Origin of the sequence: Caballeronia sp. GACF4 (assembly GCF_023631025.1) — a bacterium.
Taxonomy (GTDB): Bacteria; Pseudomonadota; Gammaproteobacteria; order Burkholderiales; family Burkholderiaceae; genus Caballeronia.
The window spans coordinates 1-111,634 of sequence record NZ_JALQDW010000020.1 but is presented as its reverse complement, the minus strand read 5'-3'; the positions used below and the strand labels follow the sequence as shown (position 1 = coordinate 111,634).

Below are 111,634 nucleotides of genomic sequence, written 5' to 3'. Positions count from 1 at the left end.
TTTGAAGGCGCTGCGGCTCGAAGACATGCGCATTCCGGTTGCGTATTTGAAGACGTTTCAAGGGCCGCCGACGGGCATCGTCGTCGAGCGTGAACGGCTCGACAAATACGGACGCCCGTTGCTCGGCGCGACCGTCAAGCCCAAGCTCGGCCTCTCGGGCAAGAACTATGGACGCGTGGTCTATGAAGGTCTGAAGGGCGGCCTGGACTTTCTGAAAGACGACGAGAACATCAACTCGCAAGCCTTCATGCACTGGCGCGACCGCTACCTCTTCGCAATGGAAGCCGTGGCGCGCGCACAAGCCGAGACCGGCGAAGTGAAGGGCCACTATCTCAACGTCACCGCGGGCACGATGGAAGACATGTACGAACGCGCGGAGTTCGCCAAGGAACTCGGCTCGTGCATCGTGATGATCGATCTCGTGATCGGCTGGACCGCCATTCAGTCGATGTCGAAATGGGCGCGCAGAAACGACATGATTCTGCATCTGCATCGCGCGGGGCATGGCACTTATACGCGGCAACGCAATCACGGCATCTCGTTTCGCGTGATCGCGAAATGGTTGCGCATGGCGGGCGTCGATCATGCGCATGCGGGCACGGCGGTCGGCAAGCTCGAAGGCGATCCGCTCTCCGTGCAGGGCTATTACAACGTGCTGCGCGAGTCGCGTAACGAAGTGGACTTGTCGCGCGGCATCTTCTTCGATCAACCGTGGGCGGGTTTGCGCAAGGTCATGCCGGTGGCGTCGGGCGGCATTCATGCGGGACAGATGCATCAGTTGCTCGACCTCTTCGGCGACGACGCCATTCTGCAGTTCGGCGGCGGGACCATCGGGCATCCGCAAGGCATACAGGCGGGCGCCGTGGCGAATCGCGTGGCGCTCGAAGCGATGGTCAAGGCGCGCAATGAAGGGCGCGACATCGTCAACGAGGGCATGGACATTCTCGAAGCCGCCGCGCGCTGGTGCACGCCGCTCAAGGCCGCGCTCGATACGTGGCGCGACGTGACCTTCAACTATGCATCCACCGATACGCCCGACTACGCGGTGTCGGCGACGCCTGCCTGACGCATCTCATCTTCAAGGGAATCAGACCATGAAACTGACTCAGGGAACGTTCTCGTTTCTTCCTCCGCTGACCGATGAAGAAATCTCCTCGCAGATCAACTACGCGCTCGATCAGGGCTGGGCTTGTTCGGTGGAGTACACCGACGACCCGCATCCGCGCAATACGTACTGGGAGATGTGGGGCCTGCCCATGTTCGACCTGCACGATGCAGCAGGCGTGATGATGGAAGTCAACGCCTGCAGGAAGACGTATCCGCAGCAGTACATCAAGGTCAATGCGTTCGATTCGGTGCGCGGCTTCGAGACCATGCGGCTTTCGTTCATCGTCAACCGGCCATCCGACGAGAAGGGCTTCCGGCTCGAACGTCAGGACGTGCATGGCCGCGTGCAGCGCTACTCGATCCGCACGTATGCCACCGACAGACCCGCGGGCGATCGCTATTGAGCGAGGAGGCAGTCACCATGAGCGCAGAAGCCACGCTCGAAGAACGGTTGAGCCTAGAAGCGCAGCCGCGGCCCGGCGCCGACCTCATGGCGCTGTATCGCGAATCGCGCATCGGCGAAGTGCTGGCGGAGCTGGATCGCGACCTCATTGGCCTCGCGCCCGTGAAGACGCGCATCCGCGAGATCGCGGCGCATCTGCTGGTGGAGCGTGCGCGCGAAACGTTAGGCATCGCGTCCGGTGCGCCCACGCTGCATATGTGCTTCTCGGGTAACCCCGGCACGGGGAAGACGACCGTTGCCATGCGCATGGCGCAGGTCTTGCACAGACTCGGTTATATCCGCCGCAATCACCTGGTTTCGGTGACGCGCGACGATCTGGTCGGTCAATACATAGGACATACCGCGCCGAAGACGCGTGAAGTGCTCAAGCGCGCGATGGGTGGCGTGCTGTTCATCGATGAAGCGTATTACCTTTATCGCCCGGAGAACGAGCGCGATTACGGGCAGGAAGCGATCGAGATTCTGCTGCAGACCATGGAGAACCAGCGTGACGATCTCGTCGTGATTCTCGCGGGTTACGAAGGACGCATGGAGACGTTCTTTCAAAGCAATCCCGGCTTTCGTTCGCGCATTGCGCATCACATTGCGTTTCCCGACTATGCGCCCGACGAGCTCTTGCAGATCGCCGAGCACATGCTTTCGTCGATGCATTACCGCTTCGGCGGCGACGCGCGCCGCGCCTTCGAAGACTATCTTTCGCGCCGGATCGCGCTGCCGAATTTCGCCAACGCGCGTTCGGTACGCAATGCGCTCGACCGCGCGCGTCTGCGTCAGGCGAATCGCTTGTTTGCCGCGGCCGAACGCGGCAGCGGTCCCGCCGACGCTAACGCATTGATGCAGCTCGACGCGAGCGATATCCGCGCGAGCCGCGTGTTTGCCGAATCCCAACCCTAGAAGGAGAGCGCGATGCAGGACGGACGCACGACCTTATCGAAGTTTCTGATCGACACGCTCGACCGCAAGCCTGGCCCCGATGCCGCAAGCGGGCTCTCGGCCTTGCTGATCGACGTCGCTGCATCCATCAAGACGATCGCGGCAGCGCTCACACGCGGGGCGCTCGGCGGGCAGCACGGATCGGCGTCGAGCATCAACCTGCATGGCGAAGAGCAGAAGAAGCTCGACCTCGTGACCAACGACATCTTCCTGCAGCATTGCGAATGGGACGGTCTGCTCGCGGGTATGGTGTCGGAGGAAATGGACGGTGTCTATGCAATTCCCGAAACGTATCCGCGCGGCGAATATCTGCTGGCCTTCGATCCGCTCGATGGCTCGTCGAACATCGATATCAATGGCGTGGTCGGTTCCATCTTCTCCGTGTTGAGAAAGAACAGCGCCGACAACGTCATCACCGATGAAGCCGCGTTCCTGCAACCCGGTCGCGAGCAGGTTGCGGCAGGCTACGCGATCTACGGTCCGGCGACCATGCTCGTGATCTCCGTCGGCAATGGCACGCACGGTTTCACGCTCGAACGCGATGTCGGCAACTTCGTGCTCACGCATTCCGAGATCCGCATTCCCGAGGATTCATGCGAGTTCGCGATCAACGCGTCGAACGAACGCTTCTGGGAGCCGCCGGTGCGCCGTTACGTGCAGGAATGCAAGGACGGCAGAACGGGCTGTCGCGGCCAGGACTTCAACATGCGCTGGATTGCGTCGATGGTCGCGGAGGTGCATCGCATTCTCATGCGCGGCGGCGTGTTCATGTATCCGCGCGACTTCAAGACGCCTGCAATGGAAGGCCGGTTGCGTCTGCTCTATGAAGCGAACCCGATGAGTTTTCTGATCGAACAGGCGGGTGGACTATCGACCACGGGTCGCGAGCGCATTCTCGATCTCACGCCGCGCGCGCTGCATCAACGCGTGCCGGTCATTCTGGGATCGCGCAATGAAGTCGCGCGCATTCATCGCTACCACGGCGAGCACGACCGGGGCGAAGACAAGCCGTTTTCGTCACCACTTTTCAACGAGCGCTCGCTGTTCCTGCCGGAGACGCCCGCGTAAAACCGGTTGCAAGCGCACAGAACACATGGATGGCTCGGCTATACATAAGACCGGAGCAGGCGCTTCGATGTGCGCTTCGGTCAACAGGGAGGCAAGCGCATGTCAACCAAACATCCGATCGTCGCCGTGACCGGTTCGAGCGGCGCCGGCACGACCACCGTCATGAAGAGCTTCACGCATATCTTCAGACGCGAGCGCATCAACGCGCAGATCGTCGAGGGCGATGCGTTTCATCGTTACGATCGCCTCGGCATGCGCGAAGCCTTGAAGCAAAGCGAGCGCGACGGTCTGCAGAACTTCAGTCATTTCGGACCCGAAGCCAACCTGCTCGAAGAACTGCAGCAGTTGTTCGCGACCTATGGTGAAACGGGCGGCGGCAAGTTTCGCCGCTACATCCACGACGACGCCGAAGCCGCGCGTTTCAAACAGGACGCGGGCACCTTCACGCCCTGGGAAGACGTCACGGCGGATACCGATCTGATGTTCTACGAAGGGCTGCATGGCGGCGTGGTGACCGACAAGGTGGATGTCGCGCGTCACGCCGATCTTCTCGTGGGCGTGGTGCCCATCATCAATCTCGAATGGATTCAGAAGCTGCATCGCGATCAGAACCTGCGTGGCTATTCGCACGAAGCCGTGGTCGACACGATCCTGCGCCGCATGCCCGATTACGTGAACTACATTTGTCCGCAGTTTTCGCATACGCACGTGAACTTCCAGCGCGTGCCGACCGTGGATACATCGAATCCGTTCACGGCACGCGAGATTCCGCAGGCCGACGAAAGCTTCGTCGTGATTCGCTTCGCGCGGCCCAAGGGCATCGACTTCCCTTATCTGCTGACCATGCTGCACGACTCTTTCATGTCGCGGCCCAACGTGATCGTCGTGCCGGGAGGCAAGATGGGACTCGCCATGCAACTCATCTTCACGCCGATGATTTTGCAGCTGCGCGACCGACGCGCGCGCGCTTAAAAGATTTCCCACCATTGCATCGAAGGAGGCCGCTCATGAGCGCCGTCGCTGAAGCTTTGCCCAAAGCGCGTCACACACCCGACATTCGACAGATGGCCAACGCGCTGCGCATGCTCGCGGTCGATGCGGTCCAGCAAGCGAACTCGGGACATCCCGGCATGCCGATGGGCATGGCGGAGATTGCCGTCGCGCTGTGGGGCCGTCATCTGAAGCACAATCCCGCGGACCCCGACTGGCCGGATCGCGACCGCTTCGTTTTATCGAACGGTCATGGTTCCATGCTGCTTTATGCGCTCTTGCATCTCACCGGCTACGACTTGCCGATAGAAGAACTGAAACGCTTCCGGCAGATGGGCAGCAAGACGCCGGGACATCCGGAAGTGGGCGTGACGCCCGGTGTCGAAACCACGACGGGACCACTCGGGCAAGGACTCGCGAATGCGGTCGGCATGGCGCTCGCCGAGGCTTTGCTTGCGCGCGAGTTCAATCGGCCGGGGCATGAGATCGTCGATCATCGCACGTATGTTTTCGCGGGCGATGGCTGTCTAATGGAAGGCATTTCGCACGAAGCGGCATCGCTTGCGGGCACATTGGGTCTGAACAAGCTCGTCGTGCTGTACGACGACAACGGCATCTCCATCGACGGTCATGTGCAGGGCTGGTTCACCGACGACACCCCGCAACGCTTCGCCGCTTACGGATGGAACGTGCTGCGCGCAGTCGATGGCCACGACGCCGATGCGGTCTCGCATGCGCTGCAACAGGCGCGCGTATCGACGAAGCCGACGCTCATCTGTTGCAAGACGGTGATCGGCAAGGGCTCCCCGGCGATGTCCGGCACGCACGATGTCCACGGCGCGCCGCTCGGCACGCAAGAAGCCGAAGCGACGCGGCGCGCGCTCGACTGGCCGCATGCGCCATTCGAAATTCCCGCTTCGATACGCGAACGCTGGAATGCGCGCGAAGCGGGCGCGGCGGCGCAAGAGAATTGGAACGCGCGTCTGCAGGCTTATCGCCGCGTGTATCCGGATGAAGCGGCGGAGTTCGAACGCCGTGCGCGCGGCGCGTTGCCCGCGAATTGGCGCGATTCCGCGCACGCACTCGTGCGCGATGCCGACCGCGCCGGACAGACGGTCGCGACGCGCAAGGCATCGCAGATGGCCATCGAAGGACTCGCGCGCGCGCTGCCTGAACTGCTCGGCGGATCGGCGGATCTCACGGGCTCCAATCTCACGCGATGGAAGGACGCGAAAGACGTCGTATCGAACGGTGAAGATGGCATTGCGGGCAACTATATCCATTTCGGGGTGCGCGAATTCGGCATGAGCGCGGTGCTGAACGGCGTGGCGCTGCATAAAGGCTATCTGCCGTTCGGCGGCACGTTCCTCACGTTCTCCGACTACGCGCGTAACGCCTTGCGCATGGCCGCGTTGATGAAGACGCGCGCGGTGTTCGTCTTTACGCACGATTCGATCGGCCTTGGCGAGGACGGCCCGACGCATCAGCCTATCGAGCACGCCGCCACGTTGCGCATGATTCCCGGTCTCGATGTCTGGCGCCCGTGCGATACGGTCGAGACGGCGCAAGCGTGGATCAGCGCGGTCGAGCGCGACCGGCCTTCGTGTCTCTTGCTGTCGCGGCAGAACCTGCCTTTCGTGCCGCGCGATGAAGCGCAGATCGATGGTATAGAGCGCGGCGGTTATGTGCTCGTTGACTGGCCACCGACGAGCGAACGCGATGCGCGCCGCGTCGTGTTGATGGCGACCGGTTCGGAGGTGTCGCTGGCGCTCGCGGCGGTCGAGCCGCTGAAGGCGCAAGGCATCTTGGCGCGTGTGGTGTCGATGCCGTCCACCACCGTGTTCGACCGGCAGTGTCAGGTGTGGCGCGAGCGCGTGCTGCCCGAGGGCGTGCCGCGCGTGGCAATAGAAGCGGGCGTGACCGGATTCTGGCGGCAGTACGTCGGTTTGCAGGGCGGTGTGATCGGCATCGACCGGTTCGGCGAGTCCGCACCTGCGAGCGAACTGTTCGCGCATTTCGGTGTGACGACGGAAGCGCTAGTCGATGAAGCGAAGCGCGTCGCTGCCTGATTTCTATTCCCGCCAACGGAGACATGACGATGGCTTTTATCGCATTGAGACAATTGCTCGACCACGCGGCCGAGCACGATTACGGCGTGCCTGCGTTCAACGTCAACAACATGGAGCAGGTGCACGCGATCATGCAGGCCGCCGAGGCGACGCAAAGCCCGGTGATCCTGCAGGCGTCGGCGGGCGCGCGCAAGTATGCGGGCGAGACGTATCTGCGGCATCTGGTGCTGGCGGCCATCGAGGCGCATCCGGAGCTTCCGGTGGTGCTGCACCAGGATCACGGCGCGAGCCCTTCGGTGTGTCAGCAGGCGATCCGTTCCGGCTTCACGTCCGTGATGATGGACGGCTCGCTCATGCCGGACCAGAAGACGCCTGCGGACTACGACTACAACGTCGAAGTCAGCCGCCGCGTGGTGGATGCGGCGCATTCGGTCGGGGTATCGGTGGAAGGGGAACTGGGCTGCCTGGGTTCGCTCGAAACGGGCCTTGCGGGCGAAGAGGACGGCGTGGGCGCAAAGGGCGCGCTCAGTCACGACCGCTTGCTCACCGATCCCGATGAAGCGCGCGCCTTTGTCGAAGCGACGGGCATCGATGCGCTGGCGATTGCCATTGGCACGTCGCACGGCGCTTACAAGTTCAGCCGTCAGCCGACGGGCGATATTCTCGCGATAGACCGCATCGCCGAGATACACGCGCGCATTCCGGATACGCATCTCGTGATGCATGGCTCGTCTTCGGTGCCGCAGGAGTGGCTGACGGTGATACGCGAGCACGGCGGCGAGATTGGTTCGACGTTCGGCGTGCCGGTCGAGGAGATACGGCGCGGGATTGCGAATGGCGTGCGCAAGGTCAATATCGACACGGACATTCGCCTTGCGATGACGGGCGCGATGCGTCGCGCGATGGCATCGGCGCGCTCGGAGTTCGATCCGCGTCACGCTTTGAAGGCGGCGACGGCGGCGGCGAGGGACTTATGTATCGAACGGTTCGAGGCGTTCGGGTGCGCGGGGCAAGCGGCGAGGATCAAGCCGATGGCGTTGGAGGCTATGGCGAGGCGGTATCACTGAGGGGCTGGTCAGTTGCGTGAATAGTCTCTGCTTTGGCTCTCAACCAAAGCAGAGACCGATCAAACGACGGTGACGCAGTCGTGGTACGGCGAGAGAAGTCGATCGGAGGTAATCAATCGCAGAAGCTCGCTCGCGGCTTGCGCGACCAGCAGACGATCAAAGGGATCGTAGTGAAAAAGCGGTAGGTCACGTACTGCAAGCGCATGCATATGACTCACGGTAAGTTCGGCATAAGCAAGGTCATCCACTCCGTTGAGGATTTGCTGCACACGCGGTTCACGCTTGCCGCGAGCGGCTTTGATAGCCAGTTCCCAGATGCTTGCGGAACTGACGTAGATTTCAGTTGCATCTTCGATCAGACTGCGTGCCTTCTTTGGAAGCCGTCGGTCTTCGGTCACGGACCAGACATAGATGTGCGTATCGAGCAACAGTCGCATTACCGGCCCTCGAAAGCGGCGAGTATGTCGTCGGGCAGCGGCGCAAGCAACGCTTCGGTTATCGCATCGACCTCTTCTTGCGAGATGAGTCCCTTCGCGATGCCAATCCTCCTGCCCTTGACTCGACGAATGCAGCTGAGCGTAAAGGACGGGCCCGAGTCGTCTTGTATTTCAACCCTTTCCCCCTTTAGCGCCAGCTCAATAAGTTGCGAAAAGTTAGCTTTAGCATATTCAATGCTGACGGTGTGCATCATGTTGTGCTCCGGATAACTAAGTTAGCGTTTCAACATGCTAGACGGTTTGAAACGCCTCGTCGATATGCCGAACAGCCAATTGGGAGCAACCTCATGCCGACCGAATCTCCGCCGGGCGAACCGGGCGCGGATGCCGCGACTTTCGCGCTCATCGCCACCGACGGCACGACCCGCACGCTCGACAGTCTCAAGGGCGAGCGCGGCCTCGTCATCGTGTTCATGTGCAATCACTGCCCGTATGTGAAAGCTGCGTTGCCAGGCCTCATCCGCGACGCCATCCAGCTACGTGAAACAGGCGTGAACGTCGTCGGCATCAACTCGAACGATGCAAGCGTCTACACCGACGACGATTTCGACGCCATGGTGCGCCTCGCCGAAGATCAACGCCTGCCGTTCCCGTATCTCTTCGATGAAACGCAGCAAGTCGCGCATGCATACGGCGCCGTCTGCACGCCGGAATGCTTCGGTTTCGACCATGAGCTGAAGCTGCGCTATCGCGGCAGAATCGATGCATCGCGCAAGGAACCGTTGCCCGATGCGCGCCGCGATCTCTTCGAAGCCATGCGCGACATCGCGGTCCATGGCACCACACAGGCTCTGCAACTCCCCGCGCTCGGCTGCTCGATCAAATGGAAAGCGTCGTGACTCAGCGTTTTCTGGTGGGCCCGGGCGCATGCCACGCGCTCAAGTCCTCTTCGGGCCGATCTACCTCGCACCCCCAATCGAGCGGCTGATCCTGATCGAAGCGCTTGCCGAGTTGCCACGCGATCTCGGCCCGCGCGAGTTGCACGCCCATGTAGAACGCGTGTCCGCCATCGGCTTCGAGTTTGAGATCGGGATAAAGCGCGAACGGATCGATTGCAAGGCGATGCCCGTCGCGGTTGTAGACGTGAATGCCATCGGCGGAAACCTGCACGCGAAAGTTGGGGTCGCGCACCGCCGCCGCGAGCGCGCCGATCTCCTCGGCGTTATAAGGAAACGGCCGCTTCGAATGCAGCGCCGACAAGTCGCTCGATATGCCCTTCGGCAAGGTCTGTGTCTCACGCGCCGCATGCATCACGCGCCGCGCGACATCGGCTTCACGCACGGCGCGGCGGGCATGCAGACTCACGGAAGTGGTCAGCACGGCCGCGACGCGCAACTCCGCCGCCATGCCGAACAGCACGGCGTTGATGCCGCTCGTGTCCGCCTCGGTCAACTCGGTCACGTTGCCGACGCCCATCATGATCGGCACATCGGCGTAGCGTTCTCGCAGGCCTACATAGCGCGCAATGGATGCCGCGAGCCCGAACGGGATCGGATCGAGAATCGGATCGGCGAGAAACGAACGGCCGCGTTGCTGCATGATGTCGATGGCCGCATCGAGCGATGCCACGTCGAGCGGTTCGCGCGGCACGAGTATCGGCGTCGATGCCACTTCGTCGGCGACCCACAACGTATCCACATTTAGACTCATCACGTAATCGGCGCCCGCGTGTCCGCCGCGCACGAGTTCATCGGTGAGCATGGAATCGACACTTACGCGAAAACCGCGTTCCTTGAGCATCGTTACCGCATCTTCCAGATGCGGAAACGGCGTCGCGGGCAGGCAACCGATATCGATTACATTCGCGCCCTGAGCCTGATAGTCAAGCGCGCGTGCCGCGATGCCAGCGAGATCGAGACGCGGCGCATCGACGATCTCCGCGAAAATTTCCGTCTCGTAACGCGAGAGATCCACCTTTCGCGCCTCGCGGCCGAAGAACTGCGGCAAGTCCTTGACTTCCTCGGGACCGCGCTCGACCTTCACGCCGAAATGCGCGGAGAGCATGTCGAGGTCGCCACGGCATCGGCCGGGCACGATCACGCGGTGCGTGCCTTCGGTGAGCGGTGGCACCACGCGCCGGCGGATCATGTCGGCCGTCATCAGCCCCGCGACCTGCAAGCCGATTTCGCGCACTTCCCACGAAAATGGCGAGTCCTGATTCGAAGTCGGTGCGATGCCTTCCAGCACCTGATGAAGACTGCGCTCGGCGAGCCGTCCGGTCAGGAAGACGATGTGTTCCATGCGAGCTTCAGTTCGGATAACCGTTGATCGAGAGCGCGGCGCAAGTCGTCGAGCGTGCGCGCGACCGTCGTGAGTTCGAAGCGCGCAAGCCGTTCGACGTTGTCGAATTCGATGGCGCGCGGCCGCAGTTCGACCCATTGACGCGGCGCATGCGTGATGACGCTCGGTTCCGTATCGCATGCATACACGATGCCCGGCACACACTGCTTACCGGCCTGCGCGAAGAGATTGGTCGGGAGCGTATCGGAGATGCCGAACGCGCACTTGGCGACGGTGTTGCTCGTTGCGGGCGCGATCACGACGGTGTGATAGTCGCCCTGATATAGCATGCCGACGGGCACGCTGCTCGCGCTGTTATCGCGAAACACGCGAAAGCGTTCGCGCAGTTTCGCGAGGGTCCAGCCGTAGAGCGGCAGCACTTCCTCGCCCGCGGACGACAAGAACATGTCGACGCCCGGCAAGCGCAGCGCAAGCTCGATGGATTCCTCGAGCATATGGCCGGAGCCCGTGACGCACCACGCAAAGCGCGCGTCGGCTTTGAATTCGTCGAGCCGGCGCGCGGGCGTGGGTTCGCTGGACCGTTCCGTCATGCGTCGGCTTGATCCGCTGCGTTGGGCGAGTCGTGCGACAACCTGATATGCAGACGATGCATCTTCCGGTACAACGTGTTGCGGCTGATGCCGAGCACCTTCGCCACGTTGCTCACGTTCCAGCGATGTTCGTCGAGCAATTGCAGCACGGTCTCGCGCTCACGCAACTGAATGGCGTTGAGCGTGGACGTATCGGCGTCTTCGGTGAGATGCGCGAACGTAGCGGCAACATTCGGCGTGCGCGGCGCGCTTTGCGTCGCGGTCTGCGCCGACACGCCGTTGACGATTTCCGGCGGCAGATGCGCGCAGCGAATCTCGGGACCGTCGCACAACGCAATCGCCATTTGCAGCACATGCCGCAACTGCCGGATGTTGCCGGGCCACGCATAACTCAGCAGCGCCTGCCGCGCTTCGACGCTCAATGAAGGCGGCTCGGACGTTTCCGTTTCGAGGATATGGCAGATGAGCGCGAGCGCATCGGCCCGTTCGCGCAACGGCGGCAGATTGATCTCGATCCCGTTCAGCCGATAGTACAAGTCCTCGCGAAAGAGGCCGGTCTGCACGAGTTCGATCAAGTTTCTATGGCTCGCGCTGATGAGCTGAAAGTCCACCTTCACGGTGGTTTCAGCACCGAGCGGCGTCACCTCGTGCTCTTCCAGCACGCGCAAGAGACGCGCTTGCAGAGCGAGCGGCATGTCGCCGATTTCATCCAGAAACAGCGTGCCGCCATTGGCCTGCACGATCTTGCCGCGCCGGCCTTCGCGCTGCGCGCCGGTGAAAGCGCCCGCGCGATACCCGAACAACTCGCTCTCGATGAGATTCTCCGGCAACGATGCACAGTTCACCGCGACGAACGCACCCGACCCGTTCGGGCTGATGCTGTGCAGCGCATTGGCGAACACTTCCTTGCCGGTGCCGGTCTGGCCGCGCAAGATGATCGGAATCTTGCGCTGGATCACGCGCGCCGCAAGCTGAATCTGCGAAGCCATGCGCGGATCGCCGAATTCCAGATGCGAGAGTTTGTCGAGGCGGCCCGCGCCGAAGCTCGCACCATCACGAACGTCGCGGACATCCTGGGCATCGCGTTTGGGCGCTCTTACGCGCGATCCCGGCGCGGAAGAATCGCGCGTGACGGGATCGTTCAGGAGAATGCGGCTCGTGTCGCGCATGCCTTCGCGCGGCGTCTGCGCGGTCAGGAAAAAGCGCGTGTTGGCCTTCGCGCTGTACACGGTCACCGGATGAAACGAGCCGCGAATGCTGCGCGCGATCATGTCTTCGAGCGATGCGTTGAACGCTTCCTCGATGCGCTTGCCGTACAACTCCGCGGGCGAACGCAGATCGAGCTGAAAGAGCGCGCTGCGGCTCGCGGCGAGCACCACGCCGTCGTCGCTGACAGCGAGCTTGCCCGCGTGCAGCGTGCCGACGAATTCCGGCCGGCTATGAAAATGAATCATGTTCGCGTGACGGTAGCGCGCATCGATCAAACGATTTTCGATCATCTGCCGCGACATGCCGACGAGCACCAGCGAATGCTGTTGCAAGAGCTTCGAGCGGCTCGTGACATCGAGCACGCCGACCACCGTGCCGCGATCGTCGAAGATCGGCGCGGCCGAACACGTGAGCGACGTATAGCGCGGATAGAAATGCTCGTGCTGGCACACGGCAATGCAGTCGCGTTCGATCAGGCACGTACCCATGCCGTTGGTGCCCGCTTCGCGCTCGCTCCACACGGCGCCCACGCGCAGGCCATCGGCGGCGACGGCCTCGCCGAACGGCACCGAGGACACCTGATGAACGATCACGCCGTCCGCATCGACGAGTACGACAGCGAGTTCGGGATCGGCCAGTTGCTGATAAAGCGTCGTCATCTCCAGCTTCGAGCACGCGATGAGATCGCTCGCGGCCTCGCGGCGCTCGGTGAGTTCGCGCTGCGTGAGCACGGGTGGCATGACGAAATGGCCGGGGTCGAGCCTGAACTCCGTCAGGCAGCGCGTCCACGATTGCGCGACCGAAGCGCTGGTGCGGCGTGACGCCAGCGGATTGTTCACGATATTCAGCACTTCCCTGACATGCGTATCTACGTCTGCTAGCAACGACATGGGGCCGTGTCTCCGTGACGTCCGTTCCGGCTGCGCTCGTACGTGTTTACGCGTACGGCACAGCCGTCGAAAGTCGAATCTGTTGTGTTTTCCGCTGGCGCTGCGGGTCTCGCTACTCTATTGGTACTTGTATTTGCCGATAACCGCATGCGCGCGCCTCGTGGCCGTAGTGCCCGATCACCCTCAGTCGGCCAGCACGGTTCTCAAAAACTTTACATGCTCTGACGCATTGGTTCAATAAGTAGTCGCATTGGTTTAAGCGTTTCTTGCCCGCTTCTTGCTTGGAGCTTACGGATTTTTCGATGCCGTTCCGGAGACGACGATATGGGCAGATTCGAACCGATTCGCGACGCCAGTCAGGCGGACGCCGATGCATCCCGTGGGGCTCACATGGATATCGTCTATATCGAGGGACTCACGGGCCAGACGGTGATCGGCATCGACAAGAGCGAACTGCACGACCCGCAGCCGGTGCGCATGAATCTCGCGATCGGCGTGCCCTCGCTGCGCGCGTGCGTCACGGATCGTATCGAAGATACCGTCAATTATGCTGCGGTGCGGGAGGCGATCCTCGGGCTCCTGGCAGCGCACCATGTGCAGTTGCTCGAAGCGCTCGCCGAACAGATCGCGCAGCGCGTGATCGTGGACTTCGGCGCGCATTGGGTGAGGGTATCGCTCGAAAAGCCGGCCAAGTTCGAGGATGTCGAAGCGGTGGGCGTCGTCATCGAAAGGCGGCGGAGCGCGGCGACGGCATCGCCGCGTGGCGGCGTGAGTCTCGCGTGGATCGGACGCGGCTATATGCCGGAATGAGCGTCGAGTCTTGCCGGTGCGTCACTGGCGACACCGGAGCATCTGCATGAAACGGCTGAACCGGCTTATCGAGCCGCCGCCTTCTGCACGATTCCGCAAGCCTTGAATGCGTCCTTCTGAAGCTCGCGGTACTTCTTCGTCTGTGCCTTGGCGCGATCCACGCGAAACTCGCCGCCGCCTTCGCCACCGAGCGAGGCGTACTTGGAGAACGTCATCTGCTCGACGAAATCGTCGTAGGTGAGGCTCTGGGAGATCTTGTCGATGGCGCAGGAGCACTTGTAGACGTTGGCGAAGTCGTGGCCGTTGTCGTCCATGCAGCCGAGCACGTATTCGACGCGTCCCTCGGTCGGATAATCATGTCGCGAAGCGGAAGCGCCGTCCTTGGCCGCGGCCGTCGCGCCGAACGAAAGCGGCGAAGCGAGCGAGAGGCAAGTGAGCACCGTCAACGCGCAGCAACGTGGGGTCATGCGATAAGCCTCGTATTCATCCGTGATTCATGTTTGACTCGAAAGCAGCCGGCGCGGATGTAAGCCCCGCGCCGGCCACGACAGACGATCAGTTCGCTGCGAACGGATGCGCCGCCGATCCCTTCTTCGAAACGACTTCCGAAGCCTTGGGCTCGCCTGCCACCGCACGCTGGAGAGCTTCCTTGGTTGCCTTGTAGTTGTACTCCTGAATCTTCTTGTCGTCATCCGCTTCCCAGTGGATGAAAACCCCGACGCAGATGAAAAGGTCGTCGGCTTCGTCGGCGGGAATGGTGCCGTCCTCCACGCTGTCGGCGACCGCGAGCGCCACCGCATGCTGCGCCGGGCCGAACATCTGCACGGCTTGCTTCGCGCCCTTGATCGTGACCTTGTTGAAGAGAATGGTGTTCGGCTTGGTCAGCAGATTCGGTGCGACCACGGCGAGTAGCGATGTGAAGCCGTCCTTGTTGTTGGTCAGCGCGTTGCAGAACGCGGTCTCGGCAGCGGAACCTCGCGGTCCGATGATCAAGTCGATGTGAGCGACTTCGTTGCCATCGCCGACGAGCGACTCTCCTACCAGAACGCGGTTGATCTTGGCCATGCTCTTCCTCCAATGGATTTGTTTCTAGGGACGTCTGACTCGCTCCCGAAGCACGATCCTCAAACCCGTCTCAAGGCGTTCGCACCGCGCAAAGCGGACTGCATAAACGCGAAGTTCCTAACATGTTCCGTGCCAATTTTTGTCCGCACCCGGCGCGCTTCGTGCAAATCATTCGGCAAACGCGCCCATCGCGAGCGCCACGAACAAGGTTGCAACCGCGAGGTCCGCGCTCGTGCCGGGGTTGATGCCGCGCGCCTTCAGTTCGGCGTCCCACGAGTCGAATTCGGGGCAGTCGTGAAAACTTCCTTCGGCGCGCCATCGGTCGTGATGTAAAGCTGCATCGCGCGTGACACTTTGCGCCATCGCCGCGCCGAGCTTGCGCACTATGTGCGAATCGGGCCATGAACGCAGGAAGATGAGGAATGCGTCGAGCATGGCTTCCTGTGCCGTCGATGCATCGATCAGTCGGACGGTATCGAAGATATCGGCGAAGCCATTGGCGTATTGCCGCGCGATGCTGTCGCGGTCGGCGGCAAGCGTCATCGCCGCGCGCAGGTCGATAGTTGGCGCGGCGTGGACGGTTTGTTCCGGCGCGTCGCCGAGGCCGCCCGGATTGGCCAGCGCAATCGCGCGGTAAGCGAGGCGCGCGTCTTCCATGTCGAGCGCATGCAGCGCGCTTTGCGTTGCAGTGCGCCAAGCGGCGATATCGCGTGGAGCGGCTTCTTCGAAAGCCACGCACAGCGGCGCGCACAAGAGCACGATGCCGAGGTTCGTATTGCAGCCTGCAACGTCGAAACTGCGGCGCACCGCTTCGAGAATGCGCGTGCCGACGCTTGCATTCGGCTCGAACAAGCCGATTGCAGCCGCTTGAGCGCTTTCGACGAACTGGCTCGCGATCATTCCGTGTCCGGCGCTCGCCGTGCTCACGTTGCCCGGTTTGCGCGTTTCCACATCGAGCCGGCATGCGCGCAGAAAAGCCGCTTTGATGTGATGAAGCTCAGGCATCGCCGCTCGCCCGCGCGAGGTTTCCTTTCGATGCCGCGAGCTTGCGGTCGAGCAGATCGTCGACGAGCAGCGCGGCGATATCGAGCGATGTCACCGATTGCAGCCCGCGCCACGCCGCCACGCCGTTCACTTCGAGCACGAGCGGCCGGCCGCCTTCCGGCGCGATGAGATCGACGCCCGCGTAATCCAGGCCGAGCGCGGCGGTTGCGCGCACCGCCGTTTCCGCGAGCGCGGGCGTGAGTTCGGCGGGCTCGCAGCGTGCACCGCGCGCGAAGTTATGAATCCAGTCCTCGCCGCCCACGCGCTTCATCGCGGCCACGGCCTGTGTGCCGATCACGAGCACGCGCCAGTCGAAACCGGGCTCGCCGCTATCGACATAACGCTGAAGATATGCGACCTGACTAAAAGGCTTGAGCGATGGCAACGGCGCGCACGCCTGCCCGCGCGAGCGCGCGCCGAGCCGTTTCAAGCCCTTGCCTTGCGAGCCGAACAGCGGCTTGATGACGACCTGCCTGCCCGCAGCCGCCTCGCGCATCAACACGCGTTGCGCATGCGCCGTGGATTCGCCGGCCCATGTGGCCGGGGTCGGCACGCCGTAGCGGTTGAGCAGAAAGCTCGTCATCGACTTGTCCACGCTGCGCTCGATCGCGCGGGCGTCGTTATAGACCGGCACGCCGCATTCGCGCAGCGCATGCAGAATGCCGAGCCGCAACGTGACCTGCTCGAAGGTTCCGCCCGCGATGCCGCGCACGAATACCGCATCGGGCAGGGCGTGGCCGAAGCCGGGAATCGCGAGGCCGAACGGTGGCCAGGTGGTGTCGATACGGCAATCCGCGAGATCGACGCAACGCGCCTCCACGCCGCGCGCGCGGAACGCCTTCTTCAGCCGGCCCGTGTGCCAGCCGGTTTCGTCGGTCATGATGGCGACGCGCGATACCATCGTCATGCCGCATCCTTCTGGCCGCGCCATTGCGCATCGAGCAGCGCCTGATCGAGCTTGCCGCCGCGATAGGTCGCGCCGCTATCTAGGCTCGATACCCACGCTTCGGCGGGCGCGAAGAGCGCGCCATCGATCTGATAAAAGTCGTAGTTGAACGACGTGAAGATTTCCGCGAAGGGACGCCCGTAATCGCGCGCATTCGCCGAAGGCAACTCGGCGGCAAGGCGCTTCGCCACGGCATCGCTCCTGACGGTGAGATGCACGCGGCCTCCGTAGAGAATGGCGTCGTTGGTGCGGCCCATCGCCTGAATGGCGTCGGGCGAGGGCGGCGGCAAGGGCGCGGTGCCGCTGCCTTCCACGATCTCGCTCAGGTCCACGCCCAGCACATGCGTCTTATGGAGCGCCACTTCCACCACGCGTGCAACGACTTGCACCGTGCCCGCCACAGACTGCGTCGGCGTGACCGCGATGACGAGCTTGTCCGCCGCGAGCCCGCAATCCGCGAGTACTTTGTCGATGACGATCTGCGGTGGCAAGCGGTCCACTTCCATGACGAGCGCGCCGCGTTCGTGATGGTCGCGATACGCGAGTTCGTCGAAGAGCGGCTCCTTGCCTGCAAGCGCGCGCGCTGGCCCCGAACCGAGCGAGAAGAATTTCTTGCCGCCCGTTTGTTCCTTCGTCGCCGAAAGACTCCAGCCCGCGTACTGACTGCCGAGACACGCGAGCACGGGGTTCGAGGTCTGCACTTCGATATAGCTCGGCCAGGAAGGCGCGGCATCGAAAGCGCTGCGCAACTCGACACGCCCGAGCCCGCCCATGCAGATACGCGCGATCAAGAGGCCCGCTTCGGCGCTGCCTGCGGCGTTCACGCCAGCATCGACGATAACGGTGCCAGCCGGCGTGCGCATGACTTCCACCCGCAAGCGCGCGGCGTCGTCGATCATGCGATCCACGAGCCTCGCGCTCGATGCGTTGACGCTGAGTTGATTCGATGAAGTCATGGGCAGTATGAGTCGATGCGTTGCAGAAGCCGCGCGCTTTCATTTGTCAGTGCATTGCGCAAGGCGTCGAGCGTGGGCGCGGCCGCGGTGACCGTGCAGACCGGCATGCCCGCTTCGATGCGCGGGCCGGTGAGCGGCACGTCGTGACACGCGGGGTCTTCGAAACACGCATCGCTGAAGAGGCGCGACACGGTGAACGACGCGGGCGCAAAGACCACGCGCTGGCCCGCTATCGACGCCGGCGTTCGCGACGATGCAAGCGTCGAACGCGGCAACGCGCCGTGCAGGCATGCGTCGAGATGCGCGCCGATCAATCCGCGCGGCCATTCATCGGGCCATGCGGCTTCGTAGAGCGCCATCGTCGAGGAGGGGCGTGTGTTCACTTCGAGGACTTGAAACGTGTCGTCATCGAGCAAAAAGTCGATGCTGTTGAGTCCCGTCAAGCCGGTCTTCCACACGATGGTTTCGATGGCGGCAACGATGCGCTCGGTTGTCCCTGGCGGCAATGCGATCGGCCCGAGCGAACCCGCGTGCACGAAAGGCAGACGCCCCGTTTCGATACTCAACTGTTCCGCGAAGCCAATGATCGCCGCTTCGCGACGCGCCGCGACGAAGAGCGCGGACATCGAACGGCCTTGCGCGAGACGCTGAAAATAGGCATCGGCGGGAGCGTTGTCAGCGTGTTCCGCCCATTCGATATGCGTGCCGCCGCAGCCGTCCGCACGCTTCATGAGCCAGCCGCGCGCATCGGCGGGCCTGTCGAAGCGCACTGCCGGATGCGCGATCTGCGCGTCGTCGAGCAGCGCGAAGAAGCGGCGCGGGTCGCGCACCGCGGCGGCTTCCACGCCATTGCCGATGAAGCGCGGCATATGCGGCATGCGGCTCAGTTCACTCGCGAGCGGTTCGAGCCCGCTCGTCACGATGAGCCCCAGCATGCGCGGCAGACGCGCGGCGCATTCGAGCGCATCGAAAAGACGGGTGCGGTCTATCGACAAGCCATCCCCTCCGATATCGAACCACATGCCCGAGTTCTCGCGCGTGTCGCGGTCGCCGAAGATATCGAGCGCCACGACGTTGAGCCCGGCACGCGCGGCGGATTGTGCGAGCAGCCGGGCTGAAAGCCCCGCCACGGCGACGCGTGGCGCACGCGCTGCAACGGAATGGATCATGAGCCGAGCCCCGCGACGACCGCGCGCGCTTCGTGGAATGCTTCAGGATAGCCGAGATACACGGGCTTGCCGCCGGTACGCATGCGCAAGAAGAGCCGATGCTCCGCCTGATACTTCACATTGCCAATGGCGAGCGCGCCGATGCCGATGGCGTCCGCGCGTGCCGCGCCCGCGAGCGGCTTGCCGTTGTCCATCACGTTGACGCCCGCGATGCCTTCGGGCGGCACCGCGTTGACGTCCGCCGCGATCAGCAGGTTCTTGGCATGCGCGAGATCGGCGGCGCTCATCACCTGCACGCCTGCAACTGCGGTGGCGAAGACGACTTCCGCACGCGCCAGTTCGCGATGCAATTGCTCGGGCGTGCCGGTCGCAACACCGGAAGTGGCAATGTCGAAGCGCCGGTTGATTTCGTCGCTCACCTGGGTCGCGCGTGACTGGCTCGAATGGCTCGCGACGACGACATCCGCACCGAGCGATGCGGCCATCGCGGCCGCGACGCGTCCCACCGCGCCCGTGCCGCCGAGTATCAAGACGCGCTTGCCGCCGAGATCGACGCCATGCACGGCCTTCAGATGTTTTTCCGCGAGCGCGACGAGCGCGGCGGCCGTGGTGTAGGCGCCCGATGGGTCGGTAAAGACAGAGACCTCGAAGGGCGGGACCATCGCCTGACGCGCCTTTTCGAGCATGTCGGCGGCGAGCATGACATCGCGTCCGCCTATGAAGATGCCCGTGCGCGATACGCCCTTCGGTCCGCGTGAAAAGATCGCATCCTGCGTGAGTTGCACGACGATATCTTCATCGACATTGCAGTAAGGCACGACGATCTGATAGCCGGCATCGGCCGCCATGTTGACATCGAACGGACTCATCTGCGGCGTGCTCGTGAACATGTGGAGCACATAAGGTCTTTCGAAAGCTTCGGACATGGCGATGGACTCGTGGTCGATTTGGAATTGATGAACGCAGGTTCAGGCAGCATCCGCGCCTTGCTCGCGGCGGTCGGCGGCACGCCATGTCGCGCCGCGATTGCGGCCGGTAGCGATGGAAAAGGTGAGGGGTGCGCGAGGCGTCACGCGTTGCGCGGTGGCGAGTGCGCGTTCGGCGTCCTGCGCGCTTGCGACGAACGCGAAGCCGACCGGTCCCCATGACGTCTGCCCGATGCCGGCCTTCTGCTCGGCGGCGACGGCTTCGAGCGCGCGCGCCACGGCGGGGCTCGCGAACACGCCGCCTTGCACGGGCGCGAAGTATTCGCCGATGGTCTGCTGCAAGTCGCTGATGGCGTCGGCGAAGGTATCGAAGTCGCTTTCGGCGGCGGCGGGCAGGATGCGCATCAGCGCGAGATGACTGAGATGCGCGGCGAGTGTTTCAGGGAAGGGATCGAGTGCGGCAAGTCCGCGCCTTTCTTCGTCACCGTGCAGACCTTCGCGCGAGGTGTCGTCGATAAGAAGCACGCGCCAGTCATCGGGGAAGGCCTGGCGCGAGATCAGCGGCGGCAACGTATTCGCGGATGCGTGGCGCACGTCGCGGCCGCCGTCGAGAATGAGGCCGCCGTGATCGAAGCCATGAATGCCGATGCCGGAGCGCGCGCCCCGTTTGAGTATGCGCGCGATGTCCGTGGTGTTTATGCCGTTGTGACCGGTTGCTCGTGCGAAGGCGGTGCCGAGCGTCAGGGCGAGCTGCGTGCCCGAGCCGAGGCCCGTATGCGAGCGCGGTGCTTCGTGTACGTCTATATCGACGGCACGCGGTTCATTGAGCGCCGCCTGCAATTGCTGAAGGTAATGAGCGATACGCTCTTTCTGCGCTTCCGTGACATGGCCTTCTATCTGCGCCGTCTGCTGCCGCGTGCCATGAGCGATGCGCGCGGTGAGACGCGTGCCGTGTCCTTCTATCGCGAGCCCGAGGCTGCCGAAGGCGCGGCCTGAGGAGCCGTTCGGATCGAGGAAGCCGAGATGCAGGCGCGCGGGTGCTTCGACCGTGATCGCCGGTAAAGGCGATAAGCGTCGGGGTGAGGTTGGCATCGCGGCTCGTGTTCCTTCAGGGGGTTTTGGGCTTCCCTGTTAGGCAAAAGTTATACCAAGACTGCACGCGCCGCGTGGCCGGGCTAGTCGTACTTGATATAGCGGAAGCGTTGATCGTCGGATGGCGTGCCGTCGAGCGGACCGTCTTCCTTGCCTGGCTGCCACTGCACCACGTCTTCGATACGCGTGGCGAGCGCGAAGTCCTTGTCGGTAATGCCCTTCGCCGAATGCGTCTTGAGCTTGACCACGACGAACGCATAAGAGACGGTCAGGTCGGGATGATGCCAGGCCGCTTCGGCAAGATGCCCGACCGTATTGACGACCATGAGCGTGCCCTTCCAGCTCTCGGTCTTGAACTTGCGCCTGAGCCATCCGTCCTCGAGATACCAATGCGCGAGCGGACCCGTAAGCCGTTCCCGCACCTCTTCATCCGAGTAGACCTTCTCTGCTTGAGCCATGACGTTGCCTCCTTATGGAAAACACCGAGTATGCGCCCCGTGCGTTGATCGTGAAGCGGCGCTGCGCAATGCTGCGACGCGTCATGTGACACCTGAGCAAGCGTTGCTGTTCCATCACATGAAGCCTTTCGCGTATTTGACACAGTATGTGTCGCACGCCGCCATTCGCACGCCACAAAACAAGCGTTCGCAAACCGGCATGGAATATGCAAATGCCCGGTCACGCAAGATCCCGGCAATGTACCGGGGCACAAGCGAATCTCGTTACCTGCATTCAGAAGGCGCGCACGATGCAAACGGTAGCGTGGTCATTCCCGGGTCGGAGGCATCATCATTCTGGAGGAGACATGAACTTACGCACCCTGGTTCTTGGACTGGCGGTGGTCGCAACGGCAGGCCTCAATTCGTACGTGGCGCAGGCTGATTCGCAACTCGACACCGCAATCAAGAATCCTTCGAACTGGGCGGCGCAAGCGGGCGATTATTCCAATCACCGCTATAGCACGCTCAAGCAAATCAACGAGAACAACGTCGGCAAGCTACAGGTTGCCTGGACCATGTCCACCGGTGTGCTGCGAGGCCATGAAGGCTCGCCGCTCGTCATCGGCGACACGATGTATATCCATTCGCCGTTTCCCAACAAGGTTATCGCCATCAGTCTGAAGGACCAGACGTTCATCTGGCAATACCAGCCGAAGCAAGACAATCAGGTCATCTCGGTGATGTGCTGCGATACGGTCAACCGTGGTCTCGCATATGGCGACGGCAAGATCTTCCTGCAGCAAGCCGACACGAAGCTCGTCGCGCTCGACGCCAAGACCGGCGACGTCGTATGGACCGCGCAAAACGGCGATGCGAAGAAAGGCGAAACCAACACCAACGCGCCGCACGTCTTCGGCGACAAGGTGTTGACGGGCATCTCCGGCGGCGAGTTCGGTGTTCGCGGCCGGCTCATTGCCTACAACATCAAGGACGGCAAGGAAGTCTGGAAGGCCTACAGCACCGGGCCCGACAATGAAATGCTGATGGACCCGCAGCAAACGATGACCTGGACCGACGGCAAGATGGCGCCCATCGGTGCGGACTCGTCGCTCAAGAGCTGGCAGGGCGATCAGTGGAAGTATGGCGGCGGGACCACATGGGGCTGGTATGCATGGGACCCGAAGCTCAACCTTGTCTACTACGGTACAGGCAACCCCGGCACGTGGAACCCGACGCAACGACCCGGCGACAACAAATGGTCGATGTCGATCTTCGCGCGCGACCTGAATACCGGCAAGGCGAAGTGGGTCTATCAGATGACGCCTCACGACGAGTGGGACTATGACGGCGTCAACGAAATGATCCTGTCGGACCTGAACATCAACGGCAAGAAGACCCCGGCGATCGTTCACTTCGACCGTAACGGTTTCGGCTATACGCTCAATCGCGAAAGCGGCGAACTGCTCGTGGCGCAGAAGTACGACCCGGCGGTGAACTGGGCCAATAGCGTCGATCTGAAGAGCGGCCTGCCGATTCGTAACGCCAGCTACTCCACGCAGGCAGCCGGTCCCGATCACAACGTCAAGGGCATCTGCCCGGCGGCGTTGGGCTCGAAAGACCAGCAACCCGCCGCATTCGATCCGAATTCGAGCCTGTTCCTCGTGCCGACGAACCACGTCTGCATGGACTACGAGCCGTTCCAGGTCGACTACGTGTCGGGTCAGCCGTTCGTCGGCGCCACGCTCTCGATGTTCCCCGGTCCGAACGAGAACGGCGCGATGGGTAACTTCATCGCGTGGGATGCGTCGAAGGGCAAGATCGCATGGTCCAAGACGGAGAAGTTCTCGGTGTGGTCCGGCGCGCTCGCAACCGCAGGCGGCGTGGCGTTCTACGGCACGCTCGAAGGCTACATCAAGGCCGTGCGTATCAAGGACGGCAAGGAGCTGTGGAAGTTCAAGACGCCGTCCGGGATCATCGGCAACGTGTTCACCTATCAATACCAAGGCAAGCAGTTCATCGGCGTGTATTCGGGCATCGGCGGCTGGGCCGGCATCGGCATGGCAGCGGGACTCGAAAAGTCGGCGGAAGGCCTGGGTGCGGTTGGCGGCTATCGCGAGCTTGCAAAGTACACCGCACTCGGCGGCACGCTCTTCGTGTTTGCCATTCCGGGCAACGCGGGCTGATTACGTATCAGCCGTTTCGTTAGCCTGCAACTAGTTCGATTCGAAGCGTAATGACGCGCGGCGGTCAGGGAGTCCGCCGCGCGTGAACAACCCACATACGAGATATTCAAGGAGACAAGCGAATGAAAGGCCGATCACTCTTGCTGCTGTCGATTGCGCTCGCGGCGTCCAGCGCTTCGTTTGCCCAGACGAGTCCGGGACAAATGAAGCCCGTGGCGTACAAGGTCGTCGATGGCAACAAGGTCGATGCCGATACGCTGCAAGGATGGCGTACCTGGCGCGCGCTCGCGTGCGAACGTTGTCACGGGGCGAAGCAGGAGGGTCTCGTCGGCCCGTCGCTCGTCGATGCTTTCAAGACGCTGGACAAGAACGAGTTTCATCGCACCGTGTTTGGCGGACGCGTGGATAAGGGTATGCCCGATTTCAGCGCGAGCCAGATGATGCAGAAAAACTGGGAGAATCTCTTTGCGTATCTGAAGGGACGCTCAGACGGCAAGATCAATCCGGGCGATTTACAAGCGCTCGATGCGAAGTGATTGCGTTCGTTGCTTGTCCGATGTTGCATGAAGTTGCATTTGAACCCGGAGGTATCGATGTCAGATCGTAATGGAAGCCGCGCCGCTTCGTTCCGATTCCCGGCCGTATCGAACACGGTATGCGCGGCGTTGCTCGCGTTCACGGCGCAAACGGTCTTCGCGCAGGGCGCGGGTACACCGCCGCCGAACTTGCCTAACAACGACGGCGCGGACGGCGTGCTGCGCGTGTGCGCGGATCCGAACAACATGCCTTTGTCGAATCAGAAGGGCGAAGGCTTCGAGAACAAGATCGCAAGCCAGATGGCAAGCGACTTCGGCTACAAGCTCGAATACACGTTTTATCCGCAACGCATGGGATTCGTGCGCAATACGCTGCGCGACAAGGCACCGAGCACGGATCAGTTCAAGTGCGATCTGATTATCGGCGTGCCCAAAGGTTATGAACTCACCGCGACCACGCGCCCTTATCTGCACTCGACCTATGCCATGGTGTTTCCGAACCGGCCGGAGTACGCCAGCATCAAGTCGCCGGCCGATCTCATGAATCTGCCGCCGGATCAGTTGAAGAAGATGAAGCTCGGCATCTTCGTGAAGAGTCCCGCGACTGACTGGCTGTTGCAACACAATCTGATCGAACAGGCGGTGTCGTATCAGGGGCAAAGCGGCGATCCCGATGCCTTTCCCGGCGAGATGATCGAGCATGATCTGTCGCAAGGCAATGTCGATGCCGCTTTCGTCTGGGGCCCGATTGCAGGCTATTTCGTGAAGCTCTCGGATAACAAGGCGCGCCTCGTGCCGTTCGCACCGCAACCCGGCATTCGCTTCGATTATGAAATTTCGATGGGCGTGCGTTACGGCGAAAAAGCATGGCGCGACAAGGTGGATAACTGGATTGCGTCGAACCAGCCGAAGATTGATCAGATACTGACGAGCTATCAGGTTCCGTTGCTGCCGCTGCAGCCGCTGCAGCCGGCCTCCACGCAATGAGGTTCGACATTCGAGGTATTGCCCTCGCCTGCGCGCTTGGCGGCTTCATCTCTCTGATGCCGCCGGCCTCGTTCGCGGCGGATACACCGCCTGCTTCCGCGCCTGCCACCGAGATTGCGCCAGCCGAACGCTTGCTGTTCATGGAGCCGCATCTGGATGGCGTGGATCAGCAAACCGAGCTCGACTATGCGGTGGATTTTTCCGGGCCGCCAACGAAGGTCAAGGACACGGTCCGCGTGCTCGTGGTAAGCAAGGGCAACACGAAGAACGATGCGCGCGTGTCCGATCGCACGGGCAACGTGGACGTGCCAGGGGGGCTGCCGTGCAATCCGGTGATCATCTATTTTCTGGAGCATGACATCACGGAGATGCAGGAGTTAACGGGCGGGCAGCGTCGCTACTTTCAGCAACGCGTGAGACTGGCGCTTGCGGCAAACCCGGCAATTACGCCTGTTTCCGGCGAGGCGCTCGGGCTGGCCAGGAATGTGAAAGCGAAGCAGATCGTCATTCAGCCCTTCCTCAACGATCCCAATGCGGAACGTCTGCAGCAATACACGAACAAGCGCTACACCTTCGTCGTTGCCGATGATGTTCCCGGACACGTCGTCTTGATTCGCACCGAAGTGCCGGGCGCGGGGAACGACTTCGCGCATCCGCTGCAGAAGGAAACGGTCGCTTATTCGGGCGCGCTCAAGAACATGGCCACGCCGGGAGGAAAGGTCGGCAACGCGCCACGGGCCAGTCGTTGAGGTGGATTGCACGAGCGCCGAGGCAAGCCGCTAAATGGTTCAGGAACGCCTCACGGATACGCCGCTGTGAACTTCATCCGCTCTCTCACCTTGCGCCAGTTGCAGATCTTCGTGATAGCGACGCGCTGTCCGAGCTTCGCACGTGCGGCGGAGGAACTGCATCTGACGCAGCCCGCGGTATCCATGCAGATCAGGCAACTGGAAGAGGCGGTCGGCTTGCCGCTCTTCGAACGCGTGGCGCGGCGTCTTTCGCTGACGGAAGCGGGCGAACGCCTCTCGCATCATGCAAGCAGAATTCTCGGTGAGATCAAGGACGCCGAAGACGCGATGATGTCACTCACGCAAGCCGACAGTGGATCGATTGCGGTGAGTATCGTGAGTTCCGCGACTTACTTCGCGCCCAAGTTGCTCGCGCTGTATTCGCAGCAGTTTCCCAAGGTCGATGTGCGTTTTTCGGTCGGTAATCGCGAGACCTTGTTGAGGCTCCTGCAGGACAACGCGACCGACCTTGCCATCATGGGCCGCCCGCCGCCCGAACTCGGCACGACTGCAGAGCCGCTTGCTTACCATCCGCATGTGATCATCGCGCCGCTTTCGCATCCGCTGAGAACTGCGCGACGCTTCGATCTGCAGGAGCTTGCCAACGATACTTTCCTCCTGCGCGAACCTGGTTCCGGCACACGTGCCGTCGCCGAGCATGTGTTTAGGCAGAACCTCTTCACGCCATCGCGCAGCGTCACGCTCGGCAGCAACGAGACCATTAAGCAGGCCGTGATGGCGGGCATGGGAGTGAGCCTCATTTCGTTGCATACCTTGGGGCTCGAATTGCGCACGGGTGAGATCGCCGTGCTCGACGTGAATGGCACGCCCGTCGAACGTACATGGCAACTCGTGCATTCGCGCTCGAAGCAACTCTCGCCGACGTGCCTTGCGTTTCGGCGCTTTCTTCTCGAACACGCCGAGCCTTTCCTCGAGCGCGAGTACGAACAGTTCGGCCTGCGCCGAACAAAACGTCTCGCCGATGCGGACAAGGTCCGATGAGCGCTGCTTTACGCTTCGCCGCGTTCCTGGTGCTGTGCGCGGCATCGGCACATGCGTTTGCAGAGGCCTCGTTTACGGTGAAGGAACTCGCGCCGGGGAACTACGTGCATCGCGGACACGACGAGCTTGCCACGCCTGCGAACGGCGGCGATATTGCGAACGTCGGCTTCATCGTCGGCGAGCGCTGTGTCGCTGTGGTCGATACCGGCGGCACGCTCGCAGAAGGGCGCGCATTGCGCGCGGCGGTGCGCAGGGTGACGCCCTTGCCCGTCTGCTACGTGATCAATACGCACATGCACCCGGATCATATCTTCGGGAATGCGGCCTTCAAGGACGACCATCCGCAATACGTGGGCAGCGCCAAGCTTGCGCAGGCGGAGGCATTGCGCGCGGAGAACTACCTGCGTGCGCTGAAACGCGAACTGGGCGATGAAGCGACCGGCAGCGAAATCATTGCACCGACGATGACGATAGACGGCACGTCCACGCTCGATCTCGGCGGGCGCACGCTCACGCTGCAAACTTGGAAAACAGCGCACACCAACAACGACATGACGGTATACGATGAGAAGAGCGGCACGCTGTGGCTAGGCGACCTGCTTTTCGTGCATTGCATTCCCGTGGTGGATGGCAGCGTGACCGGTTGGCTTGACAATATCGCCCGCATTAAGCAGATGAATCCGCGGCAAGTTGTACCCGGTCATGGCGACCTGGAAGCGCCGTATCCGCGCTCGCTCGACGACGAGCAACAGTACCTCGCGAATCTGGCGCGCGATGTGCGTGCGGCCATCAAGCGTGGCGAAACGATTCAGCAGGCCGTGGATACCATCGGTCTCGGCGAGCGCGACAAGTGGCGGCTCTACGATGCCTATCACGCGCGCAACGTCACCGCTGTCTATGCTGAACTGGAGTGGGAGCAGTAGCGGCGCACGCCGCGTTGCAGCAAAGGAGGACACCATGAAGACGATCAGGCTTGGCGCACGCGCAGGCTCAGGGTTTGTCGCGGCGCTCGCATTGCTTGCGCCTTACGCTTCGCATGCGGCGCAACCCGACGACGATCCAGACAAGGTGGCGCGCTGGCTCGACTTCAAGGAAGGCGCGTTCAAAGGGCGGCCGATCGACACGAAAGGCGATGCCGTCATCAAATTCGATGCACCCAAACGCGCCGCCGATGCCGCCGTCGTACCCATTGCGATCAGCGCGCAGTTTCCGCAGACGAGCACGCATTACATCAAGAAGATTTATCTCTTCATCGACGAGAATCCCGAGCCCTACGCCGGTTCTTTCGAGTTCACGCCAGACTCCGGACTTGCCAGCATCGAGACACGGGTGCGGGTAGAGGATTACACGTTCATGCGTGCCATCGCCGAAACGAACGACGGACATCTGTATAGCGCGGTGCGTTTCATCAAGGCATCGGGTGGTTGCTCCGCGCCTGCGGGCAAGGACGAAGACGCGGCCGAACGCGCGGCGGGTCAGGTACGTTTGCAGGCGGAAGGCGCCCCTATTGCGGGCAAGCCCGAACTCGCGCAATTGATGGTGCGCCATCCTAATCGCACCGGCATGGCGATGGACCAGGTCACGCGCAACTATGCGACCGCGTACTTCGTGCGCAAGGTTGCCGTGACTTATGGCGGCAAGCCCGTGATGACCGCCAACGTGAATTTCTCGATCAGCGAGAACCCCAACTTCCGCTTCTATTTTCTGCCGACGGAAAACGGTGAATTGAAGGTCGCTATTGAAGACACTAAGAACAAGCGGTTCGACGGCGAGGTTGCGATCACGACGCAATCGGGCACGCAAACCTCGGCCATGAAATGATGGGGCGCGGCTTGCGTGCGCTCATCGGTGCGTTGTTCCTCGCATTTTGCGCTGTCGTTCATGCGGCGATGAGCGGCATGCCCGCGCCCGTCGCAGTGGCGCCGGGCGTGTATGCGTTTATCGGTGACGGCGATGCTGTCGCGCCCGCGAATCACGGCATGGTCGCGAACAACGGCTTTATCGTGGGACCGAGCGGCGTGACGGTAATCGATACGGGAGCTTCGTACCGCTACGGACGCGCGATGATCGAAGCCATTCGCAAAGTCACGCCGCTACCCGTCACGCTCGTGATCATCACGCATCAAGGACCGGAGTTCGTTTTTGGCGCGGCGGCGTTCCGCGATCAGGGCGTGCCGATTCTCGCGCATTACCGCACGGCTCAGTTGATCCGGGAACGTTGCCCAATCTGTCTCGCGAACCTGCGAAAGACCCTCGGTGAAGACGAGATGGCAGGCTCGCGCGTCACGGTTCCCGACCGAACGGTGGAAGGCACCACGGAAGTCGTGAATGGCGATCGCAAGCTGCAATTGCTGCACTTCGGACCGGCAAGCACGCCAGGCGATCTGGCCGTGCTCGATACGCAAAGCGGCGTGTTGTTCGCGGGTAGTCTGATCTCGAACGGGCGCATCCCCGAACTGCGCAACGAGGACATTCATGGCTGGCTCGCGGCGCTGGAGAATCTGCGCGGACTCGAATCGAAGACTATCGTTCCGGCGTTCGGACCGCCGTTGAGCAACGACGACATCATGCAGACAGGCCTTTATCTGCGCGAACTCGACAGCGCGGTCAGACGCGCATATCGGAGCGGCATGGGACTGACCGAGGCCATGCATACCGTCGACTTGCCCGCCTTTCACGGCTACAAGCTCTATGGCATAGCGCAGCCGCAGAACGTGCAACGTATCTATCTACAGTTGGAGAAGCAGTAACGCATTGTTGTTCAAGACAAACACTCAGGAGACAAGACGATGGCCCAGCTCGTTGCGCTTTACAAGAATCCGTCCGATACGAAGGCATTCGACGACTACTACGCCTCTACGCACGCGCCGCTTGCGAAGACGTTGCCGGGGCTAAAGAGTTACCAGATCAGCACGGGGCCGGTTGCTACCGCGCAAGGCGAGTCGCCGTATTACCTCGTCGCGCTGCTCGAATTCGAATCGCTCGAAGCGATCGAGTCCGCGCTCGGGTCGCCTGAAGGCCAGAAGACCGCCGGCGACTTGGCGAATTTCGCGCAGGCGGGCGTCGAGCTGCTGATGTTCGACACGAAAGACGCCTGATAGCACGGTTGTTTTTCCGCATACGAAAAAGCCGGCGCTTCGCCGGCTTTTTCGTTGGACGACGGTTCAAGCAGGTTTTGTATCCATCGATATATAATTTGTTCTGTGGCGTCCGATATAAAACGTGACGCAACCATGGGATGGAGCCTGCATCATGGCGCGACCGCGCAATTTCGACGAAGACGATGTGCTGAACACCATAGCCGAAGCGTTCTGGACGCACGGCTATGAAGGTACGTCCACACGTGACCTCGTGCAACTGACGGGTCTCACGCAACCGAGCCTTTACAACGCGTTCGGCGACAAGCGCGCGCTCTTTTTGCGCGCGCTCGATCACTATCTCGAACATACGTTGCGCGAGCGTATCGAGCGTCTCGAAGCCACTTGCACGCCTGCGCACGCCGTTGCGGGCTTCTTTCGCGAGATCGTCGAGCGCTCGGTATCGGACGAACACCGGCGCGGCTGCATGCTGGTCAATGCCGCGCTCGCGGCGCCGCTCGAGGACGAGGCGTTTCACGAACTCATCGCGAAGGAAGTCGAGTTGTTACGCGGCTTCTTCGAGCGCTGTCTTTCCGCCGCGTTCAAAAGCGGCGAGATCGAACGCATGATGTCCGCAACCGATGCCGCCACGAGTCTGCTCGCCGTGCTTCTCGGCGTGCGCGTGCTGGCGCGTATCGATCCTCAGCCGAAGCTGCTCGTGGCGGCTGTCGCTCCCACGCTCATGCTGCTGAAACTTCCGCCAATGCGTGCGAAGTTCGCCACGCGTTAGAACACACGTCACGCCATTCGCTCCGGGAGTCAACATCATGCAGGATCAAGCGTCGGCCTTACGCGCCGGTCAATCGGATTCACTCGACATGCGTTCCATCTACGCCATGCTCGCGGGCTTCTGCGCGAGTCTCGTCGCGATAGGTCTCGCGCGCTTCGCTTATACGCCGCTCATTCCACCGCTTATCGAAGCGCATTGGTTCACGTCGTCGCAAGCGGTGACGTTGGGTGCAGCCAATTTCGCGGGCTATCTCGCGGGCGCGTTGTTCGGCAGGGCCATGGCATCGACGCTCGGCAACCGGCTCGCGTTGCGCCTCTTGATGGCCATTGCCACGGCCGCGTTTTTCGCATGCGCGTTTCCGTTGTCGATTGCCTGGTTCTTCGGCTGGCGCTTTCTTTCGGGACTTTCGGGCGGCGCGATCATGGTGCTCGTCGCAACCACGATCCTTCCGCATATCGCGCCCGCACGGCGCGGCTTTGCAAGCGGCATGATCTTCTTCGGGCTGGGCTTCGGCATCGCGGCATCGGGCACGCTCATTCCGCGGCTGCTGCATTACGGCTTGCAGGCGACGTGGATCGGACTCGGCGTGTTCTCGCTTGTGTTGACGGCTGTCGCTTGGTTCGGCTGGCCATCGACGAATCCTCCCGTGCCTGCCGTGACCAAGGAGGCGCATGGCGCGCGTCATGACGGCACGCGTCTGCGCCTGCTTTACGCGCAATACGCGGCGAACGCACTGGGTCTCGTGCCCGCGATGATTCTGCTCGTCGACTACATCGCGCGAGGGATCGGACGCGGCGCCGGCGTCGGTGCGAGCTATTGGGTGCTGTATGGCGTGGCGGCTATCTTCGGGCCGCTCATCTGCGGAAATTTGGGCGACCGGATCGGCTTTGGCCGCGCGTACCGCTACGCGTTGATCGTGCAGGCGGCTGCAGCCGCGCTGCTCGCGATGTCGGGCCATCCCTATGTGATCGGCCTTGCGACCGTGATTCTCGGGCTCTTCACGCCCGGTATCGTGCCGCTTGCACTGGGCCGCGTGCATGAATTGCTGCCGCACGATCACGCGGAGCAGCGCGCCTCATGGAGTCGCGCGACTTCGGCGTTCGCGCTCTTTCAGGCGGTCGGCGGCTATGGCTACTCATTTCTTTTCTCGCATACGCATAACAACTACGCGCTGATCTTCGCATGCGGCGCGCTGGCGTTGACTGCCGCATTCGTCGCCGATCTGTTCGTGAATCGTGACTAACGCGATGGGCCCGTGTCGTCCGATTCCATGTCGGGGTCGGAAATGCGCAAGTCCTGGCGTCTGTGATTGATGACGATGAATACGCTCATCAGAATCAGAAAGCTGGCGACTAGCATGGCCGAGTTGAAGAACACGCGCTCGTAACCGAGTTCCGCCACGTTGATGAACCAGTAGGGATAGAAGTCGGATGCACTGCCGCGCCATAACGTAATGAAGAGATAGCAGAGCGGATAGACGAGCCATAAGGCGCAGCGCCGCAATGACAGATGAAAGCGCGGCACGAAGAGCACCCAGTAAAGCGCGGCGAGCGCGGGCACGACCGTATGCAGCGATTCATTGACGAGCGCACGATAACCCGATGGCGTCCATAGCCATCGCAACAACGCGTTATAGGCAATGCCCACGAACACGATATACACGACCACCGCCGTTACCACCGTCGGTTGACGAAAGAAGCGCGCAATGGGCGCGTTCGCGCGTATGGCCACGCAGGTGAAGCATAACGCCGTCAAGAACACCGTGAGGTTGGTGAGATAACTGGTGGTACGCGCAATGCCGTCGATCACGGTAAAGCCGCGTCCGACCATGCGCGCGATGGTGATATCCGTCTGTGCGGCCAGCGCGAGCCACGCAATCATGGCGATGGCGGCCGCCACGCCGAGCGATGCGGTGCTGGGCGTGTGCAGCGGCAAGTCGTGTTCGGGTGCGCGCGACGGCGTGCTCGAGGATTGTGAAGACGAGTCGGTCATGCACCCATTTTATCGACGCGCGTCGGCCCTTGCAGCGTTGCAAAAAGCACGGCCGCCTGCCATGTTCGTTGAAAACGGCAGGCGGCTCGTTCGTCGCTCGATTTCAATGATCCGCTAGCTTCCCGGAAATCGAACGCACCGCGAATGCGCCGATCACCATGAACACCGCAACCGCATAAAGTCCGATGCTGTTGTTATGCGTCGTGACATTGAGCCACCCGACCATATACGGCGAAACGAAACCCGCGAGATTGCCTACGCAATTGATTCCCGCAATGCCCGCCGCCGCCGAGGTTCCCGCAAGAAACGCAGCCGGAATGCCCCAGAAAAGCGACAGCGCGGACAAGATTCCAGCGGCCGCCACACTCAACGCAATGACCGCAAGCACGGGTTGCTGTCCCACGTATCCGCTTGCCGCAAAGCCTATTGCACCGATCACGAGCGCAATGGAGAAGTGCATGCGCCGGGAGCGGAACTTGTCGGCGCTGATGCCCGTGAGAATGATCGCGGGAATCGCGACGATATACGGAATCGCCGAGAGCCAGCCGATCACTTCGACGTTCTTGAGCCCTGTGTCCTTGATGATCGACGGCAGCCAGAAGCTGATGCCATAGAGGCCGATGATCTGGCAGAAGTACACGCCGGCAAGCTTCCAGATGTTGCGGTCGGAAAGGAACGCGCGGGCGTCGTGGTGCGCGGTCTTGTCGCCTTCCTCGCGCTCGACTGCTTGCGTCACGAGACGCTTCTCGTCGTCGGTGAGCCAGCGTGCCTTGCATGGCTTGTCGACCATCATGAAGAGCACGGCGAAACCCACGATAAACGCTGGAATTGCTTCGATGAGGAACAGCCATTGCCACGCCGACATCACGGCCGAATGCTTGAACGCGGTCAGTATCCAGCCCGACAACGGACCCCCCACGATGCCGGCAAGCGGAATGGCGATGTAGTACACACCATAGGCGAAGCCGCGTTTTCTCGCCGGGAACCAGTACGTCAGATATAGCATGATGCCCGGTGAGAAACCCGCTTCCGCGATGCCGAGAAAGAAGCGCACGAGATAGAACTGGAACGGCGTCTTGACCACGAGCGTGAGCGCCGAAACGATCGCCCACGTGATCATGATGCGCGCAATCCAGCGCCGCGCGCCCACGCGATGCAGGATGAGATTGCTGGGCACCTCGAAGATGAAGTAGCCGATAAAGAAGATACCGGCACCGAGGCCATACACCGCATCCGAAAAGCCGAGATCGGAAAGCATCTGCAGCTTCGCGAAGCCCACGTTGACGCGGTCCAGATAGTTGCAGAGATAGCAGAGCACGATGAACGGCATGATGCGCCACGTGATCTTGCGGTAGACGTCCGCACTGCCTGCTTGCGTAACGCCGAGAGTTTCGCTGATTTGGCTCATGTCTCCTCCGTCGCCCTTTGCCGGGCGTTTAGAGATGGCGAACGCCCGGACCATGAGATGGACCGGGCGTGCCGCGGATCAAAATGTCTTCATCGATGAACTAGCTCGCGAGCTTTTGCGCCGGTAGTTCAAGCTTCATCTCGGCGCGAAAGAATTCTTCCATCTCGCGTCGTACCCGCACGGCTTCCTTGCTTGCGTCGAATGCCACATCGCTCCAGCGCACGGGTTGTCCCGCAGGCACGGCGCGTTGCAGCACCATGTTGTGCGCAAGGCCGATAGGCAACGCACCCAGCAGCAACGAGTCCGCAGCGGGCATCAGTTTGCCGTACACGGTGTGGCCGCCTTCGCCGTCGAGCCGCTCGCCCGCGCGCAGATCGCGCTTCGCGGTGGCGGCGACATCGCCATGAAAGCCAGTTGTCGCGCCGGTTGCTTCGCCACGCACGGCGATGCTCGCGATCGACTGGCCCAGTTCCAGGCCGATCAGGTGATACGGCTTGTACATGGCGGCGAAGCGACCCGTGCTGTCGGTCTTGAGACCGTACTGCGAGAAGCAGTCGCGCACGTAGTCCGTGGGGGCTTCGATGACGACGTAGACGCCCCAGCGCAGATCGCGGAACACGGGGCGCCCATCGCGTTCCAGCGACGACACTACTTCCACGCTACCGCGATGCGGCAGGATTCCGCCTTCCGATGCGGGACGCAGCACGCTTGGCAGATCGTCCACGCCGCACGCGGGGAACGCGAGGCCGTCGGCGGGCGGACGCAGATCGCATCCGTTGGAAACAGCGGCCATCTCGAGCGCGGACTTGGTGCCGTCGAGAAACGAGTTGAACATCTGCGCGTTGAAGTCGCCGGAGCCGACCTGTTCCTCGGTGAAGCCGTAATGGCCCCACACGGTATCGGGCGTCGACTGATGGTAGATCGGCAGATACTTCGTGCCCTTGCCCGCGCAGATCACATCGAAGCCGATGGTGCGTGCCCAGTCCACGAGTTCCGCGATGAGCGCGGGCTGATCGCCGGAAGCCATCGAATAGATGATGCCCGCCTCTTGTGCGCGGCGTGCGAGCAGCGGGCCTGCGAGCACATCGGCTTCCACGTTCACCATGACGATGTGCTTGCGATGCTTGCAGCACAGCAGCGCGTGATGAATGCCCGCGGCGGGACTGCCCGTTGCGTCGATCACGATATCGACATGGTCGCTTGCGATCATGGCATCGGCGTCGTCGGTGATATAGGTCGAGCCGTTGCCGATGGCTTCGTTCCACGATGCCGCCGAATAACGCGCCTCATCCCAGCCCACACGTTTGAGCGCGGCACGCGCGCGCTCGGGCGAGAGATCGGCCACGCCGGTGAGATGAATGCCGGGCGTGCGCGGCGCTTGCGAGAGATACATCGAACCGAATTTGCCCGCACCGATCAGGCCGACCTTCACCGGCTTGCCTTCCTGCGCGCGCGCCGTGAGTTTCGCAATGAGCGACATGCTGTTTGTCTCCATTCAGGCTTTAGTGTCGTGACGATCGAGCCGCATCGTCTGCTCCGCATTCGCAGAGTTGAAGAAAAGATAGCAGCGTGTTTCTTGCAATAGAATGGGCAAATCGGCAATCGCTCTGTGCAGAAATCCTCATGCGTGGTTTCGACTGGGACGACATTCAGGCATTTCTCGCCATTTCGCGCGCGGGCAGGCTCACCGTGGCCGCGCAGCAAATGGGCGTGGATCATTCGACCCTGAGCCGGCGTGTGGCCGCGCTTGAAACCGCACTCGGTGTGCGACTGTTCGACCGCAGTTCCTTAGGGTTTGTGCTGACCCCCGAAGGCGAACGCGTACTAAGCGATGCGGAAGGCATGGAGAGCCTTGCATTGCACATGCGGCATCGTCTCGAAGATGCGTCCATTGGTCTGACGGGAAGCGTGCGCATCGGCACGCCGGAAGGCTTCGGTACTTACTTTCTCGCGCCGCGTATTTCCAAGCTCTCGGCCATGCATCCGCAACTCGAGATCGAATTGATCGCGAATCCGCGCATGTTCAGTCTTTCGAAGCGCGAAGCCGATCTCGCTGTCAGCATGACGCGGCCGGCGCAAGGGCGCGTCTATGCGCACAAGCTCACGGACTATGCGTTGGGCGTCTATGCCGCGCGCGAATATCTCGCGACACATGCGGCAATCGTCACGCGTCGTGATCTGCTCACGCATCCGTGGGTCGGCTATGTCGAAGATCAGATGTGGTCCGCTGAACTGAACTATCTGCCGCAGGTATCGAGCACGCTCACGCCGACCATTCGCATCTCCAACGTGATCAGTCAGACGGCCGCCGTCGCGGGCGGCGTGGGTCTCGGCGTGCTGCCGTGTTTCATGGCGCGCAGGGAACCGAATCTGGTGCGGCTTTTTGCGGATCAAATTGCGCTGAGTCGCTCTTACTGGCTCGTGACGCTTGCCGAAACGCGCGATGTCGCACGCGTCAAACTGCTTGCGGATTTCATTCGCACCGAGTGCCAAGGCACGTGGTTTCTCGAAGAATAAACGCCCGGCCGCACGCGCCAGGTGATGTATTCATCTAGACGTCTCATCAGCGTCACTTTCTCGTCATGTTGCCTTTCTAGAATTTGCCCAACGTTACAGCGGCAGACGAGGAAAGCCATGGACGCAATTCGTATCGAGCGTCTCACCAAGACGTTTCGGAATGGCCGCAAGGCGCTTGATGCCGTCGATCTGCGCGTGGAAGAGGGCGAAATGGTCGCGCTCATCGGTGCGTCGGGCTCGGGCAAATCGACGCTCTTGCGCCATATCGCGGGCTTTATCGCATCGGATGCGGCGCCCTCGCATGTGACGCTGCTCGGCAGGCCGATTCAGCAGAACGGCAAGATCGTGCGTGAAGTGCGCGCCATTCGTCGCGATGTCGCCTTCGTGTTTCAGCAGTTCAATCTGGTGGGACGTCTTTCGGTAATCACCAACGTGCTCATCGGCGCGCTTACGCGTGTGTCGCTATGGCGGCGTCTCTCAGGGCGTTTTCCGCGCGACGAACGCGCGCTGGCGATGGACTCGCTTACCGCGATGGGTATTGGCGAACATGCGCTCGAACGCGCGAGCAACCTGTCGGGCGGACAGCAGCAACGTGCGGCGCTCGCGCGTGCACTCGTGCAGCGTGCGCGCATCGTGCTCGCGGATGAACCAATTGCCTCGCTCGATCCCGAATCTGCGCGGCGCGTGATGGAGCTCATGCAGTCGCTAAATCGCGATCACAAACTCACGGTGATCGTGTCGCTGCATCAGATCGACATAGCGATGAAGTACTGCACGCGCACGGTTGCCTTGCGCGATGGCCGCGTGGTCTACGACGGCGCATCCGCGAAGCTCACGCCCATGCTGTTGCGCGAACTGTACGGCGCGGCCGCCGCCGAATTGCTGGCCGATCACGACGAGCGTGAACCTCCCCCCGCGACTTTTGCCTCTGTCGCCACATCCTGAATCGCAATCAAACTACGGACCGCATCTCCATGAAATCAGCCCGTACCTTCCTGGCCGGCGCGGCACTCGCGTCATGCTTCATGAGCTCGGTGGCCTTTGCCGATACGCTCAGCTTCGGCATCATCTCGACGGATTCTTCGTCGGCGCTCAAGCAACGCTGGCAACCGCTCATCGACGATTTGAACAAACAGACCGGTCTCGATGTGAAGGCGTATTTCGCCACGGACTATGCGGGCATTATTGAAGCAATGCGCTTTAACAAGGTGCAGATCGGCTTCTTCGGCAATGCGTCCGCCATCGAAGCGGTGGACCGCTCCAACGGCGAAGTCTTTGCGAAGGTCAAGTACAAGAGCGGCGAGGCGGGCTACTACTCCGTGCTTATCACGAACGCCAACAGCAAGTGGAAGAGCGTCGATCAGGTGCTGAAGAACAGCCACGATATCAATTTGGGCTTCGGCGATCCGAACTCCACTTCTGGCACGCTAGTGCCTTCGTATTACCTCTTCGCGAAGAACGGGCTTTCGGCGAAGACCTCGTTCAAGAGCGTGTTGCCTTCGAGCCATGAAGCCAACATGCTCGCGGTCGTCAACGACAAGATCGATGTCGCGACCAACAACACCGACATGCTCGACACCATCAAGACGCAGCATCCCGACCTTTATCCGAAGGTGCGTGTGCTGTGGAAGTCGCCGCTCATCGCGTCGGACCCGCTCGTGTGGCGTCGCGATCTGCCGCAGATAACGAAGGACAAGCTGCTGAACTTCTTCGTTCATTACGGCGAGAAGGACCCGCGTGAACAGTCCGTGATGACGGCTATCTCCGGCTATTCGGGCTTCGCGGCATCGTCCAATGCGCAGCTCGTGCCCATTCGTCAGATGGCGCTCTTTCAGAAGAAGGAACAGGTGCAGAACAACGCTCATCTGGATGACGCCGACAAGAAAGCGCAAATCGCATCGCTCGATCAGCAGTTGTCCGCTCTCGATGGCTCGGCGGCGAAGTGATGAAGCCGCTCGATATCTCGACCTTTGCCGCGGGCGTGAGCAGGCCCGAGGAAGCGCCTATGCAAGCGCCGCGCGGCAAGCGTAGCTGGGTGTCGATGCTCGGCTGGATCGTGCTTATCGCCGTGCTCGGCGCGTCGTGGCAAAGCGCGGACATGCGTCCGCTCGATCTGCTCGGCGCATCCGGCAACATGAGTCAGTTCGCGCGCGACTTCTTTCCGCCCGACTTCACGGAATGGCGCACGTACGCGCACGAGATGATCGTGACGCTTGCCGTCGCTGTCTGGGGCACGGCGCTCGCGCTCATTTGCGCGGTGCCTTGCGGCTTGCTGTCGGCGCAGAACATCGCGCCGGTATGGATCGCGCAACCAGTGCGGCGGCTCATGGACGCGTGCCGCGCGATCAACGAGATGGTCTTCGCGATGCTGTTCATCGTCGCGGTCGGGCTGGGGCCGTTTGCAGGCGTGCTCGCGCTGTGGGTGCATACCACGGGCGTGCTGGCGAAGCTCTTCGCCGAAGCGGTCGAAGCGGTGGATGCGCGTCCCGCCGAGGGCGTGCGCGCCACGGGAGCGAGTAGTCTCGACGAGATCGTGTATGGCGTGTTGCCTCAAGTGCTGCCGCTGTGGATTTCGTTCGCGCTGTATCGATTCGAGTCGAACGTGCGCTCGGCGATGGTCGTCGGCATGGTTGGCGCGGGTGGTATCGGCGTAGTGCTTTACGAGGCCATCCGCTCGTTCAACTATGCGCAGACCGCAGCGGTCATGCTGATCGTCGTGGTGATCGTATCGCTGATCGATCTGGCGTCGGGATGGGTGCGCGAGCGCGTGATCTAGAAGGCGTTATCGAAGCGACTTGAGCGCCTGCTTCATGCGGCGCTTTTGTTGCTTCTTCAAAGTACGCAAGGCTGGCTTCGCGGCGGCGGCATTGGGCAAGGCGTCGCTCTTGTCGAGGAGATCGCGGCTCGCAACGACATCGTTCAATGCGCCCAGATGCTTTTGCAGACGCTTCAGCTGCTTTAGTCCACCGCGTTCCTTCTCGGCAAGCAGGGGCATGAAGAACTCCATCAGGTAGCGCACTTTCTTACCCGCTTTGCGCACTTCGTGCAGCGCGGCATATTCCGGGCGCTTCACTTGCCGCACGCGCTTGATGCGTTTCTTCAATTGTCTTCGCGCATTACGAACTCTGTCAGAAGCGAATTGCTCGATAGCCACGCGCTTTTTTGCAGTGTTGAGTTCGCGGTTGGCTTCCGCCACGGCTTCGCGCAAGACGCCCTTGATATCCGCGTTATTGAGTGTCGCTTTACTGGTCCTCAATGCTGCATCGCGATGGCCGCGCAATGCCTGCGCGAGATCCGTGTCTTCATGCTCGCTCGTCAATTCGATCAGGATGTCCCAATCGCGCGTGCTGCCGGCTGCCTGCGCGAGATAACGCAAGAGGGCGCGCTGCTTGTCGTCGAAGGCATCGTCGAGGATCGGCCGATACGCCCAAAAGAGACTGCGCAGACGCCGTAGCGCTATCCTGAGCTTGTGCAGTGTTTCGGCATCATCGCTCTGTTCCAGTTCATGCGCGTGCTGCAGCGCTTCTTCAACGAGCGGTGAGGCATAGGTGCGAAACTGCGATTCGGCGGTGACGCCTGACAACGTGTCTTTCGATCGTCCGGATTTCATAGGTATATCTTTTATCGAAGGAATGTCGTGGGCGTTCGCAAGAAACGTTCCGGCGATTATGAGCCGGTCTCGTCTATGGCGCGGAGAAATTGCGTGCCCGCGTCGGCCAGAAGCCCAGAGTTGTCGATGTTCACCACGCGCGCATGCCTGGGCAGTTCGAGGGAAGGACGGCGCGCAAGACGCGCTTCGATCTGCCGGGCGTCTTCACGTCCGCGCCTTGCTAGCCGCGCGGCCAGCACGGCGGGCGCGGCATCGATATAAACAAAGCATGCATGCGGATAGCGGGCGAGGGCGGCATCCGCGTGTTGACGCGAACCGTTCACGACCACCGGTCTGCCGCGTTCGAGCCATGCATCCACTTCGATGCCAATGCCATAGCACAGGCCGTGACTTTCCCAATGCATCGAGAAAAGTCCATACGAAAGACGCGCCTTGAATTCTTCATGCGTCAACGCAATGTGGTTTTCGCCGTCGCCGACTGCACGCGTGATGTACCGATGCGCGAACATCACGCGTGCGCCGACGCGTGCGCGCGCAAAGCCGAGCAGCGAGTCCTTGCCCGCGCCCGACGGGCCCATGACATAGATGAGTCGTGCGCTATCGAGTGTGTCGTTCTGGCTCATGCCCCTTCCCGTACGTTGTTGAACGGCAGCCGCTGCCACAAGGTGAACGGCGCGCCCGGTACGCTTTCCACGAAAAGCGCCGCGCCATGCACAGGCAGCGCGCCGAGCGTGTCGATCTTGCGCGTCCATGCCGATACGACCGAACCGCGCGCGTGGGTGTCATCGAGCGAATCGCAGAGGGTCATGTGGAAGCGGTATTCATCGAAGACATAGGGATAGCCCCATTCACGCACGAGTGCGATTTGCCGCTCGCTCATGCCATCGACAATGCGCCGCTCGATGTCCCCTGCCGATGGCATTGCGCGCACTGCTGCAAGCGCTTGCAGCGCGCTTGCGGCCATTGCGCGCAAGCGTTCGTCGTCGCTTTCCTCCGATGCGCGCAACGCCACGAAGCGGCCCATTTCCGCTACGCGCACCGGCATCTCGAAGCGCGTGACCGACGACGCCCAGGCACGCGCGGCCGCAAGCACATCGGCAGGTTGCACGCCGCTCGCGCAATGGAACGGCGGCACGATGGTCGCATGCCAACCATAGCGGCGCGGCGCGCGTGTGATGTCGTGCGCTGCCGTTTCCATCGAGAGTCCGCTTTCCGCGTCGCGCCCGAGCCATTCGCAACCAGCACGCCACCATGCGGATGCGGCGGGCGGCGCGTAATACAGTGCGATGCGCGCTTCGTCACTCCATGCAGCGCTCATAGATCGTGCTCGACCATCAACTGCACGCGATCTGCCGCGAAGTGAGTCACGCCGTACTTGACGGGCACGCCGCGTTCATCGACATCCACATTCTCGACCCACAGCACCGGCTGCTGCCGGTTGATCTGCAAGCGCCGCGCGACATCCGACGAAGGCAACACGCTGCCGATACGGCTCCACTTGCGCATATAGTCCTTGACGCCGAACTCCGCGAGCGCCGCAGTGATGCCGCCTGTCGCTTCGATCACCGTGGGAAGCTCGGGAAAACGCGCGGCGGGATACCAGTTGCGTGCGTAGGTCAGCGGCACGGCGTCGGAGTCATGACGCGTTTCGAGCTGATAGACGAGCGTGCCCGCACGCAGAGCGAGCGCCTTCGCGACGGTAGGGTCGGCCTTTACGCGTTCGGCAGAGAGCACGACGCCCGTGGACGTCTGCTTCTGACGACGAATGTTTTCCGTGAAGCGCGTGCGCCTGCCGATTTGATAGTCGATCGCTCCAGGCTGCACGAAGGTGCCGCGTCCCTGTTCGACGCTCACGAGACCCGTTGCGGCGAGACGCAGCATGGCGCGGCGCACGGTATGACGATTCACGTCGAAGCGCCGCGCCAGTTCCGCTTCGCTCGGCAGGCGGCCTTCCTCGCCGAAGCTCTTCGAGGCGATCTCCGCCGAGAGTATTTGCTCGATCTGCCGCCAGACCGCGACCCCCGCGCCGCGTTCGACGGCGTGTCCCGGCGCCGCGTTTTCGTTCGATGTCATGTAGGTGTCATTCCCGTCGGTTTGAATATCGCTGTTGGGCATTGTAGTGCGCAAATGGTGATGGAAATATGAAAGCCCACTTATCCAGACGTCTAGACGACCAGACGAAAGCCGCGTAGCTTAAGATGCCCGCAACGTACAAATCATCAGGGAAAGTCATGAGTCAGAGAGAGGAGCCGCGCGACGAGGCTCGTTCGTTCGACCGCCGCGAATGGATGGCGGTGCTGGCGCGCACGCCGCGCGAGAGTTTGCAGGCGGCGCTCGAAGGCATGAGTGTGCCGCGCTTCGACTGGTTGCGCGCGCCGGATATCGGCCTGGCAATGGTGCGGGCGCGCATCGGCGGCTCGGGAGATGCCTTCAATCTCGGCGAGACTACCGTCACGCGCGCCACGCTGCGTTTGCATATGGACGACGGCAGCGCGCCGGTCGGTGTCGCGGTGCATATGGGCCGCGATAAGGAGCGCGCGAAGCTTGCAGCGCTGATCGACGCGCTGCTGCAGACGCCCGCGCATGCGCAGCGCTTGCAGACGGAAGTGATCGCACCGTTGGCCGCGCGTCTCGCCGACGAACGGCGCCGCAAGGAAGCGGAAGCGGCTACGACCAAGGTCGAATTCTTTACGATGGTGAGAGGGGAATGATGCAGATAGACATGGCCGCTCTCGTGCCCGGCTTCAACGACCCGGTGCACGATGCCCAACGCGTCTTTCGCGCTTTGCTGGAAGCGTTGTCGCGTCCGGGCAGCATCGTCGCGATCGATGCCGCGTTGCCGAACAATCACGCCATGCGCGATGCGCTTGCACACCGCGTGCCGCTTGCAGCTTTCGCGTCGCTGCTCGCGCTCGCCGATTATTCGACGCCTGTATTCATCGAAGGCGGGAACGCCGCATTCGGCGATGCCTTGCGCTTTCATGCAAGCGCGCCGCTCACGCCGAATCACAGCGAAGCCGCGTTCGCCTATCTCGGCGATGCAGCCGCGTTGCCCGCGCTCGATGCCTTCTCGTCTGGCGAACCGGAAACGCCGGAAGATGCGGCGACGCTTTTCATTCGCGTGCCTTCGTTGACCGAAGGCGAGCCGCTCGTGTGGCGCGGTCCGGGGATCGAAGACAAGCGCAGTGTCGCCATTGCGGGACTCACGCGCGATTTCTGGCAACAGCGCGCGGCGCTAACCGCGCAGTTTCCATGCGGCATGGATTGCTATTTCGTGGCGGGTGGCGCGCTCGTCGGCTTGCCGCGCACGACGCAAGTGGAGGTGAACTGATGTACGTCGCGGTGAAGGGTGGCGAAAGAGCCATCGAACGTTCATGGGATGTGCTCGCCAAGCATCGGCGCGGCGACTTGCAGGTGCCCGAGCTGAGCGTCGCGCAGATTCGCGAGCAGTTGCGTCTCGCGGTGGCGCGCGTGATGACCGAAGGCTCGGTCTACGACGAAGAACTCGCGGCGCTCGCCATCAAACAGGCGGCAGGCGATCTGGTCGAGGCGATTTTTCTGCTGCGTGCGTATCGCACGACGTTGCCGCGCTTCGGCTACACCTTGCCCGTGGACACGGCAGCGATGTGCGTGGAACGGCGCATCTCCGCTGCGTTCAAGGATATTCCGGGCGGGCAGATGCTGGGCGGCACCTACGATTACACCCAGCGTCTGATCGACTTCAGCTTGCTGGCCGAAGGGGAAGTGATTAGCGATGCAACGACTTCCAGCGACCACGCCGAAGCCACGAACGATATGCCGCGCGTGTTGTCGATGCTCAACAAGGAAGGGCTGATCGAGCAGGAACGCGCGCAGGAAGATTCACCGGAGCCGGGCGACCTCTCGCGCGAACCGCTTGCGTTTCCCGCTGATCGTGCAACGCGTCTGCAAAACCTTGCACGCGGCGACGAAGGCTTTCTGCTGGCAATGGGATACGCCACGCAGCGCGGCTACGCGCACAGCCATCCATTCGCAGGCGAGATTCGTCACGGTGAAGTGGCCGTGGAAATGCATATCGATGAACTCGGTTTTGCCGTGGAGATCGGCGATATCGACATCTCCGAATGCCAGATGATCAACCAGTTCGCGGGCAGCGGCGAAGTGCCGCCAAAGTTCACGCAAGGCTATGGTCTCGCGTTTGGGCATTCGGAGCGCAAGGCCATGGCCATGGCGCTCGTCGATCGTGCCTTGCGAGCGGAAGAGTTGGGCGAGACCATCGGCTCACCCACGCAGGATGTCGAGTTCGTGCTCTCGCATAGCGACAACGTCGAGGCATCGGGCTTCGTGCAGCACTTGAAACTGCCGCATTACGTGGACTTTCAGTCGGAACTGGAATTGCTGCGGCGACTTCGTGCATCGCACGGCAAGGAGAAGACGGCATGAATAACGCGCTGACCGAAGGTTATAACTTCGCTTATCTGGACGAGCAGACCAAGCGCATGATTCGTCGCGCCTTGCTCAAGGCCGTTGCGGTGCCGGGGCATCAGGTGCCGTTCGCCTCGCGTGAAATGCCGCTGCCGTATGGCTGGGGCACGGGCGGTTTGCAGGTGACGTCGGCGATCATCGGCGCGGACGATACGCTCAAGGTGATCGATCAGGGCTCCGACGAAACCACCAACGCGGTCAACATTCGCCGCTTCTTCGCGCGCACGGCGGGCGTGGCAACGACCACGCGCACCGCGGACGCCACTATCGTGCAAACACGTCACCGCATTCCTGAAACGCCGCTCACGGAAGCGCAGATTCTCGTGTACCAGGTGCCGATGCCCGAACCGCTTTACAGGCTGGAGCCGCGCGTGACGGAGTGCAGGAAACTGCATGCGCTCGCGGACTACGGTCTCATCAACGTGAAATATTACGAGGATATCGTGCAGCACGGCAGCATTGCGACGACCTACGATTATCCAGTGCTGGTGAACGATCGCTATCTCGCGGCGCCTTCGCCCATTCCGAAGTTCGACAATCCGAAGATGCACATGAACGCGGCGCTGCAACTCTTCGGCGCGGGACGCGAGCGGCGCATCTACGCCATTCCGCCTTATACGAAGGTGAAGAGTTTGGATTTCGAAGATCATCCATTCAGCGTGCAGAAGTGGGACCATGCGTGCGCGCTGTGCGGGTCGCGTGAGAGCTTTCTCGATGAAATGATCGTCGACGACGAAGGCGCGCGCATGTTCGTATGCTCCGATAGCGACTATTGTCACAGCCGCCGCGACGAGCAAGAGGCAAAGGAGGCGGCGCAATGAAGACGCTCTTGAATGCGCGCGGACTCACCAAACGCTACGACGGACGCGGCGGTTGCGTCGATGTGGACCTCGCGGTCTATCCGGGCGAAGTGTTGTGCATCGTGGGCGAGTCGGGTTCGGGCAAGTCGACTCTATTGAACGCGCTTGCGCTCAGAAGCAGCATCGACGAAGGTGCGCTCGAATACACCACGCGTGAAGGAGAAACGCTGGATCTGCTCACGCTCAGCGAGCCACGCAAGCGACTTTTGTCGCGCACGGAATGGGGCTTCGTGCATCAGAATGCACGCGATGGATTGCGGCGCAACGTGTCGGCGGGCGCGAACATCGGCGAGCCGTTGATGGCCATCGGCGCGCGCCACTATGGCCGTTTGCGCGAGACGGCTTCGGACTGGATGGGCCGTGTCGAGCTCGATGCGGCGCGCATCGACGAATTGCCTTCGGCTTTTTCGGGCGGGATGCAGCAGCGCTTGCAGATCGCGCGCAATCTCGTGACCGGGCCGCGACTCGTCTTCATGGACGAACCGACCGCCGGTCTCGACGTATCCGTGCAGGCGCGTCTGCTCGACTTGCTGCGTACCTTGACAAACCAGCTGCATCTCGCCGCTGTAATCGTCACGCACGATATCGGCGTGGCACGCTTGCTCGCGCATCGGTTGATGGTGATGAAGGACGGGCGCGTGGTGGAGAGCGGTCTCACGGATCAGGTATTGGATGATCCGCAACATCCTTATACGCAGACGCTGGTGGCGTCCGTGCTGCCGGTTTGAGGTGCAACAGATGACTATGACAGACGAAGAAGCGTTCGCCACGCGCACGGAGCTAATGCTGCGCGCACGCGACATAGAAAAGACCTTCACGCTGCATCAGCAGGGCGGTGTGCGCATCGTGGCGCTCGCGGGTGTATCGCTCGATGTGGAACGCGGCGAATGCGTGGTGCTCGCGGGCGCTTCAGGCGCCGGCAAAAGCACGTTTCTGCGTTGCATGTACGGCAATTATCTCGCGACGCGCGGCAGTATCGCCATTCGCGACGAAAGCCGCGCTTCACGACATCTCGTGCTGACCGACGCCGAGCCGCACGACATCATCCGCTTGCGCAAAAGCACGCTCGGTTACGTGAGTCAGTTTCTCCGCGCCATCCCGCGTGTCTCTTCGCTCGATCTCGTCGCGGAACCGCTGGTCTCGCGCGGTGTCGATGAAGACGAAGCACGTGAGCGCGCGAGCGTCCTGCTCGCGAGGCTGAACGTACCGCGACGCTTATGGTCGCTCGCGCCCGCGACGTTTTCCGGCGGCGAGCAACAGCGTGTGAACATTGCGCGCGGGCTGATCGCGGCGCATCCTGTCTTATTGCTCGATGAGCCCACGGCGTCGCTCGATGCACAGAACCGCGACGTCGTGGCCGATCTCATCGTCGAGGCGCGCGAGCGGGGCGCGGCCATCGTCGGTATCTTTCACGACGAAGATACGCGTGAGCGCGTGGCAACCCGCATCGTGCGCCTTGCAACACCGGTAGTGGTCAACTCATCCGAAGACGGAGCATTGCAGACATGCTGATTACGAATGCGCGCATCGTCACGCGCAACGAGGAATTCACGGGCACGGTGCGCATCGAGGAGGGCTGTATCGCGGATGTATCGCCGGGAAATACGGCGACGCGCGACGCGTTGAACTGGGACGGCGACTATCTGCTGCCGGGCTTCGTCGAACTGCATACGGACAACATCGAAAAGCATCTCGCGCCGCGTCCTGGCGTGCTGTGGAATCACGAAGCGGCGATCATCGTGCATGACGCGCAAGTGGCTTCGGCCGGCATTACGACCGTGTTCGATGCGCTCGGTGTGGGCTCCCGTCCCGAAGACGGCGTGCGTGGCCGCGAACTTCAAGTGCGTTGCGCGCATTCCATCGGCAAGTTCGTCGAACGCGGACTCTTGCGCGCCGATCACTTCCTGCACTTGCGTTGCGAAGTCGGCACGACGGACGTGGTCGAGGTATTCGATTCACTGAGCGCGCATCCGCTCTTCAGGCTCGCATCGGTGATGGACCATACGCCGGGTCAGCGCCAGTGGCAGGACCATGAAAAGTGGCGCAAGTATCAGGAACGTCACGGCAAGTGGAGCGACGAACACGCGAATGACGTGCTCGCGCAACTGGCCGAGCATCAGGCGCGTTACGCGGCGGCGCATCGTGCGGACATCGTCGCGCGTTGTCAGCGCTTGGGCATCTCGCTTGCAAGCCACGACGACACGCTCATCGAGCATGTGGAAGAAGCCGCGCGCGACGGCATTGCGCTCGCGGAATTCCCGACCACGCTCGATGCAGCCCGTGCCGCGCGCGAACATGGCATCGCCACGATCATGGGCGCGCCGAACGTCGTGCGTGGCGGCTCGCACTCGGGCAACGTGTCGGCGCTCGAACTCGCTCGCGAAGGGTTGCTCGACATCCTCTCGTCCGATTACGTGCCTTCGAGCCTGCTCATCGCGGTGTTCGATCTCGTCGAGAAGGCGGGATGGACCTTGCCGCGCGCGGTGGCCACGGTTTCTTGGGCACCCGCGCACGCGGCCGGACTCGCCGACCGTGGGGCCATCGTGACGGGCTTGCGCGCCGACTTCGTGCGCGTCGCGCTGGCGGACGGTCTGCCTGTGCCGCGCGAGACTTATCGCAACGGGCAGCGCGTTTCTTGAAACGCCGACAGCCCCGCGCAAGGCAACCGACATACACGGGTAAGCCCGCGTTGCGAAGGCATGCAGACTTCAGTACTCTCGCGCATGAATTAGTTCGCTATGTGAATCGCTGTTCGCCTGACGAACATTAGTCGAACGACGATTGCCAATTATCGACGAGGGAATGAAGTGAGCCGAAGTCCTGCTGTGAACGTGCAGACGTTCATCAACGAGCACCCGTTTTCGCCCTTCCAGTGGCTGATCTTCGTGATGTGCTTCGTCATCGTGCTGCTGGATGGTTTCGATACGGCGGCCATCGGATTCATCGCGCCATCGCTCGTATCCGAATGGCAGATCAGCCGGCCCGCGCTCGCGCCTGTTCTGAGCGCTGCGTTGTTCGGGCTCGCGGCGGGCGCGCTGCTTTCCGGGCCGTTGTCGGACCGGCTCGGACGACGGCTGATGCTGTTGTCCTCGGTACTGCTGTTCGGCGTGGCGTGCTTTGCATCGGCGTATTCGGCAAGCCTCACGCAACTCACGGCGTTGCGCTTCGTTACGGGCCTCGGCCTCGGCGCCGCCATGCCCAATGCCGTCACCATGATGAGCGAGTTCTGCCCGGACAAGCGCCGCGCGACGCTCATCAACCTGATGTTCTGCGGCTTTCCGCTGGGCGCGGCATTCGGCGGCTTTCTCGCGGCATGGATGATTCCGCATTTCGGCTGGCGCAGCGTGCTGCTGCTCGGTGGCGTGGCGCCGCTCGTGCTCGTCGTGCTGCTCTTCATCAGCCTGCCGGAATCGGTGCGCTACATGGTCGCGAAGAACAAGTCGGCCGAGAAGATTCGTGCGACGCTTGCACGCATTTCATCGGCGGCGGCCAACGCAGGATCGTTCTTCATGACGGAGACGGCGCCCGCGGTGCAGGGGCAGGGCGGCGTGAGCGTGGTGTTGTCGCGCTCGTATATCGTCGGTTCGATCATGTTGTGGCTCGCATACTTCATGGGCCTCGTGATCTTCTATGCATCGATCAACTGGATGCCGATTCTCCTCAAGGAATCTGGCCTGAGTCCGCAGCGCGCGACGCTGATCTCCGCGTTGTTCCCGCTCGGCGGGGTGGGCGCTGTCTTGTGCGGCGTGTTGATGGATCGCTTCAACCCGAACCGCATCATTGCCGCGTGCTATGCGTTGACCGCGGTGAGCGTGTACTTCATCGGGCAGGCGGTGGGCAACGTGGGACTGCTCGTGCTGATCGTGTTCCTTGCTGGCGTGTTGATGAACACGGCGCAATCGTCGATGCCCGCGCTCGCGGCATCGTTTTATCCGACTCAGGGACGCGGCACCGGCGTGGCGTGGATGCTGGGCATCGGGCGCTTCGGCGGTATCGCGGGATCGTTTCTCGTGGCTGAACTGACGCGATTGCACTTCAGCTTCGGCGGCATCTTCGCGGTGATCGGCGTCGCGGGATTGATCTCGGCGGTGGCGTTGCTCATCAAGCAGGCCGCGCATCCGCAGGCCGCGTTGCCGAGCGATTTGAAGGCTACGGAGCCGGTCGGGCATTGAGGATGGGTTGTGTCTGGATGATGTCGAATCGCCCTGCGTGGACGTTGGTCGCGCGGGGCGAATTGTTTTGGATGTGGGGCTTTGCCGAGAGGCCATGGCCACCAGTCTTTCACTCATCGCACTCCTGTTTGCCAATCGTCAGACCGTGGCATGTCGTGTGCTGATGAAGAACATGCGACCTGCCGCTGCGTGTCAACACCGCAGCAGCAAGGAGGCACCACAAGCCGCACGACATCGCATCTTGCAACCGCAAAAAGGAGTTTTTCGATATGAAGCGTATCGCCATTTCATGCGCCGCTGGCGCACTCGCCCTGGTTTGCGCATCCGCATTCGCACAGGACAATCCTCCCAGCTCGAATACGGGCCTGCAAGCAGGCGACAACGCCCAAACGACCACGACGCACGCGCACAAGACTCATTCGAAGGCCACGCACAGCAGCCAGTCGTCGATGAAGCCCGGTCCGTCGACCACGCCTGGCGGCACGGCCACGCCCGGCACCGCAGGCGCACCGGTCAGCGCGAGCGGCTCGGGTAACTAAGGTCTGAAATAATCGGCGGAACAGCCGCTGGAAACATGAACGGGACGCTCAAGGGCGTCCCGTTTTACATGGCGATTCAATTCGAAAAAGAATCCGCCATCGAGAAGCGCGCGCATGAACGCGCTATGACAATGCAAAACTGGCCATCAAATTGCGCGCTTCAGCTCACGCAAATCAAAGCCGTATCTTACTTAGCAAACAACGACGCCATATTGGCAAACGCCTTGATCTCGACCGCATTGCCCGACGGGTCGAGGAAAAACATGGTCGCCTGCTCGCCCACTTCGCCCTTGAAACGAACATGCGGTTCGATGATAAAACGCGTGTTCGCCGCACGCAGCTTCTCGGCCAACGCTTCCCACTGCGGGATCGACAGCACGACGCCGAAGTGACGCACCGGCACGGCATCGCCATCTACAGCGCTCGTCGTGCGATGCCCCACTTCCTCGGGCGCCAAATGCGCGACGATCTGATGTCCGTAAAAGTCGAAATCGACCCAGTCCGGTGAACTGCGGCCTTCGGGGCAACCGAGTAGATCACCATAAAACTCGCGCGCGGACGCAAGGCTGTGAACGGGGAAAGCAAGATGGAAAGGCGGCATGGCGGCCTGAGTCGTGCTCATGGTGCAACTCCTTTTTGTGGGGTTCGACAGCGTTTGACCCAGATTCTATTCACAAATAAAAGTGCTGAAAAACGATATATTGCGGGAGTCAGCCCCAAAATTATCGATGAATGAATATGCTGCGCGAACTCACTACTTTCATTGCGGTCGCGCGCCACGGCACCTTTGCCGGCGCGGGCGCGCACATCGGGCTCACGCAGTCGGCGGTGAGCGCGCAGATGCAGCGTCTCGAAGCGCATTTGGGCTTCGCCTTGTTCGACCGCACCGGACGCTCCGCCACACTCAACAAGGCGGGCCGCCGCACGCTGGAACTCGCGGATGAACTCATGGCGCTCTATACGCGCCTCGCCGAACCCGAGGGCGTCGACGGGCGTGGCGGCGCGTTGTCGGTCGGCGCGATTGCATCGGCGCATGCGGCGCTGTTGCCCGATGCCATCGGCGCGTTCAGACGCGTGCTGCCCGCGTGGCGCATCCGGCTCGTGCCGGGCGTGTCGCTGTCGCTGCTCGCACAGGTCGATGCAGGCGAAACGGACATGGCCGTCATCATTCGTCCGCCGTTCGCGATACCTTCCGAATTGCGCTGGCGCACGCTCGTCGCCGAACCGTTCGTGTTGCTTGCGCCCGCCGCCATGAAGCGCGCCGCCTGGCGCGAAGTAATCGAGACGGCGCCGTTCATCCGCTACGACCGGCGTTCGTTCGGCGGACGGCAAGTGGAAACGTTCTTGCGCAAGCAACGCATCGCGGTGCGCGACGCCATCGAAGTGGACGAGTTGCAAGGCATCGCGCAAATGGTCGCGCGCGGCTTGGGCGTCGCGCTCTTGCCCGTGTCCGATGGCATCGGCCCGTGGCCTGCCGGCGTCGTCGCGCTCGGTCTGGGCGACGACACGTTCCATCGCGAGATCGGGCTGGTCGAGCGTTCGCGCAAGGGACGGCAAGACGCGGCGGCACAACTCGCGGATTGCATCGCCGATGCGGCCAGTCGCAAGCCGGAAACGCCGCTTCCGGCGCGCAAGCGCGCGCGTGTAAAAAACAGCGCCTAGAATGCGTTGCAGGCGCGGCCCTCGAGTCGTCTCCTTCGTTGTCCGCGCACGCTTTTCCTTTGTCCTTTCGTGGCGGATGTCCATGAGCGACGAGCAACACACTGACACCACTGACGCCGCACCGCCGCTCGGCTTCTTGCGCGCGGGGCTTGCCTGGCTGGATCGCGTGGACCCGGGCACGCATCGGCGTATCAAGGGATTGCGGCTCATGACCGCGTATGGGCTCGCGGCCGCGCTCGGCGGCTTGCACGACGTGACGCGCGACGTGCCTGCCAGCGTCTCCGTCGGCATGCTGGCCGCCGCCTTCGCGCTTTGGGCAAGCGTGTCAGAAGCGCGCAGCGCACGGACCGATTCGAGCCGCGATCTCGCCGTGTTGTGCATCGCGGCCGCGCTTGGCGCACTCAGCTTCGCGCTCTTCGGGCCGCGGCTGCACGAAATGGGGCGCGGCGGCGCGGAGTTCGTGCTCGTCACGGGCGCGTTCCTCGCGGGCTATCTCAAGCGTTTCGGCCTACTCGGCGCGGGCGTCGGCTCACAGTTCTACATCGGTCAACTGGTCGCTTACTCGATGAACCTGACACCGGGCGATTCATGGGCGATTACGCTCGCGCTCGTCATCGGCATGATCGCGGCAATCGTGCCGCGTGTGCTGAGCGGGCCGGCGGAGCATCCGGTGGTGTTGCCCGCGCTCGCGTCCGAGCCGGCTTACTGGCGGCGGCAGGTTTCTCCCGCGCTTGCCATGGGTCTGCAGGCGGCGAGCGGCGCGCTCGTCGTGGCGTTGTTGAACGCGGCGTTCGGTATGGCGGAATCGGCGTGGGCGATCACGGCCTGCGTCTACGTGGTCGCGACTTCGGCTGTCGGCACGGCACAGCGCGTGCGGCGGCGCATCTACGGCACGCTCGTGGGCGTGCCTGTCGGCCTCATTTGTCTGCCGCTTGCGGAACACGCGCCGCTCTTCATCTGGGCGATGGCCGCCCTCGCGATGATCGTCTACGCCATGGCGCTGCCCGAGCGCTATGACATTGCGTGCGGCGCTTTCGCCTTTACGCTCATCGTGACGATGGCCGCGAGCGGCATTCACTCGATACCGCTGCTCGCCGCGCGCGCGTGGGAGACGTTGCTGGGCGGCGCTCTTGGGCTCATTGCGGCGAAGTTGATCTTCCCGTTGCGCGAGGTCGGCTAACCACGCGCGGTGGCAGAACGCAGCGACGAAGCGGCATGGCACGGGCCTCGCACGGCAAAGCGGCAAAGCACGGCAAAGCATGAACCCGTCAGCGCTTACTCGCCTTCGCCACCACCTCGTCGAGCAATTGCAGGTCCACGGGCTTCACCAGATGCCCGTCGAAGCCCGCCTGCGCCGAACGTTCCTTGTCGCCTTCCTGACCGAAGCCCGTCATCGCGACGATCATCGCGCGTCCGACGAGCCGTTGCGAGCGTAGCGAGCGCAGCACCGCGAAGCCGTCGATATCCGGCAAAGCCAGATCGAGCAGGATCAGCGCGGGCGGAAAATGCCGGATGACGTCGATACCTTCCGTGCCGTGATAAGCAATGCGCACCTCGTGCCCCTTCATCTGCAGCAGCATGGCGAGGCTGTCGGCGGAATCGACGTTGTCATCGATCACGACGATACGCAATGTCCCCGATGCGGCCGGCGCTGCCAGCAAACCGGCAATGGGCACATCGTCGGCGGGCGCGTAGGGTAATCGCACGGTGAACGTGCTGCCGCGACCGGTGCCGTCGCTCGCGGCGGAGATGGTGCCGCCGTGCATTTCGACGATCGAACGGCACAACGTGAGACCAATGCCGAGCCCGGCTTCGCCTGGGTTCAGGTAATGATCTTCCTGTACGAAGAGATCGAAGATAGCCGTCAAACCCTTCTGCGAAATGCCACGGCCGCGGTCGGACACTTTCAGCAGCAAGGCGTTGCGCTCGCGTTCCACGCAGATGTGGATGCTGCTGCCGTGCGGCGAAAACTTCGATGCGTTGTTGAGCAGATTCTGCACGACCTGAACGAGCCGCGTGCCATCGCCCAAGACGAAGATAGGCTCGTGCGGCAATTCGGTGGTGATGCTCTGCGCGCGGTCGTCGGTGAAAGGGCGCACGAGTTCCATGCTGCGTTCGACGATTTCGGTCACGCCCACGCGCGCCATGCGCAGTTCGATCTTGCCGGTGGTGATACGGCCCATGTCCAGCAGATCGTCGACCAGTCGGCCGAGATGCGAAGTCTGTCTGTCGATGATGTCGCGGCACGAAGCGAGTCTCGGCGAGATATCCGCTTCCATCTGCATGACGCCGACGGCATTGCGCACGGGCGCGAGCGGATTGCGCAACTCGTGCGCGAGCGTGGCGAGAAACTCGCTGATGCGTCGCGACGATACTTCGAGTTGCTCCAGTCGCTTTCTTTCGCTCATGTCGCGCGTGACCTGGGAGAAGCCACGCAGCGTCCGGTGCTCGTCATACACCGCCGTGATCACCACGTTCGCCCAGAAAAGCGACCCGTCCTTGCGCACGCGCCAGCCCTCGGTCTCGATGCGCCCCATGCGAATGGTGGTCTGCAATTGCAACGCGGGCACGTTCGCGGCGATGTCCTCGGGCGAATAGAAGAGGGAGAAGTGCTTGCCGAGAATCTCCGCCGGCAGATATCCCTTGATACGCATCGCGCCCATGTTCCAGCTTTCGATCTCGCCTTCCGGGCTCAACATGCAAATGGCGTAGTCGCTCACGCTTTCGACGAGCAGGCGGAAGCGTTCTTCGGAAAGCCGCAGCTTGGTTTCCTCCGCGCGCTTCGCGGTGAGATCGCGTGTGTACTTTGCATAGCCGATGATCTCGCCACGCGTGTCGCGCGCCGCCGTGATGACGACATTGGCCCAGAAACGCGTGCCGTCCTTGCGAACACGCCAGCCTTCGTCCTCGAAACGGCCGGTGGCATACGCCTCCTTCAGCTCGTATTCGGGCCAGCCCCGCGCCACGGAATCCGCCGTATAGAAACGCGACAGATGCTGACCGATAATCTCGTGCGCCTCGTAGCCCTTGATCTTGCGCGCGCCCGTGTTCCAGGTGGTAATGCAGCCATTGAGGTCGAGCATGAAGATCGCGCAATCTTCGATGGCATCGACAAGCGTGTGATAGCGCTCGTCTTCGATAGTCGAGTCATTCGGCTTGTCGGACGCCGGTTCCGCTGGCCTGGCAGTGCGCAAGGTAGTCATGGTTCTGATGGGCGGCGCTCAGGTTGAGAAGTTGCAAACGCAACGACCGCGATGTGTTCGAAAATCCGCGTTCGTCATGCAGCGGTGTTTTCGACACATGAAAACGCCGCGTGCGCGCCAGCAGTTTAACCCTTCGTGTGCTGCTTCCGCTTCTTGTCGGGATTTCGTCCACCCAATATTATCCGCGCTTTAGAGGGGATTTCAGCACGGGCGTGCGCGCTTAGACTGCAGGCACATTTCAGGAGGCCGCGCGACCGTCAGGCAGTGAGAGAAGGCCCGTGAAGTGATTTCGATAACCCTTCATGGAGCACTCACATGACTCGCAAACTCGGCATCATCTTTCTCATCGCGGCGTCGCTTGCCGCTTCTTATGCGCTCGCCAGGGGATTCGGTACGGCTTCGCGGCAATGCGTCACCGTGCAGACGATCGCATCGGACGACGCACCCGCGGACAACGGCGATAACGCGGGTACATCGCCCAAGGATAAGGAGGACAGTCCGCTCACTCGTGCACAGGACTGAGCACGGTCTCGCGCCGTGGGCTGATCTTCACGGCGGGCATGAAGAGCATGGAGACGACCGCGCCGAGCGCGACGAAGAACATCGCGGTGAAAGTCAGATGCAGCGCATGGTGCAGTGCAAGGCGGATCTCGTTATTGCTTGCAAAGTCGCCCGGCACGCTCGTCAACAAACGCTTCAACTGATCCGCGTGGACGGCGGGCATGCCGGTCACATGCGTTAGACCGTAGTTCTGCACCGCGCCGAACACCGCCGCGCCGAGCGTGTTGCCGAGATTGCGCGCAAAGAGATTGGATGCCGTCGCGCTGCCGCGTTCGTGCGGCTTCACGATCTCCTGAATCAGGATGAGGCACGAGACGCTCGTCACGCCCATGCCGAAGCCGACGACCGCCGAGCCGATTCCCGCCCACACCGGGCTCATGTCCGGGTTGAGGAACACGAACGGCAGCGAGCCAAGCGGAATGAAGAACGCGCCGCCGATCAGAAGCCGCCTCAGGCCGATGCGCGCGAACGTCCGCGAGGTGAACGTGGCGCCGCTTGGCCAGCCTACCATCATCATGGTGAGTGTGAAGCCGGCTTCGACCGGTGAGCGATGCATCACGCCCTGCACGTACATCGGCAGGAAAGTGGTGAGGCCCATCATCGCCATGCCGGCGAGCAGGGTCGCCGCGTTGCCCGCTGCAATCGGGCGATGTGCCCAGAGGCCGAAGTTGATCATCGGGTCGGCGGCGCGGCGTTCCTGCCAAACGAAGAGGCACGCGCTCGCAATCAGCACCACCACTTCCACGGCCACACGCGTGTTGCTGGCGTGGCCGGCATCGGTCAGAGCCATCATCAGCGCGGCGACGGCGGCGGTGAAAAAGAACGCGCCAGCGAAGTCGATCGACGGGCGGCCGTGGCGTTTCTCTTCGTGCAGGAACATGACGAACAGCAGCGCGGCGAGAAAGCCGATCGGCACGTTGATCCAGAAGATCCACGCCCACGAGAACTGCCGGATGAGCAGACCACCGACCATGGGTCCGAGCACGGCCGATACCGCCCACACGCTTGCCAAATAGCCCTGCACCTTGCCGCGTTCATGCGCCGGGTAAAGGTCGCCGACGATAGTCAGCACCACCGGCAAAATGGCGCCCGCGCCCACGCCTTGCAGCAAGCGGAACACGATCATTGCGGGCATCGACCAGGCAAAGCCCGCGAGCACCGAGCCGATCAAGAAGATGGCGATGCCCACGAGCACCGCGGGCTTGCGTCCATAAAGGTCGGCGAGCTTGCCGAACACCACGGTAAGCGCGGTCTGCGTGAGCAGAAACGACGAGAAAACCCAGCTGTAGAGATCGAGACCGCCGAGTTGCGTGGCGATTTGCGGCATCGCGGTGGAGACGATGGTGGCCTCGATCGCGACCATTGCCATCGACGCCATCACGGCGGCAATGACGAGCGGACGAACGGTTTGTCTGGCTTGTGGCATGCGTTTCCATGAAAGGAATGGCGCCGCCACGCGAGGCGGATACGGCGCGCGGCAACAGGCGGGCTTACACGAAGAAGGCGATACGGCCAAGGCGAAGCTGCATCAGCCGTTGTGCGGCGGGGCGGCATCGCCGATGAAGTCGATGATGAAGCGGTCGACTGCAATGGTAGCGCCTGCTGAAAAAGCCTGCTCGCTTCGCCCGACTCTTCGTCCTCATTTTTCTCTAACTATCGGGGTATACGCTGGGTTCGTGGACAGAAGGTTGGTTCACATCCTCGTTCTCCTCAGCTTCGAGCGTCGGCTCCGACCCGGACCGGCGCTTCTTTTTTAGCACGTCGATGCCAGAACCCCGCGCCGAAAGATCGAAAAGTCCGAAGCCGCCGAAAGCCGCTAGTAGAATCGAGACGCCAGCCGGTCCGCGTCTTTTCATCTCGATGCGTCTTCACATGATCAAATCGCTGAGAAATCAACTGGTCGTCGCGCTCGGGCTGCTCGTCAGCGCGGTGGGCTTGCTGCAGGGCATCAGCTCGTATCATCTTTGCCGGACCGGCATGGACGCACTGCTCGACATGCGCCTCGAACAAGTGGCGACCCGCATGCGCGACGGTTTCGCCGAAGGCATTCCGCAGAATCCCGCGCGCGGCACGCAGGACGATCGCGATGTCGTGGTCGTCGTGTGGAAGCCGGACGAAGCCACGCCGTTTCGCACGACCGATCCTTCTCTGCGCTTTCCGCGCGACGCAACCGCGGGCTTCGGCAGCTATCAAGTCAACGACGAATCATGGCGCGTCTTCACGCGTCAGGATCCGACCATGACCATTCAAGTGGCGCAGCGCAACGCCGTGCGCCGCGAACTCACGCGTGAGGCCGCGACGCAGACGCTCTGGCCCATCGTCGTGCTGTTGCCGCTCGTGTGGATCGCGGTCGCGCTCGTCGTGAGCCGCTCGCTGCGCAGGCTCAAACGCCTTGGCGCGAAAGTGCAGGGCATCGATACCGCCAATCTCGAACCGTTGCCCACCTCCGGCGTGCCCGCCGAAATCGCGCCCTTCATCCATTCGATCAACACGATGATCGAGCGCCTCGCGCAATCCATCGAGTCGGAACGCAAGTTCATCGCCGATGCCGCGCATGAACTGCGCACGCCGCTCACGGCCCTGCAATTGCAGGCCGATAATCTCGCGCCGCACATCGCGCCGGGCAATCAGGAGCGTTTTCGCGAGTTGCGACGCGGCATTGGACGCGCGGGCAGCCTCATCACGCAACTTCTGCGCATGGCGCGCGCCGATGCCCCGATGGGCGCGACGCCGCTCACGCGGGTGAATATCGCCACGGTCGTAACGAGCGCCGTGGCCGATGTCCTGCCGATTGCGCTGCAACGCGGCCTCGATATCGGCGCCGAAGAGATGGTCGAGGCCCACGTGCGCGCGGTGGAAACGGATATCGGCATGGCGGTGAAGAATCTCGTTTCGAACGCGGTGCGCTATACGCCGGATGGCGGCACCATCGACTTGCGTATGCGGTGCGAGCGCGACATGGTATGGGTCGATGTCGTCGATACGGGGCCGGGCATTGCGGAAACACTATTGCCGCGCGTATTCGACCGCTTCTTCAGGGCTAACCCTGATATCGAGGGTAGCGGGCTCGGCTTGTCTATCGTGAAGGCGATCGCGCAGCGCTACGGTGGCGATGTGTCACTTCGGAATCGCGATGACGGGCGGTCGGGCATCGTCGCTTCGATTGGCTTTCCGGTCGAGGAAAGCGGCGTGGCTACCGAGGCAAACGCCGCGACAGCCACCGCTTAAAAGGAATGGCCGCGCTGTTTTGTGCCTATTACAATGGGATCGCGTGCTGCGCGTGGGTGATGACCGCGTCAGCTTGGTCGCGTCAATGCGGTGTGCGGACTCAACATGCGAATCCTACTGATCGAAGACGACGTACAGATCGGCACCAGCCTGATGCGCGCCCTCAAGGACGTCGATTACGCCGTGGACTGGGTGCGCGACGGCCAGGCGGGCCGCGAGGCCATGGACGCCGCTGAATACACGGTAGTACTGCTCGATCTCGGCTTGCCCGGCATGTCTGGCCTCGAAGTGTTGCGTGGTGCGCGCACGGCGGGCAACGCGACGCCGGTGCTGATCCTCACGGCTCGCGACGACCTCGACACGCGCGTGCAAGGGCTCGACCTCGGCGCGGACGACTACCTCCTCAAGCCCTTCGACACGCCCGAACTGCTGGCCCGCATCCGCGCGGTGCTGCGCAGAAAGGCGGGTTATGCCACCTCGCGTCTCGGCGACGAATCGATCAATCTCAACCTCGACCAGCGCACGCTTACGTGCGGCGAGACATCCGGCGTGCTGTCGGCGAAGGAGTTCGCGCTGATGCACGCACTCATGGAGCGGCCCGGCACCATCTTTTCGCGCGATCAACTCGAAGACCGGCTTTACGGCTGGGGCAAGGAAGTCGAAAGCAACGCTGTCGACGTGATCATCCATTCGGTGCGCAAAAAGTTCGGCGCAGCGGTGATCCGCAACGTGCGCGGCCTCGGCTGGACCGTGATGCTGGGGCAGGCGGGACGCGACGAAGCGAAGTGAGGGCGTGTCACGCGTAAGGGTCGTCGGGGCGACGGGGGATCGATCCGCAGAAGGTCATGCTGTACGCGTGGTCGCTTTCCTCGACCTGACGCATGCGGCGTTCGAGTTCGGCGTGATCGCCCGACGAGGCAAAGTAGTCGTCGTGCGAATGGTCGTCGGTGGCGGAAAAGAATCTGGAAAGACGTTCGAACATGATGCGCTCCTTAGGCGGACGGTTGGCGACGGCCTGCGTTCGGTATTCAGTATGGCTCGTCGATGGAAACCAGAATAAGGCGCGCGAATTAGCGTTGAATGATGGCTCGCACATGCAGTCGCCAGCACAGAGTTGAGCCTGCGAAACATGTACGCCAGCGCACGCGAATGGGCTGCCGCGTCGCACCATCGCGTGGTATCTTCTTTCACACAGGTTTCACACAAGGATGGATGTACAGCAGCGCGTTTGCCCTTTCAGTCGAACGTCTCTCGTGAACGCCGCCATGAACGAAGTGCCTCGTACTCTCAGTGCCCGCGACCGTGTCGAACTGCTTTGCTGGCTGACGTGCGGCAGCCTCGGTGCGTACTATCTCAACGGCGACTGGCCCGCGCCGTCATTTCATGTCGAAGCCGCGCGCAAGTGGCTCGACCGGCATCAGCGCGAAGCCGACTGGCTTGCTATCGCCAAACTCTCTGCCATTGCACGCGATCTTGCCGCGCGACATTGCGCCATCCTCGAATCCGACTGGGCGCGCGAAGCGGTCGAAGAGATTTTGGACAGCGAAGACCTCAACTTCAATTCGGGCGTGGTGCGGCCCATTCTGGAGGATTGCCGCCGGGCGTTGGCGGAGAAGCGGGTTCCGGAGTAGACGATTAACGTACGCGAGTCGTGAGGGCGGTCGCGCCTCCAACCGCAGGCCGCTAGCGCCACGTGCTCTATCTAGCGAAATATAGGAAAGTATAAGGTAGTCGAGATATACTACGCTATATATTGTTATAGAGTCATAGTCATGGATCCGGTTCGGAACCCATTTGCGCCCGGCGCCGGTAGCCAGCCGCCCGAACTCGCTGGGCGCGAAGCAATCATCGAGGACGCACGTATCGCCATTGAACGCGCGGTGCTCTGTAAGCCCAGCCGTTCGCAAATGTTCCTGGGCTTACGCGGCGTAGGCAAGACCGTGCTGCTCAACGCAGTCGAAGCGCTCGCTATTCAGCGTGGCCACGTCACTTCCATGATCGAGGCGCCCGAGAACAAATCGTTGGGTGAGCAACTGCTGCCACGCATGCATCAAGTGCTTCGAAAACTGTCCGTCGCCGCCAATGCCAAGGCGAAGACTTACGACGCGCTGCGAGCGTTGAGGTCGTTTGCCTCCGCATTCAAGTTGGAATATGGCGATGTCTCGATCGCGGTGGATCCCGAAGTAGGAGTCGCGGACAGCGGCGACCTCGAGAATGATCTTCCAGAACTGTTCGTGCGTATCGGCGAGGCCGCTAAAGCTGCCGGTAAAGCCTGGACGCTCCTGATCGATGAAGTCCAGTACCTAAGCGAAAAAGACTTAGCCGCTCTCATCGTGTCATTGCACAAGATCAACCAGGCGCGCTTGCCGGTGCTGTTTTTCGGCGCCGGCTTGCCACAGGTTGCGGCCCTGTCGGGACAAGCCAAATCGTATGCGGAGCGGCTATTTCACTACCCGGAGGTCGGTGCTCTGCCTGAGGACGATGCCAAGGCAGCGATCCGTCAACCAGTGAACGACGAAGGCGCCGTTATCGACGATGCTGCTCTGAAAGAGATTTTCCTCAAGACGAGAGGCTATCCCTACTTTCTGCAGGAGTGGGGCCATCAGTCCTGGAATCTCGCCGTCGGCGACGCGATTACCGTAAGCGACGCAAGGCGCGCCGAGTCGACAACGCTCAAGCGTCTGGACGAAGGGTTCTTCAAAGTTCGCTTCGATCGCCTAACGCCCAAGGAACGCGAATACGTCATTGCCATGGCGAAATTAGGCAGTGGCCCTTATCGTTCGTCCGACGTTGCGGACGCGCTCGGCGAAACCCCGCAGAGTCTCGGTCCTCGCCGCGCGCAGATCATCAACAAAGGCATGATCTACAGTCCGTCCCATGGTGATATCGCGTTCACCGTGCCGATGTTCAATGACTACCTGATTCGCAATTTAAGCATTCTTGGCTGACCGGGCTGCGGATTTGCGCCGAGCGCCGCTAGGGACATAAGGCAGACTAGCGCGAATCACTGTATGAATGTACAGTATGCGCATTTTCCGCGTTCTTCGCGCCCGCGCATGTTTAGCCACGTCCTTTGCACGTCGTCGTCTTCCGGCCTTGTCGGCACGCGTCCGTTCTAGGCAATGGACACGCCCGCCACGCCCACGCCTCGCCGTATCGCGCATCTGGACATGGATGCGTTCTTCGCCTCCGTCGAATTGCTGCGCTATCCCGAACTGCGCGGTCAGCCGGTGGTGGTCGGCGGCGGACGCAATGCCATTCCCGAGACGCTGGCCGACGGCACGCGCCGCTTCAGAAAACTGCGTGATTACGCGGGGCGCGGTGTCGTCACCACCTCCACTTACGAAGCGCGCAAGTTCGGCGTGTTCTCGGCCATGGGCATGATGAAGGCCGCGCAACTCGCGCCCGACGCCATTCTTCTGCCCACGGATTTCGAGTCGTATCGCCATTACTCGCGGCTTTTCAAGACAGCCGTCGCGGCGTTCACGTCGCAGATAGAGAATCGCGGCATCGACGAGATTTATATCGACGTGACGGACATGCCGGGCGATTCCGCGAGCATCGGCCGGCGCATGAAGGACGCGGTGCACGAAGCCACCGGGCTTACGTGCTCGATCTGCATCGCGCCGAACAAGCTGCTGGCGAAGATCGGCTCGGAGCTCGACAAGCCCGACGGCCTGACCATCCTGACGATGGACGATCTCCCCACACGCATCTGGCCGCTCGCGGCGCGCAAGGTGAATGGCATCGGGCCCAAGGCGAGCGAAAGGCTGGCGGCGCTCGGTATCGTAACGGTCGGTGACATTGCCGCCGCCGACCTGGGATTTCTGCAGACGCATTTTGGCGGCACTTACGCCGCATGGCTCGCGCGTATCGCGCAGGGACAGGACGATCGGCCCGTGGTCGTGAGTTCGCAGCCGAAGTCGATGAGCCGTGAGACCACGTTCGAGCGCGATCTGCATCCGAAGAACGACCGCGCGAAGCTCTCCGAGGCGTTCACGGGGCTGTGCAAGAAAGTCGCCGACGACCTGCAGCGCAAAGGTTACGTAGGCCGGACGGTCGGCATCAAGCTGCGTTTCGACGACTTCCGCACGCTCACGCGCGATCTGACCATTCCCGTTTCCACCGACGACCCCGTCGAGATTCGCCGCGCCGCTACCGAATGCGTAAAGCGCATTACGCTGGATCGACGGCTGCGGTTACTCGGCGTGCGCGTGAGCGCGTTGAGCGTGCGCGGAGAGGACGGCGGCTTCATCGAACCGATTCAAGTGGAACTGCCGTTCGACTGAGGCGTTAAGCGCCAAAGGGAATAAGCAAATCGCGGATCGTTCGTTGGCGGCACGGCTGCGACGAAGTAGATTGGCTGTCTTTGCGCCGTTCAAGAACATCGTGACGACCCTCGCAACGACCCTCGAAAGTTTGCCCCAAGCCGCCGATCGATCCATCGACGAATCCATTCAAATTCGCGCCTTCGACGCGCCGCTCGGCGCCGAGGTCATCGGGCTAGATCTGAGCAAGCCGCTCTCGCAAGCCGATTTCGCGCGCATTCATCGCGCGCATCTCGATCATCACGTGCTCGTGTTTCGCGACCAGCGCATCACGCCGGAACAGCAGGTCACGTTCAGCAAGCGCTTCGGGCCGCTGCAAATTCACGTGCTCAAGCAGTTCGCGCTCGCCGGGCATCCGGAAGTGCTGATCGTTTCCAACGTGCTCGAAAACGGCAAGCCGATCGGTCTCGGCGATGCCGGGCACTTCTGGCACTCGGACCTCTCGTACAAGGAAACGCCGAGTCTCGGCTCACTGCTGCATGCGCAGGAGTTGCCGAAAGTTGGCGGCGATACGCTGTTTTCGAATCAGCATCTCGCGTGGGATACGTTGCCCGAGCATCTGCGTCGCGCAGTCGAAGGACGCCGCGCGGAGCATACCTATCTTGCCAAATACGCCGAGTTGCAGAAACGCAGTCCGTGGCGCCCGAACCTGACGCCCGAGCAAATCGCGCAGGTCAAACCGGTGGTGCATCCCATTGTGCGGACGCATCCGGAGAACGGGCGTCGCGCGCTTTTCGTGAGCGAGCACTTCACCACGCGCATCATCGACATGCCGGAAGACGAGAGCCGCGCGCTCCTCGACGAAATCTTCGCGCATAGCGTGAAGCCGGAGTTTCTTTACCGCCACGAGTGGCGCAATCACGACATGGTGTTCTGGGACAACCGCTCGGTCATGCACTTGGCCGCCGGCACGCCCGACGACGAACGCCGCAAGCTGTATCGCACGACCATTGAAGGCGACGCGCCGTTCTGAGCGCTTATTTCACGGGGTTTTCTCACATGCATTCTCGTTTCGGGAAGCGTTCGTTGCGCGCGCTCGCCGCCGCGCTCGTCGTCTCGTTGGGCTGTTCGGCGACCGCGCAGGCGGAAGGCACGTTGCGCGTGGCCGAGCAATTCGGCGTGGTTTATCTGCTGCTCAACGTGGCGCGCGATCAGAAGTTCATCGAGCAGGAAGGCAAGAAGCAAGGCGTCGATATCAAGGTCGATTGGGCCAAGCTCTCGGGTGGCGCGAGCATCAACGACGCGTTGTTGTCCGGCTCCGTGGATATCGCGGCGGCAGGCGTCGGTCCGTTGCTCACGATCTGGGATCGCACGCACGGCAAGCAGAACGTGAAGGGCGTGGCGTCGCTTGGCAATCTGCCGTATTACCTCGTATCGAACGATCCGCGCGTGAAGACCATCGCCGATTTCAGCGATAAAGATCGAATAGCGGTGCCGGCCGTGGGCGTCTCGGTGCAGTCGCGCATTCTGCAATTCGCGTCGGCCAAGCAATGGGGCGACAAGCAGTACGATCGCCTCGACAAGCTCACGCAGGCGGTGCCGCATCCGGACGCGGCGGCGGCCATCATCGCGGGCGGCACGGAAATCAACGCGCACTTTGGCAATCCGCCGTTCCAGCAGCAGGAACTCGCGGGCAATCCGAAAGCGCATATCGTGCTCAACTCGTATGACGTGCTGGGTGGGCCAAGTTCGGCCACCGTGCTTTATGCAACGGAGAAGTTCCGCAATGAGAACCCGAAGACGTATCGCGCTTTCGTCGATGGCCTCAACGATGCGGCGCGCTTCGTCACCGCCAATCCCGAGAAGGCGGCCGACATCTATTTGCGCGTGAACAACGCGAAGCTCGACCGTGATCTGCTCCTCAAGGTCATCAAGGACCCTGCGGTGCAGTTCAAGGTCCAGCCGCAGAATACCTTTCCGCTCGCGCGGTTCATGCATCGCGTGGGCGCGATCAAGAACGATCCCAAATCGTGGCAAGACTACTTTTTCGACGATCCCGTGACGCGCGGCGGCAGTTGATATCGAGTTGATATCGCGCTGACTGCTTTCCATATTCGCAAAGATTGGTTAGGCGAACGTGCCGCCCTGACTATGCTTGAGGATTGCATTCAGGCATAAGATCATGGCGGCGAATCCCCAAGCCATTTATCCGCGCGACCCCCAGCCCGAAGCCGGGACGAGCGACAAGCTGCTGTCGGCCAGGAACGTTTCTCTCGAATACCGCACGCCCGAAAGGCTCGTGCGGGCCACGCACGATGTCAGCTTCGACGTCTACGGCGCCGACCGCTTCGTGCTGCTCGGCCCTTCGGGCTGCGGCAAATCCACCTTGCTGAAGGCCGTCGCGGGCTTTATCGAACCGGTGTCGGGCAGTATCGAAATTGCCGGTGAGCGCGTGAAGGGGCCGGGCGCGGATCGTATCGTCGTGTTCCAGGAATTCGATCAGTTGCCGCCGTGGAAGACGGTGCTGCAAAACGTCGCGTTTCCGCTGCGCGTCGCGCGCAAGCTCAGTCGCGCCGAGGCACGCGAACGCGCGCTCCATTATCTCGACAAGGTGGGCTTGTCGCGTTTCGCGGATGCCTATCCCCATACGCTCTCGGGCGGCATGAAGCAACGTGTGGCGATCGCACGCGCGCTTGCCATGCAGCCGCGCATTCTGCTGATGGACGAGCCCTTCGCCGCACTCGATGCACTTACGCGCCGCCGCATGCAGGAAGAGTTGCTGCGTCTGTGGAGCGATGAGCGCTTCACACTCATGTTCGTCACGCATTCGATCGAAGAGGCGTTGATCGTCGGCAATCGCATCTTGTTACTGACGCCGCATCCGGGACGCGTGCGCGCCGAACTGAATAGCCATCAATATACGCAGGAGAGTCTGGGTCGCGGGGAGTTTCAGCAGAGCGTCGCGCGCATTCATCGCTTGCTGTTCGAAGAGGAGGCCGCGCAATGAGCACGCCGCATCTCGCCGCACCGCCGGTACGCCCGGAATATGAAGTGGAGCCTGCCGCGCCCGCGGACATTCAGTATCAAAGCGAAGTCAAACTGCCGCTCGCGCGGCGGATAGCGGACACGTCGTGGCTGCGCAAGACGCTGATTGCGCTGGTGCTCATCGGCATTTGGGAAATCGCCGCGCGCTTCGTCGATAACGATCTTTTACTGCCGACGTTCAGCGCAACGGCCGTTGCGTTCGTGCAGGGGATCATCTCGGGCGAGCTCATCGACAAGGTTGCCATTTCAATGTCGGTGCTGTTGCGCGGCTATTTGCTCGGCGCGGCGCTCGCGTTCGTCTTGACGTCGCTTGCGGTCTCGACGCGCATCGGCCGGGATATCTTGTCGATGCTCACGGCAATGTTCAATCCGTTGCCGTCCATCGCGCTGTTACCGCTGGCGTTGTTGTGGTTCGGCCTTGGCACGGGCAGCTTGTTGTTCGTGCTGGTGCATTCGGTCTTGTGGCCGCTCGCGCTCAACACCTATTCGGGTTTTCAGGCGGTGCCTTCGACTTTGCGCATGACAGGCCGCAATTACGGGCTAACGGGCTTGCGTCATGTGGTCCTGATTCTCGTGCCTGCCGCGTTGCCGTCGATTCTTGCCGGCTTGCGAGTGGGCTGGGCATTCGCGTGGCGGACCTTGATTGCAGCGGAGCTTGTCTTCGGCGCGAGTTCAGGAAAGGGCGGCCTTGGATGGTACATCTTTCAGAACCGCAACGAGCTTTACACGGATCGCGTGTTCGCGGGACTTGCAGCGGTGATCGTGATCGGTCTTGCTGTCGAGCATCTCGTGTTCGATACAGTCGAGCGTGTCACCGTGCGCCGCTGGGGCGTGCAGAATTAATCGGATTCGTGCATTTGAATGTCGGCCCCGCATGGCGCAGCCAGCGGGGCCGATTTGTCTTTAAAGCTTGGCCAATCCATGCTCGCGTGCCGGCATGAAGGCGCGCACCAGCATGTAAATTCCGGCGATGCCAACCAGCACATAGACGATCCGCGATAGCGGCGAGGCCACGCCGAAGATCGCCGCCACGAGATCGAGCTGCAGCAGTCCAACCAGCCCCCAATTCAATGCACCGATGATGACAAGCGCGCCAGCGACCCAATCGATCGGGCTACGATGAACGCGAACGGTTCCTTTTGATGAAACAGTAGACATTTTTGGTGATCCTAATGAATTACGAGGGAAAAAAGAGCCGCAATCGAGCGGCTCTTTTCGTTCCGGTTCCGCACCGCATTAGCCGCAGAACCGGCGGTTACTACTTAATGCAGCTTAGTTCGAGGTTGCGGCCGTTGCCATGCCGGAGCCGAGATCGGCGCCGGTGGTCGGGTCGCTCGATGGGTCCGATGCAGTACGCGTAGCCATTGCCTGCAACGCATCCACTTCTTCTTTCGACACGCCGACGGTAGCCGTGCCATCGCCGCCATCGACTGCGGGTTGCGGATCTTCGACGAACTTCCAGTCGCCGCCTTCATTCCACGAACCGCGCGCGTCATCGCCCTTCGACATATTGAAGTACACGCTCGTGAATTCCGGCTGACCGGGCAGCTTGCCTTGCGGGAAATTCGGCTGAATGGAATGCAGCGCCTTTTCGAAGGACTTCTGATGCGCGATTTCACGCGTCATCAAAAAGCCGAGCGCTTCCTTGATGCCCGGATCGTCGGTCACGTTGATAAGGCGTTCATAGACGATTTTCGCACGTGCTTCAGCCGCGATATTCGAGCGCAGGTCGGCAGTCGGTTCGCCGATCGTATCGATATAAGCCGCGGTCCAAGGCACACCGGCCGAGTTCGTAAGCGCCGGTCCGCCGCCATAGAGCAGAGCGGTCGTGTGCGAGTCGTTGCCGTGACCGGTCATCGAGCGATACAGCTCGGCTTCGGTCTGCACGGCTTCGGCGAGTTGGCCCTTTGCGCCCTTGTTGAGCATGGCCACGATCGAGCCGATGATTTCCAGATGACTCAGTTCTTCGGTGGCGATATCGAACAGCAGGTCCTTGCGGCCCGGATCGTCTTCCGATACAGCTTGCGTGAAGTAACGGCATGCCGCCGCCAGTTCGCCTTGCGGCCCGCCGAACTGCTCCAGCAGAAGATTGGCAAGACCAGGATTCGGCGCAGCTACGCGGACGGTGTATTGCAGACGCTTATTGTGAACGAACATATCAGCCACTCCTTTGTAACAGCGAGCGCCGTCCTGCAGCGGACGAGCGCACGCATTCGGTTTTAGATGAGTTGTCGATCTCGCGGCGACCGAGAGGACGTTGTTGCGTCACTTGCGGTCATCTTGCTGCGAGCCTCAGCGCATGGTTCGCGCTGGCTGAACGGCCGGGGACAGGGCCGAGTTGAGTCGTTGAATGGGGAACCGAGTTCATGCAGCCGCGTGGACTGGCATGGCGTCGGCTTGTGAGTACTACAGCAACCGCCGTGCCATTGAATCCGTCATGCAGCTTTTTCCTTCAGCGTTCAGCGAGAAGCACCGATCGCTCGAGAAGTATCTGGACGTTCGCAATCGGTGTGCCGCGACCCCGTCGTGATCAGAACTCACGGCACGCGGAATAGCCTTTGCTCTTGGCTAACGACTCTCAAAGCTCAACGGAAAGTATGCATTCCAGATTAATCGAAACCTTGTCGCGCGCGATGTTCTCCGGCGCAAGCGCGGGTGTGGCGTCGGCGCATGTCGCAGCGGCGGGCGCGTCGAAATCCGGGCATCGTCCTTATTCGGCGATGAACGCTGTCGCGCATTGCATCTGGCCCGAACAGGCGCCAAAGGAGGAGGCGCCCAGCGTTCGATTTACCGCCGTCGGTTCTGGCATCCATCTGGGCAGCGCGGTTTTTTGGGGCGTGCTATTCGAAACGCTGTGCACTTCGCGTGCGCGTCCGCGTGATGTCGTTGCTGCCGCGATTGCAACGTCAGTCACTGCTTATGTCGTGGATTACCATGTCGTCCCTAAACGCTTCACGCCGGGATACGAAGCGCGTTTGAGCAAGCGCGCCTTGGCATCGACTTACGTGGCACTGGGTGCGGGGTTTGCCATGGTGGCGTTGGCGCGCATGGGGCGATCGCGCTAAAGGATGTGAGGTGCGGTCCGTGATGCGTCATACCAAATGAGTCGCGACGCCAGGGCAACGCCGCGACGATTTACAGCGTGGTCAGTCTTGCAAATCCGCCGGCACCTTGCCTCCGTTTTCCGCCAGCTTCTTCATGACTTGCTTATGAAGCCAGATGTTCATGGACGCGGAATCGTCGGTGCTGCCGGTGTAGTGCAACTCGGCGGCAAGCGACTTGCGCGCATCCAGGCTGCTGTCGAGATCGAGCAACTTAAGCAAGTCGACAATCGAAGTGCGCCAGTTCAGGGTCGCACCGCTTTGCTGCTGCTTCTGCGTGAGGATCGCTTCGACATCCACTTCGGGCATCGGCGTGACCGGCGGGCGCGCGGGTTCGGCGCTTGCCGTGCCTGCGGGCGTGCTCGTCGGCGTGCCCGATGCCGTCGGTGTCGCCGGCGCTGCGCCCGGTGAAGCGGGCGGAGTAGCGGCGCCGGATGCGCTCGCGGCCGGATGATCGTGCGGGAAAATCTTGTTCAGGATGCTTGAAAAGATGCTCATGGTTCCTCCGTTGGTTTCATTGGTGTTTTGCGATGAAGCCTGTCATTCTTCACCGGCCGTCGGACGAGGACGCATAAAGCAAGCCTGCTTCCGACAGACTCGTACGTCATGGTGAGCGAACCATCGGACAGATAGGCTCGAAGGTTGTTGTCGATGCCAATCTCGATCGCCCGCCCACTCGCAGCTGTCGACGCGACGGACATGACGCTCAAACAGCCTACGTTCAGCACTCCGGCTTTCCGAGCACATCCAGAAAAGCCCGCACCTTCGCACTCAACAAACGACGTGAGCTATACAGCGCCCAGATCGCGACGGCCGGACCCGCATCCTCCCCCAACGCGACCAGCCTGCCCGCAGCCACATCCGGCGCAACGAGCAACCCAGGCAGAAGCGCGGCGCCCGCACCATCCAGCACGGCTTCGCGTATCAATAAGAGCGACGACATACGCAGCACCGTCCGTGCTTCGATGGTGCGTGACTTGCCATTGGCGGTACGAATTTGCCAAGGCGTGTCGTTTGCGGTGGAAAGCGTGATCGCAGCCAGCGACGCGGGAAGTTCATCGCTGTCGATAAGCGAAGGCGCAGCAACCAGCACGCGCCGGTCGGTCGCAATCTGACGGCCCATGAGTAGTACGTCGGCCGCCGGATTCACGCGTATCACGAGGTCATAAGCGTCTTGCACGGGATCGACCAGACGGTCCTCGGCGACGAGCTCCAGTTCGACTTCGGGATAAGCAAGCGCGAACCGGGCAGCCACACGCGCAAGCACCGCATGTGTGAACACGACGGGCCCGCTTACGCGCAGCTTGCCGCGTGGCACGGGCGCACGCGAGGCGATCGATTCGCCGAGATCGGCGATATCCGCGAGCAGTCCGTGCGTTCCCTGATGCAGCGCCTGACCGTCCTCCGTGAGCCGCAACGTGCCCGAGCCGCGCTCGATCAGCCGCACGCCGAGCTCCTGTTCGAGTTCGGCGACACGTCGCGAAAGCGTGGCTTTCGGCCGGTCGAGCTTGCGCGCGGCGGCCGCGAAACCGCCATATTGGGCGACGGCGTTGAAATCGGCGAGAGCGATCAGGTTCATGGCGTTCCATCCGTGAGACGGGGCGTCTTGTTTTAAGGGCTTCCGACTCGAAAGCGGAACGCCTATCGTATCAACACCGGGCCTCTTGACGGCCCGATCAACTCGAAAACTGGAGAATCAACATGACTATTCTCGTTACAGGAAGCACGGGCGTGATCGGCACGCAGGTCATCGAACAACTCGCGCGGCTGGATGGCGGCGTCGAGGTGAGGGCGCTGACGCGCAAGCCCGCGGACGCGAAGTTTCCGGCGCACGTCAAGCCAGTGCAGGGCGATCTGAGCGGCCTCTCTTCGTTTGCAGCGGCGCTCGCCGATATCGACACGCTGTTCCTGCTCTTGCCGAACGCTGCCGACGAACTCACGCAGGCCCTGCAGGCTTTGAGCCTTGCACGCGAGGCGGGCGTGAAGGGCATCGTCTATTTGTCGGTATTCAAGGGCGACGAATATGCGGATGTGCCGCACTTCACGAGCAAGCACACCGTGGAGCGCATGATCGAGCGTGAGGCGCTGCCCGTCACCGTGCTGCGTCCGGCGTATTTCATGCAGAACGACGTGCGCCAGAAAGAGCCGCTGCTGAACGCGGGAATCTTCGGCATGCCTATCGGCGATAAGGGGATTTCGATGGTCGATGTGCGCGATATCGGTGAGGCGGCCGCGCGCGAATTGCTCAGACGCGAACACGCAACCGACGCGCTGCCCGCCGAAACCTACGACCTCGTCGGACCGGAGGCGATCACTGGGACGAGCGTCGCGGCTATCTGGACCGAAGCCTTGCAGCGCCCCATCCGTTACGCGGGCGACGACCTCGCTCCTTTGCAGGCAAGCCTCAAGGCGGCGCCCGAATGGCTCGCATACGACATGCAACTCATGATGCGTCGCTACCAGCGGGAAGGCGCGGTGGCAACGGCCACGCAGATCGAGCGCCTGAGCGCGCTGTTGCAGAGGCCGCCGCGGTCGTATCGCGACTTTGCGCGGGAGACGGCGAGCGGCTGGCTCGACGCTTGAGCGGACGGTTCAGGCGCGCAGATTCCACTTGATGATCGCGCGGGTGTCGCGCTCGAAGCCGAGCACGCTCATCGACGCGGTATCGAGCACGAGATGCGCGCCGAACGTGGCCGTGCCGGTGACCCACTGCGCCGCGAGCACGCGCAGAAAGTGCGCGTGCGAAAAGATGGCGATATGCGTCTTGCCGGAGCCAGTCAGCCGGTCGATCACGGATTGCGCGCGGCGTCCGATATCGGCGGCAATCTCGCCTTGGGGCATGGGGGAAGTCCAGACCGACCAGTTGGGAATTTCCTGGCGGATATCCACGGTCTTCCTGCCTTCGTAGATGCCGTAGTCCCATTCGTGCAGCGACGGCTCGACCTCGGCTTGATCGCCGAGACCCGCGAGCTTGCAGGTCTCCCGCGCGCGGCTCATTGGACTCGTGAGCACGAGATCGAACGACTGGGCGGCGAGCACGGGTGCGAGCGCCGATGCCTGCTTGCGGCCTTCGTCGGTCAAGGGGATATCGGTCGAACCGGTGTGCTGGCCCGACTTGCTCCATTCGGTTTCGCCATGCCGGATCAGCCAGATATGCATGCTGTCGTGGGGTTTGGAATCGGCCATGATGTGGGGAGAGTGGTTCGCGCACACGCGCGGCGTGGCTTGCATGGTAAGGGTTATGGGAGCGTTTGTCAGAGGCGGTGTAAAAGGAGGTGCCGCATGACTATCACGGCGCGGCATCCGAGCTCGTGCTGCCGTTCCTGCGCAAAAACACCCACGCATTAAACCCCGCCCCCATGAACATCAACACGCTCGTCATCGCGAACACCGAATGCATGCCCACGTGCGCCGCGATGAAGCCGCCCGCGAGCGGCCCCGTTACCTGTCCGATGTATTGGGCCGAAGTCGCATAGCCGAGGATATAACCCGCCGCGCTGTCCGGCACGCTATGACGCACCACGCTAGTGATGGCGGGCAAAAGACCGCCGAGCGCAAGCCCCATTAGAAAGCGCAGCACGACGAGCTGCGTGCCGGTCGTGACGAAGATCTGCGGAATCAGCAGCACGCCGCATAATCCGAGACACGCGACGATCACCTTCGTCGCGCCGATGCGGTCCGCCAGCCGCCCAACGCGAGGCGCGGCGAGCACGCTACCCAGCGCGGCGGCGGACATCACGAGGCCCGCGACCAGCGTCACGTTCTTCTGGTCCTGCACCAGTTGCGACACGTACACGGTGATGATCGGTTCGATCGACATGTTGGCGAACATCAGCAGCATGGCGCTCGCGAGCATCGCGATGACGGGCGTAAGCTTCGGCACGTCGCGCCAGCCGCTGCTGCGCGCGCGGCCCGGCGAACCCTTCGCGCCATCGGGCACACGGCGCTCTTCCTTCACGAAGAGCGTCGTCATGATGAACGAGCAGAAAATGAGGCCGCCTGCAAGAAAGAAGGTCGAACGGATGCCGATCAGCCCAGGCAGCAGCCCGCCCACGAGCGGGCCGACGAGATTGCCCGCCATCATTCCCGACGCGTGCGTGCCGAGCGCCCACGCGGTGCGGTGCCGTGGCGTCTGCGTAGCGATCATCACGATGGCGCCGCTCGCATAGCCGCCGACGAGTCCCGCGAGAAAGCGGATCGCCACCAGTTGCCAGACCGTCTGCACGACACCGAGCAGCGACATGGTGATCGCCATGCCGAGACTCGCGCGGATCAAAATCGGCTTGCGGCCATATCGGTCGGCAAGACGCCCCCACAAAGGCGCGACGAGACCCGCTGCCAGAAAGGTCGCGCCGAACGCGACGCCCGACCATTGCACCGCGCTCTCCACGGAGGCCGCGCCTAACTGCTGCACGTAAAGCGGCAAAAAGGGCAGGAGGAGCGTCATCGCCATGATGGTGGTGAACGAACCGAACACGCAGACATAGAGATTGCGTTGCCAGTGCAGCGAGCCATCGGCGTGCGGCGGAACAGTAGCGGACATGTGGATGCGGACAGGAGAGTGAAGTCGAGTTCCCGTGAATGTCGCAGATTTCATGGCGATGCGCTTGGCCACGACGACGCGGCATGCATCGTGCAACGGCCCTGGGCGCGTTACGATGAACGCGCCACGAGTCCACGACCGATGGAGAACGCCGAGTGAAGATCGCGACTTTCAACATCAACGGCATCCGCCCGCGCCTGTCCGCCCTGCTCGGGTGGCTCGAACGCGAGGCGCCGGATATCGTCTGTCTGCAGGAGCTGAAAGCAACCGATGCGCAGTTTCCCGCCGCCGATATCGAGAAAGCGGGCTACGGCGCGCTGTGGCACGGTCAGGCATCGTGGAACGGCGTCGCCATTCTTGCCAAGGGCGCGGAACCGATCCTTAGCCGGCGCGGATTGCCAGGTGGCGAAGACGACACACATAGCCGCTACATCGAGGCCGCAGTCAATGGTTTGCTGATCGGATGTCTTTATCTTCCGAACGGCAACCCGCAGCCCGGCCCGAAGTTCGACTACAAGCTCGCTTGGTTCGAGCGCCTCAACGCGCACGCGGCCGCTTTGCTCAAGAGTGGCCATCCTGTCGTGCTCGCGGGCGATTACAACGTCATTCCCACCGACGAGGATATTTACAACACGCGCTCATGGAAAAAGGATGCGCTGTTGCAGCCCGAGAGCCGCGCGGCTTACGAGAAGCTGCTGGCGCAAGGTTGGACCGATGCATTGCGCAAGCATTATCCGAATGAGCGTATCTATACGTTCTGGGATTATTTTCGGCAGCATTGGCAGACGAACTCGGGTTTGCGCATCGATCATCTCTTGCTGAGCAAGGACCTCGCGCCGAAGCTGAAAGATGCGGGCGTCGACACGTGGGTGCGTGGCGAGCCGCATGCAAGCGATCATGCGCCAACGTGGATCGTGCTGAAGGAAGGGCGCGGAGGCGCGCGCCCGAAGAAGAAGGCGGCGGACGCTTGAGGCGCGTCAGCTCGATCTTTTCGATGCCGCGCGTGTTGCCTTCGTGACAGCGGTCTGCGCGCTCTGTGTGATCTCGCCGCTCGCATCGAGAATGACGCCGCTGGTTTGCTCCGCGGTTGTAGTCGCGGTGTCGGCGAGATCGGTGATGACGGCGCCCGTGGACTGCGCGGCTTCGGTGGCGTCGGTCGTGGCGGTATCGAAGAGACCCTTTAGTTTGATGCCGTTTTGCTCATACTGACTGCGCACTTCGCCGACGACGTCAGCTTCCGTTGACGTGATGATCGACAACACATGCTGTCCGTACGATGCCGCTTTCTGCGGGAACTGCGCAAGCATGATCGACTGCCAGCCGAAGACATCGCCGGCGCTGGCTTCATCGCCCGCTTTCAGAAGCGCGTTGCTTTCCTCGACCATTTTATTGACGGTCTGCACGTTGAGTTCGGCGAGCGCCTGCATGGTGCTCGCGAATCGGCCGCTGATAGTGAGAAACGCCTGTAGATTGGCGCGAGCAAGCGATGGCATCTGGTAGGCGAATTGACCGGGGTATTGGAACATTTGGCGCTCCTTGCAGGATTGGTTATGTTCGCGGCGCTCGTGCCGCATGCGATCAATGAGACGTGACGGTGTAGCGCCGGTTCCCTCGATCCCGCGCGAAATTTTGCTGACACTCGTGCTTATGCGACAACGCGAAGAAGTGTCGCTGAACCGTCACTCCTCCCCCTGCCTCAAACTCAACGGCATTTCCCCCGCAATCTCGCGCTCGACATCCGCCGCCGCTCTGCCGCGATTGAAGAACGCATTGAGCAGAATCGCAAACACGGCAGCAAGCGTGATGCCGCTGTGCGTCAGCGGCCCGGCCCACGCCGGCATGTGCGCAAAGAACGTCGGCGCGACGAGCGGAATCACGCCCACGCCCAGACTGATCGCGATGATCAGCAAGTTGTTCTTGCTCTCGTAATCGACCTTGCCGAGTATCTTCACGCCCGTGGCCGCGACCATGCCGAACATCGCGATTCCCGCGCCGCCCAACACGACCACGGGAATCGATGCGATCAAATTCGACAGCTTCGGCAAGAGCCCGAGCAATATCAGGATCACGCCCGATACCGCGACCACCCAGCGGCTCTTCACGCCCGTAATTCCGACGAGTCCGATGTTCTGCGAAAACGAGCTATGCGGAAACGTATTGAAGATGCCGCCGATCACCGTGCCGAGGCCATCGGTGCGTAAGCCACGCGTCGCGTCGCCGCGCGATACCGGCCGCCCCGCGAGATCGCCCAGCGCGAGAAACATGCCGAGCGATTCCACCATGATGACGACCATCACGAGACACAGCGACGCAATCGCCGCGATATCGAAAGTCGGCCAGCCGAAAGCGAACGGCCGCACCGGAGAAAACCATGCCGCTTGAGCGGTGCCCGAGACATCGACGAGTCCGAGCGCCAACGCGACCGCGAAGCCAATCGCCATGCCGAGCAGCACGGAGATATTCGCGAGAAAGCCGCGCAGATACTTGTTGATGACGAGAATCGCCAGCAGCACGATGCCCGCGATCATCAAGTTCTTCGGATCGCCGAAATTAGGCGCGCCGCGCCCGCCGCCCGCCCAGTTGATCGCCACCGGAAAGAGCGTCATGCCTATGGTCAGGATGATCGTGCCCGTGACGATAGGCGGAAAGAAGCGCATCAGCCGCCCGAAAAATGGCGCGATGAGTACGGCGAACACGCCCGCCGCGATGGTCGCGCCGAAGATGGCGGTGAGCCCCGCGCCCGACGAAGCCATGGCGACCATCGGCCCGACCGGCGCGAAACTCACGCCCATGATGACCGGCAAGCGAATGCCGAATTTCCATACGCCGATGCACTGCACCAACGTCACGATCCCGCACGCGAAGAGGTCCGAGCTGATGAGAAACGCAACCTGATCCTTCGGCAGCTTGAGCGCCGCGCCAATGATGAGCGGCACCGCAATCGCGCCCGCATACATCACGAGCACGTGCTGTATGCCCACTGCAAGCATGGCGGGCAAGGGCAGCACTTCATCGACGGGATGGGTCATGTGGGCCATGTGCGCTCCGCAAGTTTCATGGTTGTCCTGCTCCGGGCGAGTATTGCACCGGCACGCTCCTGGAAAAATATTCGCGCCGCTATAGATGGCATGCAATGGCGCATCGACGCGCCGACTCAAGCGGCGAACGGCCAAACCTTCGCCGCTTTCGGTACGAATGTGCTGGCGCCAGAGTGGATGGACTACACTCTTTCTCGCGCGCGGCGTCATAGGTTGCTTGGATTTTTTTGCGTACCGCTGGCGCATCGTTTCGGTCGTACCGGAGCCAGTCACGATGAACCTGTTGCTCGTCGACGATAATGAAGCCTGCATCGAGACTCTCGCCGATATCGCGACGAGTCTCGGGCACACCGCTGCCATTGCGTACGACGGCGCCGGTTGTCTGGCGCTCACGAGTCACACGCGTTTCGATCGCATCTTTCTCGACATTTCCCTGCCCGACGCCGACGGCCGCGACATCTGCAGCCGGATTCGCGCCGCCGGTCTTTCGCGCGACGCCCGCATCATCGCAATGACGGGTCACTCCGATTTCGTCGATGGCAGCGGCGAAACGGAATTCGACGGTTATCTCCTCAAGCCCATCAGCCTCCAGGCGCTGGAACTGTTCCTGCTGACACGCTGATTTGGTCTGATTGCATGGGATAGTTTTGACCGGCTTCTGTCCATCCCGGATCGAACGACCGGAAGCAATTGCCGATCGCTTGCGAATCGCTTTATCGAGCTATTGAAAATGCGCGGAAGGCACGCGCCAAAAGGCTTCGCAGACTGTCGATTTTTGAGACGACGTGCTACATTCCGAGCGCCTTTGCGTTGCTTTCGGTCATTCGCAGTTCTGCGTGGCCAATCGTTGCAGCGCAAAAGCGCTTTCGCCCGGCGCGGCTCGCCAGTCATCCTACGGACGCGCGCATAAAAACATTCGCACAGGAATCTCGGCATGGATATGGTCGGCGGAACTCGGCTAGCCCAATTGTTCAACAGCAACCAGGCGGGACTGCTCGCCGAGTGGATCACGCAGCAGCATGCAATCGCATCGCGGCGCGGACTGGTCGGCGAAGCGGAGTTGCGCAATCAGTTCGGGCAGTTCGTCGAACTCATGGTGGCCGCGCTCGGCGCAAGCGACACGGTCGACTTCGAATCGAGCGCGTGGCAGGAAGTGCGCGCATTTCTCGCCGATATGTCCGGCCAACGCGCGCGTCAGGGTTTCTCGCCGGTCGAGACCGCGATGTTCGTGTTCTCGCTGAAGCAGCCGCTGTTCGCGCGCCTGCGCGCATCGCTCGAAGGCGAGCCCGCGACGCTTGCCGATCTCACCTGGACCATCAGCACACTCTTCGACGCGCTCGGGCTCTACACCACCGAAGTGTTCCAGGCGAGCCGTGAGCAAGTGATCGTACGTCAGCAACAAGAGTTGCTCGAACTGTCCACGCCTGTCGTGCAACTGTGGGACGGCATCCTCGCGTTGCCGCTCATCGGCACGCTGGATTCGGCGCGCACGCAGGTGGTCATGGAAAACCTGCTGCAGAAGATCGTCGAGACGGGCGCCGCCATCTCGATCATCGACATCACGGGCGTGCCGACCGTCGATACGCTCGTCGCGCAGCATCTGCTGAAGACCGTGGCGGCGGCGCGTTTGATGGGCGCGGACTGCATCATCAGCGGGATTCGGCCGCAGATTGCGCAGACCATCGTGCATCTGGGCGTGAACCTGTCCAACGTCACGACGAAGGCAACGCTCGCGGCGGCGTTCGTCGTCGCGCTGCAGCGCACCGGCAAGTCGCTCTCCGTCGAAAACACGCAGCGCGGGGGCAAGAGCGGCGCATCCGGCACAGCAGGCCCGGCGGGTTCGTACGACGCGCTGCAAGCCGAATGACGGCGCGCGTCGACAACCGCCACGCACAACGCGATTAGAAAGACCGAACGGGGCCAGCGATGGAACGCATTCCGATTCTCACGATGGGCAAGCTGCTGCTCGTCACCATTCAAGTGGACATGCACGACCGTCTTGCGCTCACGCTGCAGGACGATCTGACGAGCCGTATCGTGAAAGATGGCGCGCGCGGCGTGCTGATCGACATTTCTTCACTCGACGTGGTCGATTCGTTCATCGGCCGCATGATCGGCAACACGGCGGCCATGGCGCGCGTGCTCGATGCGCAGACGGTGGTCGTCGGCATGCAGCCATCGGTTGCGATCACGCTCGTGGAACTCGGGCTCGCGCTGCCGGGCGTGCGCACCGCGCTGAACGTCGAGAAGGGCATGGCGTTGCTCAATCAGAGCATCTACTGACGGCCGCATGTGACGCCTTCCATGACGACCTTCACTTCATCAGCCGCGCAAGCCGCCTCGACGTCGCCCATCACGCTGCCGATCCGCTCCGACGAGCAGATCGTGCGCTTGCGTCAGCTCGTGCGCGAAAAAGCCGTCGCGCAGGGCTTGTCGCTCATCGATCAGACCAAGTTCGTGACGGCCGCAAGCGAGCTGGCACGCAACACGCTCATCTACGGTGGCGGCGGCGACGTGCACTGCTTACTCGTCGAGCGCAATGGGCGCCGTGGCCTCAAACTCGAATTCGTCGATCAGGGTCCCGGTATTCCGGATATCGCCCGCGCGCTGTCCGACGGCTTCACCTCGGGTCATGGTCTCGGGCTTGGTCTGGGCGGCGCAAAGCGCCTGTGCGACGAGTTTGAGATTCGCTCGGCGCCGGGCGAGGGCACTTACGTTTCGATCACCAAATGGAAACCGTTTTGAAGGAATCGATGGCCGCGCAGCAGCGCTTCGAAATCGCGGAGGCGAGTCAGATCGCCTTCGCCCGGCGCGCTATCGGCGAACTCGCGCGCGGCCTCGGTTTCAACGAGACGGTCGCGGGAAAACTGGCGATCGTCGTGACCGAATGCAGCACCAATCTGCTGAAGCATGCCGAGCGCGGCGAGTTGCTGGTGCGGCCGCTCGAAGATAGCGGGCGTTACGGCATCGAAGTACTGTGCATCGACAGCGGACCGGGAATCGCGGATCTTTACCGGTGCTTCGAGGACGGTTACACGACCGCCGGCAGCCCGGGCAACGGCATGGGCGCGATCAAACGTCTGTCCGACGAACTCGACATCTGGAGCCAGCCGGGACAAGGCACGGTGCTGCGCACGGTGTTCTGGAGCGGCGAAGCCAACCATGCGGCACCGGCGCGCGTGACGTATGGCGTCGTCAATCTGCCGCTCGAAACCGAAACCGTTTCCGGCGATGCCTGGTCCTGCCACATGGGCGAGAACGACTTCACCGTGCTCGTCGCCGATGGCCTGGGGCACGGTCCGCTTGCCAATCTCGCGGCAATCGAAGCGGCGAAAATTCTGGGCACGGACGGCGACGCATCGCTCGAACGCATCATGGAACTGGCCAACGGCGCGCTGCGCACCACTCGCGGCGCGGCAGTGGGCATCGCGCGCGTGCCGTTCGCCAGTGACTCGGCGGCAGTCGCGTTCGCGGGCATCGGCAATATTTCGGCGAGTGTGTGGTCGCTCGACACGCACAAGCATCTGGTCTCGCACAGCGGCATTGTCGGGCACGCGGCGCGGCGTGCGCAGCAATTCGCGACGCCTTATCCCGCGCACGCGCTCATCGTGCTGCATTCGGACGGGCTTACGTCGCGCTGGGATCTCGCGCGCTATCCGGGTTTGAATCTGCGCCATCCTTCGCTAGTGGCGGCGCTTTTGTATCGCGATTTCACGCGCGGCCGCGACGACGTCACGGTTTTTGTCGCGCGCATGGGCGTGCGTGCGCCATGACGACGCGCCTCTATTCGATGCGGCTCGAAAGCGAGCACGATATCGTCGCGGCGCGGCGCAAGTCGCGCGATGCGAGCGCGGGACTCGGTTTTTCGTCGCAGGATCAGACGCGCATCGCGACTTCGGTGCTGGAAGCGGCGCGCACGGTGCTGCTCGCGGGCACGTCCGCACGCGCCGATTTTCTCGTCGATACGGACACGCGGCCGGCCCGCTTCGTCGTGCGCTTTTTTGCAAGCGCCGGTGCGGGCGAGCGTCTGCGCGCGGTCAGAACCGACGATTCGCAAGCCGCGCTCGGCCTGCTCGCGGCACAGCGATTGATGGACGAATGCGCCATCGCCGAGGAAGCCGACGGCGGCACGTCCATCTCGCTTGCGAAGGCGCTGCCGGACAACGCGCCCTTCGATGCAACGTCGGCCCGCTCGGTCGCCGACACGCTCTCCGCTTCCACGGACGTCGATTCCACCGCTGAATTGCAGCGTCAGAACCGCGAATTGATCGGCGCGCTGGCCGACTTGCGCGAGCGTCAGGAAGAACTCACGCATCTCACGCGCGAACTCGAAGATACGAATCGCGGCGTGGTGGCGCTTTATGCCGAACTGGATGCGCGCGCCGATCATCTGCGTCGCGCGGACGAGTCCAAATCGCGTTTTTTGTCGAACATGAGTCACGAGTTCCGCACGCCGCTTTCGTCGATCCGTGCGTTGTCCAAGCTCTTGCTCGAACGTATCGACGGCGAGCTGACCGAGGAGCAGGAAAAGCAGGTGCGCTTCATTCGCCGGGCGGCGGAAGACTTGTCCGAAACGGTCGATGATCTGCTCGACCTCGCCAAGATCGAAGCGGGCAAGATCGACGTGCGTCCCGTCGAATTCGAAGTCGATACGCTTTTTTCCGCGCTGCGCGGCATGCTGCGGCCGCTTTCACCGGGCGGCGCGGTCGACTTGATTTTCGATTCATGCGTGGGCCTGCCGCCCATTCGCACCGACGAAGCGAAGGTCGCGCAAGTGCTGCGAAACTTCGTGTCGAACGCGCTCAAGTTCACGGAGCGCGGCGAAGTGCGCGTAAGCGCGAGTTACGACGAAGCGCGGCGGCTGATCACGTTCGCGGTCGCGGACACGGGCATCGGCATCGCGGCCGAACATCAGCACGTGGTGTTCGAGGAATTCGGCCAGGTCGAGAACCGGCTGCAGCAATACGTCAAAGGCACGGGGCTCGGTTTGCCGCTGTGCCGCAAGCTCTGCAAGCTGCTTGGCGGCGATGTGTCGCTCACGAGCGAACCGGGGCGCGGCTCGACCTTCAGCGCGACCATGCCCGCTTATTACGGCGACGAACACGACATCGCGCATACCGAACATTCCGCCGCCGACGACCCTCGTCCGATGGTGCTCGTCGTCGCGAGCAATCCGATCGAGCGACTCGATTGCGAAGCGGCCTTGCGGCAGTCGCCGTATCGCGCGATGACGGCCGCGACGCTCGACGAAGCGACCCGCGCGCTTACTCGCACACGGCCCGCCGCGCTTTTGTTGACCGTGCGGCCCGCGCCGGTCGAAGCGTGGACGTGGCTCGCCGCGTTGCGCGCGCAGGCGGCCATGCGCAACCTGCCGATCGTCGTGCTCGGCGAGGCCGAGGACCGTGGCGAGGCGGAAGCGTTGGGCGCGGCGGCGTTCATCGGCAAACCGGTGGCGGGCAGTGAACTCGCGAGTGTGCTTGCGGCGGTGACGGACGCGCACCGCGCTTACGGAACAGAGTCATGACGAGCGACTGGAGCGAGGTGCTGATCCTCAACGTCGACGACAACGACGGCGCGCGCTATGCGAAAACGCGCATTCTGTCGCGCGCGGGGTTCAATGTCATCGAAGCCGCTACCGGCACGACGGCGCTCGAACGCGTGCGCGCCGAATCGCCCGACCTCGTTTTGCTCGACGTGAAACTGCCCGATATCAACGGGCTCGAAGTGTGCCGGCTCATCAAGGCTTCGCCGGAGACGGCGAGCACGCTCGTGCTGCAGACATCGGCGGCGGCCGTGCATAGCCTCGATCGCATTCGCGGTCTGGAAGGCGGCGCGGACAGTTACCTCACCGAACCCGTCGAGCCCGCCGAACTGATCGCGCATGTGCGTGCGTTGTTGCGCGTGCGGCTTGCGGAAAGCGCGTTGCGGGAAAGCGAGGAGCGGTTTCGTCAGCTTGCCGAGAATATCGACGACATTTTCTGGATGCTCGATCCCGCGACCAATCAGTTGCTCTACGTGAGCCCCGCTTACGCGCGCCTGTGGGATACGCGCCAGGGCGCGCCGCTGCCGACGCCGGGCGTGGATCACTGGTCCAACGAAGTGCATCCGCTCGACCGCGAACATGTGGGCGCGGCGTACCGGGAACTGGCGGCGCACGGCACGCCTTATCAGGAAGAGTTTCGCGTCACGGGTGCCGAGGGCGGTCCGCGCTGGATGGCCGAGCGCGCGTTCCCGATACGCGGCGTGGGCGGACGGCCGGATCGCATCGCGGGCATCGTCAACGATATTTCCGAGCGCAAGGCCGCGGAAATGCTGCTGCGCGACGCCGATCGCCGCAAGGACGAATTCCTTGCGATGCTCGCGCACGAGTTGCGCAATCCGCTCGCGCCGATACAAAACGCCGTCGATTTGCTCGATCCGAAGCGCAAGCCTTCGCCGCAGCACTTTGAAACGGTGCGTACGATCATCGACCGTCAGGTGCGGCATTTGAGCCGTCTTGTCGACGATCTGCTCGATGTCGCGCGCATCACGCAAGGCAAGATCACGCTGCGTCAGGAAGCGGTGGATGTGGCAATGGCGATCGAGGCGGCCATCGAAACCGCGCAGCCCGCGCTGCAGAGAAAACGCCATACGCTCACGACCAAGCTCGGCGATTTGCCGCTATTCATCGTGGGCGATAGCGTGCGGATTGCCCAGGTGTTCGGCAACCTCTTGTCGAATGCATCGAAGTACAGCGTCGAGGAAGGCGAGATCGAGATCGAGACGGCGCGGGTCGGCGACCAGGCGCGCATCAGCGTGCGCGACAAGGGTATCGGAATTGCCGCCGACATGCTGCCGCATATCTTCGATTTGTTCGTGCAGTCGGAGACATCGCTGGAGCGTTCGGAAGGCGGGCTCGGCATCGGCTTGCCGCTTGCGAGGACGCTCGTCGAGTTGCAGGGCGGACGTATCGAAGCGTATTCGGCGGGACTGCAACAGGGCAGCGAGTTCGTCGTGTGGTTGCCGCTTGCGTGTGGACCGCAGGCGGTGCCGGTTCCGCGTGTCGAGATCGCGCCGGGATCGAGCGGCGGCAGACGCGTGCTGCTCGTGGATGACAGCGTGGACGCGGCAACCGCCATGGGTCTTCTGCTCGAAGCCGATGGCTACGATGTGCGCGTCGTCCACGATGCGACGGCTGCGCTCGAAATCAGCGAGACATTCGCGCCGCAGATCGTGCTGCTGGATATCGGCTTGCCGGGGATGGATGGATTTCGCCTCGCCTGCGAGATGCGCAAGCGTGCGGCGACCGCGGATGCGCTCTTGATCGCGGTGACGGGTTATGGACAGGCGCATGACCGGCAACGGTCGAAGGAAGCCGGGTTCGATCATCATCTCGTGAAGCCGGTGGCGTTCGAGGAAATTCAGAAGGCGGTGGCGGGGCGGTTTGGGGCTTGAACGCCTGCCGGCTAGCGTTCGCGGCGTGCGCGTTTCATCTCGAGGTATAAGCGATTTGCTACTGGATCGTTCGCCATGTATGCAACGTCTTCGCCGCTGCTTTCCATTTGGCCATCGAGACCGGGTAACGCGGTGAGATGCGCAAGCAGGCCGGCGTGAGAGACGGCATCGACAATCAACGGCGCGAAATAGCTATCGAGATGCTTGTCCGCCGGGCTCTCGATTTCCTTTGTGAGCGCTTCCAGATAGGCTTCTTTACGCGATGCGCTCCAGTTGATCGCGAAATTGGCCCGGTAACAAAGCTCGGCATGAACGAGCAGCATGGTGCGGCCGTTTCCGTCGAGAAACGGATGCGCCCAGGCGAATGCGCCCATCACGGTTCCAGGCGCTTCTCGCATCTTCAGCGGATGGTTGCCGATGTCAAGACCCCATTCGACCGCGCGCTGACATTGTTCCGACGCTTCGAACTGAATGCGTTGCCCCTTGCCGACGAGTCTTGCCACGCCTAGCGAGTAACGATCTTTTCCCGCCCAGGGATAGAACTCGTCGAACAGAATTCCATGGACCTCGAGGAAATGCTCATAAGCAATGTCGCCTCGCACCGAGCGCAAAAACGTCATTGCCTTTTCGAGGTTTGCTTCGAAGAAGCCGTGCTCCTGATACTTCAGCTCGTCGAGATCCTTGATGCGTTCAATGTTACGCAGATAGCCTGCCGTCTCGTAGTCCCCGAACGGGTCGAACACGCCTCACCTCTTTCAAATGATTGGTCATCAAGCGTGCGAACTGACGCGCGTTGACAATGTCGTTCTTCTTCAGCAACACGAGCAACTTCCCTGTCAAGTCGAAGTCGACGTCGTCTCCAGCGGCGCGTGTCACAGCTTCCGCGAAGTCATCGAGCCCGGAGCGCCGGTATTCGATGCCATGCGACTTCGCAAGGCGCTCTACGAAACTCGCAACGCCTTGAGTGGGCAGCTTGTCGATATTCGCGGGCAGCCCGGGCGTTTTGGTAACGTCTGTCTCGGCGCGCGGACGGACTACGTATTGCACCTGAATGCCGTCCCACCCGAGCTTGCGCTGAGTCCGGTTGGTTCCAATATCGACCAAGCAAACAGCGCGATCGCGTTCGCGTCGAATGGTCAAGCCGATGACATGCACGCCTAGTTTGTCGAACACTTCGAGAAGCAATATTTCCAGCCGCACGGCAAGTCGCGCTTTGCCCGCCGAATCTGGAACCGCCTTTGCAAAAATTCCGGCTCCTAGTCTAACCAGCCGGCCATCGTCGATTTGATGCTGTATTGCCGTACTGAGGTGGGAGGCACTCGCAAGACCACTCAAGTCACGGCGAAGCACGACATTGCCTGCGCGTTTCTTCAATGAGATCGACAGCTTGCTATCCAGGTTCATGAAGCACCTCGGTTCGTCGACAAGGTAGTCATTATAAAACGATAAAAACGATTTAGATACATGAAGTTAGACGCGCATCAATTGCCTGATTACCAGCAACATATGCACGATGCTTTAACGTGTGATGCGCGTTTTCACCTATCAATCCCTCGTTGACTCCACGCCCATCACGTCCCACACTTCACTCCAAGCAAGTGTGATCACAGGTCACACAAACCATACGAAACCAAACCGGAGGCTGTGTTGGCGACTCGCACGACGACAGACCTTCCCGCGCTCGAAGTCGTGGCGCGCGAAACCATGGCCGGGCGCGTCTATGCGCAGTTGCGCGAGGCAATCATGACCGGTCGCTTCGCGCCCGGCCAGTTGCTGAGTCTGCGCAGCGTCGCGGAAGCGGTCGGGTCATCCACCATGCCGGTACGCGCCGCGCTCACGCGCCTGCAAGCGGAAGGCGCGCTGATCGACGGCGCCGGACGCGCGCTGATGGTCCCGCCCATGACGCTCGAATTGCTCGAGGAATTGCGCGACGTGCGCATCGCGCTGGAAGGCGCGGTCGCGAAGCGCGCAGCATCGCGCATGAGCCGCGCGCATCTCACGCAATTGCAGGAAGTGTTCGACGAGATGGATGCCTACGTCGAAGCCGGCGATGCATCCGCTTATCTGCGCAGCAACTTCGAATTCCATATCGCGATCTACACGCACGGCGCAAGCGATCTCACGCTCGCGACCATTCAAAACTTGTGGATGCGCATCGGCCCGTTCCTGAACCTCGTCGCGCCGGACATTCCGCACATGCGCAAGTCGATGGCCGCGCATCGGCATATCGTCGATGCGCTTTGGCGCGGGGATGGCGAAGGCGCGCGCGCGGGCATCGAGGAAGATATCGGCGATGCGGCGGCCGATCTACAGGAACGGCTTCCGGCCGCTCATTCGGAAAGCGGCAACGGCGAGCAAAAGGCAAGCGCCTGAGTTTGTATTGAACGATAACAATGACGGAGACATGATGACGGTTCTTCAGATGCTGAAACCGCACGCGGGTTTGCGCGTGCTCGTGACAGGCGGCGCATCGGGCATCGGGCTCGTGATTGCGCGGGCCTTCGTCGATGCCGGCGCGCGCGTGCACGTGTGCGATGCGAGTCAGGAAGCCATCGACGCACTCGCCGAAGCCGAAGCCAGCACGGAACTCAACGCGATCACTTCGACGCTCGCGGATGTGTCGGATAAAGCGGCCGTGGAGCGCGTCTTCGCCGATGTCGAGCGCGAGCTCGGCGGTCTCGACGTGCTTCTGAATAACGCGGGAATCGCGGGACCGACAGGCGGTATCGACGAGCTCGACGAGAAGGATTGGGAAGACACGGTCGATATCAACCTCAACGCGCAGTTCTATTTCGCGCGTCGCGCGGTGCCGCTTCTGAAGCAGGCGCGCGATGGCGGCGCGATCATCGCGCTGTCGTCGGTTGCGGGCAGGCTCGGCTACGCCTTTCGCACGCCGTATGCCGCAACCAAGTGGGCGGTGGTCGGCATGACCAAGAGTCTTGCCATCGAGCTCGGACCGTCGAACATTCGCGTCAATGCAATTCAGCCGGGCATCGTGAAAGGGCCGCGTATCGAGCGCGTGATCGCGGCGCGTGCGAAGCAACTGAACCTGCCTTACGAAGAGATGGAGAAGCAATATCTCGCGAAGATTTCGCTGCGCCGCATGACGACGCCCGAGGAAGTCGCAGCCACCGCCTTGTTCCTGTGTTCGCCGGGCGGCAGCGGCATCTCGGGGCAGGCCATTTCGGTGTGCGGCAACGTCGAAGTGCTCTAAACCAAGGAGACGACATGGCAACGAGACGCAAGGTCATCATCACGTGCGCGCCCACGGGCGCAATTCATACGCCGTCGATGTCGCCGTATCTTCCGGTCACGCCGCAAGAGATCGGCGATGCGGCGCTCGCCGCCGCTAAGGAAGGCGCCGCGATTCTTCATCTGCACGCACGCGATCCGAACGATGGTCATCCCACGCAAGACCCCGCCGTGTTCCAGGAATTTCTGCCGCGCATCAAGGCCGAAACGAACGCCGTCATCAATCTGACGACGGGCGGCAGTCCGCACATGACGGTGGCCGAGCGTCTGAAGCCCGCGCATCACTTCAAGCCCGAAGTGGCGTCGCTCAACATGGGTTCGATGAACTTCGGTCTCTACCCGATGCTGGACCGCTTCAAGGATCTGAAGCACGAGTGGGAGCGCAAGCATCTGGAGAACAGCCGCGATCTCGTGTTCAAGAACACGTTCGCGGATATCGAATACATCCTCACGTCGTGCGGTGCGAACGGCACGCGCTTCGAATACGAATGCTACGACATCTCGCATCTCTATAACCTCGCGCATTTCGTCGATCGCGGGCTCGCCAAGCCGCCTTTCTTCGTGCAAAGCGTGTTCGGTCTGCTCGGCGGTATCGGGCCGCATCCGGAAGACCTCGCGCACATGCGCCGTACCGCCGACCGTCTCTTCGGCAAGGACTATGTCTGGTCGATTCTCGGCGCGGGCCGTAACCAGATCACGCTCGGCTCCATTGGTCTCTCGCAAGGTTCGAACGTGCGCGTGGGCCTGGAAGATTCGTTGTGGATAGAACCGGGCAAGCTCGCCGAATCGAGCGCGGCGCAAGTGCGCAAGATTCGTCAGGTTATCGAAGGACTGTCGCTCGACATCGCCACGCCTGACGAAGCGCGTGAGATGCTGAAGCTGAAGGGCGCAAGCGAAACCAACTTCTGAGCCAGAGGGCATCGTGAACGACAGGGCAAAGCTGAAAGTAGTCGCGATGCCGACGGGCTGGCTGACCGTCGATCGCTCGTCGCAAGTGTATGGCCGCTATTTCGGCCAGCAGATCAAGGTGCCGGTGTGGTCCACGGCAATCGTCGGGGCCGGCAAGAAGATCGTCGTCGATACCGGCATTCATGATCCGGGCTGGGTTTCGAACTTCGTGTGTCCGTGCGAGCAGGCGCCCGAAGAGAAGCTCGAACGCGCGCTCAAGGAGTACGTGGGATGGAGCGCGGATGACGTCGATATCGTCATCAACACGCATCTGCATTACGACCACTCGGGCGGCAACACGCTCTTTCGCAACGCACGCTTCATCGTGCAGGCAAGCGAATGGGAATACGCGGGGCATCCATTGCCGACGCAGGCCACGTATTACCAGGAGTTTCTGATCGGCCGCGAGCCGCTGGCGTATTTTCGGTGGCAGTTCGTGCATGGCGTGGCCGACATCGTGCCGGGCGTGCGCGTGGTGCCGACGCCGGGACATACGCCGGGGCATCAGTCCGTCGCGGTGGACACCGAAGACGGCGTCGTGCTGATCGCGGGCGACTGTGCGAACTGCATGGAGAACATCGTGGATCTGGTGCCCGTTGGCATCGTGCATGAAACGCTGGCGGAGTTCAGCTCGCTTTCGCAGATTCGCCAGATCGCGGATTTCGTCATACCCGGACACGATCCCAACGTCGTGCCCGGCAGCGCGGGTATTGCACTGCCGGCGAGCGCTCGCTTGCCGCATGTTCCGAAGTAAAAGCGCGCAATAGCAGAAGCGGTAAAAACCATACGAAGACCCGGAGGAAGACATGAAAGCATTGACGCAGACAATTCGTCGTGCGAAACGCACGGCGTTCGGTTTGGCGCTCGCGACGACGCTCGGTATCGCGATGACAGGGCAGGCCGCAGCGGCGGACAAGTACAAGGTGTTTCTGTCGATGAGCTATGTCGGCAACGACTGGCAGACCGAAGCCGCGAACATGGTGAAGGCAATGGCCAACACGCCAGCGCTCAAGGACAAAGTCGATCTCGAAGTGCAGGTCGCGGGCACCGACGCACAGAAGCAGATTCAGCAGATCAACTCGATGGTGCAGGCAGGCGCGAAAGCCATCGTGATCTACCCGATCTCGCCGACGGCGCTCAATCGCGCGATCAAGAACGCGTGTTCCAAGGGCGTGGTGGTCGCGGCGTACGACGGCGAAGTGACCGAGCCGTGCGCGCATAACGTGACCATCGATCAGCATCAGGCAGGCACCGTCACCGCAGAATGGCTCGCGAAGACCATCAACGGCAAAGGCAATATCGTGGTCGTCAACGGCGTGCCGGGCACGTCGGTGGACCGCGCGCGCACCGAAGCGGCAAAGGCCGTGTTCGCGAAGTTCCCCGGCATCAAGATAGTCGCCGAAGGCACCGGCATGTGGAGCCAGGCGACGGCGCGCACGGAACTCTCGAAGATTCTCGCGACGAATAGCTGGGACAAGATCGACGGCCTGTGGATGCAGGTCGGCTGCTTCACGGCGGCGTCGATGCAGCTCGAAGCCGGTATTGCCGATGACAAGATCAAGCCGTGCGCGGGCGAATCGTCGAACGGGCATCGTGTGCAGATGCTGCCGCCGGGAACGGTCAAGGGCGAGGGCACGTATCGCTCGATCGGGTATCGCTCGATCTCGTATGGCGCGCCGCCGTACTCGGGCGCCATGGCGCTCAAGATGGCCGTGCAGAAGCTCGACGGCAAGGACTTTCCGCCGCGCGTGACGCTCAAGCTGCCGCTCGTGCTCACGCAGGATTCGAAGCTGTGCAAGACGGGCAGTATCGAGGAACTGAAGGCGGGTTGCACGGCCTTCATGCCGGACAAGGTGCCGCCGGGCTGGTTCGCCGACATCTATTCGGAAGACACGAAGGAAGTGGGCTTCAACGCGGCGCTCACCGGCAATCAGGACTGAGCGACATCTAAAGGTTAAGGGAGGCAAGCGATGACATCCCTTGCGATCGACCTGTCGAACGTGACGAAGCGCTTCGGCGCCACTGTCGCGCTCGACGGGGCGTCGTTCTCCGTCAAACGCGGCGCGGTGCATGCGCTGCTCGGCGAGAACGGCGCGGGCAAGTCCACCACGGTGAAGCTGCTGTCGGGTCTCATGCAGCCCGACGCCGGCAGCATTCGCGTGATGGGTCGGGACGTGGCGATGAAAGGCCCGAAGGACGCGCATCGGGCGGGCGTGCAGACCGCGTTTCAGGAGATGACACTCGTGCGCGATCTCACCGTCGCGCAGAATCTGTTGATGTCGTACGAGCCGACCGGCTTTCTCGGGCGCATCAGGAAGCGCGAAGCGCAACGCCAGGCGGCCGAATGGCTCGACAAGCTGGAACTGTCGGACGTGCGTCCTGGCGCTTATATACGCGACCTTTCCTTGCCGGTGCGGCAGAAGATCGAGATCGCCAAGGCCATCGTGCGCGCGCCGCAAGTGTTGCTGCTCGATGAACCGACGTCCGCTTTATCGGGCCGCGACGTGGCGTGGCTTTCGCGCCGTATCGACGAGATGAAGACGCAGGGCGTGACCTTCGTGTTCATCTCGCACCGGATGCAGGAAGTGCGCGAGTTCTGCGACAGCCTCACGGTGTATCGGAATGGCAAGGACGTCGGTGCTTTCGATACCGCCGATATCTCCGATGACGAAGTCATTCGTCTCGTGATCGGCCGCTCGATGGAAGCGAAGTATCCGCCGAAGGTCACGCCGCCTGTGCTGACGGAGAACCACGGCGCGCCTGCAATCGAAGCACGCGGCATACGTGTCGATGGCGTCGTGAGCGACTTCGACCTCAAGCTGAAAGTGGGCGAAGTGCATGGCATCGCGGCGTTGCAGGGCATGGGCCAGCGCGAGATGTTCGAGGCGCTCTTCGGCGCGAGCTTCATCGACGATGGCGAGATTCGTATCGACGGCAAGCCGGTTACGTTGACGTCCACGGCGGATTCGCTCAAGGCCGGCGTCGCGACGAGCTTCCTGCCTGAAGACCGCAAGACCGAAGGCTTGTTCCTGCGCTTGCCGGGCGGCGAGAACGTATCGCTGCCGGTGATCGGACGCTACTCGCGTTTCGGCTTGATCGACCGCAAATGCGAACAGGCGGCCATACGCCGCTCGCTTGCGCAGATGGAAGTGAATCCGCGTGCGCTCTACAAGCCGTGTCTTTCTTTCTCGGGCGGCAATCAGCAAAAGATCGCGATGGCCAAATGGCTGCTCACGCAAAGCCGCGTGTGGCTCATGTTCGACCCGACGCGCGGTATCGACGTAGGCACCAAGCATCAGATATTCGTTTTGATGCGTGCGTTCGCGGCGGCGGGCGGCTCCGTGCTGTTCTATTCGACGGACGTGCCCGAACTCGTCAACGTGTGCGACTGCGTGTCCGTGATGTATCGCGGCCGCAATGCGGGCGAGCTCGAAGGCGAGGCGCTTACCGAAGAGAACGTAATGCGCAAGATGCTATCCAGTTGAGGAGTTGCATATGAAAATAGCCATAGCGTCGCCAGAAAGCGAGATCGTGAGGCCCGGCGCGCGCGTGGGAATCGGCGCGCGCATCGACCATCATCGCGGGCTCATCATCGCGATCGGTGCGTTGCTCGCCATGCTCATTGCGTGGGTCGCGCTATCCGCCACGCCGGTCGGCATGTACGACATCGGTTCGGTCATATCGAGCAGCACAACGCTCGCGCTCGCGGCCATCGGGCAGACCATCGTCGTGCTGTCGGGCGGGTTCGATTTGTCGGCGTCGGCGGTCGTGTCGCTGGCCAACGTGCTCGCGGTGCGCTTCGTGCAAGGCTCGCCCGTCGAGCAGTGGGCGGGCGTCGCGCTCATCATCGCCATAGGCGGCGGCATCGGCCTCGTCAACGGCGCGCTGATCGCGTGGTTCCGCTTGCAATCCATTGTCGTTACGCTCGCGACGATGTTCATGGTGCAAGGCGTCACGCTGCTCATCCAGAACAAGCCGGGCGGCAGCATCGGCGAACAATTCGGCGGCTTTCTCACGGCCGACCTGATTCCCGACAAGATACCGATGTCGGCTGTCCTGCTCGTCGTGGCTTTGCTCGTGTGGTCGTTCATCAAGCGCACGCGCTTTGGCGTCGGTCTCTATGCGCTTGGCAGCGACCCCGATGGCGCGTATGCCAACGGCATGCCGGTCACGCGTTATCGCATTGCGACCTATGCGCTCGCAGGCATGTTCTACGCGGCAGCGGGCCTATACGTGTCGGCGCAGACGGGTTCGGCCGATCCGCTCGTCGGCCGCCCGCTCCTGCTTTCCATGTTCACGGCGGTCGTGCTCGGCGGCACGTTGCTTGGTGGCGGTCGTGGCGGTTGCGTTGGAAGCGTGTTCGCCGCAATGACGCTGATGATCACGGTGAACATCCTGCTCGTCTTGAACGTATCGGCGTTCTTCACGACGATTGCCGAAGCCGTGATCCTGATTCTCGCGGTGCTCGGTTCTTCCATCGGCAAGCAGTCGGCGGCGCACGAGTGCGTGCGGCAGGCTTCGCAATGGCTCAAGGCCGTGCGAACGGGCACGCGTGCACGCGATGACGGCCATGCGCGGCACGTGGCGTTCGAAGTCGGCGATTATCGTCCCATCGAGAACAAGGAGTTGAAGGGCCGCGCGATCCCGGACTGGATCGAGCGCAATCGCGAATGGGTCAAGTACGTGATTCCCGCGTACCTGCTGTTCTTCGGCGTGGTCGTCATCACGGGCTTCGTCTATGGTCCGGGCGTGCTGATCAGCGCGAACTTCTATAGCAGCCTGCTCACGCTGACCTTGTTTCTCGCGGTCCTCGGTCTCGGTCAAGGCGCGGTCATTCTCACCGGCGGTCTCGATCTGTCGATGCCGTGGCTCATCACGCTATCGGGCGTACTGTTGACGGGTCTCACGCATGGCTTGAACGGCGCCGCGGTCTGGGCGGTGCCGGTCGTGCTCGGCGTGGGCCTGCTCGTGGGCATCTTCAACGGCGTGGGCGTCGTCATGCTCGGCTTGCCGCCGATTGTCGTGACGCTGGCGGCGAACGGCCTGCTGCAAGGTCTCACGCTCATCTATTGCAATGGCTCACCGCAAGGCTGGACGCCGTCCGTGATCAGCGAGTTCGTCAATGCTCGTCTCGGTCCGCTGTCGCTAGCCGCCTGGAGCGTGCCGCTGTTTCTCGCGATTGCCTTGTTGCTGTTGCATCGGACGCCGTTCGGCAGGCGCGTCTATGCGGTCGGCAATTCGCCGATTGCCGCGCGTCTTTCCGGCGTGCGCGTCGGCTCCACGTTGATCGCGGTGTATTGTCTTTCGGGTCTGTGTTCCGCGCTCGTCGGCTTGCTGCTCGCGGGCTTCAGTTCGCAGGCGTTTCTCGGCATGGGCGATCCTTATCTCTTGCCTTCCATTGCCGTGGTCGTGGTCGGCGGCGCGCTCATCACGGGCGGACGCGGTCACTATCTCGGCGTGTTCGGCGGAGCGCTTCTGCTTACCGCGCTCGGCACTTTGCTCGCGGGCACGACGGTGCCGCCAGCGGTCCGCGACATCATCAATGGCCTCGTCGTTCTGGCCGCGGTGATCACGTTGCGCGACAAGCGAGGTTGACGAGCCGCTCATAAAAAACCGGAGGAGACACAAGAAATGAACCCAAGGCAAATAGCGATCATCGGTACAGGACGCATCGGCAGGGCGTGGGCCATCGTGTTTGCGCGCGCGGGCTTCAGCGTGAATCTGCATGATGCGTCGAAGGACATGCTGAACGGCGCGATCGCTTCGATACGGGAAAGCGTGGACGACCTCGCGTCGTTCAAGCTGACCGACGAGTCGACCGATGCCATCGTCGCGCGCATCAAGACTTGCGAGTCGCTCGAAGAAGCCGTGTCCGACGCGGCTCTCGTGCAGGAGAACATCGCGGAGATGGTCGAACCCAAGCGCGAACTATTCGCGCAACTCGACCGCCTGACTCATCCCGATGCGCTGCTTGCCAGTTCGACCTCGGGCCTGCCTGCATCGACCTTTACGCAAGGCTTGAAAGGCGGCGCGCGCTGCCTCGTCGCGCATCCGGTGAATCCGCCTTCGCTCGTGCCGCTCGTCGAGCTATGCGGCGCGCCGTGGACCGCGCCCGAAGCGATCGAACGAGCGCGCGCCATCTACGAAGCGGCGGGACAGAAGCCCGTGACCGTGAATCGTGAAATTTCGGGCTTTCTGCTCAACCGCCTGCAAGGCGCGGTGCTCGACGAAGCGCTCAGTCTCTATGCGCAGGGTTACGCCACGGCGGCCGACCTCGATACGGTCATGCGCGATGGTCTCGCCATGCGCTGGTCGTTCATGGGTCCGTTCGAAACGATCGATCTGAACGCGCCAGGCGGCGTCGCGGATTACGCGGCGCGCTATGGCGGCACGTATCGCAACATCACGGCGACGCGCGTGCCTTTCGACTGGCCCGAAGAGATATTGACTAAGCTCGACGCCGAACGCCGCGCCGTTCTGCCGCGCGATCAGATCGAAAACCGCAGTAGCTGGCGCGATCGCAGGCTGATGGCGTTGATCGCTCACCGCCTCGCGGACAAGGACAAGGCGTAGCCACGCCACAACCAGGAAGGAGACGACGATGCCCGAAACCCGCTTGCTGGTCGATGCCAACAATCATCTGGGTGAAGGACCGCTTTGGGACGTGAAGGAGGAGAAGCTCTACTGGATCGACAGTACCGCCGCCGAAATCTATAGCTGCCGCGCCGATGGCAGCGAGGTCGAACGCTACTTCGTGCCGCGTCATATCGGTTCCATGGCGCTGCGCGAACAAGGCGGCGCGGTGGTCGCGCTCGCGAACGGGCTGCATTTCTACGACTTCGACTCGCAGACGGTGCAGTTTATCGGCGACCCGGAAAGCGACGATCCCGAAACGCGTTTCAACGACGGCAAGGTGGATCGGCAAGGGCGGTTCATTGCGGGCACCATGTCTTACGACTTCGATCGCTACTTTGCGGATCGCGGCCAGCGTTCCACGAAAAGCGGCGGACTTTATCGGCTCGATACGGACGGCAAGATCGCGCATCTGGACAGCGGCATCAGTTGTTCGAACGGTCCATGCTGGAGCCCGGACAACCGCACTTTCTACTTTACCGACACGTATAGCAAGGAGATGTACGCGTACGACTACGACATCGAAACGGGCGCCATATCGAACAAGCGGCTGTTTGCTTCCGCGCGCGACATGGCCGGCACATTCGATGGCGCGACGGTCGATTCCGAAGGCTACGTATGGTCCGCGCTGGTGTTCGGCGGGCGCATCCTGCGCTTCGCGCCCGATGGCTCGCTCGACCGTGTCGTGCCGTTTCCGGTTCGCAATCTGACGAGCGTGATGTTCGGCGGCCCGAATCTCGACATTCTTTACGTCACGACGATGGGCCGCCCGATGTGGGGCATTCCGCAGAAAGAGCGCGACAAGGGTGGTCTTTTCGCGGTGACGGGACTCGGCGTGACAGGCCTTCCAGAGCCGCGTTTTGCGGGGTGAGATTCGAACGCCCGACGCTTAACTCTTTACGATCCACACCGAGTTGAGATCGTGGGCGTCGCCTTCCGTTACCGTCAACTTGCCTGCTTCGACGAGGCAGGCAAAGCGCCACTTGCAAAAGAGATCGCTGCGTCCCGAACGATGCATGGCCGCGCCAAGCATCTCGCTGCTTGCGAGCTTGGCCGGGGCGCCCGACGCGAGCGCGATGAAGTCCGCGTCGTAATGATCGATAGGATGCGAAGCGAGCTTGCCGTCTTCCCACACACGCACGGCTTCGCCATCTTCCTTGAGCGCGGCCCATTCGTTCGCGAGTTGCGCGCGCAGGCCGGCGCTTGCGGGCTTGCGTGCCGCGACGAGCGCGGCGGCCGCGCCGACATCCAGCGCCAGCGCTTGTCCCTTGGGAATCGCGCGAGCCACGGCGCGCAGGCTCGCATCGATTTCGCTCACGGGCACGTCCGCGTCGCGCAGCCACCAGTGCGCGCGTCGACGCAGCGCTTGTTCCACATCGCCTGCCTCGGCCCAGATCACTACCTCGGACGCCTGAGTCGTCAGGTCGGCGAGGCGCCGGTTCATGTCGCGTAACTCGCCATACCAGTCCATCGACGCTTCGTCTTGCGGATCGAAGCCGCCGCACGCGTAGAGCGCCTTCATGAAGCCGACGCGCGCATCGGGCGAGCCGGTGTCGACATCGACGAGCGGGCCGATCGAGCCATCGTCGAGGATATCGATGACGGGATCGCGCAACGCCGTGCGCAACATGGCCGCGGCCGAGCCGCCCTGACATAGGTGATGGATGGTTTTCATCGGATTCTCCTCTTCAACGACATACCTTCAACGACACATCGCCGACCCCTCCGGCGCGTGAAGCCGCAGACTATAGCGGAATTCGTATCTCGAATTTAGCGGTCGGTCCCGGTTTTCTTCCCGGACCGGGTCCCCGGTTTATCCCTCACCGCGCTCATGGGACTAAAGTCCAATACCGGTTCAAGAGCTGCGCGCCTATTCTCCAGCGAGAAATCAAGAGCCGGGGCGTGGACACAGCGCCTCGTGGTGCTGCCGAACTTCACGCCTGATCCAATGAGCGATGCGACGCCAACCGTGGCCGTGGTCGATGACGACGAATCGGTCTGCCGGGCACTCAAGCGGCTGCTGCGTGCGGCCGGCATGGCGTCGGCGAGCTTCGGCACGGGCGACGCGTTGCTCGCCGCACTCGACGAAAACGACGCCGCATGGCGGCCCGACTGCATCGTGCTCGACGTGCAGATGCCAGGCATCAACGGGCTGGAAGTGCAACGGCGTCTGGCGGGCACCGACATGCCGATCGTCTTCGTCACGGCTCACGACGATCCCGCCGTGTGCGATACGGCGCTCGCCGCGGGAGCCGCGGCCTATCTGCATAAACCATTCGACGACGAAGTGTTCATCGGCGCGGTGCGCGCGGCCATTGCACGCGTGCGCGAGGCGCCATGACGTCCTTCCCGGTACCGCATAAAACGACGACACATGGAACGAGGGCCGGTTGCGTGCGCAGACGGTCAGGCATCGACGAAAACACTGAGAGGGAGTACCGAAATGAACAGCACGTTTCAAACCGCGCGGAGCCGGCGCGTGCGCCTGTCATCGAGCTTGGCGCTCATGCTTGCGACCGCGGTAACGCTCGAAGCAGCCGCGCAGCAGGCGATCTATTACCCCGCGCGCGGCCAAAGCCAGAGCCAGCAGGGCAATGACGTATCGCAATGCCAGCAATGGGCGAAGCAGAACACCGGTGTCGATCCGATGGCACTCGCGCAGCAGGCTAACCAGCCACCGCCAACGCAGCAACAGGGCGGACGCGTGCGTGGCGCGGCGGGCGGGGCGGCAGCGGGCGCCGCGATGGGTGCGATAGCCGGCGACGCGGGCAAGGGCGCGGCAGCAGGTGCGGCGGGCGGTGCAGTGATGGGCGGGGTGCATCAACGGCAGCAGCGGCGTGCGGCCGCGTCGCAGCAGCAGGCCAATCAGCAACAGGTCTCGCAGGAGATGACGACCTTCAACCGGGCCGTGTCCGCCTGCATGACGGGACGCGGCTACACCGTGCAATAGACGCGAGCCACGCGAGCGGAGACACTTATGCCGACTTCACCTTTGCGGATCTTCAAAGCCCCCGCTCCGGCTTCGTCGGCGTTCGTGCGCTGGCGGCGCGCGGGCATGCGCTTCGTCGGCGTCTCGTTGATGTTCGCCATCGCGGCATGCGAGAAGCAAGCGAGCGCGCCCAAGCCCGCCGCGCCCGAAGTTACCGTGATGACCGTCGAAGGCCACGACACGCCCGTCACGTTCGAATTCGTCGCGCAGACGCAGAGCTCGCGCGAAGTGGAGATCCGCGCACGCGTGGAAGGCTTCCTCGAAAAGCGCCTCTACACCGAAGGCGCGCTCGTGAAAGCAGGGCAGGTGATGTTCCAAATGGATCGCAAGCCGTTCGAGGCTTCGCTGCAAACCGCGCGCGGCCAGCTCGCGCAACAGCAGGCGCGGCTCACCGTGACCAAGGCGAATCTCGCGCGGGTGCGTCCGCTCGAAGCGCTGAACGCGGTCAGCAAGAAGGATCTCGACGACGCCATCGGCAACGAGAAATCCGCACAGGCCTCGGTGATCGCCGCGCAAGGCGAAGTACAGAACGCCGAACTCAATCTGGGCTACACCACCATCAAGAGTCCGCTCACCGGCTTGTCGAGCTATGCGCGCATGCAGGAAGGCAGCTATCTTTCGGCAGGCAATTCGAGCCTGCTGACTTCGGTCGCGCAACTCGATCCCATGTGGATCAACTTCAGTCTCTCGGAAAACGAGGTCTTGAGCTATCGCGATCAGATCGCGAAAGGACGCCTGACCGCGCCCGCTGACAAGCGTTATATCGTCGAAGTCATTCTCGCCGATGGCTCGCGCTATCCGGATACCGGCCCGGTCGATTTCTTCGCGCCTTCGTATAACAAGGACACGGGCACGTTCCTCGTGCGCGCGGTGCTGCCGAACAAGGCCGGGCAGTTGCGCCCCGGCCAGTTCGTGCGCGCGCTGGTGCATGGCCTCACGCGGCCGAACGCCATTCTCGTGCCGCAACGCGCCGTGTTGCAGGGCGCGAAAAGCCACTACGTATGGTTGCTCGACAAGGACGGTAAGACGCCGCGCGAGCAAGTGGTGGAGGTGGGCGACTGGCTCGGCGACAACTGGTTCATATCGGATGGTCTGCGCGCAGGCGACCGCGTGATCGTCGATGGCGCGATACGCGTGTCCGCGGGCGCGCCCGTCAACGTGAAGGGCGATGCCGCGCCCGTTGCGCCGCCAGGCGAAGCGACCATCAAGGTCGAGCCAGCCCAACAGGCGAAGTGAGCGAAGGCCGCCATGAAATTCTCTCACTTCTTCATCGACCGGCCGATCTTCGCGATGGTCGTGTCGATCGTCATCACGCTCGCGGGCGTCATTGCCATGCTCGCGTTGCCGATCGCGCAGTATCCGGACATCACGCCCGCGCAGGTCACGGTGACGGCTCAGTATCCCGGCGCAAGCGCGGATGTCGTCACCAACAACGTGGCCGCGCCGATCGAGCAACAGGTGAACGGCGCGGACAACATGATCTACATGAACTCGTCGAGCTCATCGACGGGACAAATGACGCTCAACGTGTTTTTCGATATCGGCACCAACCCGCAACTCGCGCAAGTGGACGTGCAGAATCGCGTGAACCTTGCGTTGCCGCAGTTGCCGCAATCGGTGCAGGCGCAAGGGGTGCAGGTACAGAAGAAGTCGTCGGCGTTCATGATGGTGATCGCCATCTATTCTCCGAGCAACCGCTACGACGCGACGTATATCGCCAACTACGCGAACATCTACGTGCTCGATGCACTGAAGCGCATTCCCGGCGCCAATCAGGCGAGCATCTTCGGCTTTCCGGATTACGCGATGCGCATCTGGCTCAAGCCCGAACGCATGGCACAGCTCGGCGTGACGCCTTCTCAAGTGCAGAGCGCGGTGTCCAATCAGAACCAGCAGTTTGCGGTGGGCAGTATCGGACAATCGCCGACGGGCACGCCCGTGCAGCAGTCGTTCGCCGTCACCACCACGGGACGGCTCGCCACGCCTGCCGAGTTCGAGAACATCATCATTCGCGCGCAGAACGGAGGCGCCGCTATCGTGCGCTTGAAAGACGTGGCGCGCGTCGAACTCGGACAGAAGGATTATTCGATCCGCAGCCGCTTTCAGGGCAAGCCCGCAACGGTGATCGCCGTGTATCAGCAGCCGGGCGCGAACGCGCTCGATGTATCGAAGCAAGTGCGCGCCACGCTCGAACAGATGAAGAAGTCATTTCCGGAAGGGATCGACTATCGCGTTTCGATGGATACCACCGAGTTCACGCGCGCTTCGATCGCCGATGTGATCCACACCTTCTTCGAAGCACTCGTGCTCGTGGTTATCGTCGTGTATCTGTTCCTGCAGAGCATACGCGCGACGCTCATTCCGGTGCTGGCGGTGCCGGTGTCGATCGTCGGCACGTTCGTGGGCATGTCGCTGCTCGGCTTTTCCATCAACATGCTCACGTTGTTCGGGATGGTGCTGGCGATAGGGATCGTGGTGGACGATGCCATCGTCGTGATCGAGAACGTCGAGCGCAACATGACGGTCTTCAAGCTGCCGCCGAAAGAAGCCGCGAAGCGCGCAATGGACGAAGTCTCGGAACCGGTCGTCGCTATCGTGCTCGTGCTATGCGCGGTGTTCGTGCCCGTGGCGTTTCTCGGTGGCATCACCGGGCAGTTGTACAAGCAGTTCGCCATCACGATCGCCATATCCGTGGTGTTCTCCGGGATCGTTGCGTTGACCTTGTCGCCCGCGCTCGCGGCACTGTTGCTCAAGCCCGAGCATGGCAAGAAGGCGCGCTTTTTCGTGTGGTTCGACAATGGCTTCGCGAAGATGACGCGCGGTTATTCGCGCTCGGTGGCGTTCGTCATCAAGCGCTCGGTCCTCATGTTGCTGATCTTCGCGGGCATGATCGGCCTTTCGATCTGGATGGTGAAGTCGATACCCACGAGCTTTTTGCCGCCCGAGGACCAGGGGTATCTGCTCGGCGCGGTGATCATGCCCGATGCCGCGAGCCTCGACCGCACCGGAGAAGTCTCGGAACGCGTAACCGATTACTTCATGAAGCAGCCAGGCGTGGACAGTATCACCACGGTGGATGGCTTCAGCCTGCTCGACAGTCAGACGAAGAACAACGCGGGTACGTTCTTCGTCGGCTTCAAGAGTTTCGATGAGCGCTACTCGTCCGCGAACATTCGCACGCAAAATGCGCGCGCCGTGCTGCTCGGCGCGTACAAGAATTTGTCCACGGTGAGTCAGGGTATCGTGCTGCCCGTCAATCCGCCTTCCATTCCGGGCCTTGGCACGACGGGCGGTTTGGAGATGTGGATACAAAGCAAGGGCGATGCGGGCAGCGCGCAGATATCGGCCAGGGTGCAGGATTATCTGGCGAAAGCGAAGCAACGGCCCGAATTGCAGGGCGTGACATCCACGTTCAACGCCAACGCGCAACAGCTTCAGGTCGAAGTGGATCGTGCCAAATCCGAAACGCTCGGCGTTCCGGTGCAGGATGTCTACAGCGCGATGCAGACCATGTTCGGTTCGCTCTACGTCTCGCAGTTCAACAAGGACAGCCGTCTGTGGCAGGTGATCCTGCAGGCGGAATCGTCGGAGCGTCGCACGCCCGAGGACCTGAATCGCATCTTCGTGCGCGGCAGTTCAGGCGAAATGGTGCCGTTGAAATCCGTGGTCACGTACAAGTACGTGACCGGTCCCGATCTGATCACGCGCTTCAACAATTTTCCCGCGGTGAAGATCACGGCCAACGCCGCGCCCGGTTACAGCACGGGGCAGGCCATGGCCGCGCTGCAGGACATTGCGACGAGCACGTTGCCGCAGGACTACGGTATTGCGTGGAGCGGTCAAGCATACGAGGAACAGAGCTCGGGCAGCTCATCGGCGATGGTGTTCGTCTTCGGCCTCGTCATGGTGTTCCTGATTCTCGCCGCGCAATACGAGAAGTGGTCGTTGCCGATGGGCGTCTTGCTCGCCGTGCCCTTCGCCTTGTTCGGCGCACTGCTCGCCATTCTGCTTCGCGGGCTCGACAACAACGTGTACTTTCAGATCGGCCTCACCATGCTCGTTGCGCTCGCGGCGAAGAACGCCATTCTGATCTTCGAGTTCGCGGTGCTCAACCGCGAAGCGGGCAAGTCCATCTACGAGTCCGCGATGACCGCCGCATCCGAGCGCCTGCGCCCGATCGTGATGACATCGCTCGCGTTCATTCTCGGCTGCGTGCCGCTTGCGATTGCGACGGGGGCATCGGCGAATAGCAGGCATTCCATCGGCACGGGTGTGATCGGCGGGATGCTGGGCGCCACACTCATCGCCGTGTTCTTCATCCCGATGTTCTATTACGTCATCGAGACCATGAGCGCCAGGTTCGGGTCGAAGAAGAAAGGCGAAGGTAAGGGCGAACCGGGTTCATCGCCCGCGGCGGACCATGACGGGCCCGCGACGCACGGAGGCGAATGACATGCGCTCAAACATAGCCATGAAACCGTCATCGCGTGTGATCGTGCTGATCGTGTCGTCGATGCTCGGCGGTTGTCTGCTCGGGCCGAATTACGAGCGTCCCGCCATCGAAACGCCCGATAGCTTTCGCTTCGCCGCACAGCAATCGAACGAGATCGCCAACACGGCATGGTGGGAGCAATTTCAGGACCCCGCGTTGAATCAGTTGATCGCCATTGCGTTGCAGGAGAACAAGGATGTGAAGATCGCGGCGGCGCGCGTCGATGAATTCCTCGGGCAATTTCAAGTCACGCGTTCGCAGCTGTTTCCGCAAGTGGGATTGGGCGCGAATGCCGAGCGCGAGCGCTTACCCATCGGGTCCGCGCAATTGCCGCCGGGCGTAGGCACGGTCATCAATCAGTATCAGCTCGCGTTGAATGCTTCGTGGGAAATAGACGTGTTCGGGCGCTTGCGGCGTCAGACGGAAAGCGCACGCGCTAGTCTGCTTGCAAGTGAGGAAGGCCGCCGAGCGACTATTTTGTCGTTGGTGGCTTCGGTGGCATCGACCTACATCACGCTCGTTTCGCTCGACCGGCAACTCGATATTGCGCGAGCCACGGTCAAGAGCCGGCAGGAGTCCGTGATCGTGTTCGGCCTGCGCTTTCAATACGGCGAAGTCTCGCAGATGGAACTGGCGCAGTCGCAGTCGGAGTATCAGGCCGCGCTCGCGACGATTCCGCAACTCGAACAGCAGATCGCCACGCAAGAAAACGCGTTGTCCATTCTGCTGGGCCGTAATCCGCAAGGCATCGCACGCGACCGCGAACTCGACGATCTGGCCACGCCGCAAGTCCCAGAAGGTCTGCCCTCGGAGTTGCTCACGCAGCGGCCGGATCTGCGTCAGGCGGAGCAGAACCTGATCGCGGCGAATGCGCAGATTGGCGCGGCGCGGGCGCTGTATTTTCCGTCGATATCGCTCACGGGCCTCTTCGGCACTGCAAGCACGCAATTCTCGCAACTCTTCACGGGAGCGGCGCGCGTGTGGTCGTTCGCGGGTGCCGTGACGCAGCCCATCTTCACGGGCGGAGCGATCAGCGGACAAGTAAAGGCGGCGGAGGCGCAGCAGCAACAAGCGCTTTTCTCCTATGAAAAAGCGATTCAAGTGGCGTTTCAGGATGTCGACGACAGTCTCATCACGCTAACCAAGAGCCGCGAAGCACGCGATGTGCAGGGCCGTCAGGTCGATGCCTTGCGTACCTATGCCAATCTCGCGCGGCTGCGTTACGAGGGTGGCTACACGAGCTATATCGAAGTGCTTGATGCGGAACGCAGCCTCTTCCAGTCGCAGTTGAGCTATACGCAGACGCAGGCCGCCGCGCTCAATGCCATGGTTTCGCTCTACAAGGCGATGGGCGGCGGCTGGGTCGCGGAAGCCGAGCAACGCACGGCAGTGGTCTACGACACGCGCGGCGCGGTGGTCAAACGCGATGCGAAGAACGAGCCATCGCCATGAACGCGCACTCCAACATGCGTTTGATCGCCTGTCACGAATGCGATCTCCTGCAACATGAAACCGCGCTGCAAAGAGGCGGCGTCGCGCGCTGTGCACGTTGCGGCGCGCCGCTGTATCGCAATCGTCCCGATGGACTGAATCGCGCGCTTGCCTGCACGCTCGCCGCCCTCACGATGTTCTGCATCGCCAATGCGTTTCCTATCGTGGGACTCGAAGTGAGCGGCACGGTGGTTCAAACCACCCTGCTCGGCGCGGTGCGCGTGCTTTATGCCGATGGCATGTGGCCCATCGCGGGGCTCGTGCTCGCGACCACGTTCATCATGCCGCTTGCCGAGATGTGCGCCATGGCGTGGCTGCTCGTTCCACTGAGCAGGGGCTACGCGCCGCGTGCCGGACGTGCCGCCTTTCGCGCGTTGCATACGGTGCGGCCGTGGGGCATGACCGAGGTGCTGATCCTCGGCTTTCTCGTGGCACTCGTGAAACTTGCGCATATCGCGAGTGTCGTGCCTGGCCTTGCGCTCTTTGCATTCGGCGGCGTCATGCTGCTGATCTCGGGCGCTTCGGCATCGTTCGATCCGCGCGAGGCATGGGCATTGATCTACAAAAGCAGCCTCGCCGATGCCCCTGCTTATCGCGGCCACGCGCGCACCGCGAAACAAGCGGGCTTCTTCGTCTGTCACGATTGCGCGCTCGTTTCCAAGGCGCCGCCGCATGCACACGACGGAAACTGTCCGCGTTGTCATGCACGGCTGCACTTTCGCAAGCCCGACAGCATCGAGCGAACGTGGGCGCTGCTGATCGCCGCGATGGTGCTCTACGTTCCCGCCAACGTGCTGCCCGTGATGGATACGAGTTCGCTCTTCGGCGCGCAGAAGGACACCATCACGAGCGGTGTCGCGTATCTGTGGACTTCGGGTTCATGGCCGCTCGCGGTGCTGGTGTTCATCGCGAGCATTGCCGTGCCCATGCTCAAGATACTCGCGCTGCTCATGCTCGTCGTCAGCACGCAGATGCGCTCGCGCTGGCTGCCCGCGCGGCGCACGAAGATCTATCGCATCGTCGAGTTCGTCGGTCGCTGGTCGATGCTCGATATTTATGTGATCACCGTGCTCGTCGCGCTCGTGCAGTTTAATGCGCTGGCGACGATACGCGCGGGCGCCGCCGCCATTGCTTTCGGTGGAGTCGTCGTGCTGACGATGTTCGCGGCAATGGCATTCGACCCGCGTCTCATCTGGGACGCCGCGGACCAAGGACATGGCTGAACCTCCCGACATCAAGCGAGCGCCTCCGGATGAATTTCCCGAAGCCTTGCCCGCCCGCCGCCCGCGCTTCGGCATTTCGCTGATCTGGCTCGTGCCGCTCATCGCGGTGCTTATCGGCGGATGGCTCGCGGTGCAGGCCATCCTCGAGAAGGGTCCGACGATCACCATTACTTTCAACACGGGCGAGGGGCTCGAAGCGGGCAAGACCAAGCTCAAGTACAAGAACGTGGATATCGGCACGGTCAAGAGCGTGGTGCTCGCGCCGGATCACAAGCGCGTGATCGCATCGGCGGAAATGGCGAAGGATGCGGAACACATGCTCGTCGACGACACACGCTTCTGGGTCGTGCGCCCGCGCATTTCAGGCGGCACGGTGTCGGGCCTCGGCACGTTGATCGGAGGCGCGTTCATCGGCGTGGATGTGGGCGTGAAGAGCGCGAAGCGTCACGACTATACCGGGCTCGAATCGCCGCCTGTCATCACGGCGGACGTGCCGGGGCGCGAGTTCGTGTTGAAGAGCCCGACCATGGGTTCGCTCGATGCCGGTGCACCGATCTACTTCAGGCGTCTCCAGGTGGGACAGGTGACCGCCTATGAGCTCGATGCGGACGGCATGGGCGTGACCATCCACATCTTCGTCAACGCCCCTTACGACAAGTACGTCAAGCTCGATACGCGCTTCTGGCAAGCGAGCGGCGTGGACGTCAAGCTCGATTCGACCGGTGTGAAGATGGACACCGAATCGCTCGTCGCGATACTCGTGGGCGGGCTCGCATTCGAAACGCCGGCGCCCTTGAAAGAGCTTGCCGATAGCTCGGATCATCAGGATCTCGCGGAAGCGCCTGCGAGCAGCGTGTTCCAGCTCTTCGGAACACGCCCCGAAGCAATGAAGCGGCATGATCGTATCGTCGATACCTACGTGTTCAATTTCAAGGAATCGGTGCGCGGTCTGTCGGTCGGCGCGGAAGTGGATTTTCGCGGTATCGTGCTCGGCGAAGTGACGGCGATCAATACGCAATACGATCCGGTGCGGCGGGAATTCAGCATCCCCGTACGCGTGAACTTCTATCCGGAACGCTTCACCATGCGCATACGGGCAGGCGACAAGACGGGACGTCTCGTGCCCGACCGGCATCGGCTCTTGCAATACATGGTCGAGCACGGCTTTCGCGGGCAATTGCGTACCGGTAGCATCCTGACGGGGCAGCGCTATATCGCGGTCGATTTCTTCCCGAACACGCCGAAAGAAAAGATGGACACAAGCGGCGATCCGCCGGAAATTCCGACCGTGCCGGGCGGCTTGCAGTCATTGCAGGACTCCGTGCAGGCACTCGTGGCGAAGTTCAACAAGATTCCGATCGAAGGGATCAGCAATGACCTGCGCGATACGCTCAAACAGGCGCAGGTGCTTATCAAAACGCTCGACACCGACGTCGCGCCACAAGCGAAGGCAACGCTCGCGGCTGCACGCGAGGCGCTCGGCGCGACGAGCCGCGCGTTGCAGAGCGACTCGCCGTTGCAGACCAGCACCGCCGAAACCATGCGTGAGTTGTCGCGCACGGCCGCTGCATTCCGCAATCTCGCGGAGTATCTCGAACAGCATCCGGAAGCGATTCTGCGCGGCAAGCCGGAGGATAAAAGGTGATATACCGTTTCTTCGTTCTAGCGCTCATCGTCATGGTCGGTGCGTGTGGTGCATCGCCCAAGGCCGCGTTCTATACGTTAAGTCCTGAAGCCACACTGCAACCTGCCGCGAATGTCAGGCCCGTTCGCGTGACCGTGGGGCCCGTGACGGTTCCCGACCTTGTCGACAAGCCGCAAATGATCACGCGAACCATGCCGAACGAAGTGACTATGAACGAGTACGCGCGCTGGGGCGAGCCGTTGAAAGAGAATATCGCGCGTACGTTGGCAGCGGATTTGTCGCGCGTGCTTGGCGTGGATAATGTGTCGATTTATCCGGCGAGTGCGGATATCAAGACCTATCAGCTACGCGTCGATGTGATGCATTTCGAATCCGTCATCGACGATTCCGTCACGCTCGATGCACTCTGGAGCCTTCGCGCCCCCGATGGTGTATCGCATTTCGACGGGCACACGCTCGTGCACGAAAACACGAAAGGCGATGGTTTCGCCGCCATCGCCGCGGCGCATAGCCGCGCGCTCGCGCAGATGAGCCGGCAGATCGCGGCCGCGCTCGGCGAGATGCGGCAATGAAGAAGGAATCATGCCGTAATTGAATCGCCTTCGGGCGCCTCGTGCGGCAGCGTCCAGCCGAAGAATACCTGCGCGTCGTGCAGCTCGCCGGCTCGTATCGAGAGAATCTCCGTGTTGCGAAAGGCCTTGCCGTCGAGCATGCGCGCATCGTACGTGACGAACACATGTTCACCGTCCTGCCTCATGTGAACGAAGTCGAAGGTGGCGATTGCGTTCGCGTTCGGCCAGCAACGCGCGAAGTAAGTCGCGCGGTCGAGACGGTTATCGCGAGGACTCGTGAAATGGAAGTCTTTCGCGATGAGCGCTTCGATAGCGGCACGATCCTTCCTCACATACGCTTCATAAACACGTCGCGCGACTTCAACCGGGTCGAGAGTTTCGTCGGGCATGAGTTTCTCCTTTGCGATAGGCTTCGGGTTGCGTGCGCGATTCATCGTCACGTCTCATACGACGTTCGAGCGATCGCGGAATCGACGTATGGTCACGCGTCGTGCGCAAAATCCAACAATAGCTTCGCATGAGACTTGAGTCGGAGGCGTGTGTTCCGGCTCTTGTCGACAGGAGACGGTTACATGCCAGCAAGACGCCTTATTTCCGCGCTGCTCAGCGCTGCATTGCTCGCCTCACTTCCCATTCAATCCGCCCTCGCGGACGATACCCCCACCGAAACGATCACCGTGGCAGGACTTTCCGAGCCTTCGGACATCCTGGTGGATCGCTGGGGCGTGCCGCATATCTACGCGGCCAACGACAGCGACGCGTTCTTCGTGCAAGGCTTCAACGCCGCGCGCGATCGTCTGTTCCAGATCGATCTATGGCGTCGTCGCGGGCTTGGCGAACTCGCCGAAGTCTTCGGGCCCGCGTATGTCGAGCAGGACAAGGCCACGCGGCTCTTTCTCTATCGCGGCGACATGGAGACCGAATGGAAGCGCTATGGACCGGATGCCAAGCCGGCCGCGACGCGCTTTGCAGCAGGCGTCAACGCGTATATCGACTGGCTTGCCGCGCATCCGGACCGCATGCCTTATGAGTTTCGCAAAGTCGGTTACTGGCCCGCGAAGTGGGGCGCGGACGATGTCGTGCGTATCCGCAGTCATGGCCTGACGCGTAATTTGACGAGCGAAGTGGCGCGTGCGCGCGTCGCATGCAAGAGTTCGCTCGATGCCGATTCCGTGCGCTTCGGTTTGCAGCCACAGTGGAAGCCGCAGATGCCCGCGGGTCTCGATCCATGCCTGCCCGACGATGTTCTCAAGGTCTTCACGCTGGCGACGCAAGGCGTGCGCGTGACGAAGGAATCGCTCGAGAGCGCGGATGCCTCGACTTCGATGATTGCCGTTGCCGACAATCCCGAGGAAATCACCGAGGGCAGCAACAACTGGGTGGTCGCACCGGGCAAATCGGCGACGGGCCGCGCGATCATGGCGAACGATCCGCATCGCGCTTATGCCGCGCCGAGCCTGCGCTATATCCAGCAGATCAGCACGCCGACGCTCGATATCATCGGTGGCGGCGAGCCTTCCTCGCCGGGCATATCCATTGGTCATAACGGGTCCATTGCGTACGGTCTCACGATCTTCAACATCGATCAGGAAGATCTCTACGTCTACGAGTTGAACCCCGCCGATGCGCGGCAGTACCGCTACAAAGGTGAATGGGAGCCGATGCATGTCGTGCACGAGACGATCAACGTACGCGGCGCGGCGCCCGTCAAAGCGGACCTACTGTTCACGCGTCATGGTCCCGTCATCTACACGGAAGACAGCAAGCATCGCGCATTCGCCGTGCGTACCGCATGGCTCTCGCCGGGTATGTCGCCTTACTTCGATTCCATGCGCTACATGCGCGCGAAGAACTATGCGCAGTTCAAGTCGTCGCTTGCGACCTGGGGCGCGCCCACGGTGAATCAGGTCTATGCGGACACGCAAGGCAACATTGCTTGGGTGCCAAGCGGCCTTGCGCCTGTTCGTCCGAACTGGGATGGCCTCATGCCCGTTCCCGGCGATGGCCGCTATGAATGGTCCGGGTTCTGGCCGCGCGACGCAATGCCTTCGGTCTATAACCCGTCGCAAGGGTACTTCACTACATCGAATGAAATGAATCTGCCGGCGGGCTATCCCTATGCCGAACGCAAGCTCGGATTCGAATGGACCAACGGCTCGCGGCATCAGCGTATCGACGAAGTGTTGAAGTCGCTAGACAAGGTATCGATCGAAGATTCCGAGCGCTTGCAAAACGATGATGTGTCGATACCCGCACGTCGTCTCGTCGCATTGTTGCAGCCTCTTTCCAGCGACGGTGCCGACACGCGCGCTGCGCTCGGCATGCTCAAGGGCTGGGATGCGCATATGCGCGCCGATTCGGCACAGGCCGCGCTCGAAGAGGTCTGGCTCTCGCGACATCTCGGCCGCGCATTCAAGCAAGCTGTCTTGCCGAAGGACGCGGCGGCTTCATTCGGTGCGCCGGACACGGCCGTGATGCTCGACTCGCTCGAACATCCGGCCGCGCGTTTCGGTGACAACGCTGAAGCGAAACGCGATGCCGTGTTGCTGTCGAGCCTGCGCGACGCTTATGCGGAGATGTCGCGCTTGCAAGGCAACGACGCTACGCGCTGGCAGTGGGGCGGGCTTCAAACCAATCTCAACGCGCATCCACTGGCCGATGCCGTCGATGCCGACACGCGCGCAAAGCTCAACGTCGGGCCCATGGGTAAGGGCGGCAGTGCTTATACGCCGAATCAATCGACGTATCGCGCAAGCGATTTCCGCGAGACCAATGGACCATCGTTTCGCGTGATCGTCGATGTCGGCAATTGGGATGCATCGCGCGCGGTGAATCTGCCGGGCGAATCGGGCGATCCGGATAGCCCGCATTACCGCGATCTCGCGCAGATGTGGCTCGATGGCGAGTACTTCCCGCTGCTCTATTCGCGTGAGGCCGTCGAGGCCGCGACCGAGAAGCGCGTGCACCTTGTTCCAGAGACGCGTTGATCGCGCTTGAGTTTTTAGCAGGACGATGGGAATAGATTCCGGCATGGGCGGGTTTACGAATTGAAGCCTCAGCGCTCGAAGATTCAAGAGAGTCGAGCGTGTTCGATGAGGTTCCTGGGTCGTCATCGATCCAGCCAAACCCTTTCTTGCCGGAGTCTTGCATCATGAACATCATCGCCAAGGTTGTCGTGTCGCTCGTCGTTGTCGCTGCGCCTGCGCTTTCCTTTGCTCAAGGGTCGAGCGAACCGCTCACGCGCGCGCAGGTGAAAGCCGAGCTCGTGCAGATCGAGCAAGCGGGTTATTCAGTTGGGTCGGGCGACAGTACGAACTATCCGGCCGACATTCAGGCTGCGGAAGCAAAGGTCGCCGCGCAGCAGAACACCAATGAAACGAATGAGGCATACGGCGGCATGCATGAGAGCGGCGCGGCGTCAGGGACTGTGCATCGTTGGGCTGGGTCGTCGTCGCCGTCGTCATCGTCATCGTCATCGTCGAATGCTTGTGTCGGCCCTGCGGACTTTTGCGTTCCGTTCTTTGGAAGTTAACTTTCTAAGCCGACCAGCCATGCACTTTGCTTTCGTCTTTCGAATAACTTGCTAAAGGCTGCAAACATCGCTTAGTGGCTGCCCGAAAATTATTTTCGAAAAGGGGGTTGCCATGCTGTCTTTCGCCAGTCATAATTCGCCTCCCGTTGAATGACGGCGCGCAAGAAAGCAAGCAGACAAGCGAAGCGATCAAAGCGCAATGCTCTTTAAAAACTAACAGCCGATAAGTGTGGGCACTTGATGGCGCGAGCGGTTCTGACCTTTTGGGGTTGGGACG

At 62.0% G+C, this 111,634-nt stretch carries 111 protein-coding genes (1 of these 111 cut by a window edge); 74 read left to right on the top strand and 37 right to left on the bottom strand.

The features are described 5' to 3' along the window. The 7 genes from NCR40_RS19890 to fba form a co-directional block, all read left to right on the top strand. On the top strand, positions 1-1,066 hold the 3' portion of the coding sequence (locus NCR40_RS19890; protein ID WP_244828822.1) for a form I ribulose bisphosphate carboxylase large subunit. 425 nt of this gene lie to the left of the window's left edge; 1,066 of the gene's 1,491 nt are visible here — the last part of the coding sequence; its start codon lies beyond the left edge, outside the window; the stop codon is at positions 1,064-1,066. A gap of 28 nt (positions 1,067-1,094) precedes the next feature. Further along, positions 1,095-1,511 (top strand): ribulose bisphosphate carboxylase small subunit, encoded by a 417-nt coding sequence (locus NCR40_RS19885; RefSeq protein WP_244828821.1) that lies wholly within the window; start codon positions 1,095-1,097, stop codon positions 1,509-1,511. Positions 1,512-1,528: 17 nt separating this feature from the next. Next, on the top strand, positions 1,529-2,464 hold the full coding sequence (cbbX, locus tag NCR40_RS19880; RefSeq protein ID WP_250467543.1) for a CbbX protein: 936 nt from the start codon (positions 1,529-1,531) through the stop codon (positions 2,462-2,464). A gap of 12 nt (positions 2,465-2,476) precedes the next feature. Continuing rightward, positions 2,477-3,571: a class 1 fructose-bisphosphatase gene (locus tag NCR40_RS19875; RefSeq protein WP_244828819.1), complete on the top strand. Its 1,095-nt coding sequence runs from the start codon at positions 2,477-2,479 to the stop codon at positions 3,569-3,571. Between the two features lie 99 nt (positions 3,572-3,670). Continuing rightward, positions 3,671-4,543 carry a phosphoribulokinase gene (locus NCR40_RS19870; RefSeq protein ID WP_244828818.1) on the top strand — a complete coding sequence of 291 codons (873 nt, stop codon included), beginning with the start codon at positions 3,671-3,673 and terminating at the stop codon, positions 4,541-4,543. 35 nt (positions 4,544-4,578) lie between these two features. Further along, a complete protein-coding gene (gene tkt, locus NCR40_RS19865; protein ID WP_250510414.1) occupies positions 4,579-6,630 on the top strand; it encodes a transketolase in 2,052 nt (683 codons plus the stop codon). 29 nt (positions 6,631-6,659) lie between these two features. Next, the gene (gene fba, locus NCR40_RS19860) at positions 6,660-7,697 is read left to right on the top strand and encodes a class II fructose-bisphosphate aldolase (RefSeq protein ID WP_244828816.1); all 1,038 of its coding nucleotides are present in this window, start codon (positions 6,660-6,662) and stop codon (positions 7,695-7,697) included. A 59-nt stretch (positions 7,698-7,756) separates the two neighbouring features. Here the strand turns inward: fba and NCR40_RS19855 are convergent, their stop codons facing one another. Further along, positions 7,757-8,134: a type II toxin-antitoxin system VapC family toxin gene (locus tag NCR40_RS19855; protein WP_250510413.1), complete on the bottom strand. Its 378-nt coding sequence runs from the start codon at positions 8,132-8,134 to the stop codon at positions 7,757-7,759. After that, a complete protein-coding gene (locus NCR40_RS19850; protein WP_250493750.1) occupies positions 8,134-8,388 on the bottom strand; it encodes a type II toxin-antitoxin system Phd/YefM family antitoxin in 255 nt (84 codons plus the stop codon). Before NCR40_RS19850 ends, NCR40_RS19855 begins: the two co-directional genes overlap by 1 nt. A 93-nt stretch (positions 8,389-8,481) precedes the next feature. Here NCR40_RS19850 and NCR40_RS19845 point away from each other — a divergent pair, with 93 nt between their 5' ends. Next, positions 8,482-9,033 carry a thioredoxin family protein gene (locus NCR40_RS19845; protein ID WP_250510412.1) on the top strand — a complete coding sequence of 184 codons (552 nt, stop codon included), beginning with the start codon at positions 8,482-8,484 and terminating at the stop codon, positions 9,031-9,033. Between the two features lies 1 nt (position 9,034). Here NCR40_RS19845 and NCR40_RS19840 read toward each other — a convergent pair whose 3' ends face one another. From NCR40_RS19840 to NCR40_RS19830, 3 genes are read right to left on the bottom strand one after another with little or no spacing between them, the layout of a single operon-like run. Next, positions 9,035-10,435 carry a DUF6513 domain-containing protein gene (locus NCR40_RS19840; RefSeq protein WP_250510411.1) on the bottom strand — a complete coding sequence of 467 codons (1,401 nt, stop codon included), beginning with the start codon at positions 10,433-10,435 and terminating at the stop codon, positions 9,035-9,037. Beyond that, positions 10,414-11,025 carry a flavoprotein gene (locus NCR40_RS19835; protein WP_250510410.1) on the bottom strand — a complete coding sequence of 204 codons (612 nt, stop codon included), beginning with the start codon at positions 11,023-11,025 and terminating at the stop codon, positions 10,414-10,416. Before NCR40_RS19835 ends, NCR40_RS19840 begins: the two co-directional genes overlap by 22 nt. Beyond that, a complete protein-coding gene (locus tag NCR40_RS19830) occupies positions 11,022-13,124 on the bottom strand; it encodes a sigma-54-dependent Fis family transcriptional regulator (RefSeq protein ID WP_250467537.1) in 2,103 nt (700 codons plus the stop codon). Before NCR40_RS19830 ends, NCR40_RS19835 begins: the two co-directional genes overlap by 4 nt. Before the next feature lie 324 nt (positions 13,125-13,448). On the opposite strand from NCR40_RS19830, the gene NCR40_RS19825 reads away from it, so the two are divergent. Further along, positions 13,449-13,934 carry a dihydroneopterin aldolase gene (locus tag NCR40_RS19825; RefSeq protein WP_250510409.1) on the top strand — a complete coding sequence of 162 codons (486 nt, stop codon included), beginning with the start codon at positions 13,449-13,451 and terminating at the stop codon, positions 13,932-13,934. Between the two features lie 65 nt (positions 13,935-13,999). Here NCR40_RS19825 and NCR40_RS19820 read toward each other — a convergent pair whose 3' ends face one another. The 9 genes from NCR40_RS19820 to NCR40_RS19780 form a co-directional block, all read right to left on the bottom strand. Next, complete coding sequence (locus tag NCR40_RS19820) at positions 14,000-14,401, bottom strand: hypothetical protein (protein ID WP_244828808.1); 402 nt, start codon at positions 14,399-14,401, stop codon at positions 14,000-14,002. Between the two features lie 88 nt (positions 14,402-14,489). Continuing rightward, a complete protein-coding gene (gene fae, locus NCR40_RS19815; protein WP_244828807.1) occupies positions 14,490-14,999 on the bottom strand; it encodes a formaldehyde-activating enzyme in 510 nt (169 codons plus the stop codon). A gap of 168 nt (positions 15,000-15,167) precedes the next feature. After that, positions 15,168-16,004 carry a triphosphoribosyl-dephospho-CoA synthase gene (locus NCR40_RS19810; RefSeq protein WP_250510408.1) on the bottom strand — a complete coding sequence of 279 codons (837 nt, stop codon included), beginning with the start codon at positions 16,002-16,004 and terminating at the stop codon, positions 15,168-15,170. After that, a complete protein-coding gene (locus tag NCR40_RS19805; RefSeq protein WP_250467706.1) occupies positions 15,997-16,944 on the bottom strand; it encodes an ATP-grasp domain-containing protein in 948 nt (315 codons plus the stop codon). Before NCR40_RS19805 ends, NCR40_RS19810 begins: the two co-directional genes overlap by 8 nt. 2 nt (positions 16,945-16,946) lie before the next feature. Next, positions 16,947-17,945, bottom strand: coding sequence for a methenyltetrahydromethanopterin cyclohydrolase (gene mch, locus NCR40_RS19800; protein WP_250510407.1), 999 nt, complete (start codon positions 17,943-17,945; stop codon positions 16,947-16,949). After that, positions 17,942-19,114: an ATP-grasp domain-containing protein gene (locus tag NCR40_RS19795; RefSeq protein WP_250510406.1), complete on the bottom strand. Its 1,173-nt coding sequence runs from the start codon at positions 19,112-19,114 to the stop codon at positions 17,942-17,944. Before NCR40_RS19795 ends, mch begins: the two co-directional genes overlap by 4 nt. Beyond that, complete coding sequence (locus NCR40_RS19790; RefSeq protein ID WP_250510405.1) at positions 19,111-20,040, bottom strand: NAD(P)-dependent methylenetetrahydromethanopterin dehydrogenase; 930 nt, start codon at positions 20,038-20,040, stop codon at positions 19,111-19,113. Before NCR40_RS19790 ends, NCR40_RS19795 begins: the two co-directional genes overlap by 4 nt. Positions 20,041-20,082: 42 nt before the next feature. Next, positions 20,083-21,132, bottom strand: a complete 1,050-nt coding sequence (locus NCR40_RS19785; protein WP_244828802.1) for a beta-ribofuranosylaminobenzene 5'-phosphate synthase family protein — start codon at positions 21,130-21,132, stop codon at positions 20,083-20,085. 83 nt (positions 21,133-21,215) lie between these two features. Then, the gene (locus NCR40_RS19780; protein WP_244828801.1) at positions 21,216-21,590 is read right to left on the bottom strand and encodes a 4a-hydroxytetrahydrobiopterin dehydratase; all 375 of its coding nucleotides are present in this window, start codon (positions 21,588-21,590) and stop codon (positions 21,216-21,218) included. 347 nt (positions 21,591-21,937) lie between these two features. On the opposite strand from NCR40_RS19780, the gene NCR40_RS19775 reads away from it, so the two are divergent. From NCR40_RS19775 to NCR40_RS19725, 11 genes are all read left to right on the top strand, one after another. Next, positions 21,938-23,755 (top strand): methanol/ethanol family PQQ-dependent dehydrogenase, encoded by a 1,818-nt coding sequence (locus tag NCR40_RS19775; RefSeq protein WP_250510404.1) that lies wholly within the window; start codon positions 21,938-21,940, stop codon positions 23,753-23,755. A 122-nt stretch (positions 23,756-23,877) separates the two neighbouring features. Further along, the gene (locus NCR40_RS19770; protein WP_244828799.1) at positions 23,878-24,291 is read left to right on the top strand and encodes a c-type cytochrome; all 414 of its coding nucleotides are present in this window, start codon (positions 23,878-23,880) and stop codon (positions 24,289-24,291) included. A 57-nt stretch (positions 24,292-24,348) separates the two neighbouring features. Beyond that, positions 24,349-25,278, top strand: coding sequence for a substrate-binding domain-containing protein (locus NCR40_RS19765; protein ID WP_250467531.1), 930 nt, complete (start codon positions 24,349-24,351; stop codon positions 25,276-25,278). Further along, a complete protein-coding gene (locus NCR40_RS19760; protein WP_502800688.1) occupies positions 25,275-26,027 on the top strand; it encodes a hypothetical protein in 753 nt (250 codons plus the stop codon). Before NCR40_RS19765 ends, NCR40_RS19760 begins: the two co-directional genes overlap by 4 nt. Positions 26,028-26,093: 66 nt before the next feature. After that, a complete protein-coding gene (locus tag NCR40_RS19755) occupies positions 26,094-27,068 on the top strand; it encodes a LysR family transcriptional regulator (RefSeq protein WP_250510403.1) in 975 nt (324 codons plus the stop codon). After that, the gene (locus tag NCR40_RS19750; protein WP_250510402.1) at positions 27,065-27,991 is read left to right on the top strand and encodes a quinoprotein relay system zinc metallohydrolase 2; all 927 of its coding nucleotides are present in this window, start codon (positions 27,065-27,067) and stop codon (positions 27,989-27,991) included. Before NCR40_RS19755 ends, NCR40_RS19750 begins: the two co-directional genes overlap by 4 nt. A gap of 34 nt (positions 27,992-28,025) precedes the next feature. Then, complete coding sequence (locus tag NCR40_RS19745) at positions 28,026-28,889, top strand: quinoprotein dehydrogenase-associated SoxYZ-like carrier (protein ID WP_250510401.1); 864 nt, start codon at positions 28,026-28,028, stop codon at positions 28,887-28,889. 11 nt (positions 28,890-28,900) lie between these two features. Next, the gene (locus NCR40_RS19740) at positions 28,901-29,818 is read left to right on the top strand and encodes an MBL fold metallo-hydrolase (protein ID WP_250510400.1); all 918 of its coding nucleotides are present in this window, start codon (positions 28,901-28,903) and stop codon (positions 29,816-29,818) included. 39 nt (positions 29,819-29,857) lie between these two features. Next, positions 29,858-30,166, top strand: a complete 309-nt coding sequence (locus tag NCR40_RS19735) for an EthD family reductase (RefSeq protein ID WP_244828793.1) — start codon at positions 29,858-29,860, stop codon at positions 30,164-30,166. Positions 30,167-30,320: 154 nt separating this feature from the next. Then, positions 30,321-30,935 carry a TetR/AcrR family transcriptional regulator gene (locus NCR40_RS19730; protein ID WP_250510399.1) on the top strand — a complete coding sequence of 205 codons (615 nt, stop codon included), beginning with the start codon at positions 30,321-30,323 and terminating at the stop codon, positions 30,933-30,935. Between the two features lie 37 nt (positions 30,936-30,972). After that, positions 30,973-32,178 carry a YbfB/YjiJ family MFS transporter gene (locus NCR40_RS19725; RefSeq protein WP_250510398.1) on the top strand — a complete coding sequence of 402 codons (1,206 nt, stop codon included), beginning with the start codon at positions 30,973-30,975 and terminating at the stop codon, positions 32,176-32,178. Here the strand turns inward: NCR40_RS19725 and NCR40_RS19720 are convergent. From NCR40_RS19720 to NCR40_RS19710, 3 genes are all read right to left on the bottom strand, one after another. After that, complete coding sequence (locus tag NCR40_RS19720) at positions 32,175-32,927, bottom strand: Pr6Pr family membrane protein (RefSeq protein ID WP_250467525.1); 753 nt, start codon at positions 32,925-32,927, stop codon at positions 32,175-32,177. The two genes, NCR40_RS19725 and NCR40_RS19720, sit on opposite strands and share 4 nt — an antisense overlap. Positions 32,928-33,030: 103 nt before the next feature. Further along, positions 33,031-34,335 (bottom strand): MFS transporter, encoded by a 1,305-nt coding sequence (locus NCR40_RS19715; protein ID WP_250510397.1) that lies wholly within the window; start codon positions 34,333-34,335, stop codon positions 33,031-33,033. Positions 34,336-34,435: 100 nt separating this feature from the next. Then, positions 34,436-35,815 (bottom strand): NAD(P)H-dependent oxidoreductase, encoded by a 1,380-nt coding sequence (locus NCR40_RS19710; RefSeq protein ID WP_250510396.1) that lies wholly within the window; start codon positions 35,813-35,815, stop codon positions 34,436-34,438. A 143-nt stretch (positions 35,816-35,958) separates the two neighbouring features. Between NCR40_RS19710 and NCR40_RS19705 the strand changes: the two genes are divergently transcribed. The 4 genes from NCR40_RS19705 to phnE all read left to right on the top strand — a co-directional run bounded on the left by NCR40_RS19705 (position 35,959) and on the right by phnE (position 39,628). Continuing rightward, a complete protein-coding gene (locus NCR40_RS19705) occupies positions 35,959-36,852 on the top strand; it encodes a LysR family transcriptional regulator (RefSeq protein WP_250467523.1) in 894 nt (297 codons plus the stop codon). Positions 36,853-36,969: 117 nt separating this feature from the next. After that, positions 36,970-37,797, top strand: coding sequence for a phosphonate ABC transporter ATP-binding protein (gene phnC / locus NCR40_RS19700; RefSeq protein ID WP_250510395.1), 828 nt, complete (start codon positions 36,970-36,972; stop codon positions 37,795-37,797). A 29-nt stretch (positions 37,798-37,826) separates the two neighbouring features. Next, on the top strand, positions 37,827-38,798 hold the full coding sequence (gene phnD / locus NCR40_RS19695; RefSeq protein ID WP_250510394.1) for a phosphonate ABC transporter substrate-binding protein: 972 nt from the start codon (positions 37,827-37,829) through the stop codon (positions 38,796-38,798). A 59-nt stretch (positions 38,799-38,857) separates the two neighbouring features. Next, positions 38,858-39,628 carry a phosphonate ABC transporter, permease protein PhnE gene (gene phnE / locus NCR40_RS19690; RefSeq protein ID WP_250467704.1) on the top strand — a complete coding sequence of 257 codons (771 nt, stop codon included), beginning with the start codon at positions 38,858-38,860 and terminating at the stop codon, positions 39,626-39,628. A 6-nt stretch (positions 39,629-39,634) separates the two neighbouring features. On the opposite strand, the gene NCR40_RS19685 is transcribed toward phnE, so the two are convergent. The 4 genes from NCR40_RS19685 to phnF are packed head-to-tail and all read right to left on the bottom strand — an operon-like array spanning position 39,635 to position 42,535. Next, positions 39,635-40,462 (bottom strand): CHAD domain-containing protein, encoded by an 828-nt coding sequence (locus NCR40_RS19685; protein WP_250510393.1) that lies wholly within the window; start codon positions 40,460-40,462, stop codon positions 39,635-39,637. A gap of 56 nt (positions 40,463-40,518) precedes the next feature. Beyond that, a complete protein-coding gene (phnN, locus tag NCR40_RS19680; protein WP_250510392.1) occupies positions 40,519-41,085 on the bottom strand; it encodes a phosphonate metabolism protein/1,5-bisphosphokinase (PRPP-forming) PhnN in 567 nt (188 codons plus the stop codon). Next, the gene (locus tag NCR40_RS19675; protein WP_250510391.1) at positions 41,082-41,780 is read right to left on the bottom strand and encodes a DUF1045 domain-containing protein; all 699 of its coding nucleotides are present in this window, start codon (positions 41,778-41,780) and stop codon (positions 41,082-41,084) included. Before NCR40_RS19675 ends, phnN begins: the two co-directional genes overlap by 4 nt. Beyond that, on the bottom strand, positions 41,777-42,535 hold the full coding sequence (phnF, locus tag NCR40_RS19670; RefSeq protein WP_250510390.1) for a phosphonate metabolism transcriptional regulator PhnF: 759 nt from the start codon (positions 42,533-42,535) through the stop codon (positions 41,777-41,779). Before phnF ends, NCR40_RS19675 begins: the two co-directional genes overlap by 4 nt. Before the next feature lie 158 nt (positions 42,536-42,693). Between phnF and phnG the strand changes: the two genes are divergently transcribed. The 9 genes from phnG to NCR40_RS19625 all read left to right on the top strand — a co-directional run bounded on the left by phnG (position 42,694) and on the right by NCR40_RS19625 (position 50,497). After that, positions 42,694-43,173: a phosphonate C-P lyase system protein PhnG gene (phnG, locus tag NCR40_RS19665; RefSeq protein ID WP_250510389.1), complete on the top strand. Its 480-nt coding sequence runs from the start codon at positions 42,694-42,696 to the stop codon at positions 43,171-43,173. Next, the gene (gene phnH / locus NCR40_RS19660) at positions 43,170-43,793 is read left to right on the top strand and encodes a phosphonate C-P lyase system protein PhnH (RefSeq protein WP_250467517.1); all 624 of its coding nucleotides are present in this window, start codon (positions 43,170-43,172) and stop codon (positions 43,791-43,793) included. The genes phnG and phnH overlap by 4 nt, the downstream gene beginning before the upstream one ends. Further along, a complete protein-coding gene (locus NCR40_RS19655) occupies positions 43,793-44,884 on the top strand; it encodes a carbon-phosphorus lyase complex subunit (RefSeq protein WP_250510388.1) in 1,092 nt (363 codons plus the stop codon). The genes phnH and NCR40_RS19655 overlap by 1 nt, the downstream gene beginning before the upstream one ends. Then, positions 44,881-45,747 carry an alpha-D-ribose 1-methylphosphonate 5-phosphate C-P-lyase PhnJ gene (locus tag NCR40_RS19650; protein ID WP_244828776.1) on the top strand — a complete coding sequence of 289 codons (867 nt, stop codon included), beginning with the start codon at positions 44,881-44,883 and terminating at the stop codon, positions 45,745-45,747. The genes NCR40_RS19655 and NCR40_RS19650 overlap by 4 nt, the downstream gene beginning before the upstream one ends. Further along, entirely contained in the window at positions 45,744-46,514 is a 771-nt protein-coding gene (gene phnK / locus NCR40_RS19645) for a phosphonate C-P lyase system protein PhnK (RefSeq protein ID WP_250510387.1), read from the top strand. The genes NCR40_RS19650 and phnK overlap by 4 nt, the downstream gene beginning before the upstream one ends. Positions 46,515-46,524: 10 nt before the next feature. Beyond that, the gene (phnL, locus tag NCR40_RS19640) at positions 46,525-47,298 is read left to right on the top strand and encodes a phosphonate C-P lyase system protein PhnL (protein ID WP_502801004.1); all 774 of its coding nucleotides are present in this window, start codon (positions 46,525-46,527) and stop codon (positions 47,296-47,298) included. Continuing rightward, on the top strand, positions 47,292-48,425 hold the full coding sequence (locus NCR40_RS19635) for an alpha-D-ribose 1-methylphosphonate 5-triphosphate diphosphatase (RefSeq protein WP_250510386.1): 1,134 nt from the start codon (positions 47,292-47,294) through the stop codon (positions 48,423-48,425). Before phnL ends, NCR40_RS19635 begins: the two co-directional genes overlap by 7 nt. 168 nt (positions 48,426-48,593) lie before the next feature. Further along, entirely contained in the window at positions 48,594-49,958 is a 1,365-nt protein-coding gene (locus NCR40_RS19630; RefSeq protein WP_250510385.1) for an MFS transporter, read from the top strand. Positions 49,959-50,227: 269 nt separating this feature from the next. Next, complete coding sequence (locus tag NCR40_RS19625; protein WP_244828771.1) at positions 50,228-50,497, top strand: hypothetical protein; 270 nt, start codon at positions 50,228-50,230, stop codon at positions 50,495-50,497. A 187-nt stretch (positions 50,498-50,684) separates the two neighbouring features. Here NCR40_RS19625 and NCR40_RS19620 read toward each other — a convergent pair whose 3' ends face one another. Further along, a complete protein-coding gene (locus tag NCR40_RS19620; RefSeq protein WP_244828770.1) occupies positions 50,685-51,119 on the bottom strand; it encodes a VOC family protein in 435 nt (144 codons plus the stop codon). 116 nt (positions 51,120-51,235) lie between these two features. Between NCR40_RS19620 and NCR40_RS19615 the strand changes: the two genes are divergently transcribed. Together NCR40_RS19615 and NCR40_RS19610 are read left to right on the top strand one after the other, a co-directional pair. Continuing rightward, positions 51,236-52,159 carry a LysR family transcriptional regulator gene (locus tag NCR40_RS19615; RefSeq protein ID WP_244828769.1) on the top strand — a complete coding sequence of 308 codons (924 nt, stop codon included), beginning with the start codon at positions 51,236-51,238 and terminating at the stop codon, positions 52,157-52,159. An 82-nt stretch (positions 52,160-52,241) separates the two neighbouring features. Continuing rightward, entirely contained in the window at positions 52,242-53,339 is a 1,098-nt protein-coding gene (locus NCR40_RS19610; RefSeq protein ID WP_250510384.1) for an FUSC family protein, read from the top strand. A gap of 88 nt (positions 53,340-53,427) precedes the next feature. Here NCR40_RS19610 and NCR40_RS19605 read toward each other — a convergent pair whose 3' ends face one another. Further along, positions 53,428-55,362: a PAS domain-containing hybrid sensor histidine kinase/response regulator gene (locus tag NCR40_RS19605; protein WP_250510383.1), complete on the bottom strand. Its 1,935-nt coding sequence runs from the start codon at positions 55,360-55,362 to the stop codon at positions 53,428-53,430. Between the two features lie 315 nt (positions 55,363-55,677). On the opposite strand from NCR40_RS19605, the gene NCR40_RS19600 reads away from it, so the two are divergent. Then, positions 55,678-55,884 carry a hypothetical protein gene (locus tag NCR40_RS19600; RefSeq protein ID WP_250510382.1) on the top strand — a complete coding sequence of 69 codons (207 nt, stop codon included), beginning with the start codon at positions 55,678-55,680 and terminating at the stop codon, positions 55,882-55,884. Here the strand turns inward: NCR40_RS19600 and NCR40_RS19595 are convergent. Beyond that, a complete protein-coding gene (locus NCR40_RS19595) occupies positions 55,865-57,349 on the bottom strand; it encodes an MDR family MFS transporter (protein WP_250467511.1) in 1,485 nt (494 codons plus the stop codon). The genes NCR40_RS19600 and NCR40_RS19595 overlap by 20 nt on opposite strands. A 446-nt stretch (positions 57,350-57,795) precedes the next feature. Between NCR40_RS19595 and NCR40_RS19590 the strand changes: the two genes are divergently transcribed. Together NCR40_RS19590 and NCR40_RS19585 are read left to right on the top strand one after the other, a co-directional pair. Continuing rightward, positions 57,796-59,151, top strand: coding sequence for a sensor histidine kinase (locus NCR40_RS19590; RefSeq protein ID WP_250510381.1), 1,356 nt, complete (start codon positions 57,796-57,798; stop codon positions 59,149-59,151). A gap of 105 nt (positions 59,152-59,256) precedes the next feature. Further along, entirely contained in the window at positions 59,257-59,940 is a 684-nt protein-coding gene (locus NCR40_RS19585) for a response regulator transcription factor (protein WP_244828763.1), read from the top strand. Between the two features lie 7 nt (positions 59,941-59,947). Here the strand turns inward: NCR40_RS19585 and NCR40_RS19580 are convergent, their stop codons facing one another. Then, positions 59,948-60,133 carry a transcriptional regulator gene (locus NCR40_RS19580; protein ID WP_244828762.1) on the bottom strand — a complete coding sequence of 62 codons (186 nt, stop codon included), beginning with the start codon at positions 60,131-60,133 and terminating at the stop codon, positions 59,948-59,950. Positions 60,134-60,416: 283 nt separating this feature from the next. Between NCR40_RS19580 and NCR40_RS19575 the strand changes: the two genes are divergently transcribed. The 7 genes from NCR40_RS19575 to NCR40_RS19545 all read left to right on the top strand — a co-directional run bounded on the left by NCR40_RS19575 (position 60,417) and on the right by NCR40_RS19545 (position 67,307). Continuing rightward, entirely contained in the window at positions 60,417-60,782 is a 366-nt protein-coding gene (locus NCR40_RS19575; RefSeq protein ID WP_250467509.1) for a hypothetical protein, read from the top strand. Between the two features lie 141 nt (positions 60,783-60,923). Further along, positions 60,924-62,099, top strand: coding sequence for an ATP-binding protein (locus NCR40_RS19570; protein WP_250510380.1), 1,176 nt, complete (start codon positions 60,924-60,926; stop codon positions 62,097-62,099). Between the two features lie 174 nt (positions 62,100-62,273). Continuing rightward, positions 62,274-63,440 (top strand): DNA polymerase IV, encoded by a 1,167-nt coding sequence (gene dinB / locus NCR40_RS19565; protein WP_250510379.1) that lies wholly within the window; start codon positions 62,274-62,276, stop codon positions 63,438-63,440. Between the two features lie 130 nt (positions 63,441-63,570). Beyond that, the gene (locus tag NCR40_RS19560) at positions 63,571-64,452 is read left to right on the top strand and encodes a TauD/TfdA dioxygenase family protein (protein WP_250510485.1); all 882 of its coding nucleotides are present in this window, start codon (positions 63,571-63,573) and stop codon (positions 64,450-64,452) included. Positions 64,453-64,478: 26 nt separating this feature from the next. Then, positions 64,479-65,498 carry an ABC transporter substrate-binding protein gene (locus tag NCR40_RS19555; RefSeq protein WP_250510378.1) on the top strand — a complete coding sequence of 340 codons (1,020 nt, stop codon included), beginning with the start codon at positions 64,479-64,481 and terminating at the stop codon, positions 65,496-65,498. Positions 65,499-65,601: 103 nt separating this feature from the next. Continuing rightward, a complete protein-coding gene (locus NCR40_RS19550) occupies positions 65,602-66,426 on the top strand; it encodes an ABC transporter ATP-binding protein (protein WP_250510377.1) in 825 nt (274 codons plus the stop codon). Continuing rightward, on the top strand, positions 66,423-67,307 hold the full coding sequence (locus NCR40_RS19545; RefSeq protein WP_250510376.1) for an ABC transporter permease: 885 nt from the start codon (positions 66,423-66,425) through the stop codon (positions 67,305-67,307). The genes NCR40_RS19550 and NCR40_RS19545 overlap by 4 nt, the downstream gene beginning before the upstream one ends. A 60-nt stretch (positions 67,308-67,367) precedes the next feature. Here the strand turns inward: NCR40_RS19545 and NCR40_RS19540 are convergent, their stop codons facing one another. Together NCR40_RS19540 and NCR40_RS19535 are read right to left on the bottom strand one after the other, a co-directional pair. Beyond that, positions 67,368-67,622: a DUF378 domain-containing protein gene (locus NCR40_RS19540; protein WP_250467503.1), complete on the bottom strand. Its 255-nt coding sequence runs from the start codon at positions 67,620-67,622 to the stop codon at positions 67,368-67,370. 114 nt (positions 67,623-67,736) lie between these two features. Then, positions 67,737-68,621: a manganese catalase family protein gene (locus NCR40_RS19535; protein ID WP_244828755.1), complete on the bottom strand. Its 885-nt coding sequence runs from the start codon at positions 68,619-68,621 to the stop codon at positions 67,737-67,739. 440 nt (positions 68,622-69,061) lie between these two features. Here NCR40_RS19535 and NCR40_RS19530 point away from each other — a divergent pair, with 440 nt between their 5' ends. Then, positions 69,062-69,529, top strand: coding sequence for a hypothetical protein (locus NCR40_RS19530; protein ID WP_250510375.1), 468 nt, complete (start codon positions 69,062-69,064; stop codon positions 69,527-69,529). Positions 69,530-69,610: 81 nt separating this feature from the next. Here NCR40_RS19530 and NCR40_RS19525 read toward each other — a convergent pair whose 3' ends face one another. Further along, positions 69,611-70,063: a DUF3597 domain-containing protein gene (locus NCR40_RS19525; RefSeq protein ID WP_250493707.1), complete on the bottom strand. Its 453-nt coding sequence runs from the start codon at positions 70,061-70,063 to the stop codon at positions 69,611-69,613. A 223-nt stretch (positions 70,064-70,286) separates the two neighbouring features. Continuing rightward, positions 70,287-71,144, bottom strand: coding sequence for a LysR family transcriptional regulator (locus NCR40_RS19520; protein ID WP_250510374.1), 858 nt, complete (start codon positions 71,142-71,144; stop codon positions 70,287-70,289). Between the two features lie 122 nt (positions 71,145-71,266). On the opposite strand from NCR40_RS19520, the gene NCR40_RS19515 reads away from it, so the two are divergent. Then, entirely contained in the window at positions 71,267-72,148 is an 882-nt protein-coding gene (locus tag NCR40_RS19515; protein ID WP_250510373.1) for an SDR family oxidoreductase, read from the top strand. Between the two features lie 9 nt (positions 72,149-72,157). On the opposite strand, the gene NCR40_RS19510 is transcribed toward NCR40_RS19515, so the two are convergent. Further along, positions 72,158-72,751: a histidine phosphatase family protein gene (locus NCR40_RS19510; protein ID WP_250510372.1), complete on the bottom strand. Its 594-nt coding sequence runs from the start codon at positions 72,749-72,751 to the stop codon at positions 72,158-72,160. A 103-nt stretch (positions 72,752-72,854) separates the two neighbouring features. Further along, a complete protein-coding gene (locus NCR40_RS19505; RefSeq protein ID WP_250467497.1) occupies positions 72,855-74,108 on the bottom strand; it encodes an MFS transporter in 1,254 nt (417 codons plus the stop codon). Between the two features lie 155 nt (positions 74,109-74,263). Here NCR40_RS19505 and NCR40_RS19500 point away from each other — a divergent pair, with 155 nt between their 5' ends. After that, entirely contained in the window at positions 74,264-75,079 is an 816-nt protein-coding gene (locus tag NCR40_RS19500; RefSeq protein WP_250510371.1) for an exodeoxyribonuclease III, read from the top strand. Positions 75,080-75,085: 6 nt separating this feature from the next. Here the strand turns inward: NCR40_RS19500 and NCR40_RS19495 are convergent, their stop codons facing one another. Together NCR40_RS19495 and NCR40_RS19490 are read right to left on the bottom strand one after the other, a co-directional pair. Further along, entirely contained in the window at positions 75,086-75,634 is a 549-nt protein-coding gene (locus NCR40_RS19495) for a phasin family protein (protein WP_250467495.1), read from the bottom strand. 153 nt (positions 75,635-75,787) lie between these two features. Further along, positions 75,788-77,146 (bottom strand): nucleobase:cation symporter-2 family protein, encoded by a 1,359-nt coding sequence (locus NCR40_RS19490; protein ID WP_250510370.1) that lies wholly within the window; start codon positions 77,144-77,146, stop codon positions 75,788-75,790. Between the two features lie 274 nt (positions 77,147-77,420). Here NCR40_RS19490 and NCR40_RS19485 point away from each other — a divergent pair, with 274 nt between their 5' ends. From NCR40_RS19485 to NCR40_RS19455, 7 genes are all read left to right on the top strand, one after another. Next, positions 77,421-77,768, top strand: a complete 348-nt coding sequence (locus NCR40_RS19485) for a response regulator (protein ID WP_244828745.1) — start codon at positions 77,421-77,423, stop codon at positions 77,766-77,768. Positions 77,769-78,080: 312 nt separating this feature from the next. Continuing rightward, positions 78,081-79,013 carry an STAS domain-containing protein gene (locus NCR40_RS19480; RefSeq protein ID WP_244828744.1) on the top strand — a complete coding sequence of 311 codons (933 nt, stop codon included), beginning with the start codon at positions 78,081-78,083 and terminating at the stop codon, positions 79,011-79,013. A gap of 59 nt (positions 79,014-79,072) precedes the next feature. Then, positions 79,073-79,429, top strand: coding sequence for an STAS domain-containing protein (locus tag NCR40_RS19475; protein ID WP_244828743.1), 357 nt, complete (start codon positions 79,073-79,075; stop codon positions 79,427-79,429). Positions 79,430-79,450: 21 nt separating this feature from the next. Further along, positions 79,451-79,891: an anti-sigma regulatory factor gene (locus NCR40_RS19470; protein ID WP_244828742.1), complete on the top strand. Its 441-nt coding sequence runs from the start codon at positions 79,451-79,453 to the stop codon at positions 79,889-79,891. Beyond that, positions 79,876-80,919, top strand: a complete 1,044-nt coding sequence (locus NCR40_RS19465; RefSeq protein ID WP_250467494.1) for an ATP-binding SpoIIE family protein phosphatase — start codon at positions 79,876-79,878, stop codon at positions 80,917-80,919. Before NCR40_RS19470 ends, NCR40_RS19465 begins: the two co-directional genes overlap by 16 nt. Next, positions 80,916-82,670 carry an ATP-binding response regulator gene (locus NCR40_RS19460; RefSeq protein WP_250510369.1) on the top strand — a complete coding sequence of 585 codons (1,755 nt, stop codon included), beginning with the start codon at positions 80,916-80,918 and terminating at the stop codon, positions 82,668-82,670. The genes NCR40_RS19465 and NCR40_RS19460 overlap by 4 nt, the downstream gene beginning before the upstream one ends. Continuing rightward, complete coding sequence (locus NCR40_RS19455; RefSeq protein ID WP_250510368.1) at positions 82,667-84,580, top strand: hybrid sensor histidine kinase/response regulator; 1,914 nt, start codon at positions 82,667-82,669, stop codon at positions 84,578-84,580. Before NCR40_RS19460 ends, NCR40_RS19455 begins: the two co-directional genes overlap by 4 nt. An 11-nt stretch (positions 84,581-84,591) precedes the next feature. On the opposite strand, the gene NCR40_RS19450 is transcribed toward NCR40_RS19455, so the two are convergent. Together NCR40_RS19450 and NCR40_RS19445 are read right to left on the bottom strand one after the other, a co-directional pair. Continuing rightward, positions 84,592-85,323 (bottom strand): Fic family protein, encoded by a 732-nt coding sequence (locus NCR40_RS19450; RefSeq protein WP_250510367.1) that lies wholly within the window; start codon positions 85,321-85,323, stop codon positions 84,592-84,594. Next, positions 85,277-85,984, bottom strand: a complete 708-nt coding sequence (locus NCR40_RS19445) for a hypothetical protein (protein WP_250510366.1) — start codon at positions 85,982-85,984, stop codon at positions 85,277-85,279. Before NCR40_RS19445 ends, NCR40_RS19450 begins: the two co-directional genes overlap by 47 nt. Before the next feature lie 300 nt (positions 85,985-86,284). Between NCR40_RS19445 and NCR40_RS19440 the strand changes: the two genes are divergently transcribed. Genes NCR40_RS19440 through NCR40_RS19400 form a run of 9 tightly spaced genes read left to right on the top strand, consistent with a single transcriptional unit; the run spans position 86,285 to position 96,284 of the window. Further along, positions 86,285-86,953, top strand: a complete 669-nt coding sequence (locus NCR40_RS19440) for a GntR family transcriptional regulator (protein WP_284503398.1) — start codon at positions 86,285-86,287, stop codon at positions 86,951-86,953. Between the two features lie 34 nt (positions 86,954-86,987). Next, positions 86,988-87,794 (top strand): SDR family oxidoreductase, encoded by an 807-nt coding sequence (locus tag NCR40_RS19435; protein ID WP_244829725.1) that lies wholly within the window; start codon positions 86,988-86,990, stop codon positions 87,792-87,794. Between the two features lie 14 nt (positions 87,795-87,808). Beyond that, the gene (kce, locus tag NCR40_RS19430; RefSeq protein ID WP_250467488.1) at positions 87,809-88,741 is read left to right on the top strand and encodes a 3,5-dioxohexanoate:acetyl-CoA acetone transferase; all 933 of its coding nucleotides are present in this window, start codon (positions 87,809-87,811) and stop codon (positions 88,739-88,741) included. A 46-nt stretch (positions 88,742-88,787) separates the two neighbouring features. Then, the gene (locus NCR40_RS19425; protein ID WP_284507813.1) at positions 88,788-89,534 is read left to right on the top strand and encodes an N-acyl homoserine lactonase family protein; all 747 of its coding nucleotides are present in this window, start codon (positions 88,788-88,790) and stop codon (positions 89,532-89,534) included. A gap of 52 nt (positions 89,535-89,586) precedes the next feature. Next, the gene (locus NCR40_RS19420; protein ID WP_244828735.1) at positions 89,587-90,720 is read left to right on the top strand and encodes a sugar ABC transporter substrate-binding protein; all 1,134 of its coding nucleotides are present in this window, start codon (positions 89,587-89,589) and stop codon (positions 90,718-90,720) included. Between the two features lie 30 nt (positions 90,721-90,750). Further along, complete coding sequence (locus tag NCR40_RS19415; protein WP_250510364.1) at positions 90,751-92,265, top strand: sugar ABC transporter ATP-binding protein; 1,515 nt, start codon at positions 90,751-90,753, stop codon at positions 92,263-92,265. Positions 92,266-92,275: 10 nt separating this feature from the next. Beyond that, complete coding sequence (locus tag NCR40_RS19410; RefSeq protein WP_250493695.1) at positions 92,276-94,375, top strand: ABC transporter permease subunit; 2,100 nt, start codon at positions 92,276-92,278, stop codon at positions 94,373-94,375. Between the two features lie 36 nt (positions 94,376-94,411). Next, a complete protein-coding gene (locus tag NCR40_RS19405) occupies positions 94,412-95,353 on the top strand; it encodes a 3-hydroxyacyl-CoA dehydrogenase (protein ID WP_250510363.1) in 942 nt (313 codons plus the stop codon). Positions 95,354-95,381: 28 nt separating this feature from the next. Further along, positions 95,382-96,284: an SMP-30/gluconolactonase/LRE family protein gene (locus tag NCR40_RS19400; protein WP_250467483.1), complete on the top strand. Its 903-nt coding sequence runs from the start codon at positions 95,382-95,384 to the stop codon at positions 96,282-96,284. Between the two features lie 18 nt (positions 96,285-96,302). Here the strand turns inward: NCR40_RS19400 and NCR40_RS19395 are convergent, their stop codons facing one another. Then, positions 96,303-97,088: a DUF3658 domain-containing protein gene (locus tag NCR40_RS19395; RefSeq protein ID WP_250510362.1), complete on the bottom strand. Its 786-nt coding sequence runs from the start codon at positions 97,086-97,088 to the stop codon at positions 96,303-96,305. Between the two features lie 273 nt (positions 97,089-97,361). On the opposite strand from NCR40_RS19395, the gene NCR40_RS19390 reads away from it, so the two are divergent. From NCR40_RS19390 to NCR40_RS19355, 8 genes are all read left to right on the top strand, one after another. Then, positions 97,362-97,754, top strand: coding sequence for a response regulator transcription factor (locus NCR40_RS19390; RefSeq protein ID WP_250510484.1), 393 nt, complete (start codon positions 97,362-97,364; stop codon positions 97,752-97,754). Between the two features lie 102 nt (positions 97,755-97,856). Beyond that, on the top strand, positions 97,857-98,363 hold the full coding sequence (locus NCR40_RS19385; RefSeq protein WP_250467480.1) for a YMGG-like glycine zipper-containing protein: 507 nt from the start codon (positions 97,857-97,859) through the stop codon (positions 98,361-98,363). A gap of 27 nt (positions 98,364-98,390) precedes the next feature. Continuing rightward, a complete protein-coding gene (locus NCR40_RS19380) occupies positions 98,391-99,638 on the top strand; it encodes an efflux RND transporter periplasmic adaptor subunit (protein WP_502800398.1) in 1,248 nt (415 codons plus the stop codon). 12 nt (positions 99,639-99,650) lie between these two features. After that, complete coding sequence (locus tag NCR40_RS19375) at positions 99,651-102,854, top strand: efflux RND transporter permease subunit (protein WP_250510361.1); 3,204 nt, start codon at positions 99,651-99,653, stop codon at positions 102,852-102,854. A 19-nt stretch (positions 102,855-102,873) separates the two neighbouring features. Continuing rightward, positions 102,874-104,346 carry an efflux transporter outer membrane subunit gene (locus NCR40_RS19370; RefSeq protein ID WP_250510483.1) on the top strand — a complete coding sequence of 491 codons (1,473 nt, stop codon included), beginning with the start codon at positions 102,874-102,876 and terminating at the stop codon, positions 104,344-104,346. Further along, complete coding sequence (locus NCR40_RS19365) at positions 104,343-105,608, top strand: paraquat-inducible protein A (RefSeq protein WP_250510360.1); 1,266 nt, start codon at positions 104,343-104,345, stop codon at positions 105,606-105,608. The genes NCR40_RS19370 and NCR40_RS19365 overlap by 4 nt, the downstream gene beginning before the upstream one ends. Further along, on the top strand, positions 105,601-107,253 hold the full coding sequence (locus NCR40_RS19360) for a PqiB family protein (RefSeq protein ID WP_250510359.1): 1,653 nt from the start codon (positions 105,601-105,603) through the stop codon (positions 107,251-107,253). The genes NCR40_RS19365 and NCR40_RS19360 overlap by 8 nt, the downstream gene beginning before the upstream one ends. After that, complete coding sequence (locus NCR40_RS19355; RefSeq protein WP_250510358.1) at positions 107,250-107,825, top strand: PqiC family protein; 576 nt, start codon at positions 107,250-107,252, stop codon at positions 107,823-107,825. Before NCR40_RS19360 ends, NCR40_RS19355 begins: the two co-directional genes overlap by 4 nt. Before the next feature lie 8 nt (positions 107,826-107,833). Here NCR40_RS19355 and NCR40_RS19350 read toward each other — a convergent pair whose 3' ends face one another. Beyond that, complete coding sequence (locus NCR40_RS19350; RefSeq protein ID WP_250467475.1) at positions 107,834-108,214, bottom strand: nuclear transport factor 2 family protein; 381 nt, start codon at positions 108,212-108,214, stop codon at positions 107,834-107,836. Between the two features lie 183 nt (positions 108,215-108,397). Between NCR40_RS19350 and NCR40_RS19345 the strand changes: the two genes are divergently transcribed. Both NCR40_RS19345 and NCR40_RS19340 read left to right on the top strand, forming a co-directional pair. Beyond that, positions 108,398-110,812 carry a penicillin acylase family protein gene (locus NCR40_RS19345; protein WP_250510357.1) on the top strand — a complete coding sequence of 805 codons (2,415 nt, stop codon included), beginning with the start codon at positions 108,398-108,400 and terminating at the stop codon, positions 110,810-110,812. Between the two features lie 173 nt (positions 110,813-110,985). Beyond that, positions 110,986-111,357: a DUF4148 domain-containing protein gene (locus tag NCR40_RS19340; protein WP_502801006.1), complete on the top strand. Its 372-nt coding sequence runs from the start codon at positions 110,986-110,988 to the stop codon at positions 111,355-111,357. Positions 111,358-111,634 lie beyond the last annotated feature (277 nt).

What these genes read in the sequence shown, in the direction of transcription:
- NCR40_RS19735 (WP_244828793.1), top strand. Translation starts at nt 29,858, where the DNA reads ATGGCCCAGCTCGTTGCGCTTTACAAGAATCCGTCCGATACGAAGGCA.
- NCR40_RS19775 (WP_250510404.1), top strand. Translation starts at nt 21,938, where the DNA reads ATGAACTTACGCACCCTGGTTCTTGGACTGGCGGTGGTCGCAACGGCA.
- NCR40_RS19520 (WP_250510374.1), bottom strand. Translation starts at nt 71,144, where the DNA reads ATGAACCTGATCGCTCTCGCCGATTTCAACGCCGTCGCCCAATATGGC.
- NCR40_RS19750 (WP_250510402.1), top strand. Translation starts at nt 27,065, where the DNA reads ATGAGCGCTGCTTTACGCTTCGCCGCGTTCCTGGTGCTGTGCGCGGCA.
- NCR40_RS19525 (WP_250493707.1), bottom strand. Translation starts at nt 70,063, where the DNA reads ATGAGCATCTTTTCAAGCATCCTGAACAAGATTTTCCCGCACGATCAT.
- NCR40_RS19480 (WP_244828744.1), top strand. Translation starts at nt 78,081, where the DNA reads ATGGATATGGTCGGCGGAACTCGGCTAGCCCAATTGTTCAACAGCAAC.
- NCR40_RS19490 (WP_250510370.1), bottom strand. Translation starts at nt 77,146, where the DNA reads ATGGCCCACATGACCCATCCCGTCGATGAAGTGCTGCCCTTGCCCGCC.
- NCR40_RS19360 (WP_250510359.1), top strand. Translation starts at nt 105,601, where the DNA reads ATGGCTGAACCTCCCGACATCAAGCGAGCGCCTCCGGATGAATTTCCC.
- NCR40_RS19495 (WP_250467495.1), bottom strand. Translation starts at nt 75,634, where the DNA reads ATGTTCCAATACCCCGGTCAATTCGCCTACCAGATGCCATCGCTTGCT.
- NCR40_RS19590 (WP_250510381.1), top strand. Translation starts at nt 57,796, where the DNA reads ATGATCAAATCGCTGAGAAATCAACTGGTCGTCGCGCTCGGGCTGCTC.
- NCR40_RS19505 (WP_250467497.1), bottom strand. Translation starts at nt 74,108, where the DNA reads ATGTCCGCTACTGTTCCGCCGCACGCCGATGGCTCGCTGCACTGGCAA.
- NCR40_RS19600 (WP_250510382.1), top strand. Translation starts at nt 55,678, where the DNA reads ATGACTCGCAAACTCGGCATCATCTTTCTCATCGCGGCGTCGCTTGCC.
- NCR40_RS19825 (WP_250510409.1), top strand. Translation starts at nt 13,449, where the DNA reads ATGGGCAGATTCGAACCGATTCGCGACGCCAGTCAGGCGGACGCCGAT.
- phnG (WP_250510389.1), top strand. Translation starts at nt 42,694, where the DNA reads ATGAGTCAGAGAGAGGAGCCGCGCGACGAGGCTCGTTCGTTCGACCGC.
- NCR40_RS19435 (WP_244829725.1), top strand. Translation starts at nt 86,988, where the DNA reads ATGACGGTTCTTCAGATGCTGAAACCGCACGCGGGTTTGCGCGTGCTC.
- fba (WP_244828816.1), top strand. Translation starts at nt 6,660, where the DNA reads ATGGCTTTTATCGCATTGAGACAATTGCTCGACCACGCGGCCGAGCAC.
- NCR40_RS19530 (WP_250510375.1), top strand. Translation starts at nt 69,062, where the DNA reads ATGCATTCCAGATTAATCGAAACCTTGTCGCGCGCGATGTTCTCCGGC.
- NCR40_RS19390 (WP_250510484.1), top strand. Translation starts at nt 97,362, where the DNA reads ATGAGCGATGCGACGCCAACCGTGGCCGTGGTCGATGACGACGAATCG.
- phnD (WP_250510394.1), top strand. Translation starts at nt 37,827, where the DNA reads ATGAAATCAGCCCGTACCTTCCTGGCCGGCGCGGCACTCGCGTCATGC.
- NCR40_RS19675 (WP_250510391.1), bottom strand. Translation starts at nt 41,780, where the DNA reads ATGAGCGCTGCATGGAGTGACGAAGCGCGCATCGCACTGTATTACGCG.
- NCR40_RS19745 (WP_250510401.1), top strand. Translation starts at nt 28,026, where the DNA reads ATGAAGACGATCAGGCTTGGCGCACGCGCAGGCTCAGGGTTTGTCGCG.
- NCR40_RS19610 (WP_250510384.1), top strand. Translation starts at nt 52,242, where the DNA reads ATGAGCGACGAGCAACACACTGACACCACTGACGCCGCACCGCCGCTC.
- phnN (WP_250510392.1), bottom strand. Translation starts at nt 41,085, where the DNA reads ATGAGCCAGAACGACACACTCGATAGCGCACGACTCATCTATGTCATG.
- phnH (WP_250467517.1), top strand. Translation starts at nt 43,170, where the DNA reads ATGATGCAGATAGACATGGCCGCTCTCGTGCCCGGCTTCAACGACCCG.
- NCR40_RS19370 (WP_250510483.1), top strand. Translation starts at nt 102,874, where the DNA reads ATGAAACCGTCATCGCGTGTGATCGTGCTGATCGTGTCGTCGATGCTC.
- NCR40_RS19780 (WP_244828801.1), bottom strand. Translation starts at nt 21,590, where the DNA reads ATGGCTCAAGCAGAGAAGGTCTACTCGGATGAAGAGGTGCGGGAACGG.
- NCR40_RS19440 (WP_284503398.1), top strand. Translation starts at nt 86,285, where the DNA reads ATGGCCGGGCGCGTCTATGCGCAGTTGCGCGAGGCAATCATGACCGGT.
- phnC (WP_250510395.1), top strand. Translation starts at nt 36,970, where the DNA reads ATGGACGCAATTCGTATCGAGCGTCTCACCAAGACGTTTCGGAATGGC.
- NCR40_RS19875 (WP_244828819.1), top strand. Translation starts at nt 2,477, where the DNA reads ATGCAGGACGGACGCACGACCTTATCGAAGTTTCTGATCGACACGCTC.
- NCR40_RS19730 (WP_250510399.1), top strand. Translation starts at nt 30,321, where the DNA reads ATGGCGCGACCGCGCAATTTCGACGAAGACGATGTGCTGAACACCATA.
- NCR40_RS19580 (WP_244828762.1), bottom strand. Translation starts at nt 60,133, where the DNA reads ATGTTCGAACGTCTTTCCAGATTCTTTTCCGCCACCGACGACCATTCG.
- NCR40_RS19460 (WP_250510369.1), top strand. Translation starts at nt 80,916, where the DNA reads ATGACGACGCGCCTCTATTCGATGCGGCTCGAAAGCGAGCACGATATC.
- phnF (WP_250510390.1), bottom strand. Translation starts at nt 42,535, where the DNA reads ATGACATCGAACGAAAACGCGGCGCCGGGACACGCCGTCGAACGCGGC.
- NCR40_RS19465 (WP_250467494.1), top strand. Translation starts at nt 79,876, where the DNA reads ATGGAAACCGTTTTGAAGGAATCGATGGCCGCGCAGCAGCGCTTCGAA.
- NCR40_RS19840 (WP_250510411.1), bottom strand. Translation starts at nt 10,435, where the DNA reads ATGGAACACATCGTCTTCCTGACCGGACGGCTCGCCGAGCGCAGTCTT.
- cbbX (WP_250467543.1), top strand. Translation starts at nt 1,529, where the DNA reads ATGAGCGCAGAAGCCACGCTCGAAGAACGGTTGAGCCTAGAAGCGCAG.
- NCR40_RS19685 (WP_250510393.1), bottom strand. Translation starts at nt 40,462, where the DNA reads ATGAAATCCGGACGATCGAAAGACACGTTGTCAGGCGTCACCGCCGAA.
- NCR40_RS19805 (WP_250467706.1), bottom strand. Translation starts at nt 16,944, where the DNA reads ATGGTATCGCGCGTCGCCATCATGACCGACGAAACCGGCTGGCACACG.
- kce (WP_250467488.1), top strand. Translation starts at nt 87,809, where the DNA reads ATGGCAACGAGACGCAAGGTCATCATCACGTGCGCGCCCACGGGCGCA.
- NCR40_RS19725 (WP_250510398.1), top strand. Translation starts at nt 30,973, where the DNA reads ATGCAGGATCAAGCGTCGGCCTTACGCGCCGGTCAATCGGATTCACTC.
- NCR40_RS19765 (WP_250467531.1), top strand. Translation starts at nt 24,349, where the DNA reads ATGTCAGATCGTAATGGAAGCCGCGCCGCTTCGTTCCGATTCCCGGCC.
- NCR40_RS19545 (WP_250510376.1), top strand. Translation starts at nt 66,423, where the DNA reads ATGAGCACGCCGCATCTCGCCGCACCGCCGGTACGCCCGGAATATGAA.
- NCR40_RS19515 (WP_250510373.1), top strand. Translation starts at nt 71,267, where the DNA reads ATGACTATTCTCGTTACAGGAAGCACGGGCGTGATCGGCACGCAGGTC.
- NCR40_RS19785 (WP_244828802.1), bottom strand. Translation starts at nt 21,132, where the DNA reads ATGCCAACCTCACCCCGACGCTTATCGCCTTTACCGGCGATCACGGTC.
- NCR40_RS19595 (WP_250467511.1), bottom strand. Translation starts at nt 57,349, where the DNA reads ATGCCACAAGCCAGACAAACCGTTCGTCCGCTCGTCATTGCCGCCGTG.
- fae (WP_244828807.1), bottom strand. Translation starts at nt 14,999, where the DNA reads ATGGCCAAGATCAACCGCGTTCTGGTAGGAGAGTCGCTCGTCGGCGAT.
- NCR40_RS19620 (WP_244828770.1), bottom strand. Translation starts at nt 51,119, where the DNA reads ATGAGCACGACTCAGGCCGCCATGCCGCCTTTCCATCTTGCTTTCCCC.
- NCR40_RS19770 (WP_244828799.1), top strand. Translation starts at nt 23,878, where the DNA reads ATGAAAGGCCGATCACTCTTGCTGCTGTCGATTGCGCTCGCGGCGTCC.
- NCR40_RS19540 (WP_250467503.1), bottom strand. Translation starts at nt 67,622, where the DNA reads ATGTCTACTGTTTCATCAAAAGGAACCGTTCGCGTTCATCGTAGCCCG.
- NCR40_RS19850 (WP_250493750.1), bottom strand. Translation starts at nt 8,388, where the DNA reads ATGATGCACACCGTCAGCATTGAATATGCTAAAGCTAACTTTTCGCAA.
- NCR40_RS19650 (WP_244828776.1), top strand. Translation starts at nt 44,881, where the DNA reads ATGAATAACGCGCTGACCGAAGGTTATAACTTCGCTTATCTGGACGAG.
- tkt (WP_250510414.1), top strand. Translation starts at nt 4,579, where the DNA reads ATGAGCGCCGTCGCTGAAGCTTTGCCCAAAGCGCGTCACACACCCGAC.
- phnK (WP_250510387.1), top strand. Translation starts at nt 45,744, where the DNA reads ATGAAGACGCTCTTGAATGCGCGCGGACTCACCAAACGCTACGACGGA.
- NCR40_RS19585 (WP_244828763.1), top strand. Translation starts at nt 59,257, where the DNA reads ATGCGAATCCTACTGATCGAAGACGACGTACAGATCGGCACCAGCCTG.
- NCR40_RS19760 (WP_502800688.1), top strand. Translation starts at nt 25,275, where the DNA reads ATGAGGTTCGACATTCGAGGTATTGCCCTCGCCTGCGCGCTTGGCGGC.
- NCR40_RS19845 (WP_250510412.1), top strand. Translation starts at nt 8,482, where the DNA reads ATGCCGACCGAATCTCCGCCGGGCGAACCGGGCGCGGATGCCGCGACT.
- NCR40_RS19535 (WP_244828755.1), bottom strand. Translation starts at nt 68,621, where the DNA reads ATGTTCGTTCACAATAAGCGTCTGCAATACACCGTCCGCGTAGCTGCG.
- NCR40_RS19625 (WP_244828771.1), top strand. Translation starts at nt 50,228, where the DNA reads ATGAAGCGTATCGCCATTTCATGCGCCGCTGGCGCACTCGCCCTGGTT.
- NCR40_RS19635 (WP_250510386.1), top strand. Translation starts at nt 47,292, where the DNA reads ATGCTGATTACGAATGCGCGCATCGTCACGCGCAACGAGGAATTCACG.
- NCR40_RS19455 (WP_250510368.1), top strand. Translation starts at nt 82,667, where the DNA reads ATGACGAGCGACTGGAGCGAGGTGCTGATCCTCAACGTCGACGACAAC.
- phnE (WP_250467704.1), top strand. Translation starts at nt 38,858, where the DNA reads ATGCAAGCGCCGCGCGGCAAGCGTAGCTGGGTGTCGATGCTCGGCTGG.
- phnL (WP_502801004.1), top strand. Translation starts at nt 46,525, where the DNA reads ATGACTATGACAGACGAAGAAGCGTTCGCCACGCGCACGGAGCTAATG.
- NCR40_RS19420 (WP_244828735.1), top strand. Translation starts at nt 89,587, where the DNA reads ATGAAAGCATTGACGCAGACAATTCGTCGTGCGAAACGCACGGCGTTC.
- NCR40_RS19715 (WP_250510397.1), bottom strand. Translation starts at nt 34,335, where the DNA reads ATGAGCCAAATCAGCGAAACTCTCGGCGTTACGCAAGCAGGCAGTGCG.
- NCR40_RS19555 (WP_250510378.1), top strand. Translation starts at nt 64,479, where the DNA reads ATGCATTCTCGTTTCGGGAAGCGTTCGTTGCGCGCGCTCGCCGCCGCG.
- NCR40_RS19570 (WP_250510380.1), top strand. Translation starts at nt 60,924, where the DNA reads ATGGATCCGGTTCGGAACCCATTTGCGCCCGGCGCCGGTAGCCAGCCG.
- NCR40_RS19820 (WP_244828808.1), bottom strand. Translation starts at nt 14,401, where the DNA reads ATGACCCCACGTTGCTGCGCGTTGACGGTGCTCACTTGCCTCTCGCTC.
- NCR40_RS19485 (WP_244828745.1), top strand. Translation starts at nt 77,421, where the DNA reads ATGAACCTGTTGCTCGTCGACGATAATGAAGCCTGCATCGAGACTCTC.
- NCR40_RS19470 (WP_244828742.1), top strand. Translation starts at nt 79,451, where the DNA reads ATGACGACCTTCACTTCATCAGCCGCGCAAGCCGCCTCGACGTCGCCC.
- NCR40_RS19615 (WP_244828769.1), top strand. Translation starts at nt 51,236, where the DNA reads ATGCTGCGCGAACTCACTACTTTCATTGCGGTCGCGCGCCACGGCACC.
- NCR40_RS19830 (WP_250467537.1), bottom strand. Translation starts at nt 13,124, where the DNA reads ATGTCGTTGCTAGCAGACGTAGATACGCATGTCAGGGAAGTGCTGAAT.
- NCR40_RS19810 (WP_250510408.1), bottom strand. Translation starts at nt 16,004, where the DNA reads ATGCCTGAGCTTCATCACATCAAAGCGGCTTTTCTGCGCGCATGCCGG.
- mch (WP_250510407.1), bottom strand. Translation starts at nt 17,945, where the DNA reads ATGACTTCATCGAATCAACTCAGCGTCAACGCATCGAGCGCGAGGCTC.
- NCR40_RS19870 (WP_244828818.1), top strand. Translation starts at nt 3,671, where the DNA reads ATGTCAACCAAACATCCGATCGTCGCCGTGACCGGTTCGAGCGGCGCC.
- NCR40_RS19550 (WP_250510377.1), top strand. Translation starts at nt 65,602, where the DNA reads ATGGCGGCGAATCCCCAAGCCATTTATCCGCGCGACCCCCAGCCCGAA.
- NCR40_RS19510 (WP_250510372.1), bottom strand. Translation starts at nt 72,751, where the DNA reads ATGGCCGATTCCAAACCCCACGACAGCATGCATATCTGGCTGATCCGG.
- NCR40_RS19795 (WP_250510406.1), bottom strand. Translation starts at nt 19,114, where the DNA reads ATGATCCATTCCGTTGCAGCGCGTGCGCCACGCGTCGCCGTGGCGGGG.
- NCR40_RS19400 (WP_250467483.1), top strand. Translation starts at nt 95,382, where the DNA reads ATGCCCGAAACCCGCTTGCTGGTCGATGCCAACAATCATCTGGGTGAA.
- NCR40_RS19655 (WP_250510388.1), top strand. Translation starts at nt 43,793, where the DNA reads ATGTACGTCGCGGTGAAGGGTGGCGAAAGAGCCATCGAACGTTCATGG.
- NCR40_RS19710 (WP_250510396.1), bottom strand. Translation starts at nt 35,815, where the DNA reads ATGTCGCTCATTGCGAAACTCACGGCGCGCGCGCAGGAAGGCAAGCCG.
- NCR40_RS19385 (WP_250467480.1), top strand. Translation starts at nt 97,857, where the DNA reads ATGAACAGCACGTTTCAAACCGCGCGGAGCCGGCGCGTGCGCCTGTCA.
- NCR40_RS19575 (WP_250467509.1), top strand. Translation starts at nt 60,417, where the DNA reads ATGAACGAAGTGCCTCGTACTCTCAGTGCCCGCGACCGTGTCGAACTG.
- NCR40_RS19365 (WP_250510360.1), top strand. Translation starts at nt 104,343, where the DNA reads ATGAACGCGCACTCCAACATGCGTTTGATCGCCTGTCACGAATGCGAT.
- NCR40_RS19605 (WP_250510383.1), bottom strand. Translation starts at nt 55,362, where the DNA reads ATGACTACCTTGCGCACTGCCAGGCCAGCGGAACCGGCGTCCGACAAG.
- NCR40_RS19720 (WP_250467525.1), bottom strand. Translation starts at nt 32,927, where the DNA reads ATGACCGACTCGTCTTCACAATCCTCGAGCACGCCGTCGCGCGCACCC.
- NCR40_RS19445 (WP_250510366.1), bottom strand. Translation starts at nt 85,984, where the DNA reads ATGAACCTGGATAGCAAGCTGTCGATCTCATTGAAGAAACGCGCAGGC.
- NCR40_RS19475 (WP_244828743.1), top strand. Translation starts at nt 79,073, where the DNA reads ATGGAACGCATTCCGATTCTCACGATGGGCAAGCTGCTGCTCGTCACC.
- NCR40_RS19410 (WP_250493695.1), top strand. Translation starts at nt 92,276, where the DNA reads ATGAAAATAGCCATAGCGTCGCCAGAAAGCGAGATCGTGAGGCCCGGC.
- NCR40_RS19350 (WP_250467475.1), bottom strand. Translation starts at nt 108,214, where the DNA reads ATGCCCGACGAAACTCTCGACCCGGTTGAAGTCGCGCGACGTGTTTAT.
- dinB (WP_250510379.1), top strand. Translation starts at nt 62,274, where the DNA reads ATGGACACGCCCGCCACGCCCACGCCTCGCCGTATCGCGCATCTGGAC.
- NCR40_RS19425 (WP_284507813.1), top strand. Translation starts at nt 88,788, where the DNA reads ATGCCGACGGGCTGGCTGACCGTCGATCGCTCGTCGCAAGTGTATGGC.
- NCR40_RS19380 (WP_502800398.1), top strand. Translation starts at nt 98,391, where the DNA reads ATGCCGACTTCACCTTTGCGGATCTTCAAAGCCCCCGCTCCGGCTTCG.
- NCR40_RS19395 (WP_250510362.1), bottom strand. Translation starts at nt 97,088, where the DNA reads ATGAAAACCATCCATCACCTATGTCAGGGCGGCTCGGCCGCGGCCATG.
- NCR40_RS19415 (WP_250510364.1), top strand. Translation starts at nt 90,751, where the DNA reads ATGACATCCCTTGCGATCGACCTGTCGAACGTGACGAAGCGCTTCGGC.
- NCR40_RS19835 (WP_250510410.1), bottom strand. Translation starts at nt 11,025, where the DNA reads ATGACGGAACGGTCCAGCGAACCCACGCCCGCGCGCCGGCTCGACGAA.
- NCR40_RS19790 (WP_250510405.1), bottom strand. Translation starts at nt 20,040, where the DNA reads ATGTCCGAAGCTTTCGAAAGACCTTATGTGCTCCACATGTTCACGAGC.
- NCR40_RS19855 (WP_250510413.1), bottom strand. Translation starts at nt 8,134, where the DNA reads ATGCGACTGTTGCTCGATACGCACATCTATGTCTGGTCCGTGACCGAA.
- NCR40_RS19345 (WP_250510357.1), top strand. Translation starts at nt 108,398, where the DNA reads ATGCCAGCAAGACGCCTTATTTCCGCGCTGCTCAGCGCTGCATTGCTC.
- NCR40_RS19375 (WP_250510361.1), top strand. Translation starts at nt 99,651, where the DNA reads ATGAAATTCTCTCACTTCTTCATCGACCGGCCGATCTTCGCGATGGTC.
- NCR40_RS19405 (WP_250510363.1), top strand. Translation starts at nt 94,412, where the DNA reads ATGAACCCAAGGCAAATAGCGATCATCGGTACAGGACGCATCGGCAGG.
- NCR40_RS19885 (WP_244828821.1), top strand. Translation starts at nt 1,095, where the DNA reads ATGAAACTGACTCAGGGAACGTTCTCGTTTCTTCCTCCGCTGACCGAT.
- NCR40_RS19705 (WP_250467523.1), top strand. Translation starts at nt 35,959, where the DNA reads ATGCGTGGTTTCGACTGGGACGACATTCAGGCATTTCTCGCCATTTCG.